This window comes from Streptomyces sp. LUP47B, assembly GCF_001746295.1.
GTDB lineage: Bacteria > Actinomycetota > Actinomycetes > Streptomycetales > Streptomycetaceae > Streptomyces.
This window is the reverse complement of record NZ_MJAH01000012.1, coordinates 1-114,316: the sequence shown is the minus strand read 5'-3', so window position 1 is coordinate 114,316 and position 114,316 is coordinate 1. Positions and strand designations below refer to the sequence as shown.

Genomic DNA, 114,316 nt, shown 5'->3' with positions numbered 1-114,316 from the left:
GTCAGGAAGCGGGACGATCTGCCGCCGGTGTCGATGAGGGACATCTACGGCCATCCGACGATCCGCGGTCTGGCCACCGCTCTCGCCGAGATCCCGGCCACCGAACCGGTCCCCGCACGGCCGGCCGAACCGCCTCCGCCGCCGGGCAGCACCGCCCGCTATGTCCTGTGCGGGATCCTGCAGTTCCTCGTCTTCGCCGTGTACTGCCTCGCCGCGGGGATCGCCACCGCCGAGGGGTACTCCTGGATATCCGGCGGCGACGGCGTGCTCTCCGTCTACCTGCGCTCGCTGGTCTTCGGCGGTGCGCTGTTCCTGGCCGTCTGCGCCCTGCCCGTGGTGGCGAAGTGGGTGCTGGTGGGCCGGTGGAAGGAGACGGAGTTCCCGGTGTGGAGCCTCGCCTACGTCCGCTTCTGGACCGTCAAGGCACTGCTGCACGCCAACCCGATGATCCTGTTCACCGGCAACCCGCTGTACGTCCTGTACCTGCGGGCCCTCGGCGCCCGTATCGGCCCGGGCGTCACGATCCTGTCCCACTCGGTGCCGGTCTGCACCGACCTGCTGACGGTCGGCGCCGGCACGGTGATCCGCAAGGACGCCCTGTTCCTCGGCTACCGGGCGCACGCGGGCCGGATCAGCACCGGCCCTGTCACCCTGGGCCGGGACGTCTTCGTCGGCGAGAAGACGATCCTCGACATCGGCACGTCCATCGGCGACGGCGGCCAGCTGGGCCACTCCTCCGCGCTGTACGACGGCGCCGCCGTCCCCGCCGGGCAGCGCTGGCACGGCTCCCCGGCCCGCCCCACCGACGTCGACCACATCCGCGTGCCGGCCACCCGCTGCGGCACCGCGCGCCGGGCCGGCTACGCCCTCGTGGCCCTGCTCCAGACACTGCTGGTGTACGTCCCGCTCGGCCTCGGCGGCGCCTTCCTGGTGATGGACCTCGTGCCGGCACTGGACCCGCTGCTCGAACCGAACGCGAAGGAACTGGCGTCGGCGGCCTTCTACGTCGAGGCGCTGGCCCTGTCCGTCGCCCTCTTCGCCGGTTTCGTGGTCCTCGGCCTCGTCACCGTGACGGTGCTGCCGCGGCTGCTGAACCTGACCCTGAGGGCGGACCGGGTCTATCCGCTGTACGGCTTCCACTACTCGGTGCAGCGCACCATCGCCCGCATGACCAACATCAAGTTCTTCAAGTGGCTGTGCGGCGACAGCTCGTACATCGTCCCCTACCTGCGGTCCATCGGCTACGACCTCTCGCACGTCGAGCAGACCGGCTCGAACTTCGGCACCGAGGTGTCGCACGAGACGCCGTACCTGGCCGCCGTCGGCAGCGGCACGATGGTCGCCGACGGGCTCTCGATCCTCAACGCCGAGTACTCCAGCACGTCGTTCCGCCTCTCGCGGGTGGCGATCGGGCCGCGCAACTTCCTCGGCAACCACATCGCCTACCCGGTCGGCGGCCGTACCGGCGACAACTGCCTGCTCGCCACCAAGGTGCTGGTCCCGCTCGACGGTGAACTGCGCGAGGGTGTGGGCCTGTTGGGCTCACCGCCGTTCGAGATCCCGCGCACGGTGGAGCGCGACACCCGCTTCGACCACTTCCGCGAGGGCGACGAACTGAGCCGCCGGCTGTCCGGCAAGAACCGCTTCAACGCCCGCTCGATGGCGCTGTTCCTGTTCCTGCGCTGGCTGCACTGGTTCCTGCTGACCCTGCTCGGCTTCGCGGTCGTCGATCTCCACGGCGGTCAGAGCGCCCGCGGCGGCCTGCTCATCGGCGGCTACCTGATGGCCGGTCTCGCGGTGACCGTCGGCTACTGGGCGCTGGTGGAGCGCGTGATCACCCGGTTCCGGCCGCTGAAGCCGCGGCTGTGCTCCATCTACGACCCGTACTTCTGGTGGCACGAGCGGTTGTGGAAGGTGCCGGACGAGCATCTCGCCGTGTTCAACGGCACCCCGTTCAAGAGCCTGATCTGGCGGCTGCTGGGCGTGCGGACCGGTCGGCGGGTCTTCGACGACGGCTGCTACATCACCGAGCGGACGCTGGTCGCGATCGGCAGCGACACCACGCTCGGCCACCACTCCAAGGTGCAGGCCCACTCCCAGGAGGACGGCACCTTCAAGTCCGACCACATCGTCATCGGCGACGGCTGCACCCTCGGGGCGGGCGCGCTGGTCCACTACGGCGTCGCGATGGGCGAGGGCGCCGTGCTCGGTGCCGACGCCTTCCTGATGAAGGGCGAGGAGATGCCGGCGGGGGCGCACTGGGGCGGGAATCCGGCGGTGGCGCTGCGACGCGGCCGCACTGGCTGACCTGCCCGAACGAAACAAACAGGGGGACGAAAGTCATGGAAACAGTTCCGCACCCGACGCCCGGTCCGACACCGGATGTCACGGAGTACGCGGTCCGGTTGCCCGCGGGCACACCGACCGATCCCGCCGCGCTGCTGACGGCCCACGCCAGGGTGCTGGCCGCCCTCTCGGGCGAGGCGGAGGGCACGGTCGATGACGACCTGCGCATCACCGTCACCGACGGCACGCTGCGGCTGAGCTGCCGCACCGGCGCCTTCGACGCCGAGGCCGCCGCCCGCATCGCCGGCTACCACCTCACCGCGCTGGCCCACCCGGACCGCGGGAGCCTGCTGTCCGAAGAGGAACTCCGCTTCCAGCTGGAGGAGTTGGCGGGCCCGGTCCGTGAACTCCCGGACCGGCGGGTGCACGAGCTCTTCGAGGAGCGGGTCGGCAAGCACCCGGACGCCGTGGCCGCCGTATCGGGCGAGCGGCGGTGGACGTACGCCGAGCTCAACTCCCGGGCCAACCAGGTCGGCCGGGCGCTGCTGGCCCGGGGCCTGGAGGCCGAGGGGGTCGTCGCCGTCGTCATGGAGCGCGACCTGGACTGGATGGCGGCCGTGCTCGGCGTGCTCAAGGCCGGCGGGGTGTATCTGCCCGTCGAGCCGCACTTCCCGGCCGAGCGGGTGTCCAGGACACTGTCCCGGGCGGGCTGCGAACTCGTCGTCACCGAGCGGGGCAGCACCGGTTCGCTCTCCGGGACGACGGCCACGACCCTGTTCGTGGACACCGCGTACGCCGAGAGCCACCCGGACGACGATCTCGGGATCCCGGTCGCGGCGGGCCAACTGGCCTACATCTACTTCACGTCCGGCTCCACCGGCGAGCCCAAGGGCGCGATGTGCGAGCACGCCGGCTTCGTCAACCACGTACTCGCCAAGGTGGAGGACCTGGGGATCGGCGAGGACGACGTGGTCGCGCAGACCGCGCCGCAGTGCTTCGACATCTCCCTGTGGCAGCTGCTCGCCGGGCCGGTCGTCGGCGGGCGGACGCTGGTCGTCGACCAGGAGACCGTCCTGGACGTGCCGCGGTTCGTGGACGCGGTGATCCGGGAGCGGGTCAACGTGCTCCAGGTTGTGCCGTCGTATCTGGAGGCGGTGCTCGCGGAGTTGGGGCAGCGGCCGCGCGAACTGGCCGACCTGCGCTGTGTCTCGGTGACCGGCGAGGCGGTGAAACGGGAGCTGGTGGAGCGCTGGTTCGCCACCGCGCCCGGCATCCGCCTCGCCAACGCCTACGGGCTGACCGAGACCTCCGACGACACCAACCACGAGGTCATGGACCGGGTGCCGGACGCCGACCGGGTCCCGCTCGGGCGGCCGGTGCGCAATGTGCGCGTGTACGTCGTCGACGAGGACCTGGTGCCCGTGCCGCTGGGCGCGCCGGGCGAGATCGTCTTCTCCGGGGTGTGCGTGGGGCGCGGGTACGTGAACGACCCCGAGCGCACCGCGGCCGCCTTCATGGAGGACCCCTACCGGCCCGGTGAGCGGCTCTACCGCAGCGGTGACGTGGGGCGCTGGCGGTCCGACGGCCGACTGGAGTTCCTCGGCCGCCGGGACACCCAGATCAAGATCCGCGGGTTCCGCGTGGAGATCGGCGAGATCGAGAACGCGCTGCTGCGGGTGGCCGGGGTGCGTGACGGCGCCGTCGTGGTCGTACGGGGGACGCAGCTCGCTGCGTTCTGCGCCGGGCCCGAGCCGGTGGGCGCGGACGCGGTGCGGGAACGGCTGGCCGCGTCGCTGCCGGAGTACATGGTGCCCGCCGTCGTGCACTGGCGCGAGCACCTGCCGCTGACGGCCAACGGCAAGACCGACCGCCGGACGCTCACCGCGCTCGCCGAGGACCTCGACGCCGCTGTGTCGGGCGAGCCGGTCACGGCCGGTGAGCGGCGGCTCGCGGACGCCTGGGCCGAGGTGCTCGGTGTCCCCGCCGACCGGATCGGCCGCCTCGACCATTTCTTCGACCGCGGCGGCACCTCGCTGTCCGCCGTGCGTCTCGCGATCGCCCTGGACCGGGCGATCACCCTCAAGGACGTCGTCCGTCACCCGGTCCTCGCGGACCTGGCGGGCCTGCTCGACCGGCAGCACTGAAAGGAACCACGAGATGTCATCCATGAATCTCCTCCCGAACCTGGACCTGAAGCCGGGCAGTCCGCCGATCCTGCACGCCGAGCCCGGTGACGATCCGGCGAGTTGGGCCGCCGAGCAGCACGACACGCTGCGTGCCCTCGTCCTGGAGCACGGTGGCGTCCTGGTCCGCGGTCTGGGCCTTTCGGACCCCGCGACCACCGAGGCCGTCTTCCGGCGGCTGACCAGCGGTCTGATGCCCGACCGCGAGCCCTTCGCGCCGCGGCGCAGCTACGGGGACGGCGTGTACTCGACGACCAAGTGGCCGCCGAACCAGCAGATGTGCATGCACCACGAGGTCAGCTACGGCCTTGAGTTCCCGGGTCTGCTCCTGTTCGCCTGTCTGGAGGCGCCCGCGACCGGGGGCGCGACCGCGCTCGCCGACGCGTCGGCGGTGCTGCGGGACCTGCCCCGCGAGCTGGTCTCCCGCTTCGAACGCGAGGGCTGGCTGCTGACCCGCGCGTACCACGAGGAGATCGGCGCGTCGGTCGAGGAGGCGTTCGGCACGGACGACCGCGCCGCCGTCGAGCACTACTGCCGCCGGCACGCCATCGAGTTCGCCTGGCGGAGCGACGGCTCCCTGCACACCCGGCAGCGGCGCGGCGCGGTGCTCCGGCACCCGGACTCCGGCCTGCCCTGCTGGTTCAACCAGATCGCGTTCCTCAACGAGTGGACCATGGAGCCGGAAGTGCACGAATACCTGATGGACATGTACGGCGCCGACGGGCTGCCTTTCAACACCCGCTTCGGCGACGGCGATCCGATCGACGCGGACGTCGTGCGGACGATCAACGAGGTGTACGACGCCCACACCGTGCGCGAGCCGTGGCAGGACGGGGATCTGCTGCTCGTCGACAACATCCGTACGGCACACAGCCGTGAGCCCTTCGAGGGACCGCGCGAGGTGCTGGCCGCGCTCGGCAACCCGGTGGCGCGCACCGACGGCGAGGTGAGCGGCGTATGAGCACCGTAGGCGCACCGACCTTCGCGCTCGTCACCGGCGCCCAGGTCCAACAGGCCCTGCACGGAAGGGAACCGGAGATCGCGGACCTCGTCGAGGCCGTGTACCGGCTGCACGGCGCGGGCGACTCGGTGAACCCTCCGTCGTACTTCCTGCGGTTCCCGGACCGTCCCTCGTCACGGATCATCGCGCTGCCCGCGTCACTGGGCGGACCGCTGAGGGTGGACGGCCTGAAGTGGGTCTCCAGTTTCCCGGAGAACATCAAGTCCGGGCTGCCGCGCGCGTCGGCGGTGCTGATCCTCAACGACCCCGAGACCGGCTACCCGTTCGCCTGTCTGGAGAGCTCGGTCATCAGCGCCACGCGCACCGCGTCGTCGGCGGCGCTGGCGGCCGGGAGGCTCAGCGCGGGCCGGAGCCGCCCCACCCGGGTGGGCTTCATCGGCACCGGGCTGATCGCCCGCTACATCCACACCCATCTCACCACCACCGGCTGGGAGTTCGAGGAGACGGGTGTGCACGACCTGTCCGCCGAGAGCGCCGCCGGGTTCCGCGGCTATCTGGAGCGGTCCGGCGCACCGGGGAAGGCCGTCGTGCACGACACGGCCGAATCCCTCATCCGCTCCAGCGACCTGGTGGTCTTCGCCACCGTCGCCGGCGCACCGCACGTCCACGACCCGTCGTGGTTCGGCCATCACCCCCTGGTCCTGCATGTCTCCCTGCGCGATCTCGCCCCGGAGATCCTGCTCGCGTCCGCCAACTTCGTCGACGACGTCGAGCACTGCCTCAAGGCCGAGACCTCCCCGCATCTGGCCGAACGGCTCACGGGGAGCAGGGACTTCATCGACGGCACGCTCGACGACGTGCTGACCGGACGGGTGACCGTCCCGACGGACCGGACGGTGGTGTTCTCCCCCTTCGGCCTGGGGGTTCTCGACCTCGCCGTCGGCCGGTACGTCCACGACGAACTGGCCCGGCGCGGCGAACTGCACGTCGTCGACGGGTTCTTCAACGAGCTGCGCCGGTACGGCTGAACCACCTGTGGCGCATGAGGAGGGGGGCGTCATGCCCGTCATATCCGATCCTTCGGAGTACAACGAGTCCGACCTCTACGTCGACCTGCGGGCGGCGTTGGAGCTTCCGCTGTTCCTGAAGTGCGAGGGCTTCAACTTCGCCGGGTCCATCAAGCTGAAGGCGGCCCGCGAGATGGTGAACGCCGCCGAGCGCGACGGCACCCTGCGGCCCGGGTCGATCCTGGTCGAGTCGTCGTCGGGGAACCTGGGGGTGGCCCTGAGCGTGATCGCGGCGAGCCGGGGCTACCGGTTCCTGTGCGTGACCGACTCACGGTGCAACCTGGTGACGATCCGCCTGATGGAGGCACTCGGCACCCGGGTGCACGTGGTCAGGGAGCCGGACCTGCACGACGGCTATCTGGGCGCCCGGCTCGCCTACGTGCGGGCGCTGTGCGCCTCGGACGAGCGGTACGTATGGCTCAACCAGTACAGCAACGAGGGGAACTGGCGGGCGCACTACCGCACCACCGCGCCGGACATCGCGCGCCGCTTCCCCGACCTGGACGTCCTGTTCGTCGGGGCCGGCACCACCGGGACCCTGATGGGCTGCGCCCGCTGGTTCTGGCAGTGGCGGCGCCCGGTGCGGATCGTCGCCGTCGACAGTGTCGGCTCGATCACCTTCGGCGGGCCGCCCGGTGTGCGCATGATCCCGGGGCTCGGCACCAGTGTGCCGCCGCAACTGCTGGACAAGTCGTACATCGACGACGTGGTGCTCGTCGAGGAACCGGACACCCTCCAGGTCTGCCGCCGGCTGGCCGCCCGGGGATTCCTGTTCGGCGGCTCCACGGGAACGGTCGTCAGCGGCGCCCATCAGTGGCTGTCGGCGCACGGCCGCCGCGGGCTCACCGCGGTCGCCATCGCCCCGGACCTCGGCGAACGCTACCTCGACACCGTGTACCGCCCCGGCTGGCCGCACGGCCTGCCCGAGGCGGACCCGATCCACCACACGGCGGAGGTGATGGCCCACCTCGCCTGACCGCCTCCCCCCACCCCACGGCACCCGGCCCGCACACCTGCGGCGACCGGGTGCCGAGCCGATCCCACGAGCGGCCGGCACGTGCCCTTTCGGCGGGTTGCCAGTACGCCCACCGCAGCGACCAGAGGCCCTCCCGCAAGGCGCCCTCAGCGCCCCGGCTGCGTGACCGTGAGGCGCCGGCACCCGGCGGCGACCGCTGCCGTACCGGCGAGGTCCCGCCACACACGCCCGCGGCAGCCGGAGGCGCTCCCCACAACACGCCCCAGCACCCCAGCGCCCGGCCCTTCAACCGCGAGACGCCCAACACCTGCACAGCGACCCGCTGCCGTACCGGCAAGGTCCCGCCACACACGCCCGCGGCAGCCGGAAGCGCTCCCCACGGACACGCCCCGGCACCCCAGCGCCCGGCCCTTCAACCGCGAGACGCCCAACACCTGCACAGCGACCCGCTGCCGTACCGGCGAGGTCCCGCCACACACGCCCGCGGCGACCGGACGCCCACCCCGCGCGGTCCCGCACCACGCCCGCACCGGCCCGGCGACCCGTCCGCGACGACCGCCCCGCGGAGCGCCCGGCACTCCCGTGGGGTCCCCGTGCCGTGTCCGTGAGGTGACCGGTGCCGTACCCCGGGGTACGTTCGCATAATGGCAGGCAGTACGCACACCGTGACCAACCAGCCCCCACCGCTGATCGGCTACGACGTCTACAGCGCCGACCGCGCCCTGCGCGCGGCCGTGGAGCGGCATCTCGACCCGGCCCTGCTCGACGAGGTCCACAGTGAGCTGGCGGCGCTCGGCCGGGCCTGCGGCTCGGCGCAGGTGCAGGAGTGGGGCCTGCAGGCCAACGAGAACCCGCCCCGGCTGCGCACCCACGACCGGTACGGCCACCGTATCGACGAGGTGGAGTTCCATCCGGCCTGGCACCGGGTGCTCGGCAAGGGCGTCTCGGCGGGCCTGACCGCCGCCTGGGCCCGCCCCGGGGGCCATGTACGGCGCGCGGCGGCCTTCCTCCTGTGGACGCAGGTCGACGCGGGCAACTGCTGTCCGCTGTCGATGACCCACGCGGCCGTCCCCGCCCTGCGCACCGACCCGGACCTGGCCGCCGAGTGGGAGCCCCGCCTCACGTCCATGGTCTACGACCGCGAGCTGCGGCCCGCCCGCCTCAAGGCGGGGGCGCTGTTCGGGATGGGCATGACGGAGAAGCAGGGCGGCAGCGACGTCCGGGCGAACACCACGTCGGCACGGCCCCTGCCCGACGGCGAGACCTACGAGCTGACCGGCCACAAGTGGTTCTGCTCCGCGCCCATGTCGGACGGCTTCCTGGTCCTCGCCCAGGCCCCGGGCGGGCTCAGCTGCTTCCTCGTGCCGCGCGTCCTGGACGACGGCACCCGCAACACGTTTCTCCTCCAGCGCCTCAAGGACAAGCTCGGCAACCGTTCCAACGCCTCCGGCGAGGTCGAGTTCGACCGCACCTGGGCCCGCCGGGTGGGCGACGAGGGGCGCGGGGTCCGCACCATCATCGAGATGGTCGCGGCGACCCGGCTCGACTGTGTGCTGGGCTCGGCGGGCCTGATGCGCCAGGCCGTCGCCCAGGCGATCCACCACTGCACCCACCGCGAGGCGTTCGGCGGCAGGCTCGTCGACAAGCCGCTGATGCGCAACGTCCTGGCCGACCTGGCCGTGGAGTCCGAGGCGGCGACCACCCTCGCCCTGCGTCTGGCGGCCGCCTACGACAACGGCGACGAGCAGGAACGGGCCTTTCTCAGGATCGCGGTACCGGCGGCCAAGTACTGGATCACCAAGCGCTGCGCGCCGCTGACGGTGGAGGCCGCCGAATGCCTGGGCGGCAACGGATATGTCGAGGAGTCCGGCCTGCCCCGCCTGGTCCGCGAATCACCGCTGAACTCCATCTGGGAGGGTGCCGGCAACGTCCAGGCCCTGGACGTGCTGAGGGTCCTCCAACGAGAGCCCCAGGCCCTGAACGCCTACCTCCTGGAGATCGGCGAGACCCGGGGCGCCGACCACCGCCTGGACGCGGCGACGAAGAACCTCTTCACCGAACTGGCCGATCTGGAGGGCGTCGAGGGCCGGGCCCGCCACCTGACGGAACGGCTCGCGCTCGTGCTGCAGGGCTCCCTGCTCGTCCGCCACGCCCCCGCGGAGGTGGCCGACGCGTTCTGCGCGTCCCGTCTGGGCGGCGACGCGGGATCGGCCTTCGGGACGTTGCCCCCCAGCCTGGATCTGGCGTCGGTGGTGGACCGGGCCCGTCCGGTGCACTGACCTGTCGACACGAGAACGGGGGTGGTGCTGCGCCGACACGGCACCACCCCCGTTGCGGCCCTCGGAGGCCGGACACGCCGCTGCGAGACGGCGTTCGCCCAAGTTTCAAACAAGCCGGGGCCCACCACCAGGGTTGCAGGGGGTTGCAACTTCCTGGCGTCTGTGGGCGGACTGTGTCCCTGACCCGGACACGACCGGCACTATGAGACAGACAGTCAATGGAACCGGGACCGGGAGGACCAGTGCCGCTCTCGCCGACGCATGTGACCCAACTCGCCACCGCGGACACGGCACGTGCGGCGCGGGTGCTGAACGACATCCGATCGGCCACCCTGTCCGGCCGGCCCGCGCCCATCGCTCCGCGGCCCGTGATCGAGGAGTCCTGGACCCGTATGCTGCGCGGCGGCGTCGATCCGGACCACGACTTCCGGTCGGGGCTGCTGGCGCCCGAGGAGGTGCAGCGGCGCCGGGAGAGCACGCCGCTGCGGCACGTCCTGCCGGTCCTGCGGGAGGGGCTGCTGTCGGTCGCGGACGTCGCCCACCACATCATGGTGGTCGCCGACGAGGACGGCCGGGTGCTGTGGCGGGAGGGCAGCTCCCCCGTGCTGCGCAAGGCCGACGGCACCGGATTCGAACTCGGCGCAGACTGGCGGGAGGACGTCGTCGGCACGAACGGCATCGGCACCCCGGTGGTGGTGCGCCGCCCCGTGCAGGTCTTCGCCTCCGAGCACTTCGTCCGCTCCCAGACCTCCTGGACCTGCACCGGCGCCCCCATCAAGGACCCACGGGACGGCCGGCTGATCGGCGTGGTCGACGTGAGCGGGCCGCTGGACACCATGCACCCGGCGACGCTTGCCTGGGTCGACTCGGTGGCCAAGCTCGCCGAGTCACGGCTGCGCGAGCTGCATCTGACCGCTCTGGAGCGACTGCGGGCGGTGGCGGCGCCGGTGCTCGCCCGGCTCAGCGGCCGGGCCCTGGTGGTGGACCGGGACGGCTGGACGGCGGCCGTGACCGGAATGCCGTATCCGAACCGGATCGCGCTGCCCAAGTCCCTCTCGCCGGGCCGACGGTGGCTGCCGGCGCTCGGTCTGTGCGCGCTGGAGCCGCTGGCGGGCGGCTGGTTGATCCGCGCCGCCGACGAACCGGAGCCGCAGGGCGTCACCCGGATCGTCCTTGACCTGGCGCAGCCGCGCCGCTGGACGGTGACGGTGTCGGGCGGCGCGGGGACCTGGAGCCACGAACTGAGCCCCCGGCACGCCGAGTTGCTCTACCTGCTGGCCCTGCACCGCTCGGGCCGCAGTGCGGCGGGCCTGGCCGAGGACATGTTCGGCGATCCGGGCCGTACGGTGACCGTGCGCGCGGAGATGTCCCGGGTACGGCGCTATCTCGGGGCGTTTCTGGAACACCGGCCGTATCGTTTCTGCGAGGAAGCCGACGTCGAGGTGCTGCTGCCGGGCCGTCCTGGCGACCTGTTGCCGCATTCGACCGCCCCCGCCGTGCTCGGCGCCCGGGGCGGCGGCGAGACCGAGTGAAAACCCTCGATCTGGGCGCATCTTCCGCATAATTGCACGGTCTTCGCCCCCTGCGGCGCTTTACTGCCGTAGCATCCCTCTACGGGCCACCCCACCTGCTCCTCGGTCAACGTACGGATCATCAGGCGCAGTTGGCCCGCCTCGGGAGGACGGTATGAAGCAACGTGGCAGACACCGCAGGCGCAAGCGGGGCCAAGCGCTGCGCGCCTTCCTGGCCGGGACCGCACTCGCACTGACCGCCGCCGCCACCATGATCAGCGCCTCCCAGGCCACGGTCGCCGCCAATCCCGGGCCGCTGAAGCCGCTCACCTCGGCCGCCGATACCGATCCGATGCGCCTGAAGGAGTCCCGGGTACCGCAGAGCGCCCTCGACCGGCTCTCCTCCACGATGGGACGTCCGGCCGGTGTCTCCGCCGTCCTCGACTCCGCCGACCGGAGCCTGCGCGACGCGATCGACTGCACGGCCGGCGAGCGCAGGGCCCTGCCCGTCGCCCCTGAGGCCACCGCCGCGTACTGCTGGGACACCGCCGACACCCGCTCCTGGCGGGCCGGAGCGGTCACCACCTCGGGAGACGCCGACGACGACGGCCTGTGGGGCGCCCACCGCGTGATCCTCTCCGCGTGGAGCCGCACCGGCACCGCGGCGCACGACGGGGGTCTGGCCCGGGTCGCGTTCGTCGACGCGGGTGATCTGAACCGGCCCACCTACTCCTGGGTCCTCCTCGCCGTCCCGGTCGACGGCGGACGCGACTACCGCGGCCTCGTCTCCCAGGTCTCCGGCATGGTCTGGTACCAGAACAAGCTGCTGGTCACCGCGAGCGGCGACGGCGGCGACGCGCTGTACGTCTACGACATGAACCGCGTCCAGCGGGCCACCGTCGACAGCGACGCGGTCGGCAAGGTGCGCGGCGGCTGGTCGGCGCACGGCGCCCAGTGGGTCCTGCCCGCGGTCGCCTCCTACCGCCCGACCGCCGGCACGGGCGCCGCCCGCCCCGACTACCTCTCCCTGGACCGCAGCACCGCCCCGGACAGCCTCGTCGCGAGCGAGTGGGTCTCCGGGGACGGCGACGCCGGGGCCCGGCTGTGGCGCTACGACTTCAGCACCTCCCCCGCCCGCTCCGGCCTCCTGGCCACGGACACCGGCGGCCACGCGCGCGTGGCCGAGGCGTACGTCACGAAGGCGTCCGGCTCCGGCCCCGCCCTGTCGTACGACTCCCAGTGGTACCTGGGCCGCGCGGCGCGCACCGAGGGCGACCACGGCACCCTGTGGCGCCAGAACGCGAAGGACCCCGCGAAGGCCGCCCGCTGCGGCACGGACGACACCCGCAGCTGCTGGAGCGGAGAGTCGGAGTCCCTGTCGTACTGGGAACAGACGGGCGACGTGTGGTCCCAGTCGGGCCGGGTGCTGTTCGCGCTGCCGCTGGCCTCGATCGACAGATCTCTGGGATAGATGATTCCCTGACCGGCATGCCGAACATCCCCGTGACCACCTGGTCCCTGGAACAGACCGCTCCGACCGATCTCCTCCCGGCCGAACCCCCGGAGGGCGACGTCAAGATCCGTCGTGCGGAAGTCCCCTCCCCCGAGTTCAGCCGCTACCTCTACGCCTCGGTGGGCGGCGACATCCACTGGATCGACCGGCTCTCGTGGACGTACGCACAGTGGCGGGAGCACCTGGAGCGCCCCGGCGTGGAGACCTGGGTGGCCTACGACCGCGGCACCCCCGCCGGCTACGTCGAACTCGCCCCGCAGGACGACGGCGTCGTGGAGATCGCGTACTTCGGCCTGATCCCGGCGTTCCGCGGCAAGCGGATCGGCGGCCACCTCCTGTCCTACGGCGCCGCCCGCGCCTGGGATCTCGCGGACCGCTGGCCGGGGCTGACGGACACCAAGCGGGTCTGGCTGCACACCTGCTCCAAGGACGGCGAGCACGCGATGGGCAACTACCAGCGCCGTGGCTTCAAGCTCTTCGACACCAAGGTCGAGGAGGAGGCCGAGGCGCCCACACCCGGCCCCTGGCCCGGGGCCTACCCGGCCTGACCTGCGGGAACAAGACTCCCCGCGATCTTTGTGACCAACGACACCCCGGTCTCGCCTGTCGAGACCAGGGTGTCCACATGGTGGATAAAGCTGGACTGTGTCCAGATCGCCGTGACACGCTTCCGTCATGTCTGGAACTGGAATTGCCTTGGTGAGTCGGCGGCACGTCGATCTCGGCCGCATGTCCAGCGCCATCTGTCCGGTCCGCTGACGAGCCGCAGCGTCACCCGGCACATCCTCTCGTTCTCCTCCCCGCGCAATGCCGCGCAGGTACACCCATGCGCCCGTACCCGCAGGTAAGAGCCTCCCGCCCGCCGCCCGACCACCACCCCTCATCGACGGCGCTACGCGCCGACACCTTCCCATCGCTGTCCCGAAGGACGTAACAACCATGGCCGCCACCCCGCAGAACCCTGCCGCCGCAGCGCCCCGCCGCAAGGTGAGCCGTCACCGCGGTGAGGGTCAGTGGGCCGCGGGGCACCACACCCCGCTGAACGGCAACGAGCAGTTCAAGAAGGACGACGACGGTCTCAATGTGCGGACACGCATTGAGACGATCTACTCCAAGCGGGGCTTCGACTCGATCGACCCCAACGACCTGCGCGGCCGGATGCGCTGGTGGGGCCTGTACACCCAGCGCAAGCCCGGGATCGACGGCGGCAAGACCGCGATCCTGGAGCCGGAGGAGCTGGACGACAAGTACTTCATGCTGCGGGTGCGGATCGACGGCGGACGCCTCACCACCCGGCAGCTGCTCGTGATCGGTGAGATCTCCGAGGAGTTCGCGCGCGGCAGCGCGGACGTCACCGACCGGCAGAACATCCAGCTGCACTGGATCCGCATCGAGGACGTCCCGGAGATCTGGAACCGCCTCGAGGCGGTCGGTCTTTCCACGACCGAGGCCTGCGGTGACACCCCGCGCGTGATCATCGGCTCACCGGTCGCCGGCATCGCCGAGGACGAGATCATCGACGGCTCCTGGGCGATCGACGAGATCCACGAGCGGTACATCGGCAGCAAGGAGTTCTCCAACCTGCCCCGCAAGTTCAAGACGGCGATCTCCGGCTCGCCGCTGCTCGACGTGGTCCACGAGATCAACGACATCGCCTTCGTCGGCGTCGAGCACCCCGAGCACGGCCCCGGCTTCGACCTGTGGGTCGGCGGCGGTCTGTCCACCAACCCGAAGCTCGGCGTCCGGCTCGGCGCCTGGGTGCCGCTGGACGAGGTGCCCGAGGTGTGGGCCGGTGTGGTCGGCATCTTCCGCGACTGGGGCTACCGCCGGCTGCGCACCCGGGCCCGTCTGAAGTTCCTCGTCGCCGACTGGGGCCCGGAGAAGTTCCGCCAGGTCCTGGAGGACGACTACCTGAAGCGCAAGCTGGTCGACGGCCCCGCGCCCGCCGAGCCCTCGGGCCGCTGGCGCGACCACGTCGGCGTGCACCGCCAGCAGGACGGCCTGTTCTACGTCGGTTTCGCCCCGCGCGTCGGCCGTGTCGACGGCGCCACGCTGACGAAGATCGCCGAGACCGCGGAGGCGCACGGCTCGGGCCGGGTCCGGACCACCGTCGAGCAGAAGATGATCATCCTCGATGTCGAGGAGGCGCAGGTCCAGCCGCTCGTCGAGGCCCTTGAGGCGCTCGATCTCACCGCCAAGCCCTCCCCGTTCCGGCGCGGCACCATGGCCTGCACCGGCATCGAGTACTGCAAGCTCGCCATCGTCGAGACCAAGCAGCGCGGCGCCTCGCTGATCGACGAACTGGAGCGCCGGATCCCGGACTTCGACGAGCCGCTCACCATCAACCTCAACGGCTGCCCGAACGCCTGCGCCCGTATCCAGGTGGCGGACATCGGTCTCAAGGGCCAGCTGGTCCTCAACGACCGGGGCGAGCAGGTCGAGGGCTACCAGGTGCACCTGGGCGGCGCGCTCGGCCTGGAGGCCGGGTTCGGCCGCAAGGTGCGTGGCCTGAAGGTCACCTCCGAGGAACTGCCCGACTACGTCGAGCGGGTCCTGAAGCGGTTCCAGGCCGAGCGCGAGGACGGCGAGCGCTTCGCCGCCTGGGCCTCGCGCGCCTCCGAGGAGGCACTGTCGTGAGCGAGCGGGCCGCCCCCTTCTACTGCCCCTACTGCGGCGACGAGGACCTCCGTCCCAGCGAGCAGAGCCACGGCTCCTGGGAATGCGCGGCATGCAACCGCGCATTCCAGTTGAAGTTCCTCGGGCTGCTCGCCCGGGGCCTTCGGCACACCGACGAAGGGGGAGATCAGATATGACGGCGATTCAGGAAGAGCGCACGACCGAGGATCTCAAGGCGCTCGCCGAGCAGGCGGGCCGTGACCTGGAGGACGCCTCGGCACTGGAGATCCTCCAGTGGGCGGTCGACACCTTCGGCAAGCGCTTCTGCGTGACCTCCTCGATGGAGGACGCGGTGGTGGCGCATCTGGCGTCCCGGGTCCTCAAGGGCGTGGACGTCGTCTTCCTCGACACCGGCTACCACTTCGAGGAGACCATCGGCACCCGGGACGCGGTCGAGGCCGTGATGGACGTCAACGTCATCACGCTGTCGCCGACGCGGACGGTCGCCGAGCAGGACGCCGAGTTCGGCCCGAAACTGCACGACCGCGACCCCGACCTGTGCTGCAAGATGCGCAAGGTCGAGCCGCTGGAGCGGGGCCTGACGAACTACCTGGCCTGGGCGACCGGTCTGCGCCGCGACGAGTCCCCGACCCGGGCGAACACCCCGGTGGTCGGCTGGGACGAGAAGCGGCAGAAGGTCAAGGTCTCCCCGATCGCCCGCTGGACCCAGGACGACGTGGACGCGTATGTCGCGGAGCACGGCGTCCTCACCAACCCGCTGCTCATGGACGGCTACGCCTCCGTCGGCTGCGCCCCCTGCACCCGCCGTGTCCTGGAGGGCGAGGACGCGCGCGCCGGCCGCTGGGCGGGCAGCGCCAAGACCGAGTGCGGGCTGCACGGATGACGACATCGACCAAGGAGTTGCACGTGACGACCGGAGCCACCGTCTGGCTCACGGGTCTGCCGAGTGCCGGCAAGACCACCATCGCGTACGAGCTGGCCGGCCGGCTGCGCGAGGAGGGCCACCTCGTCGAGGTGCTCGACGGCGACGAGATCCGCGAGTTCATCTCGGCGGGCCTCGGCTTCAGCCGCGAGGACCGGCACACCAACGTGCAGCGCATCGGTTTCCTCGCCGAACTGCTCGCCCGCAACGGTGTGAAGACGCTGGTCCCGGTGATCGCGCCCTACACCGACAGCCGTGACGCGGTGCGCAAGCGCCACCAGGAGAGCGGCGCGGCCTACCTCGAGATCCACGTGGCGACTCCGGTCGAGGTGTGCTCCGTACGCGATGTGAAGGGCCTGTACGCCAAGCAGGCGGCGGGTGAGCTGTCCGGGCTGACCGGGGTCGACGACCCCTACGAGGAGCCCGAGTCGCCCGATCTGCGCATCGAGTCGCAGAACCAGACCGTTCAGGAGTCCGCGGCGGCGGTCCACGCGCTGCTCACCGAGAGGGGACTGGCATGACGACGACCGTCGCGAAGGCGGACGAGGGCACGGAGGCTCCGTACGCCCTGTCCCACCTGGACGCGCTGGAGTCCGAGGCGGTGCACATCTTCCGTGAGGTGGCGGGTGAGTTCGAGCGGCCGGTGATCCTGTTCTCCGGCGGCAAGGACTCCATCGTCATGCTGCATCTGGCGCTGAAGGCGTTCGCCCCCGCGGCGGTCCCCTTCTCGCTGCTGCACGTGGACACCGGGCACAACTTCCCCGAGGTGCTGGAGTACCGCGACCGTACGGTCGACCGGCACGGTCTGCGGCTGCATGTCGCCTCCGTGCAGGACTACATCGACCGGGGTGTCCTCAAGGAGCGCCCGGACGGCACCCGCAACCCGCTGCAGACGCTGCCGCTGACCGAGAAGATCCAGGCGGAGAAGTTCGACGCCGTCTTCGGCGGCGGCCGCAGGGACGAGGAGAAGGCCCGGGCCAAGGAGCGCGTGTTCTCGCTGCGGGACGAGTTCTCCCAGTGGGACCCGCGCCGCCAGCGCCCCGAACTGTGGAACCTGTACAACGGCCGGCACGCCCCCGGCGAGCACGTCCGCGTCTTCCCGCTGTCCAACTGGACCGAGCTGGACGTCTGGCAGTACATCGCCCGCGAGGGCATCGAGCTCCCGGAGATCTACTTCGCCCACGAGCGTGAGGTGTTCTCGCGCAGCGGCATGTGGCTGACAGCCGGCGAGTGGGGCGGCCCCAAGGACGGCGAGAGTGTCGAGAAGCGCCTCGTGCGCTACCGGACCGTCGGTGACATGTCCTGCACGGGTGCCGTCGACTCCGAGGCCGTGACGCTGGAGCAGGTCATCACGGAGATCGCCGCCTCCCGGCTCACCGAGCGCGGCGCCACCCGCGCCGACGACAAGATGTCCGAGGCCGCGATGGAAGACCGTAAGCGCGAGGGGTACTTCTAAGCATGAGCACCACCACGGAACTCACCGAGACGACCCTGCTGCGGTTCGCGACCGCCGGTTCGGTCGACGACGGCAAGTCGACGCTCGTCGGCCGGCTGCTGCACGACTCCAAGTCGATCCTCACGGACCAGCTGGAGGCAGTGGAGCGCGCGTCGGCGAGCCGGGGCGCCGAGGGTCCGGACCTCGCGCTGCTGACGGACGGCCTGCGCGCCGAGCGCGAGCAGGGCATCACCATCGACGTCGCGTACCGCTACTTCGCGACGCCGAGGCGCCGGTTCATCCTCGCCGACACCCCCGGCCACGTGCAGTACACCCGCAACATGGTGACGGGTGCCTCCACGGCCGAGCTGACGGTGATCCTCATCGACGCCCGCAACGGCGTCGTCGAGCAGACCCGCCGGCACGCCGCCCTCGCGGCGCTGCTGCGGGTGCCGCACGTGGTGCTCGCGGTCAACAAGATGGACCTCGTCGACTACGCCGAGCCCGTCTTCGCCGCGATCGCCGAGGAGTTCACGGCGTACGCGCTCGAACTGGGCGTCCCGGAGGTCACCGCGATCCCGATCTCGGCGCTCGCCGGTGACAACGTGGTGGAGCCGTCCGCGAACATGGACTGGTACGGCGGCCCGACCGTCCTGGAGCACCTGGAGACGGTCCCGGTCACCCACGACCTGAGCCACTGCCACGCCCGCCTTCCGGTGCAGTACGTGATCCGGCCGCAGACCGCCGAGCACCCCGACTACCGGGGCTACGCCGGTCAGATCGCCGCCGGTTCCTTCCGTGTCGGTGAGCAGATCACCGTGCTGCCGTCGGGCCGTTCCACGAAGATCGCCGGCATCGACCTGCTCGGTGAGCCGGTCGACGTGGCCTGGACGACCCAGTCGGTGACGATCCTCCTGGAGGACGACATCGACATCTCGCGCGGTGACCTGCTGGTGCCCAGCAAGGACGCCCCGCCGACCACCCAGGACATCGAGGCGACCGTCTGCCACGTCGCCGACGCCCCGCTGACCGTCGGCCACCGGGTGCTGCTCAAGCACGGCACCCGCACGGTCAAGGCGATCGTCAAGGACATCCCGTCCCGGCTCACGCTCGACGACCTGTCCCTGCACCCGCACCCGGGACAGCTCGTCGCCAACGACATCGGCCGGGTGAAGATCCGTACCGCGGAGCCGCTGCCCGTCGACGCGTACTCCGACTCGCGGCGCACCGGCTCGTTCATCCTCATCGACCCGAACGACGGCACCACGCTCACCGCGGGCATGGTCGGCGAGTCGTTCGCGTCCCCGGAGCCCGTCAAGGACGAGTCCGAGGACGACGGGTGGGACTTCTGACATGAACTCCACCGACTACTACTCCACGTTCGCGAAGGAGGGCGGCCGCGTAGGCAGCGGCGCGCTCGGCAGCGGGCAGGGCGGAGTGGCGCGATGTGTGCGCTGACGTACGCGCACCGCTTGCGCGCCCCGTCCCCCCACCGCCGTAGACGCAGACCTGCCGACCTCCCGGCCACGACCTGAGAGACCGTGACCGCCGGGCCTCCGAGAGGAACACCTCCCGTGCCTGCTTCATCCGCTCTTCGCCGCACCTTCGCGGTCATCGCCGCACTCCCGCTGCTCACCCTCGCCGCTTGCGGCTACGGCTCCGACTCCGACTCCAAGGACGCCGGTACCGCCAAGGTCGCCGCCGGGGCCAAGAAGATCGACGGGCTCGACTCCGTCAAGATCGGCTACTTCGGCAACCTGACCCACGGCACCGCGCTCGTCGGGGTGAACAAGGGCTTCTTCCAGAAGGAGCTCGGGGCCACCAAGGCCTCGTACGCGACCTTCAACGCCGGTCCTTCCGAGATCGAGGCGCTCAACTCCAAGTCGATCGACATCGGCTGGATCGGCCCCTCCCCGTCGATCAACGGCTACGTCAAGTCGGGCGGCAAGAGCCTGAAGATCATCGGGGGTTCGGCCTCCGGTGGTGTGAAGCTGGTCGTCAACCCGGACAAGATCAAGTCCTTGAAGGACGTCAAGGGCAAGAAGATCGCCACCCCGCAGCTCGGCAACACGCAGGACGTGGCGTTCCTCAACTGGATCGCCGACCAGGGCTGGAAGGTCGACGCCCAGAGCGGCAAGGGTGACGTCACCGTCGTCCGCACCGACAACAAGATCACGCCGGACGCCTACAAGGCCGGTTCCATCGACGGCGCCTGGGTGCCCGAGCCGACCGCGTCGAAGCTGGTCGCCGAGGGCGGCAAGGTGCTGCTCGACGAGGCGTCGCTGTGGCCGGACAAGAAGTTCGTGATCACGAACATCATCGTGCGGCAGGACTTCCTCAAGGAGCACCCGAAGGCGGTCGAGGCCGTCCTGAAGGCGGCGGTGGAAGCCAACAAGTGGATCAACGCCAATCCTGACGCGGCGAAGGCGGCGGCGAACAAGCAGCTGGAGGCGGACTCCGGCAAGGCGCTCAAGCCCGAGGTCCTGGACCCGGCCTGGAAGTCGATCCAGTTCACCAACGACCCGCTGGCCGCCACGCTCAACACCGAGGCGGAGCACGCGGTCAAGGCCGGTCTGCTGAAGAAGCCCGACCTGAACGGGATCTACGACCTCACGATCCTCAACAAGGTCCTCAAGGCCGACGGCGAGTCCCCGGTCGACGCCGCCGGTCTCGGCACCAGCTGATCCCGGTCCCCGAAGAGTTCCCCAGGAGGTGACGACCATGGCCACGACCGCGACACTCGCCAAGGCCGACGAGTCCGTCGAGTACGCCGCACGCCTCGATCACGTCTCGAAGTCCTTCGCGGGACCGGGCGGACAGCAGCTCGTCCTGGACGACATCAGCATCGATGTCGCGCCGGGCGAGTTCGTCACCCTCCTGGGGGCCTCGGGCTGCGGCAAGTCCACGCTGCTGAACCTGGTGGCGGGGCTGGACCGGCCCAGCACGGGCGCCATCACGACCGACGGGCGTCCCGCTCTGATGTTCCAGGAGCACGCCCTCTTCCCGTGGCTGACCGCGGGCAAGAACATCGAACTCGCCCTGAAGCTCAGGGGGGTTCCCAAGCCCGAGCGGCGCGGCAAGGCCGAGGAGCTGCTCGAACTGGTCCGGCTGAAGGGCGCGTACGGCAAGCGCGTCCACGAACTGTCGGGCGGCATGCGCCAGCGCGTGGCACTGGCCCGCGCGCTGGGGCAGGAGAGCAACCTGCTGCTGATGGACGAGCCGTTCGCGGCCCTCGACGCCATCACGCGGGACGTGTTGCACGACGAGATCACCCGGATCTGGACCGAGACCGGGATCTCCGTCCTGTTCGTCACACACAACGTCCGCGAGGCCGTACGGCTCGCGCAGCGCGTGATCCTGCTGTCCTCCCGGCCCGGCCGGATCGCGCGCGAGTGGACGGTCGACATCCCGCAGCCGCGTCGCATCGAGGACGCGCCCGTGGCCGAACTGGCCCGTGAGATCACCGAAGAACTGCGTGGGGAGATCCGCCGTCATGGCCAGCACTGACACGACACCGGCCCAGGACGCCGGGAGCGTAGAGGCGGGCCTCGACGCGCTGGAGACCCAGGCGACGGGCCGCCCGACCCTCCGCCAGACCCTCGTCAACAAGATCCTGCCGCCGGTCATCGCGCTCGCGGTGGTCCTCGCGGTCTGGGCGCTCCTCTACCCGGTCGTCGACGACCCGTCCAAGCTGCCGTCACCGGCGGCCGTGGGCTCCACGTTCAAGGAGGCCTGGCTCCAGGGCGATCTGCTCGGCTACATCTGGACCAGCGTCTCGCGCGGTCTGCTGGGCTTCTTCTTCGCCCTGCTCATCGGCACCCCGCTGGGCCTGATCGTGGCCCGGGTGAAGTTCATCCGGGCGGCCATCGGTCCGATCCTGTCGGGCCTGCAGTCGCTGCCCTCGGTGGCGTGGGTGCCGCCTGCCGTGATCTGGCTGGGCCTGAACAACTCCATGATGTACGCCGTGATCCTGCTCGGCGCGGTTCCCTCCATCGCCAACGGCCTGGTGTCCGGCGTGGACCAGGTGCCGCCGCTGTTCCTGCGGGCCGGCCGCACGATGGGTGCGACGGGCATCAAGGGCATCTGGCACATCACGCTGCCTGCCGCACTGCCCGGCTATGTGGCGGGTCTCAAGCAGGGCTGGGCGTTCTCCTGGCGCTCGCTGATGGCCGCGGAGATCATCGCCCAGTTCCCCGACCTGGGCGTGGGACTCGGCCAGCTGCTGGAGAACGGTCGCACCAACAGCGACATGGCCATGGTGTTCGAGGCGATCCTGCTCATCCTGTTCGTCGGTATCGCGATCGACCTGCTGATCTTCAGCCCGCTGGAGCGGTGGGTGCTGCGCAGCCGCGGTCTGCTGGTGAAGAGCTGAGTTTCATGAAGCCCGTTCTCCTGGTCATCGCCCACGGCAGCCGCGACCCGCGGCACGCCGCGACGGTGCACGCTCTCGTCCGCCGGGTGCGCTCGCTTCGCCCGGACGTGCGGGTGGAGACGGGCTTCCTGGACTTCAACATCCCTTCCGTGCAGGGGGTGCTGGAGTCCCTGGCGGCCGAGGGCGTCCGTGACGTCGTGGCGCTGCCACTGCTGTTGACGCGGGCGTTCCACGCGAAGGCGGACATCCCCGCGGTGCTGCGGGACGCTCCGCCGCAGCTGCGGATCCGGCAGGCGGAGGTGCTCGGCCCGTCGCCGCTGCTGCTGTCGGCGCTCGAACGGCGGCTGTACGAGGCGGGGTTGACGCCCGCCGACAAGTCCTCGACCGGGGTCGTGCTGGCCTCGGCGGGGTCCACCGACCCGGAGGCGATCGCAGTGATCGCTGACATCGCGCGGGAGTGGCGGCACACCGGTTGGTGCGCCGTGCGGCCTGCGTTCGCCTCCGCGGCCCTGCCCCGCACCGAGGACGCGGTGCGGGAGCTGCGGGCTCTCGGCTGCGCGAAGGTGGCCGTGGCGCCGTACGTGCTCGCCCCGGGCTTCCTGCCCGACCGCATCGCGCGGGGCGCGGCCGACGCGGACGTCCTGGCCGGAGTGCTGGGGCCCGCGCCGGAGGTGGCGCGGGTGCTGCTGCGGCGGTACGACGCGGCGGCGGCGCGGGGGCTGCTGCGGCTGACGGTGAGCGCGTAGGCGTTACTCCTCGGCAGCCGCCACCGCCTCGTCGGCCAGCCGTGCCAACTCCCCCACCGGCACTGATCCGGCTGCCCTGCGCTCGCGGGCGAAGGTGTTGGCCAGGCCCTGGAGAAGTTCGTTCAGCGGCGTCGGGACGCCGTGCAGGCGGCCCAGGAGGACGATCTCACCGTTGAGGTAGTCGGCCTCGATGGTGCCGGTGGCGCGGGCGAGGGACTGCCAGGAGGAGCCGCCGACCGGGACGCCGTCGAGCGGGACGGCGGTGACCTTGTCGCCGCGGGTCGTCCGCTGTTCCTCGACGCTCGCGTACGGGATCCCGGCCGCGTCGAGCGCCGCCTCGCCCTCGGCACGGACCCGATGGCGCAGGGACCTGCTGTCCGCTCCGCCGTCGTCCGGGCCGCTCAGGGCCATCAGGGCGTTGCCGAGGTTGGTCAGCAGCTTGGCGTACTGCCAACGCGTCACGTCCGCCACGACCGGCGCCTCGAACCTGGACTTCTCCAGGTCGGCGGCGATCCGGTGCAGGATCTCGTCGGTGCCGTGCGGGTAACGGCCGAGGTGCAGCATCCCGGTGAGCGGGGCGCAGGCGGCGCTGACGACACCGGGTTCCACGAAGGTCGCCGGCAGCCAGACGCAGACGCCGTACACATGCCGGAAGCGGCGCAGGGCCAGACGCTGCCCCTCCACGCCGTTCTGCGCGCACAGCAGCGGCAGCCGCTCGGCCGCCGTGCCGCCGCCCTCGACCGGGGCCGGAGCCCACGCGTCCAGGGCGCCTTGCGTGTCCTGGGTCTTCACGGCGAGGACGAGCACGTCGTCGGCGCGCAGTACGCCGAGTCCGGCCGGTCCCTCCACGACCGGGAGCCGGTACGTGAACTCGCCCTCGGGCACTCTCAGCCGCAGTCCGCCGTCCCTGAGCGCCGCGTACTGTGCGCCCCGCGCGACCAGAACGACCTCGTGCCCGGCCCCCGCGAGCCGCCCGCCGACGGCCCCGCCGACCGCCCCTGCCCCGATGATGATGTACCGCATGGGACGAGCCTCGCACAGCGGTGCCGACCGCCGTGCGTCCGGTGGGTCATCCCGCGAAGGGCGTCGCCTGGTGGAAGTACAGCAGCCAGCCGCTCTGCGTGCGCCGCCACAGTGAACTGCGGTGCGCCCGGCGGCCGTTGTGCTCCGTGTCGAAAGTGAGATGAACGACGTCCGGCGCGAGGCGGACCCCCTCCATCCCGGACGCCGCTATCGGCCCGGCCTCCTGATCCGTGGGTCCTGCGAGGGCGGCGATGATCGACGCGCGGTCCCAGTGCCGCCCGGAGGCGCCGAACTCGTGGAACTCGGGGTGCAGCAGCGCGCCCACCAGCTCGGGCGAGGCGCGTACCTCGGGGTCCAGGAGCCGCAACTCGCCCTGGACGGCGGCCTCCACGGCGGGGTCTCGGTCAGGCACCTGTCATCTCCACCAGCTTGACGACGGTGTTCCAGTTGCGGCTGGTGGCGATGACGCCCTTGTTCAGCCTCGGTTTGGACAGGTGCTCGGCGAGCTTGGAGCGGCCGAGTCCGTTCGGGGCGTACAGGTACAGGGCGCGGTCGCCGAGGCGGAACTCCTCCGGGAGGTAGGCGGCCTGGTCGATCTCCGCGAAGCGGTCCGCGTCGACGGGGGCGGAGAAGTAGGTGACGTGGAGCTGTTTGGCCTCAAGGTCGGCGGCTGGGAAGGGGCAGTTGTCGGCGATCGCCTTCAGGTAGGCGTGGTCGCGGACGATCACGTCGACCGTGAAGCCGAACCGCTTCTCGATCGCGCCCGCCAGCTCGGCGGCCAGGGTCTCCTCGTCGCCGTGGTCGGCGGTGAACACGGCCTGGCCGCTCTGGAGGTAGCTGCTCACACCGCCATGTCCGAGGTCTGCCATCAGCGTGCGCAGGTCGGCCATGGGGACCTTCCTGCTGCCGCCGACATTGATTCCGCGCAGCAGCGCCGCGTACGTCGTCGTCATGCCCACACCCTAGGACGGCGCTCGTGCGGACCCCGATCACCGCCCCGCACACGGTTCGTTAGATGTAAGGGTCACGGTCCTCCCCAGTACGGAGGGCGGGCGGTCCCTTGGGAGGAGCCGGTGCCCGGCGCACCTCACCGGGCAGCACGACGAGATGGCCTTATCCGGCCCATACCTTCGAAATGAAAGGTGGCGGCAGGGGGCTGTCACCGCTCACAAGGGGGCAAGCCCGTCATGGGGAACGGAGACACAAGGGTGCGGGGCCTGGCCGCCCGGGCCGGCGGCTGGAGCGCACGGCACCGATGGGCTGCCGTCGGTATCTGGGTGCTGTTCGTCGTCCTGGCGATGGGGCTCGGCTCGGCGGCGGGCCGGGTCGACGTCAAGGAGAGCGACCAGCTCAAGGGGGAGACCCACACCGCCGCGAAGATCATCGAGGACGCCGGGATCGACGAACCGGCCAGTGAGACGGTGCTGATCCAGGCCAAGGGGTCCGGCGGCAAGGCGACCGACGCCGACTTCAGGGCCGCCGTCGCCGCGGTGATGAAGGCGGTCGAGGGCACCGGCAAGGTCACGGACGTGACGTCGCCGTACGACACCGACACGATCTCCAAGGACGGCCGCAGCGCGCTGGTGCAGTTCGACATGCGCGGCGAGGCGGACACCGCGGGTGACCGGGTCGAGCCGGTGCTGAAGGCCGTCGAGGGGGTGCAGAAGGAGCACGGGTCGCTGCGGATCGAGGAGATCGGCGGCGCCAGCATGAACAAGACGTTCTCCGACGCGTTCGGCGACGACTTCGAGAAGGCCGAGCTCTCCGCGGTGCCGGTGGCCCTCGGCATCCTGCTCATCGCCTTCGGCGCGTTGGTCGCGGCCCTGCTGCCGGTGCTTCTGGCCGTCAGCGCCATCATGGCGACCATGGGTCTGATGGGCATCGTCAGCCATGTGATGCCCATGAGCGACACCGCCAACTCCGTGATGCTGCTGGTCGGTCTGGCCGTCGGAGTCGACTACTGCCTGTTCTATCTGCGCCGTGAGCGCGAGGAGCGGCAGGCCGGCCGGGACGCGCAGACCGCTCTGCGGATCGCCGCCGCCACCAGCGGCCGAGCGATCATCGTCTCGGGTGTCACGGTGTGCGTGGCGATGGCGGGCATGCTGTTCACCGGGCTCGCCGAGTTCGAGGCGATGGGCCTGGCCTCGCTGATGGTCGTGGCGGTCGCCATGGTCGGTTCCGTGACCGTGCTGCCCGCGCTGCTCTCGCTGCTGGGCGGGCGGGTCGAGAAGGGCAAGATCCCCTTCCTCCACCCGGAGAGCCGGCTGCGCCGCAAGCGGGGCGGCAACCGGGAGAGCCGGTTCTGGACGGCCGTGCTGAAGGGTGTCCTCGCGAGGCCTGTCGTCTCGGTCGTGGTCGCGGCCGGCGCGCTGCTCGCCATCGCGGCACCCGCGCTCGGCATGAAGACCCAGAACCTCACCCTGGACCAGGAGTTCGGCGACTCGCTGCCGATCGTGCAGACGTACAACCGGGTCAACGACGCCTTCCCCGGCGGTTCCGAACCGGCCGAGGTGGTCGTCAAGGCTGCCGACATCAACGCACCCGAAGTCACCGGCGCGCTGGCCGACTTCAAGGAGCGGGCGATCTCCTCGGGCGCCTCGCGGGGTCCGGTCGAGATCAAGCTGCACGACGCGCAGAACCTCGCCTTCGTGTACGTCCCGCTGGTGGGCGGCTCCGACTTCGACAAGGCCGGTCAGAGCCTGGACAAGCTGCGCGACGAGGTACGTCCGGCCACGCTCGGCAAGGTCGACGGGGTCCAGGCACCGATCACCGGGCAGGTGGCGGGCTCAAAGGACTTCAACGACCAGCTGACCGGAGCGGTCGTCCCGGTCTTCGCGTTCGTGGTGGTCTTCGCCTTCGTGCTGATGCTGCTGTCGTTCCGCTCGCTGACGGTCGCGATCACCTCGATCGTGCTCAACCTGCTGTCGGTGGGCGCCGCTTACGGCATCCTCGTCGCCGTCTTCCAGCACGGCTGGGGTGCCTCGCTGGTGGGCGCGGAGGGCGTCGGCGCCATCATCACCTGGTTGCCGCTGTTCCTCTTCGTGATCCTGTTCGGCCTGTCGATGGACTACCACGTGTTCGTGGTCTCACGGATCCGCGAGGCGCGTCTGCGGGGCCGTACGACGAGGGACGCGATCCAGCACGGCGTGGTCACCACGGCCGGTGTCGTCACCAGTGCCGCCGTCATCATGGTCGCGGTGTTCGCGATCTTCGGGACGCTGTCCATGCAGTCCATGAAGCAGATGGGCGTGGGCCTCGCGGCCGCGGTGCTCATCGACGCGACGATCATCCGGGGCGTGCTGCTCCCGGCGGTGATGGCGCTGCTCGGCGAGCGCAACTGGTACCTGCCGAAGTGGCTGAACCGGCTGCCGGACCTCACTCACGACGAGGCCGCGGACGCCGTGGCGGCGCCCGCGGCGCGGGACGACGAGGGTGAGCCACTGAGGGTCTGAGCCTTCCTCGTCGAAGGCTGAACCCCCTTGTACCGAGGGCCCGTTGGTGACCGGGGTACCAACGGGCCCTCACTCATGCGGGCAGTGCCGCCTCGATGAGGTCGGCCGCCCTGCGGGTGCCGCCCTCCTGAGCCATCTCCGCCTGGATCTCCTTCAGTCTCCGGGCGACTTCGGGGTCGTCGACCAGCGCGAGGGCGGCCGCTTGCAGGGCCTCGGCGGTCGCCTCCTCGGTGTCGATCCGGCGGGCGACACCGAGGCCCTGGAGCATGTCCGCGTTGCCGAACTGGTCCACGGCCTGCGGTACGGCGATCATTGGCGTGGCGGTCGCCAGTCCCTCCTGGCTCCCGCCCGCGCCGGCGTGCGTGACGAACAGGTGGGCCTGCTTGAGCACAGCCAACTGCGGCACCCAGGACCGCACTTCGACGTTGTCCGGCACGGTGCCGAGTTCGGCGGGGTCCACGTGCCTGCCGATCTGGAGCACGAGGTGCCAGCCGGGGAGGTCACCGAAGGCCCTGACGCATTCCTTGTAGAAGTCGGGACGCCGGGTGAAGGAGGAGCCGAGCGAGACGAGCGCCACCTTCTCCACCGCGGCCGGCCGCTGCCACTCCCCCTCGGCGCCACGGTCGCCCTGGCAGGCGCCGACGAAGGTGTACACGCTCTCGTCGACCCGGTCGGCGTTCGGCTGCAGGGCCTTCGGGATCAGCACGAGAGAGCGGTCGGGACGGCCGACGAAGGTGTCCGGGTCCGTGGTCACGCCGTTCCCCTCAAGCCAGTTGTGGAACCGGGCGTAGTAGGCCTGCCCGCGCTCGGTCCTCTTCGGTTCGGCCCACATCGGCTCGGCGATCTCCTCCTCGTAGCCCCGCCAGGCGACGAGGTTCGGCGAGAGGGAGATCGCCGGCACGCCCCAGCGGTGGGCGAGGACGCGGGCCGGGTACGCGGTGATGTCGTGCAGGACGAGATCCGGTTCGTCACCGTCGTACGCCTCGGCCTGCTGCGGCAGGGCCTGGATCGCGTCGGCGAGGAAGAGCTCCACATGGTCGAGCAGCTCGGTGCCCCAGGCCGCCGGGTCGTCGTCGGGGCCGGGAAGCGTCGAGTTCCAGGGCTTCACCTCGGCGCCGGTCTCGGCGACCTTCTCCGCGAACAGGGGCGGGACGGCGTACGTGACCCGATGCCCGCGCGCCACGAGTTCACGGATCACCTCGAGGCTGGGGTTCACGTGGCCGTGGGCGGCGATGGAGAACATGGCGATGTGCGAGCGAGTGGTCATGACAGGAAGGCTAGACGAGACGAGACGTCTCGTGCAACTCGAATATCACTCATGCCACCAGCACCGCGTGCAGTCGCAGCCACTGCTCGGGCGACACCGCCCCTACGAGTACGGCCCGGTCAAGACGGGCGGAGCGAAACGCCGCGTCCACCCGCCGCCGGGGGTGGACCCGGCGCAGGGACGCATACAGCGACCCGCCGACTCCGGAGAAGCCGAGCTCGACCAGGTACCGCCAGCCGTGCAGCGCCGCGGGCCCGAGCAACGGTGTACGCCGGCGCTCGATCCGGAGGATCCCCGCGTCCACCCGTGGCGCGGGCCGGAAACTGTGCCGACCGACCCGACCCACCAGCCGCCATTCATGACGCGGCCAGCTCAGGACCGTCAGCAACGTCCACCTCCCGTAGTCCCCGGTGCGTTTACGGGCGTACTCGAGCTGGGTGAGAAGTGTCGCCTCGGTGAGTGCGGGGGCCCGCAGACACCAGTCGACGATGTCCGCGGTCCGTGAGAAGGGCACGTTGCCGGCGACGGCGAACGGGGTGCGGGGCGGTCGGGCGAGAAGGAAGTCCCCCTCGACCACCTGCACGTGGGGGGTGTCCGAGAAGCGCTCCCGGAGTGCGGGAACGAGCCGCGAGTCGATCTCGTACGCGAGCAGCCGACGGCAGCGCGGGGCGAGCGAGTCGGTCAATGCGCCCTTTCCCGCGCCGACTTCGAGCAGCAGCGGGGTCGGTCGGGGTACGGCGAGTCCGGCGAGGCGCGCGGCGGCACCACGGTCGGTGAGGAAGTTCTGCGAGAGCGCGCGGGAAGCGCGAGTGGGGCGGCCCATGGCCAGTGGTCCTTGTCTTCCGTGACGGGAAACGGGCAGACGAAGGCCCCGACCGGAAGACTGGGGAAAGTGAAGCGGGGACGCGCAGGCGTCAGTAAGTGACGCGCCCCGGACCGGTCAGGGCTCCGGGGCCACGGCGCATCCGGATGGAGTGCGTGCAGCCCCGGCCGAGACCGGAGATGTTGATCGCGTTGAAGGCTCCCACGCAGGGCACGCTAGGCGCGGGCCCTGGACGCCGACAACCGAATTACCTCAGCGCTGGTAGCGCGCCAGCACCAGGTTCCCGTCGTCCTCCAGGCGTTCGCGCAGCTCACCGAGGCCGATGGCACCGCTGTAGTACTCCTGGAAGGCCGGTGTGGCGACCTTGTCCTTCCACTCCGGGTAGCCCCGGACGGACTGCGCGGGAGCCGTGGTGAGGTGGGAGGCGAGGGCGGTGCCGGTGGCCCAGCCGTCCTTGGTGGTGCGCAGGGCGGGGTCCTTCAGGGCCTCGGTTCCGGTGGGCAGCATCCAGTCCCCCAGTGCCAGCCGGACCATGTTCTTCGGCCGGAGCAGGAAGTCGATGAACTCGACGGCCGCCTTCTTGTGGGGGCTGTCCTCGGCCACGGAAAGGGTCTGCGGGCTGACGCCCTGGGTGAGCCCCGCGGCGCCGGCCGGGGCCGGCAGCACCTGCCACCTGAAGCCCTTCGGCGCCTGCTGCGCGATCTGCTGACGGTAGGAGAACCCGAGCGGGACCATCGCGTACTTCCCGCCGAAGAAACCGGGCAGGGTGTCGGAGCCCCCGCTGCCGAGCGTGGTGGGCGAGGCGCTGCGGTCGGTGTTCGCCTGGTCGTGGATCGTGCGGGGCACGGTCTCGTCGGCGTTCTCGAAGTCGATGGTGACCTTTCCGTCGGCGCCCCGGTGGAAGAGCTGTCCGCCCGCCGACAGCGACAGGTTGAGGGTCGCGGAGACGGGTTCCTTGAGCGGCCAGGCCACGCCGTACTTGCCGCCGCCGCTGAGCCGCTCGGTGATCTGCCGGAACTCCGCCCAGCTCCAGGGGTGTTCGGGGGTCGGGATCCGGACGCCGGACTCCTTCAGCCACTCGGCGTTGGCGATGAGGACGCGGGGCTCCTGGAGGAAGGGCACGCCGTAGACCCCGTCGCCGAAGGTGGCGGTCTGCCAACTCCGTCGCGGGATGTCCGACTTCAGCCGCAGTGGCAGCAGGTCCGTGAGGTCCGCCAGGTAGCCGCCGTAGGCGAAGTCCGCGAGGTCGTCGGAGGCGTCATGGATGATGTCCGGCGCCTCGCCGCCCTCGAAGGAGGTGAGCAGCTGGTCGTGGACGCTGTCCCAACTCCCCTGCACATACTCGACCTTCACGCCGGGATGCGTCGCGTTCCACTCCTTCACGAGTGCCTCGTTGGCCTCGACGGACTCCTCCTGCCAGGCGAGGGACTGGAAACGAAGGGTGATACGACCGCCCTCGGACGTACTCGTGCCGGTACACCCGGCCAGGAGCAGAAGGAGGACTCCGACGAACCAGCGGACGCGCATCAGCTCTTCACCGCCCCGGCCAACATGCCTCCCGTGATACGGCGTTGGATGATCGCGAAGATGATCAGCGAGGGAAGGGTGGCGAGGAAGGCGGCCGCCGCCAGTGGGCCGAGGTCGGCGACACCCTCCGCGCCGATGAAGTGGGTGAGGACGACCGGCAGGGTCTGTTTGTCGGAGGTCTTCAGCAGCACCAGCGCGAAGAAGAACTCGTTCCACGCGGTGATGAACGCGAACAGCGCCGTCGCCACGATCCCCGGCGCGAGCAGCGGAGCCGTCACCGACACCAGGGTCCGCAGGCGCCCGGCTCCGTCGACGGCCGCGGCCTCCTCCAGTTCGGTCGGCACGGCACGGACGTATCCGACGAGCATCCACAGCGCGAACGGCAGCGCCCAGACGACGTACACCAGCACCAGGCCCACAAGGGAGTTGATCAGCCGCAGGTTCTTCAGCACCAGGAACAGCGGGATGATCACCAGCACCAGTGGGAAGGCCTGGCTGACCACCACCCAGCCCGTGGCGGCCTTCGCGAGCCGGGTGCGGCGGCGTGCCATGACGTACGCCAGCGGGGTCGCGATCAGTACGGCGATCACGGCGGCGGCGGACGCGGCGAGCAGGGAGTTTCCGGCGGCGCGGAGCAGGGGCTGTTCGTCGAAGGCCTGGCGGAAGTTGTCGAGGGTCGGGTCCCGCGGGATCCACGTGGGGTGCAGACTGCCCAGTTCCCGCGGGGACTTGAACGCGGTGGAGACCAGCCAGAGGAAAGGGAAGGCGAGGAAGACGAGATAGGCGAGAAGGGCGGCGTACTGGCCGACGCGGCCGGTGGTGCTGGTTCTCACGCGTCATCACCCCCCTTGAGACGGCCCATGAGGAAGAGGGCGAGGAGGACGGAGACGACGGCGACCATCACACAGCCCATCGCGGCCGCGTAGCCGAACTGGCCGTAGCGGAAGGCCTCTTCGTAGGCGAAGAGCATGGGGAGCCGGGTACGGCCGCCGGGTCCGCCGCTGGTGAGGACGTAGACGAGCGCGAACGAGTTGAAGTTCCAGATGAAGTTGAGGGCGGTGATCGCGAGCGCGACCGGCCGCAGGGCGGGCCAGGTGACCGTGCGGAAGCGGCGCCAGGCGCCCGCGCCGTCCATCGCGGCCGCCTCGTGGAGTTCGCGCGGGGTGTTCTGGAGGCCGGCGAGCAGGGTGACCGTCGTCTGGGGCATCCCGGCCCAGACGCCGACGACGATCACGGCGGGCAGGGCGGAGGACAGGCCGCTGAGCCAGTCGCGGCCGTCGCCGAGGCCGAGGGTGCGGAGGGTCTCGTTGAGGACACCGGCGTCCGGGTTGTAGACCAGCCGCCACATGACACCGACGACCACCTCCGGCATGGCCCAGGGGATGATCGCGAGGGCCCGGGCGAGCCAGCGCAGTTTGAGGTCCTGATCGAGCAGAAGGGCGAGGCCGAGCGCCAGCAGGAACTGCGGCACGGTCACGCCGACCGCCCACACCAGGCCGATCCGGAACGACTCCCAGAACAGGGTGTCGTGCAGCAGATCCTGGAAGTTGAGACCGCCGATCCACTGGGTGGCCCGGGTCCGGCCCGACTGGGCGTCGGTGAAGGCCAGCAGGATCCCGTACAGCAGGGGTCCCACGCTCAGCACCAGGATCGGGATCAGCGCGGGCAGCACCAGGAACCAGGCCCCGCGGTCGGGCGGCCGGCGGCCCCCCTCGGCGCGCGGTGCGCCCTGCGCCGACCGCTCCGTCGCGGTCACCAAGGTCACGTCATCGGCTCCTTCGCACGGCTCGTGACGATCCGGCCCTCCTGGCCTGGGCCTTGGTCATGGTCGTGAAGGGGCCAGGCGCCGTCAAGGCAGCGTGCACACGGGCCCACCTGTGGGAATGCGAGACTGGCCGGGCGATGGCGTGAACTCGACGCCGTTCGCGGTAGCGATACACAGGCATGCGTGACATGCCGGGACCGGGGAGGCCGGACGATGGACGAGACACGGGCGCGGGACGTACTGGCCGCGGCGGGGGTGCTGCCCGGGGCCCGACTGCTCGCCCTGGGCGAGAACGCCGTGTTCGCCGCCGGTGACCTCGTCGTCAAGGTGGGCCGCGACGCCGAACTCCTCGACCGGGCACGCCGTGAACTGGACATCGCCGTGTGGCTCGCGGAGGCGGGGGTGCCGGCGGTGCGGGCGGCCGAGCCGGAGGCGCGGTTGGTGGAGGGGCATCCGGTGACCCTGTGGCACCGGCTTCCCGACGCCGTACGGCCCGCCGAGCCACGGGATTTGGCCGAACTGCTACGGGTCGTGCACGCCCTGCCGAAGCCGTCCTTCGACTTGCCGCCGCGTGAGCTGCTGGGGGGTGTGGAGCGGTGGCTGAGGCTTGCGGGGGACGCGATCGACCCCGCTGACGCGGCGTACCTGCGGGAGCGGCGGGACGGTTTCACGGCGGCCGCGGCCGCGCTGACGCCTCGTCTGGAGCCGGGGCCGATTCATGGGGACGCGCTGCCTCGCAATGTGCACGTGGGGCCCGACGGGCCGGTTCTCGTCGACCTGGAGACCTTCTCCTCGGATCTGCGTGAGCATGATCTGGTGGTCATGGCGCTCTCCCGGGACCGGTACGGGGTCCCCGCGGAGGCCTATGACGCGTTCACGTCCGCGTACGGGTGGGACGTCCGGGAGTGGGAGGGATGTTCGGTGTTGCGCGGGGCCCGGGAGACGGCCAGCTGTGCGTGGGTGGCGCAGCATGCGCCGTCCAACCCCAAGGCGTTGGCCGAGTTCGAGCGCAGGGTGGCTTCGCTGCGGGACGGTGACGAGTCGGTGCGGTGGTATTCGTTCTGACCGGTGGGCGAGTTCGGGTCGTGTGTGGCCGGTCGCGCGGTTACCCGCGCCCCTGAGTCAGTCCCCTGGTCGTCGGATTGTCTGTGCCGCCCTCCTGAGCTCCGTCAAAACCGTGTGCACCGCCCTTCTTGCCGTCCTCTCCGGGCGATACAGGGCGTCGATGTGGCGTCGTGCCTGGACACCGCTCAGGGGTCTCAACGCCAGCGCCGGGTGACGGCGCGTCGTCCAGCGGGGCATCAGCGCCAGGCCGCCGCCCGCCGCCACCACCTCCGCGGCCACCGCGAACTCGTTGATGCGGTGGGCCAGGTGCAGGCGGCGACCCGCTGCCGCCGCGATCGCGTCGATGGTGGCCATGACCGGGAAGCCGTCGTGGACGGTGATCCACGGCTCGTCGGCCACGTCCATCGGGGTCACCCGGTCTCTGGCCGCCAGTGGGTGGTCGGCCGGCATGGCCACATCCAGCGGTTCCCGCAGAAGCGTCGTGACCGTGACCGTGGACGGCCAGACGGGGGCATGGACGAGACGGTGGGCCAGGACGATGTCGTACTCCCGGGTGAGGCGGGGGAAGTCCTCCTGCGGCACGTCCTTGTCGGCCAGCCTCGGCACGGGGGCGCCGGGGCCGGCGAGGGCGCGCAGCAGCAGGGGGAAGAAGGCCGCGGCGGCACTGTGGAAGGCGGCCACCGAGACCTCGCCCTCGGGCCGGTCCACGAACTCCTCGACCGTGTGCCGCGCGCGCGCCAGCGCCGTCTCCACCTCGATGGCCGCGCCCGCCAGGGCCTGCCCGGCGTCCGTGAGCACCAGCCGCCTGCCGTCGCGCTCGGTCAGCGGGACCCTGACCGAACGCTGCAGCAGCCGCAGTTGCTGTGAGATCGCCGACGGGGTCACCAGCATCGCCTCGGCGACCGCGGTGACGCTGCCCAGTTCGCCGAGTTCCCGCAGGATCCGCAGCTGTCGTTCGTCCATCACGACAGTGTAGGAGTACTAAAAGATCGTTTTAGAAAGTGGATCTGGGCTTCAGCGGGCTCCGGGTGGACCGTAGGGACATGTCCGACACCCGCCGTACCGACGCGGTACTCCTGCTGGTCGCGATCGTCTGGGGTTCGAGTTATCTCTCCGCCCAGACAGCGACGTCCGCTCTCCCCGTCCTGCTGGTGCTCTTCGCCCGCTACGCCCTGTCCGCGCTCGCCTGCCTGGGAGTCGTCGCCGCCCCCGGACGGGGGCCGCGCCGGTGGACCCGCGAGGAGCTCCGGGCGGGGGTCCCCCTGGGCCTCACCCAGGCTGCCGTCCTAGTCGTCGAGACCTACGGCGTCGCCCACACCAGCGCCGGCAACGCCGGGCTCATCATCAGCCTGACCATCGTCCTCACCCCCCTCCTCGACCGCACCGGCCACCAGGGCGGCCTGCCGCCCGCCTTCTACGCCGCCGCCGGTGTGTCCGTCCTGGCCGTCGGGCTCCTCATGGCGGGCAACGGCTTCCACGCGCCCCGCCTCGGGGACCTGCTGATGCTCGCCGCCGCGGTGGTACGGGCCGGCCATGTGGCGCTGGTCGGCCGGCTCACCGCGGGCCGGGCGATACGGCCGCTGCACCTCACGACCGTGCAGACCCTCGTCGGCACGGCTCTGTTCCTCCCCCCGGCCGCACGCGAGCTTCCGACCCTGGCCCACGCCGGCCCGGCCATCTGGGCGCAACTGCTCTATCTCGCCCTGTTCTGCAGTGTGTTCGCCTTCCTCGCCCAGACCTGGGCGGTGCAGCGCACCTCGGCCAGCCGGGCCAGCCTGCTGCTCGGCACCGAGCCGATCTGGGCCGCCGCGGTGGGGGTCGCCCTGGGTGGTGAGCACTTCACCCTGCTGACCGGGCTCGGCGCGGTCATGATGCTCACCGGCACCTACTGGGGGCAGTCCGTGGAACGCGCCCACCGCGCAAAGACTTCGCCCCGCACCGCAGTTCACCCCGTCGAAGAGGACCCCCGATGCCCGGCGACGACGCCTACGACACCTACGACCGTCTGATCTCCCTGCTCGACGCCTCCTCCGTCGACTACCGGCTGATCGACCACGCGCCCGAGGGCACCACCGACGCCGTCTGCGCGCTGCGCGGACACCCCGCCTCCGAGGCCGCGAAGTGCATCGTCCTGCGGGTCAAGGTGGACCGCAGGACCACCCGGAACGTCCTGGCGGTCGTCCCCGGGGACCGGCGCGTGGACCTGGACGCGATCCGGGCGCTGTACACCGCGCGCTATGTCGGGTTCAGCGATGCGGAGACCGCCGAGCGGCTGGCCCGCGCGATCCCCGGCACGGTGCTGCCGTTCAGCTTCGACCCCGGGCTGGAGGTCGTCGCCGATCCGGACGTCGTGGCCCGGCCCCGGCTGTACTTCAACGCCGCCCGGCTCGACCGGTCGCTGTGTCTGTCGGGGGCCGACTACGAGCGGTTGGCGAAGCCGCGGGTGGAGCCCATCGCGGGTCCCGCGCCGGAGTGACGCTCTCTCACACCGTCTCGTCGGCCGGCTCGCGCAGCGGCCAGGTGCTGTCGATCACCGCTGTCGCGTCGCCCTTGCGGCGCAGGAAGCTCTGGAAGTCCGCCGCCCATTCCGCGTACCACTCGATCTGGCGGCGGTGCAGCTCCGCCGGGCCGAAGGCGGCGACCTTGGGGTGGCGCACGGCTATCGCGCAGGCGAGCCGGGCCGCGGCGAGGGCGTCGGCGGAGGCGTCGTGGGCGGCGTCGAGTGCGACGCCGTACTCCGTGCAGACCGCTTCGAGGTTGCGCTTGCCGCGCCGGTAGCGGTCCACCGACCGGTCGATGGTGTACGGGTCGATGACCGGGGCGGGGTCGAGGCCGCCCAGGCGCTCGCGCAGCGACGGCAGGCCGTACCGGCGCAGTTCGGCGGAGAGCAGGCTGAGGTCGAAGGCGGCGTTGTACGCGACGACCGGGACGCCCGTCTTCCAGTAGGTCGCGAGGACGTCCGCGATGGCGTCGGCGACCTGGTCGGCGGGGCGGCCCTCGGCGGTCGCCCGCTCGTTGCTGATGCCGTGCACCGCCACGGCGTCCGCCGGGATCTGTACGCCCGGGTCCGCGAGCCACTCCCGGCGCCCTATGGGCTGCCCGTCCCTGACCTCGATCACGGCTCCGGTGACGATGCGCGCCTCGCGCGGATCGGTGCCCGTGGTTTCCAGGTCGAAGCCGATCAGCAGCTCTCGGTGCCAGCCCATGGGCCGTCCCCCTTCTTGGTGGTGCTTTCCCCCAGTGGTCTCCACCTTCCCATGCGCCACTGACAATCAGAGGACCGCATTCCGCTTCCCGGTCCGGACACTTCGGGAGTCGGACACTTCAGGCCTGGACATTTCAGAACGCCGGAACACTTCAGGACACCGGCCGCGAATCCGCCCAGTTCGTCTCGAACTCCTCGCGATAGGTGGGGAAGAGGCCACTGTCGTCCACATCGCCCGGCTTGACCACCCGATGGCCGTTGCGCAGCACGAGGACCGGTGCCTCCATGCCCCGCGCCCGGCGCAGATAGGACTGCACGACCGCGATGCCGTCCGAGCCGTCGCCGTCCACGAGGTAGGCCGTGAGGCGCGGGGTGTCGTCGTAGACCTGGATCTCGAAGGCGCCCGGGTCGCGCAACCTCGACCGCACCCGGCGCATGTGCAGGATGTTCATCTCGACCGCGCGGCTCAACTCACCGCGCTTCATGCCGAGTTCCCGCTCGCGCCGCTTGACCGCGCTGGAGGCGGGGTTCAGGAACAGCAGCCGCACCCGGCAGCCGCCCTCGGCCAGACGGACCAGTCGGCGACCGGAGAAGTTCTGCACGAGGAGGTTGAGACCGATACCGACGGCATCCAGGCGGCGGGCGCCGCCGAAGATGTCCTCGGCGGGGAACTGCCTCAGCAGCCGCACCCGGTCGGTGTGTACGGCGACCACGTCGGCGTACCGGTCCCCGACCAGGTCCTCGACCGCGTCGACGGGCAACCGGCGGGCGGACGGCACGTCGCCGCCGGCGCCGAGTATCTCCAGCAGCTTGGCGGAGGCGCGCTCGGCCTGGCCGAGGACCGCCTCGGACAGGGCCCGGTTGCGGGAGACGACGTTGCGCGTCACCTCAAGCTCGTCCAGGGCCAGTTCGACATCGCGTCGGTCGTCGAAGTAGGGCTCGAAGCACGGCCAGTGCTGCACCATGAGCTCGCGCAGCTGCGGCAGGGTGAGGAAGCTGAGGACGTTGTCGTCGGCCGGGTCGAGCAAGTAGCCCTTGCGGCGGCTGACTTCGCGCACGGCGACCGCGCGCTGCACCCACTCCTGTCCGGCGGGCCCGGCAGCGGCGACCACCCAGTCGTCGTGGCCGTGGACGGGTTCGTAGATGGGACGCAGAACAGCGGCCACCACGGCCCGCAGCCGCTGTTCGACGAGGTTCAGCCAGATGTAGGCCCGGCCGGCCCGCTGTGCGCGCGTGCGTACCTCGCGCCAGGCGTCGGCGTCCCAGTCCAGCTCCGGCCCGATGGTCGCTCCCGCGTCCATCGGCCGCGCCAGGGACACCGTGCCGGGCGGGGCGTCTGAGGAGTTCCCCTCGTGACCCTCGTCACCAGGGGGCAACTCCAGCCCTCCCGAGCCCACCCGCGCACCGCCTTCCGCTCCCCCGAGCACTCCCGGGGGCATGGCCCCACCCAACGATCAAGGAAGGGTACTCCGGGAGCGGTCGGCGGTGCAGCCGGATGGACAGGGTCAATCTCAACTACCGGGCTCCCAGTGGCCGTTCTGTCCGGCGAGCTCGGCGGGAGTGAGCGGATTCATAGCCGTGACGTCCCTGGGGGCGATGGAGAATCCCTGCCAGTGGACCGGCATGGGCTGCTGGTCCTCGTCCCGGGCGATGTGGTGGAAGCCCACGTTCATCCAGACCACCGGGTGGGTGAGGGTCTGGCCGTTGACCCACTTGTCGACGGACTCGCCCGCTCCGGCGCCGCAGTTGCCGGTGTTGTTGCTGGCGAACTGCTCACACTGGTTGTACTCGGTGAAGTACACGTCGTGCTTGGTGAAGCTGCGGCCCGGGTACTTCGTGCTCGGACCGGGGACGATCTCGTACGACCGCGGGTGCCAGTCCTTGTTCTTGCCGACCGCGCTGACCATGCGCCACCAGCGGTAGCTCTTGGCGTCGCCCGCGAGTTCCTTGGTGACCGGGGTGCGGGTGGTCTTGACGGTCGCGGCCTGCTGGCCCTGGGCGGCCGCGGTGACCGTCGAGTCGTACTGCTCGACCCGGTTCTTGGAGGAGCCGTCGAGGGCGAAGTCGAGGCGCCAGAAGGCGTTGTGGCTGTGGCTGGTGGCCTGGGCGCGGGGGCCCTTGCCGATGGGCCAGCCGCGGCCGTCCCCGGCGTCGTAGTCCTCGTAGGACAGGCTGCCGGTCGCGCCGAGGTTCATGGTGATGGTGCCGTCGTCCTGGAAGCGCCACTCGGTCATGTACTCGTACCAGCCGACCTGGTTGACCGAGTAGACGAGCAGGTCCTTGCCCTGGGCCTGGTAGACCTTGTTCGCGCTGTCGCCCTGCATGCGGTAGGCGTGGCCGCGGGAGCGGGTGGTGGTGCACAGGCCGTTGACGTTCGGGTGGTCCGGGTCCCAGGAGTCGGGGACCTTGACGCTCTTGATGGTGCCGCCGGGACACTCGCCCGGGTCCAGGTTCATCAGGCCCTGCGCGAAGCCGAAGCCCGTCAGGTCGTCGTACTCGACGCTGCCGTCGTCGTAGGGGACGTGGATCTGGCCGAGCCGGGCACTGTTGAGGACCTTGATCGGCGAGGTCTCGCCCTTGGGCTGGTAGGAGATGTTCTCCAGGACGAGCCCGGCCTTGCTGTCGTAGCGCCAGCACATCCGCCAGGTCGTGCCGCTGGAGAGCTTCTGCTCGATCTTGTAGGCGGTGCTGCACTCCGCGGCGGCCGCGGCGGCGGCCTTCGGCTGGGCGGCGGCCGGTCCCGCACCGGTGGTGACACCGGCGGCCAGCGCGGCCACGGACACACCGAGGGCCGCGTGCCTGCGCGCGCGGCTGATTCTGTTGACACGCATGAAGAAATAACTCCCTTGCGGAAGGACAAGGTGGGAAAAGCGGACGGAGGGGGCGGATCAGCTCTCGAGCTTGGCGACCTTGCGGGCGCTCAGGTCGATCACGAAGGACCTGGCGTCGATCCAGGGGCCGTTCTTCACCTTCGGGAACAGCCGCACGCAGCGGTGCTCGCCGCACTTGTCGAGCGCGGCGGGCTGACCGCCGGGAACCGCCCGGTACACGGCGCCGGTGAGCAGCAGCTGGTTGGGATCGGTGAGTTCCTTGTCGGTGGCGTCCTTGTAGTCGGCCTTCAGGTCCGCGCCCAGCGGGTCCGCGATCAGAAGGCTCGCGGCCTCGGCGTACTCGGCGCTGCTCAGCGGCGGCTGGACGCCGTGCTGGGTGCCGGTCGCGACGACCTTGCCGCTGTCGAGGTCGACGGTCCTGGTGACGAGGGTGTCGTCCCGGTAGTCGTAGAACGTCACGTCCGCGCGCCGGGGCGCGTTCGGGTCGTCCAGTTCGCCGGCCTTGGGGTCGGCGAGGTCGACGGTGAGCCGTTCCGGGCCGCGGTCGCCCTCGACGTCCTCACTGGCGTTGCGCAGCTGCGGGTTCACGGCTATCTGCTCGACCCGCTGGATCTCGTCGTCGGTGAGCGGGTCGCGGCCCTTGCCCTTCTCCCCCTCGGCGGCCGGCGCCTGTTCGACGACCCCGGGCGCCACGGCCCCGTCCGCGCCCTGTCCCGCCTGCGCCACGGACTGTCCCGCGGCCGTCTTGCCGCCCCCCGTGTCGTCCGCCCCCGCCGTGCCGGGCAGGGTGATCCCGATCATCACGGCGGTCCCGGCAATAGCGACGGCCGCACCTGCCACCACCTTCCCGAGGTGGCGGTGCACTATCTTGCGCACATCTTCCCCCTACTCCCCGGGCAACTCCGGGAGTACGTGTATGCCCCAAATGTTCGGCCCAGGCCGATTCTGTGATCGCCCTGTGGCACTGGTCGATCGGTAAGAGGGACGTAAGTCATAGGTGGTTCCATCACTTTCGTGGACACTCGTGGCCAAGGCGCCCCACGCGGCGCGGGACACCTGAAAGAGTCGTTCCATGCAGGTCTGGCCTGGAGAGGCGTATCCACTCGGTGCCACGTACGACGGCGCCGGTACCAACTTCGCGGTCTTCACGGAGGCCGCGAACCGAGTAGAGCTGTGTCTGTTGCACGACGACGGCTCGGAAACGGCGGTGGAACTGCGCGAGAGCGACGCGTTCGTCCGGCACGCGTATCTGCCCGGCGTGATGCCCGGACAGCGCTACGGCTTCCGCGCGCACGGCCCGTACGCACCGGAGCGCGGCCTGCGCTGCAACTCGTCGAAGCTGCTGCTCGACCCGTACGCGCGCGCGATCAGCGGTTCCATCCGCTGGGGCGAGGAGGTGTACGGCTATCACTTCGACTCGCCCGACAAGCGCAACGATCTCGACTCGGCGCCGCACACCATGACGTCGGTCGTGGTCAACCCCTACTTCGACTGGGGCGACGACCGTCGGCCGCGGATCGGCTACCACGAGACGGTGATCTACGAGGCGCACGTCAAGGGCCTCACCATGCGGCACCCGGGGCTTCCCGAGGAGCTGCGGGGCACTTACGCCGCCCTCGCGCACCCCGCGATCATCGAGCATCTGGTGGAGCTCGGCGTCACCACGCTGGAGCTGATGCCCGTCCACCAGTTCGTGAACGACCACCGCCTGGTCGACATGGGCCTGAACAATTACTGGGGCTACAACACCATCGGTTTCTTCGCCCCGCACAACGCGTACGCCTCCTGGGGCGACCGCGGCCAGCAGGTCCTGGAGTTCAAATCGGCGGTCAGGGCGCTGCACGAAGCCGGGATCGAGGTCATCCTGGACGTCGTCTACAACCACACCGCCGAGGGCAACCATCTGGGCCCGACGCTGTCCTTCAAGGGCCTCGACAACCCGCAGTACTACCGTCTGACCGACGACCAGCGGTACTACATGGACACCACGGGCACCGGGAACTCGCTGCTCATGCGGTCTCCGCACGTCCTCCAGCTGATCATGGACTCGCTGCGGTACTGGGTCACCGACATGCATGTCGACGGCTTCCGCTTCGACCTCGCGGCGACCCTGGCCCGGCAGTTCCACGAGGTGGACCGGCTGTCGTCGTTCTTCGACCTGGTGCAGCAGGACCCGGTGGTCTCCCAGGTGAAGCTGATCGCCGAACCGTGGGACGTCGGCGAGGGCGGCTACCAGGTGGGCAACTTCCCGCCGCTGTGGACCGAGTGGAACGGCAAGTACCGCGACACCGTGCGGGACCTGTGGCGGGGCGAGCCGCGCGCGCTCGCGGAGTTCGCGTCCCGGCTGACCGGTTCCTCCGACCTCTACCAGGACGACGGACGGCGTCCGCTGGCCTCCATCAACTTCGTGACCTGCCACGACGGGTTCACCCTGCGTGACCTCGTCTCGTACAACGACAAGCACAACGAAGCCAACGGAGAGGACAACCGCGACGGCGAGAGCCACAACCGGTCCTGGAACTGCGGGGCGGAGGGCGAGACGAACGACCCCGCGGTGCGGGAGCTGCGCGCCCGCCAGATGCGCAACTTCATCGCCACGCTGATGCTGTCCCAGGGCGTGCCGATGATCAGCCACGGCGACGAGGTCGCGCGCACGCAGCGCGGCAACAACAACGCCTACTGCCAGGACAGCGAGCTGGCCTGGGTGGAGTGGCCCGAGTCCGCCGGCGAGACGGGGCTCGGCGCCGAGTTGCTGGCCTTCACGCGCGCGATGGTGTGGCTGCGCAAGGACCATCCGGTCTTCCGCCGTCGCCGGTTCTTCCACGGCAGGCCCGTGGAGGGCACCCACGACGAGCTGTCGGACATCGCCTGGTTCACGCCCGAGGGCAAGGAGATGATCCAGCGGGACTGGGACCGGGCGCAGGCCTCGGCGCTGACGGTCTTCCTCAACGGCAACGCGATCTCCGAGCCCGGCCCTCGTGGGGAGCGGATCACCGACGACTCGTTCCTGCTGATGTTCAACGCCTCGCCCAAGACGCTGGACTTCGTGGTCCCGGTCAACCACGGCCGGCAGTGGCAGGTGGTGGTCGACACCGGCCGCCCGGACGGGGTGCCGCCCGGTACGGGGGCGAAGGTGCAGGCCGGGGATCGGCTGACCCTGGTGGACCGCAGCATGGCGGTGCTGCAACGGCCCGTCTAGCAGTGTGTTCGTGTACCGGCCATCGGGTACGCGTGCGTGAGGAGCGTTTTCGGTGCGTCCGGGGTACGAGGCCGGATGCGCCGTCGGCGTGGGGACGGGACCGTATCGTCGTGCCGCCGGACGTCGGCGTGGGACGGGACGGTACCGTCCCGTCCCGATGTCCGCGTCCCGAGCACGTGGTCCACGCGATGACAGGAAAGGCCGCAGGGCGGGTACGTAGGTCTGCATGACATCTGAGCGACCCGACCCGTCGGTGCCGACGGCCACGTACCGGCTGCAGCTGCAGCCCGAGTTCCCGTTCGCGGCCGCGGCGGCGGCCGTGCCGTACCTGGCCTCGCTCGGCGTCTCGCATCTGCACCTGTCCCCCGTCCTGGAGTCCGTCCCCGGTTCGACGCACGGCTATGACGTCGTCGACCACGCGCGCGTGCGCGGGGAACTGGGCGGCGAGGACGGGCTGCGGGCGCTGTCGCGCACCGCGCGGGAACACGGGCTCGGTCTGGTGATGGACATCGTGCCGAACCACATGGCGATGGCCCCGCGCCACAACCGCGCCCTGTGGGAGGTGCTGCGGGAGGGCCCGAAGTCGTCGTACGCGCGATGGTTCGACATCGACTGGGAGGCACAGGGCGGTCAGCTGCTGCTGCCGGTGCTGGGACATCCGGTCGGCGCGGAGCTCGGCAACCTCACGGTGGACGGCGGGGTGCTGCGCTACTACGACCACGTGTTCCCGCTCCGCGAGGGCACCGAGGAGCTCCCGCTGCCCCAGCTCCTGGACGCGCAGTGGTACCGGCCGGTCTGGTGGCGGCTGGCCCGTACGGAACTCAACTACCGGCGTTTCTTCAGCATCTCGGAGCTGATCGGGGTGCGCGTCGAGGATCCGGAGGTCTTCGAGGCCACCCACGCCAAGATCCTCCAGCTGCTGCACGAAGGCGTCGTCGACGGCCTGCGGGTGGACCACCCGGACGGCCTCGCCGACCCCGACGCATACCTCCAGCGGCTGCACGAGGCGACCGGCGGGCGCTGGACCGTCGTGGAGAAGATCCTGGCGGACGGTGAGCAGCTGCCGGCCGACTGGCCGACGGCGGGGACCACCGGCTACGACGCCCTGCGGCACATCGACGGGCTGTTCACGGACCCGGCGGGGTTCGGGGAACTGCTCGGCCAGTACCGGAGGTTTGCGGCTCCGCAGACCGACCGCGGCGGCGACTGGGCCGCGACGGTACGGCGGGCGGCGTACAAGGTGATCACACACGAGCTGGCCACCGAGACCGACCGGCTGACCCGGGTGGCGGCACGCGTGTGTGCCGCGTCCCCGGAACCCGCGCTGCGCGACCGTGCGCCCTGGGCCCTGCGCACCGCGCTCCAGGAACTCCTGGTGCGGATGGAGGTCTACCGGCCCTACGGCTCCTCGGACGCCGCCGCCGTCGTCACCGAGGAGGCCGCGGCCGAGGCCAGGCTGGCCTTCGTGATCCCCGAGGAGGCGGGCGCCGTCGACGTCGTACGGGATCTGGTGCTGGGGCGGGCCGGTGACGGGCCGGACCATGTGGAGTTCCGGACACGGTTCGCGCAGACGGCGTCGGCGCTGCGGGCCAAGTCCGTGGAGGACACGGCGTTCTACCGGTACGTGCCGCTGCTGTCGGCGACCGAGGTGGGCGGCAATCCCGGGAGCCCGGCCGTCTCGCCCGAGGAGTTCCACGCCTACTGCACGCGCCTGCAGCGCGACTGGCCCCTGACGGGGACCGTGGTGTCGACGCACGACACCAAGCGCAGTGCCGACGTGCGGGCGGCCCTGGCCGTGCTCACCGAGTGCCCCGAGTGGTGGGCGGACACGCTGGCCGAGGTGACCCGCACCGGCGACGGCGTACCGGACGCACAGCTGGCGTGGGCGGCCTGGCAGACGGTGTTCGGACTCGGCCCCGCGGCCCCGGAGCGGATCCGGGAGGCGCTGCTGAAGCATGTGCGCGAGGCGGGGCTGTACACGAGCTGGACGGAGCAGGAGCCGGCGTACGAGGAGGCCGTGGCGGCGTTCGTCGCGGCCGGGCCGTGCGGGCCGCAGGCCGACCAGGTGACCGGGCTGCGGGGCCGGCTGGAGCCGCACATCCGGGCGAACATGCTGGGCACGGCCCTGGTGCAGCTGACGATGCCCGGGGTGCCGGACGTGTACCAGGGCACGGAGGGCCCGTACCTGGCGCTGGTGGACCCGGACAACCGGCGGCCCGTGCGGTTCCCGCCGGAGGACTCCGGTGACAAGGGCGCGCTCACGGCCGCGGCGCTGCGGCTGCGCCGACGCCGGCCGGATGTCTTCGGTGACGCGGCGACGTACACGCCGCTGGTCGCGGAGGGGCCCTCGGCGGCGCACTGCGTCGCGTTCGTGCGCTCCGGGGAGGTGGTCACCGCGGTGACCCGGCTGTCGCTGCGGCTGGCGGAGGCGGGCGGCTGGCGGGACACGGTGCTGCCGCTGCCGCCGGGCGTGTGGAGCGACGTACTGGTGCCGGAGCGGGAGTTCTCGGGGCACGCGCGCGTGGCGGACCTCTTGGGCGAGTCGCCGGTGGCGCTGCTGCAGCGGGTCGCCACGGATTGACCAGGTCCGGATGCGTACGGCCGGTGCGGCCAGGTCTTCCGTCACTGCCCACCGGGGGCGCGGACAACCCCGCTGACACATACGGCTCCACCGGCTGCCGGTCAATGCATCCGGGCGCCCCCTGAAGGCTCCCCCATGGCGTCCTTGACAGCTCAATCAGACCGTGGGGTACTGCGAATTGCGAGACCGGTCGGACGTGTCGGGGGTGAGTCTCCTGCCGGAGCTGCGCTACCCCACGGTGACCGAACTGGTTCTGTCCGCGAGGGCGCTGGCCGCACGGCGCCCCGACGTCTGCCGACTGAGGCAGGTGGGTGTGTCGCGAGCGGGCAGGCCCCTGCATGTGCTGTCGGTCGGCCACGCCCGGCGGGCCGTCCTGGTGGTCGCGGGCGCCCACTCCAACGAACCGACCGGCGGCCCCGCGGCCCTGGCGGTGGCCGCACGGGTACTGGGCGAGCGGGAGTTGAGATCGGGTACGTCCTGGCACTTCCTGCTGTGCGCCGATCCGGACGGGGCGAGTCTCCATGTCACCCCGGCTCCGCGCAGCCTCTTCGACTACCACCTCGGCTTCTTCCGGCCGGCCGGAGAGGAGCAGCCGGAGTGGGCGCCCGCGATGCTGCCGCCCGACCGGCTGCCGCCCGAGACCCGGACCCTGATCGGACTGATCGACGAACTGCGCCCCTACCTCCAGGTGACCCTGCACGGCACCGACCTGGGCGGCAGCTGGGTGCAGTTGACGAAGGACGTGCCGGGCCTCGCCGAGCCCTTCTCGAAGTCCGCGGCGGAGTTGCACATCCCGGTGGAGACCGGTGCCTCGGACGCGGCGGGCTGGCCGGCGTCCGGGCCCGGCGTGCATGTGATGCCGGCGCCGGGCGCGGGGGCGGCGTACCCGAGCATGCCGGACGACGCCCGGCGCAGCACCTGGTATCACGCGCACCGCTACGGCGGTCTGACCGCGGTGGTGGAGGTGCCGATGTGGGCGAGCGACCTGGTGGACGACCCGGCGCCGCATCCGGCGCCGGCGGCGGCGATGGGGCGGCTGGCGGGCCGGCTGCTGCGCCAGTCACGGGCGGTGGACCGAGTGCTGGCGGAGGCGCTGCCGCGTCTGGAGGGCGCCGACGGGCCGCTGCTGCGGGCCGCCACCTGGAGCCTGGAGCTGGTTCCGGGACTGGCCGCGGACTGGATCCACACCCGGCCCGCCGACGACACGAAGGCGTACATCGGCAGTGTGGACGCGTTCTCCCGTCGGCTGCCGCTGCGGGCGGCGGCCATGCTGCTGCGGGTCCTGCGGGAGGCCGACGACCGTGCGGCACCGCCGCTCGAACGGCTCGTCAAGGCCTGGAGCGACGCCTTCGCGGACCGTTTCCAGGCCCGCTGGGTGCCGTTGGAGCACCAGGTGGAGCACCAGGCCCGCACGGTCGTGGCGGTGGCGCTGCACGCGCGCGTACGGGCGGACTGAGCCGAGGGCGCTCCACGCGCGCGTGCGTCACCGCGCCGCGCTTCACGCCTCAGCTCTCCAGAGCGAAGACCGCCCCGGTCCGCGCCCCCAGCACACATCCGTTCGGGAAGGTCTCCCGGTACTCGACCGGTCGGCCGTTCCACTCTCCGTCGGCCTGGGCGGTGACCGGTGCGTAGAGCATCGGGCAGAAGACGTCCGCCGGCGGAAGTGAGCGGATGTCGCCGGCGACGGCTGCGAGTTGGGCGCAGGCCTCGGCTGCCCGGCCGTGGCCCTGGGGCGGGTCGCACAGCAGGAGGGTGCCGCGGGTGTCACCGGAGCGGCCGTCACCCCTGGTCACCGTGAGGAAGAGGTGGTCTCCGGTGGAGGGCGCGGGCGCCGCGGCGGCGAGGAGCAGGACGGCCATCACCGTCAGACCCGCGCGTGCCGCTCGCCGTACCGCCGTCGCTGTGATCGTGTACGTCATTCCCGATGCATCGGCACGGCGGCCTCGGAACCCCACCCCGGCTCACCCGAACGGGAGCATGCGGGCGCGTGCCGCGAGGCGAGCTCGAAGGCGGCGAGCACCACCCGCGACTGGTACTCGATCTGGCGCGGGACCGGGATCCAGCGTGCCCCACAGCCGTCGCGGTAGTCGGCGCACCAGATGTCGATGAGCCGGTCCAGCTCCGGCAGAGCACCCGCCGGGTCGGCGCCCGCGCGGGTCACGAGCTGGTGCAGGAGCCCGGCCGTACGCAGGGCCAGGCGTCGTCCGGCGATGCGCAGCGCGGCCAGGTGGCCGGTGCTGAGCGGCGGGAGGGGACGGCCGCCGTCGGTGACGTCGGGGTCCCAGGCGTCGGCGAGTCCGGGGCCGACCAGTAAATAGTCCTCGACCGGGGCGAGCAGGCGGGCCGCGTCCGGGGCGTGGGACACCTGCGGGCGGATCCGCGCCAGGACGTCCTCCAGGAGCCGCGCGTCGCGGCGCAGCGTGTGGCTGACGGTGCGCAGCACGGCGCCCGCGTCGGCGGGTGTGCTGCCGTCCTCGACGGCGGCCACGCCCCACATGGGCGCCTCGACGACGGCGGTCACGGTGCCGTGCCGGTGCGGGTGGTACCAGGTCGACTCGACGGCGGCCTCGGTGATGGCGGCGGCCAGGTCGCCGCGGCGGGGCGGCGGGATCCGGTAGACGGCGGGGCCGAGACACGGCCAGTACAGGGTGTCGTAGGGGCCGAGCTCGCGGGGGACGCGCAGCCGGGCCGCCGTGTGGGCGACGCGCCGGGCGAGGCCGGGCAGGTCGCGGGTGAGTTCGACGAAACCGCCGCCGACGTCGACGCCGTGCAGGGAGCACTGGAGGAAGGGCCGCAGTTCGTCCTGGAGGGCGAGGAGCGTGCGGGTCTCCGGAAGCGCGGCGGCCTCCGCACCGTCGGGCAGCCATTCCGGCTGTTCGCCGAAGCCGGGCCGGAAGAAGTTCCGGAAGTAGCGGTCGAGGGAGTACGGACCGCGCAGCCAGCCCTCGTTGCGGCGCAGGCCGTCGGGGTCGAGGCAGAGCAGGAGGTTCCAGGTGACGTCGGCCTCGACGGTGAGCCGGGGGTCGGCCAGGGCCTGCTCGGCGAGCCTGAGGGCGGTCCCGCCGCCCACGGGCTCGTTGGCGTGCGGACCGGCGACGACGAGGACGTGGCGGCTGCCGTGGCCGACGGAGAGCAGCCACAGGGGGTTGCCCGCGCGGGAGGTGCCGGCGCGGCGCAGTCGGGCGTCTGCGGGGTGGCGGGCGACGAGCGCTGCGGCCCGCACACCGAGCTCGTCGACGGTCGGGTAACGGAGGAGGGGCGTCAGGGCACACCTCCACAATGTGGTGCCGTCGGTTCACCTGGTGTACATGGTGTACGCACAGTCAGTCACGACTTCAGGAGTACGTCAACACCGTGCGACGGAAAGGACGTTGGGCCGCGACGGCACGTAAATCCCAGGCCAGAGGTGAGGTTGGGCTCAGTTGACCGCGAGCCGGAAGGCCATCCGGCCGAACCCCACCTGGTCGCCCTCACGGACGACGGCGGCGCCGATGACCCGGCGGCCGTTGACCGTGGTGCCGTTGGTGGAACCGAGATCGCGCAGGACCCACATGCCGCCCTGACGGCTGAGTTCGGCATGGACCCGGGAGACCGTCTCGTGGGTCAGCCGCAGGCCGTTCGCCGGATCGCGGCCGATGCGCAGCGCGTGGCCGCTGCCAGGGTGCGGCAGCAGCAGCTTGGGCAGACGCTCGGCCTGCCACGCCCTGCGCAGCCGTACGGTGAATCCGGAGACGGCCTCGACGGTGCCGAACACCAGTCGGGAGACGCGGCTCTCCTGGGGCAGGTCCGCGGTGAGCGCGGCGAGTTCGTCGGACCGGCGCGCGATGAGGGCCAGCTCCATGCGGCGCACGAACGTGTCGTGCGACAGACGGCCCATGGCGACGCCGTCACGGAGCACCTTCAGCACCTTGTCGCGCTCCGCGTCGGACAGCCGCGCGGGGTACGTGTTGAACTCGAAGGACGACGTCACGTTGGTGATTGTCGGGCAGTGAAGTCCGGGTGTCCAGAAAACGAGACAACGCCCGCCACCCGCGCCCACCTGACGACACCAGTCGCAAAGAGGAAGATTCAAAGGCGGATTGATCTCGTTTGACGCACCATGGACGGGCTACATCACGGTGAGCAGACGAAGGGGACCGTCCGTGCAGTTCGAGGTGTGGGCACCGCAGGCCGGCCGTGTGACGCTCCATTGCGAGGGCGCCACGCGCGCGTTGGAGCGCGATCCGGAGCGCTCGGGATGGTGGTGGGGCGAGGCGGAGGCCGGCGACGGCACCCGCTACGGCTTCGCGCTGGACGACGGCCCCGTCCTTCCCGATCCGCGCTCGCGCCGCCAGCCGGACGGCCCGGACGGGCTCAGCGCGGTCGTCGAGCACGAGCGGTACACGTGGCGTACGCGGTGGACGGGCCGCCCGCTGCCGGGCGCGGTCCTCTACGAGCTGCACGTGGGCACCTACACACCCGAGGGCACCCTGGACGCGGCCGCGGCCCGTCTCGAGCACCTCGTCGAACTCGGCGTCACGCACGTCGAGCTGATGCCGCTGTGCCCCTTCCCGGGGCGACACGGCTGGGGCTACGAGGGCGTCTCCCTGTGGGCCGTGCACGAGCCCTACGGCGGCCCCGAAGCCCTGAAGCGTTTCGCCGACCGGGCGCACGAGCTGGGCCTGGGCGTCGTCCTGGACGTGGTGCACAACCATCTGGGCCCCTCGGGCAACTACCTGCCCGTCTTCGGACCGTACTTCACGGACACGCACCACACGCCATGGGGCTCCGCGGTCAACCTGGACGCGCCCGGATCCGACGAGGTGCGCGCGTATCTGCTGGGCAGCGCGCTCTCCTGGCTGCGGGACTACCGGATCGACGGACTGCGCCTGGACGCGGTGCACGCGCTCGCCGACACACGCGCGTGCCACTTCCTGGAGGAGCTGTCGACAACGGTCGACGCCCTCGCCGCCGAGCTGGGGCGGCCGCTGTTCCTGATCGCCGAGTCGGACCTGAACGACCCGCGGCTCATCACGGCCCGCGCGGAGGGCGGTCTCGGGCTGCACGCGCAGTGGAACGACGACTTCCACCACGCCCTGCACACCGCGCTGACCGGGGAGTCGCAGGGCTACTACGCCGACTTCGCCCGCGCGCCCCTGGCCGCGCTCGCCAAGACCCTCACCAGCGGCTACTTCCACGACGGCACCTACTCCAGCTTCCGCGGCCGCAGCCACGGGCGCCCACTGGACCGTACGCGTGCGGCGGCGCACCGGCTGCTCGGCTACTCCCAGACCCACGACCAGGTCGGCAACCGCGCCGTGGGCGACCGGCTGGCGGCGTCGCTTTCCCCCGGCCTGGTGGCCTGCGCGGCGGCGCTCACCCTGACCGCGCCCTTCACGCCCATGCTGTTCATGGGTGAGGAGTGGGCGGCGGGCACGCCCTGGCAGTTCTTCACCGACCACACCGATCCCGAGCTCGCCGAGGCCGTACGGCGGGGCAGGCGGCGGGAGTTCGCGGAGCACGGCTGGGCCGAGGAGGACGTGCCCGACCCGCAGGACCCGGCGACCCGGGACCGCTCCTGCCTCGACTGGTCCGAGCTCGAACGTGAGCCTCACGCGCGCGTGCTCGCCTGGTACCGCCGGCTCCTCGCGCTGCGGCACGAACAGCCGGACCTCACCGACCCCGACCTCGCCGACACCAAGGTCGCCTACGACGCGGACCAGCGCTGGCTCGCCTTTCGGCGCGGGGACGTCCGGGTGGCCGTGAACCTCGCGAAGTCGCCGGCGGCGATCCCCATCGGCCCCCGGGAGGCCGCCGTCCTCGCGGCCTGGGAACCCGTGGAGGCACCGGGCGCGGACGGGGTGCTGCATGTGCCCGGGGAGTCGTGCGTGGTGCTGCTTCAGGCCTGAGTTCATGAAACCCCCTCCGCTGCCCCGACTCGCGCGAGGGCGGACACGGGAGCCGGTTCCTGGTGACGGGCGCGTGTGCGCAGGCCGCGGACGACGATCACGCCGAGGCGGACGACGACCTCCCCGAAGGCCATGAGAACCAGGGCAGCCACCCACGCCTGCCCACCGGTGATGTCGTGATCGGCGGAGAAGCGGGCGACGGACGCTCCACCGGAGGGGTGGGAGGACCACACGGCGAAGCCGAGACGAAAGCCCATGCTGACCACCCACAGGGCCGCCGCGCCCAAGGTCGCCTTGACCCGTATGTGCCCGTCCGCGTACCGGACGCGGGTGATCACGCCGCCGGCCAGCCCGAAGGCGACACCGATCCCGGCGAAGGATCCGATCAGCACGAGGTCGTTGCCCGCGGTGGGGATGTCGTGCAGGTAGGCGGTTCCCGCCCAGGCGATCAGCGCGAGCGGCAGCAGCACTGTACGCAGCGTCAGCCTCTCCTCGCGCAGCTGCCGGAAGACCACGAGGAGAAGCGCCACGTCGATGAGCCAGTCGGAGATCGTCATGCCTCGACTATCCGGCTCCGGCACGGTCGCGCGCCTCGACCCCTGGGTGGAAGCAGGGTGGAAAAGACCAGGTGGAGACGCCTACAACCCCGCGTCGTCCGTCTCCTCGTCCCGCAGTTCCGTGACGCGCTCCAGCAGGATCGCCTCCCAGGCGCGCAGCAGCCGGGTGCGCAGGAGCGGCAGAGCGGCGGCATCGCGGCCCTGCACGCCCGCGGCGAGGCTGATCACGGTGTCGCAGCGGGCGAGCCAGAGGCCGCGCAGGCAGGGCCGGGCGCCGTAGCCGGCGAGGGTGGCGGCGCGCACGGCGGCGGGCGAGCCGACGGCGAGGGCGAGGCCCGCGATGTCCTCGGCGGGGTCGCCGACCACCGTGGCGGTCCAGTCGAGGACACCGCGCACCCGGCCGTCGGCGCTGATCACGAGGTGTTCGCCGGTCAGCGCGTGGTGCACGAGGACCGCGCTGCCGGGCTGCGCGGCGAGCTGGACCGCGGCCGGCGAGGTGAGCTGCTGGAGCCGGGCCGGATCGAACTCGTCGGCCGCGCGCAGGAGTTCGGCGGCCCGGCCGGCCTCCCGGCGCAGTGCCTCCAGGGAGCGCGGGGCGACGCGTGGCACGCCGAGCGCCTCGGCCTGCCGTACCGGCACCTCGCGCAGCCCGGTGAGCAGCGCGGCGAGGTCGGCCTCACCGACGGCGGAGACGTCGTGCTCCTCGGCCGAACCGCCGGGCACCTTGATGTCGAGCGTGTAGGCAAGACCGGGCGCCCACTCGCCCTGCGCCACGCTGGTCGGCACCGCGACCGGGACGTACGGGCGGACCAGGTCACGCACCCGCAGTTCGCGGCGTCCGCGAGTGGAGGCCGCGCGGTCGCCCGCGAGGCGCAGGACATGGCGGGTGCCGACCCACCAGCTGGAGTGCCCGCCGCCCTCGGCGACGGGCAGGACCTCGGGCCCGCCGGCCTCGCCCGCGCCGGGCGTGCTGTCCTTGAGCAGGGAACGGACCAGTCGGCGGACCGTGTCCGCGGTGGGTGTCGGTGCCTGGGTCATGGTCGCGCCGTAGTCGCTCGGGGGTGGAGGGGCTCCTGGGGCTCGTCAGTCCACTATGACCATCTCGCGGGTGGTGTCGTTGAGCCTGCGGCCGCCGTCCTCGGTGACGGTGACGATGTCCTCGATGCGTACCCCGAAGCGGCCCGGCAGATAGACGCCGGGCTCCACGGAGAAGCACATGCCCGGGACGAGGGGCTGTTCCTCACCCTCGATCATGTACGGCGGTTCGTGTGTGGTGACACCGATGCCGTGCCCGGTGCGGTGGATGAAGTACTCGCCGTACCCGGCGTCGGCGATGACCGCGCGGGCGGCCCGGTCGACCTCCTGGCAGGGCACGCCGGGCCGTACCGCACGGAAGCCCGCCTCCTGCGCCGCGCGCACGAGATCGTGCACCCGGCGCTCCTCGTCGGTGGGCTCGCCGACGTGGACCGTACGGGAGGTGTCGGAGCCGTAGCCGTCCTTGAGGCCGCCGAAGTCGAGGACGACCATGTCGCCGCGTTCGATGACCCGGTCGCCCACCTCGTGGTGCGGGTTGGCGCCGTTCGGGCCTGAGGCGACGATGGTGAAGTCGACCTGGGAGTGGCCGAACCGGCGCAGCAGTCCGGCGAGGTCGGCGGCCACCTCGGACTCCCTGCGGCCGCCGAAGGGAACCTTCCGGATCTCCTCGAACGTCGCGTCGGCGGCCGCTCCAGCGGCCGCCAGCAGCTCCAGCTCCGCCGTGTCCTTGACGGCCCGCAGCATCGGCAGGGCGTCGGTGAGGGAGGCGTACGACGTGGCGGGCAGCGCCTTCTGCAGGCCGAGCAGGTGCATGGCCCAGGCGTTGTCGCTGATGCCGAACCGGCCGCCGGCGTCCAGGAGGGCGGCGGTGGCGGCGTAGGGGTCCTTGCCGTCGGTCCAGTCCCGCAGGGTCAGGGCGCTCGCGCCGGCCGCCTTGGCCGCGTCCGGGGCCTCCAGGGTGGGCACGACGAGGACGGGGTCCTGTCCTGGGGCGAGGACCAGCAGAGTGAGCCGTTCGGTGGCGGCCGTCGGTGCGTAGCCGGTGAGCCACACCAGGTCCGGGCCGGGGGCCACGAGGAGACCGGCGAGCCCGGCCTCGGCGGCCGACCGTGCCGCGCGCTCCATGCGCGCCCTGTAGTCGTCGGCGACGAAGGGCGCTGCAGTGCCGGTCATTCGGGTCTCCCTGGGCGCGTGAGGGTCTTAGGGCAGCATCCTGCCCGGACGGCGAGGGGCGCGCGAGCCGGTCGACACGCCTTTCGGACGGACCCGACGGGCTGCCGGCCCCCGCGTCAGCTCTCCAGGGCCATGCGGACACCGAGGAGCAGCAGTACGCCTCCGGAGACCTGTTCCAGTCGCCGGCGCACGCCCGCGCGGGACAGCACGGCCCGCAACCGGCCGATGAACCACACATAGAGGCCGTAGTAGCCGACCTCGTAGACCGCCCAGAGCGCGGCGAGCCCGACCTCCCCCACTGCCTTAAGGGCGTGGGAGGTACCCCCAGAGCAGGTGAGGGGCGCCCTCGGGGACGAACTGCGGCAGGAAGGACAGGGCGAAGACGGCGGCCTTGGGGTTGGCGAGGTTGAGAAGCAGTCCCGCGCGGTAGGCGGCCCAGCCGGTCCTGCCGGTGCTCTCCCAGCCGCCGGGGGCCGCGGCCCCCTTGGTGCGGCGCGCCTGCCGCAGCGCCTGGATGCCGAAGGCGACGAGCACGACGGCGCCGCCGATGCGCATCACGTCGTAGGCGATCTCGGAGGCGGTCAGCAGCGCGGTCAGGCCCAGCGCGGCGACGACGCCCCAGATGAACACCCCGGTCTCGTTGCCGAGCACGGTCAGAAAGCCGGAGCGTCTGCTGTGCAGCGACTGCTTGATGATCAGCACGGTGCTCGGCCCGGGTGACGCGGCGATGAGGGTGCAGGCCCCGAGGAAGGCGATGAGCGTGGTCGGCATGGGCTCATCGTGACGCCGACGGCTGGATCCGGACCAGTGGTTTTCCGCCCCTAAGGACGGGAGGCTTGATCATCCATTACCGCTAATGCTTGGATTATCCCAAGCCATTAGAAGAGGGGGTACGGTCGTGCTGGTACTCGCACACATCAGCGATCTGCATCTCGACGGGAGCGCGCGGGCGACCGAGCGCGCCGAGCGGGTGCGTGACCGGCTGTGGCAGTTGCCGGGGCAGGTGGACGCTCTGCTGGTGACCGGTGACATCGCGGATCACGGCGTCGAGGCGGAGTACGAGGAGGCCGCGCGGATCCTGGGACTGCACGAGGGCCACCCGCCGTTCCCGGTGCTCACCTGCCCGGGCAACCACGACAGCCGGGCCCCGCACCGCAAGGCCATGCTGCGGCGGCCCGCGGACGACGGACCGGTGAACAGCGTGCAGGTCTTCGACGGCGGCGCGGTGCTGATGTGCGACTCCAGCATCGCGGGCAGCGACGAAGGGGCGCTGGACGAGGAGACGTACGCCTGGATCGAGGCGACCCTCGACGAACTGGACGGGAGCCTTCCGGCGCTGTTGGCCTTCCACCATCCGCCCGTGGCGCTGCACCACCCGCTTCCCGACTCCTACCAACTGGGCGGGCCGGGGAAGCTGGCCGCGCTGCTGGAGCGGCGGCCCGAGATCGCCGGACTGCTCACCGGTCACGCGCACACGCCCGCCGCGACCGTGTTCGCCGGGCGGCCCCTGGTCGTCGGGCCGGGGGTGACCTGGACGCTGCGGCTGCCCTGGGAGGGCGAGCAGGTCGCGGACCGGGACGCGCCGGTTGGCCTGGCCTTTCATGTGCTGGACGACGACGGACGGCTCACAACGCACTTCCGGGTGGTCACGTGAGCACGGGCGTGTGATGAGCGTTCACCTGACGAGGGTTCACGTGACGACGCCCGGCACGGCCGTCAACTGCTGGTAACCGCCGCCGCGATGGCGGACCGTCAGCATGACCTCGCGGCCGGGGCGGGCGCGGGCGACGGCTCGCGCGAGGTCGGCGGCCGTGTCGATCCGGGTACGGCCGAAGACGAGGAGTACGTCGCCGCGGACCAGGCCCGCCGTGAAGCCCGGGCCCGGGACGTGGACGCCGACCACCAGCGCGCCCGACTTCTCGGCGTCCACGGCCTCCAGCCCCAGGGTCGCGGTGACGGGGACCCGTCGGCGGGGCGGAGCCGATGCGGAGGGGTCCGCTGACTCGGAGACGGGCGGGCCCGTCCAGGTGCGCTGGCCGCCCTGGCCCGGTGCGCCCCGGCCGGAGGCGGCCTCTCCCGGCACCCCGGGCCCGCCCCCTGCCTGCCGTTGCAGTTCGGCCAGCCTGCTCATACCGATCACCGTGACGCCCACCGTGCCGAGACCCACCCCCGTCAGGACCAGGACGGTCGCGACGAAAAGACCGAACAGCAGGGTCGTGAGCCGGCGTCCGCGCCGGCGCGCGGCGTGCGGTCGCCGGGCGGACCCGGACTTCCTGCCTCCGCCCGATTGACCGGGCATCGGCTTGGGGCGCAACGCAGTCTGTTCCATGGATCGCCTCCGGCTGGATCACCACCGGTTGGTGCCTACCCGGCGCACGGGCACGCGACGAGCCACGAACGAGTGAGACTGACGGGGGGTCAGGAACGGGAAGCGGTCTGAACCAGCAGGTCGACCAAGTTCGCCGCGGCTCCGCTCGATGGGCCCGCGGTGGCCGCCGGCCGGGGCAGCAGGGCCCGGCCTCGGCCGACTGTGCGGTGAGGCCGGCCAGGATGCTCACATCGGTGCCCGACGTCGGTCCGACCGGGTCAGCCGGAACCGTCCGGCGACGGCTCGCGCCGCGCCCGTCGTCCGGGCGCCGGCGCGAGCCGCGGAGGAGCACGCCCGGGCGCACGGAGCGCGTCAGCCCGTGTGACCCTCGCCGTGGCCGCCGTGGGCCCCGCCATGGTCGAACTTCAGCGCCTCCGGGGGCATGACGACGAAGGGCCGCATCATGCCCATGTCCTCGTGCTCCAGGAAGTGGCAGTGGTACATGAAGCGGCCGTACGCCCGTCGAACTTGCCCATGATGCGCAGCACCTGGTTCCCCGGAACCCGGTAGACGTCCTTGTAGCCCAGCTCGTCGGGCGCCAGTGGGATCGTCCTGGACGGGTCGTGGGTGATCGGGGTGCGGGTACCGCCGACCGTCGCGTCGAAGCCCGGTTGCTGCGGTACGAGACGCGGTCGTCGATGACCGATGAACTGCGCCTGGCCGCCGTGCTGGTGGGTCTGTACGGCCGGGCGGAGGACCTGCCGCTGCTGCAGGAGGTGCGGGAGACGGACTTCGACAAGGCGTGCGGGCTTAGCGAGATCCCCGAACCCGACGCGGACGCGGCGCCCCCCCTGTGGTCGTCGAACCGGGCAGCGAGCAGCCGCCGACCGACGGGCACGCGGGCGGCCGAAGAACCCGAGCGGTCGTGACGGCCGAGTCGGTCGGCAGCCCCCGCTGTCAACCCGCCAAAGGCAACGCCGGCGGCCGGTCCGGGAGGAAGCCGTGGGTGCGGTGGGCCAGGTGGTCCGCCTTGTAGCGGTCGACCGTGCGGTGCCAGTTCAGGATGCCCGCCATCCAGTGCTGGAGGTCGGCGACATAGCCCCGCATGACCTCCCGTGCTTCCTCCGAGAGACCGAAGTCGTCGTACACGACGGGCAGTTCGTGTGCGGCGACATGCTCGAACTGCTGCATGCGCTGGGTCATCAGGTCATGGACGACGCGCAGCGCGGTCGGGTAGTCGATGCCGAAGAAGTTCTGCACGACGAGGATCGCGTTGTGGACCTCGCCCTCGTACTCGATCTCCTTCTGGTAGGAGAAGACGTCGTTGACCAGACACGCGTAGTCGACGGCGGCGTTCTCCAGGGAGCGCACCGGTCCGCTTCGGTAGACCTCCGGCGGGACGGCGGGCCCGTGGCCCATCCGGCACAGGCTCATGGTGAGGTCGGCGCCGAAGGTGGCGCGCCGCATCTCCAGGTAGTCGACCGGGTCGGGGACGCGGTGCTGGATCTGGTTGGCCAGCTCCCAGACCCAGCTCTCGGTCATGACGTTCACGGCGTCCTTGAGGGTGCGCCGCTGGTCCGGGGTCATCTCGGCCGTGGTGCGGGCCCACAGGTCGATCAGGCCGCGTTCCATGGCGTTGACGGGGACCAGGACCTGCTCGCCGTCGAGGGGCATGCAGTCCGACAGACGCTGTGTGGTCAGGCGGGCGGCGGCGAGATCGCGGCGGCCGCCGTAGACGAGCGGGTAGTAGTCGTCGCCGTAGGTTCCCCAGGCGAGCCAGTCCGAGCTGAGGTCGAGGGCCTCGGGGCTCGTGTCCGGGTCGATGCCCGCCGCGCACAGGGGGAGGTCGGCCGCGGCGAGCTTGTCCTCGTCCCAGACGCCCTCCTGGAGCATGCCCATGCGATGCGTCCACTCGATGAGACGGGGGCGGGCGCCGGGCAGATGCGGGCTGAGTTCGTTCTCGAAAGGCATGTAGAAGTCGGGCAACAGGGACGGCCCGACCTTCTGGAAGGGCACATGCGTGTGGGCGCGCAGCCGCTCGGCGCCGGCCGCGGCGAGCAGGGCACCGACGTCGGCCGCCGAGGTGCCGGGGCCGGTCAGGGTCTGCCAGGGGGAGGTGGTCTCGGCGCGGGCGTTCATGTAGCGGCTGGAGCGCATGTGCCATTCGTGGCCGCCGGACTGCCAGTCCTGGAGGCCTTGCGTGTAGGCGGCGACGGCGGTCAGCTCGCCCGGCGAGAGACCCTTTTCCAGGGCGATCGCGGGGACCTCGGTGAGGGCGGTGTGCTCGAACTGGTGGAGGCGGGAGGTGAGGACGTCGTTGACGGTGTCGGCGGCCTCCTGGGTGGTGCAGCCGAAGAAGGTCTCCAGGACGAGGACGCCGTTGCTGAGCTCTCCCTCGTCCTCGACCTCGCGCTGGTAGGAGAACAGGTCGTTGCGCAGGTGGACGCCGTCGGAGAAGGTCTCCATCAGCACGCGCAGGGGTCGTGTGCCGGCGACGGACGCCGGTACCTCGGCTGTCGCGTACTCCACGAGACCGGCCGACCAGGGGGCGCCGCCGACCTTGCGGCGCATCTCGATGTACTCGACGGGGTTGGCGATCCGTCCCTCGTTGATGTTGGACAGCTCCCACAGGGACTCGTTGAGCAGGTGCTCGGTGGCGACGGCGAAGCGGCGGCGCCAGTCGGCGGACATCGACGGCACGGTCCGCTTCCACAGGTCGGCGAGGCCGGCCTCGACCGGGTTCTCCGGCTCGGGCATCGGAGTCGACAGGTCCATCGGCATGAACAGCGGCAGCCGGTCCAGGTATGCCTTGCCGCCGGCGCGGTCCTGGGTGCGCTTGAAGATCTCCAGGAAGTGGTCGTCGAAGAAGAACACCCACACGTACCAGTCGGTGATGAGGGAGAGGGCGGGGCCGTCGCAGTCGGGGTGCGTGTAGGCGCAGAGCAGGCCGTAGTCATGCGCGTCGAGATCGGACTGCTCCCAGATCCCGGATCCCTCCAGCATGCCCATCTCGCGCGCCCACACGGTCGAGTGGGCACGGGCCTCGTCGAGGTGCGGGTTCAGCCGCGCGGGATACGGCATGTAGAAGTGCGGGAGTTCGAAGGGCTGCTGCGTCATGAGCCGGGCCCTACCCAGGGCTTTCCGGAGGCATCCGTCGCGGCCCACATGATCACACCATCGCGTGAATCCGGACCGAACTCGGGAGTTCACGGCGGTACTTGTGGCGTTGATCTCCACGCACGAAGACTTCACTCCCCGCCGCGCACCGCCCGCCCCACCTCCGCCCGCAGTGCGACGAACTCGGGCAGTCCCCGGGTGGCGATCTGGTCCCGTCGCCCGGGGAGCCGGACCGGCAGGTCCCGGACGATCCGCGAGCCGGGGCCCGGGGAGAGGACGACGACGCGGTCGCCGACGTAGACGCTCTCGTCGATGTCGTGGGTGACGAACACGATGGTCGTGCCGTCGGTGCGGTGGACCTCCAGGAGGAGGTCCTCCAGGTCCTCCCGGGTCTGGGCGTCCAGGGAGCCGAAGGGTTCGTCCATGAGGAGGAGGGTGGGCCGGCAGACGAGGGCACGGGCGATGGCGACGCGCTGCTGCATACCGCCGGAGAGCTGCCAGGGGTGGCGGCGGGCGGCGCCGGACAGACCGACGCGGTCGAGGATGCGGTCCGCCTCGGCACGGCGTTCGGCCCGGGCGAGGCCGCGGCGGCGCAGCGGCAGGGCGACGTTGTCGCGGACCGTGAGCCAGGGGAAGAGGGAGCGGCCGTAGTCCTGGAAGACGACGGCCAGGCTGTCGGGGACGCCGGTGACCGGTGCGCCGTCGACGGTGACCGTGCCCTCGCGGGCGGGGAGCAGACCGGCGATCGTGCGCAGCAGGGTGGACTTGCCGCAGCCGGACGGGCCGACGACGCACAGGAGTTGGCCCGTAGGGACGGTGAGGGTGATGTCGTGCAGCACGCGGTGGTCTCCGTAGTGCTGGCCGACCGCGGTGAGCTGGAGCATGCGGTCGGTCCCCTGTTCCCGGGTGCGGGTCGCGTGGCTCATGGGGCCCTCCCCCTGCCGATCAGTCGTTTCTCGATGGCCAGCAGGCCGGTGTTGAGCAGATAACCAAGGGCGCCGAGCAGGACCAGCGCGGCCCAGACGGTGAGCAGGTCGGAGCGGGTCTGCGCTTCGGTGAGCGTGAAACCGATGCCGTTCGCGGTGCCGGGCAACAGCTCCGAGAACACCATGAGGATCAGGGAGAGGGAAAGGCTCAGGCGCAGTCCGGCGAAGACGCGGGGCAGGGCGGAGGGCAGGACGAGGAACCACAGGCGTTCGGCGGTGTTCAGGCGCAGGACCGCGGCGACGTCGAGGCGCAGCGGGTCGGTGTTGCGGACGCCGGCCGCGGTGTTGATCAGCACCGGCCAGACGGCGCTGAACGCGATCGAGGCGATCTGCATCGGCGTGCCGAACGCGAAGACCACGACGAAGACGGGGACCAGGGCGGGCGGCGGGACGGCCCGGGCGAACTGGAGGACGGGGTTGGTCAGCGCGTACGCCCGCCGCGAGCGGCCGACCGCGACCCCCAGCACGATCCCGGCGACGGCCGCCAGCGCGAACCCGGCGGTCATCCTGCCGAGGCTGGGCAGGATGTCGTCCACCGCGGCCGAGCTGAGGAAGAGATGCCGGGCGGGCCCGTCGAACCACAGCTCGTGGACGTGGCGGGCGATGCGGTCCGGGGGCGGGAAGTAGACGCTGCCATGGGCGCGGGCGGCCAACTCCCATATGCCGACGGCCAGGACGAGGACCAGCCAGCGGAGGAGGACGGTGGGGGCGGCGGCGCGGGCGCGGGTGGGAAGCGAGGCCGGTGCCGGGCTCCCCTGTGGTGCGGTCTCTGCTTCCCGGCTCACACCCGAGCCCCTCCCCCGGCGGCCTCCCGATGTTCCGGCGTCCAGGGAAACAGCCGTCGCTCGCCCCACACCAGTACGCCGTTGATGACGAGCCCCAGCGTCCCCGCCCACACCACGCCCGCGAGGACGTCCCTGGTGCCGTCCGTGGCCAGGCCCGCCTGGGCGATGAAGATGCCGAGTCCTTCGCCGAAGCCGGAGAGGATCTCCGTGGCGACGGCGAGGATGAGGGCGACGGCGGCGGAGATGCGGATGCCGGCGGCGATGAAGGGGGCCGTGGCGGGGAGTTCGGCGCGCAGCAGGACCGCGAGGCGGCCGAAGCCGAAAGCGCGCAGGGTGTCCTTGGCGAGAGGGTCGGTCTCGCCCAGGCCGTAGACGGTGTTGAAGAGGATCGGCCACACCGAGGCGTAGCTGATCAGCGCGACCTCGGTCTCGGTTCCGGAGCCGAGGAGCAGGGAGACCAGGGGGATCAGGGCGACCGACGGCAGGGGCCGCAGCAGCTCCACGATCGCCCGGGTGGCGGTGTCGACGAGCGGCACGCTGCCCAGCAGCAGGCCGAGTGGTACGGCGATCGCGCAGGCGAGGCCGAGGCCCAGCGCCCAGGCCCGCAGGGTCACCCCGATCCCGTCGAGGAAGACCGGGTCCCCCGTCAACTCCACAGCCCGGACGAGGACTTCGGAGGCGGGCGGCAGATAGCTGCGGCGGACGAGACCGGCCCGGCTCACCGCCTCGCACACGCCGAACGCGAGCAGCACACCGAGGAGCCCTAGCCACAGCTCCTGACGTGACCTCAGCCCACGCACGAGCACCGCCCCTTGACGCCCCGCCTCGACGGCGCCCCGTTCACGCCCCGCACCGACGAACGCCCCTCACTTCACCAGCAACGTGGTCGGATCGATCGGCGTCTTCAGCATTTTCTGTTTCTCCATGAGCTCGGTGAGCCGGGCGAGTTGCGCTCCGTCCATGGTGGCCGGGTACACCGGCAGGTCGATCTTCTCCGCCTGCTCCTTGGTGACCTTGGTGTACGTCGGCAGCACCTCACGCACCAGGGACGGATCCGCGTCGGCGAGCTTGACGGCAGCCTTGAGGGCCCGTTGGAACCGGGCGAGCGCATCGGCGTTCTTCCCGGCGAACCTCTGCGTCGTGATGTAACCGCTGAGCGGGATCGACTCGACGGGGGCGGACGAGCCGTCCACCAGCACCCGGGCCCCCGACTCGTCCTGGATGGAACTGTCGAAGGGCTCGACCGCGTGCACGGCGTCGACCTGTCCCTTGTCCAGGGCGGCACCCATCTGTGGGAAGGGGATCTGCCGGTAGACGGGGCGGCCGACGCCCTGTTTCGCCAGGATCTCGTTGAAGGTCAGCGACTGGACGTTGTTGAGGACGTTGACGGCGACCTTCTTGCCCGCGAGATCGGCGAGGGTCTTGATGTCCGAGTCCTTCGGCACCAGGACGTCCATCATGCGCGGCGCGGCCCTGATCGCCTCGGCGACGATACGGATGTCGAGGGTGCCCTGGTCCTGGGCCTGGAAGTAGGTGACGTAGTTCGCGCTCGCGACCATGTCGATCTGGCCCTTGGACAGGGCGGGCAGCGCCTGGAGGCTCTGCTGGATCTGCTGGACGCGGACGTCCAGGCCCTCCTTCTCGAACAGCCCGCGGTTCTTGGCGATGTAGAGCATGGCGGAGTCGCTCAAGGGCAGCGCGGCCACCCTGAGCGTCGTACGCCCGCCGTCCGAGGACGTGGAGTCCCCGTCACCGCCGCAGGCCGTGAGCACCAGTGCGAGGGCGGCCGCGGTGGCCGCCGCCTTCCCGCTTCCCGAACGCCGAGGTCGTAACGTCAGTCCCCACGTCATCCCGGCATGATGACCGATCTATTGACATGATCACTACATCAAGGTCAGCCGAATCGTCACGCTTCGGAGAACTCCGAGAGGATCTCCTCCGCGACCCAGCCGAGCGCGTCGGGCAGCGCCTCGGTGGCCACCGGCAGCCACAGCGAACAGGCGGTGAGCCCCGCTTCGGCCAGCTGCCCGAGCTCCTCGCGCACCCGCTCGGCGGTGGGCCGCGCTCCGCCCAACGGACGCCGTCCGGGCGGTTGTACGGCGGCCTCGAAGCCCGGCGGTACGAGCATCAGGCCCTCCGTCAGCGCCGGGACCTTGGCCGGATCCCGCCCCGCCTTCTCCCCGAGCTCCGCCAACCGGCCCCGCACCTCGGCGACTCCGGCCGCGTCCAGCCCGGAGCCGTGCCACGCGTCGCCGTACCGCAGCGCCCGCCTGAGGGCCGCGTCACTGTGGCCGCCGACCCAGACGGACGGCCCCCCGGGTGTGCGCGGCCGCACCCCGAGCCGCACCTCGGCCTCGTCGCGCCACAACTTCCGTACGGTCTCCAGCTGTTCGTCGGCGCGCCTGCCCCGCCCGCTGAAGGGCACCCCGGCGGCGGCGAACTCCGCGGTGTCCCAGCCGGTGCCGACGCCGAGCGTGAACCGGCCGCCGGACAGCCGGTCGAGCGTCGCCGTCTGGTGGGCGACGACGACAGGCTGGTACAGGGGCAGGATCAGGACGCTGGTCACCAGCCGGATCCGGGTGGTCGCCCCGGCCACGGCGGACAGCAGGACCAGCGGATCCGGGGTCACGCCCACCGCTCCCGCCAGCAGATGGCTGCTCGCGATGAGGTGGTCGAAGCCCATTTCCTCGGCGTGACGGGCGGTTTGGAGGACGCCGTCGAGCTCGTCCTCGTGCGCGGGCCACAGGCGGTGCGGTGCGACTCCCAGACGCATGGGGTGCGACTCCCTTGGGGTGAGGGGGCAGAGGGTGGTGCACCCGGGCCAACAAGGCGACGGCCTCTCCTCATCCCTCTGTCGACAGGCCCGAACGCTCGTGTCGAACTTCATCAACCGGATCAAGTCCCTACGCGCCCACGAGACATGAGAACCTGAAGACGGGAGAGGGGTTCGGACGTAGCCGCAGAGGTGTGTGCCGACAGGGGGTCCTCGGTGTTCGGGGCAGAGTTGTTCACCCAGACCGCTGCCGCCGCAGCGGGCACGATGGTCGGGCTGATGACCACGGACGCGTGGCAGGCGGCCAGGCAGCGGCTCACGCGGATCCTGCGGCGGGAGGACGTGGAGCGGCTGGAGCGGGCGCGGGCCGAACTGGACGCGGCGCCGCCGGGGCGGCAGCAGATCATCCTGCGCGAGCAGCGGGACGATCTCGACACGACCCTGCGTGCTCTGCTGACCAGCAATCCCGCGCTGTCCGGCCTGCTGACCGAGTTCGTCCAGGAGTTCTCCGGCTTCGCGCGCCCGGTCCTCATCCAGATCCAGCAGCCCCCGGCCGCGGTGGAGCCCGTCCGGGCCCCCGGTGCGCTGACCGTCGCGCCGCCGCTGGGCCGGCTCGACCGCCGGGTGCGTGGCCGTGAGCCGCTCCTGGACACGCTCAAGCAGCTTGTGGGCAAGCCGACTTCGGGTGTGCGGGTGCTGCACGGCATGGGCGGTAGCGGGAAGACGACGGTCGCCCTGGAGATCGCCGCCCACGCCGCCGCGCTGAACGTCGACGTGTGGTGGGTGACGGCGAAGAACCCTGCCGCGCTGAGCGCGGGGATGCGCGAGGTGGTGGCCGCGCTGGGCACGCCCGCCGATCTCATCGACCGTGCCTGGTCGGGCCGTTCGAGCGCGACCGACCTGCTGTGGCGGCGGCTGTGCGACACCGCGAGCCCCTGGCTGCTGGTGGTGGACAACGCCGACGAGCCCGAACACCTGGCCCCCTACGGCCGGTTGGCGGAGGGCACCGGCTGGATCCGGCCCGCCGCGGAGCTGCCAGGACTGGTGCTGATCACCAGCCGGGACAGCAGCCCGACGACCTGGGGGCCGTGGGCGACGCTGCACTCGGTGGACGCCCTGGAGGAGGACGACGCCACCGAGGTGCTGTGGGATCTCGCCGGGGAGCGGGCCGGTTCACGTGAGGACGCCCGGCTGCTGACCCGGCGGCTCGGCGGGCTGCCGCTTGCGCTGCGCATCGCGGGCTCGCATCTCGCGGCGGCCTCGGCGTTCCCCGCGTGGCCGGGCACCACGACCGTGCGGACGTACGCCGACTACCGCGTGGCCCTCGACGAGCGCTTCACCGAACTCCTCGACGAGCGCCCGCCCGGGCGGCAGGGCAGCAACTACTCCGTCCCCGTGACCGGCACCTGGGAGCTGTCACTGGATCTCCTCGAGCGGCGGGGCATCGTCCAGGCCCGGCCCTTGATGCGGCTGCTGTGCTGTCTGGGCGAGGCGCCCGTGCCCCTGCTCGCCCTGTTACGCCCCGACCGGCTCGCGGACTCGTCGCTGCTGCCCGGTGTCACCCCCCAGGAGCTGTACACCGCGCTCACCTCACTCGCCGACTTCGGTCTGGTCGAGCTGCACACTCCGCCCGGCGGGGACGACCACACCCGCACCCTGCTGATGCACCCGCTCGTCCGGGACGCCGGCCGACTCCAGCGTGACCTCGCCGAGCACCTGAGGGAGTACGCGGCCGTCGTCGCCGACCTGGTCGTCTGTGCCACCGCCGAGCTGAGCGAGGACGACCCGCGCGACTGGCCGCGCTGGCGGCTGCTGCAGCCGCACTGCGACGCCCCGCTGGCCCTGATCGGCGACCCGTACGAGGCGGAGGACGACCTCGTCTCGAAGGCGCTGCGGGCGGCGGCGGCCGGGGCCCGGCATCTGATCAAGAGGGGCTGGCTGGACCGGGCGGAGGAGGTGCTGGGGGCGTGCGAGCCGGTGGTGCTCGCGTGCGGTCCGCGAGACCCCGACGCCCTCGAAGTACGGTCCGCCGCGGCCCACTTGCTCCATCTGCGCGGTCGGCTTCCGGCGGCCGAGTCGCTGCTTCGCACGGTGCTTGAGGACACCCGGGCCCTGTTCGGTGACGCGGCCGGCGAGACCGCCGACGCCCGGTACGCACTCGCGAACCTGCTCAACGGCCGGGGCCGCCCGGTCGAGGCGGCGACCGAGTACCGCGCGGTCCACGCCACACGCCGGGCCCTGCTGGGTGAGCGCGACCCCGGGACCCTCGCGGCCCGCAAGGGCGTGGCCTGGATGGCGCGCTACCGGGGGTTGCTCGCGGAGGCCGAGGAGGACTACCGCCTGCTCCTGGACGCCTATCGGGAGACGCTCGGCGCCAACCACCCCGACACCCTGGTCACCCGGCACGAGATGGCCCAGGTACTGCACGAGCGCGGGATGTTCCGGCAGGCGGAGCAGGAGCTGCGGGAGACGCTCCAGGTGTGCGCGGACGTACTGGGCGAGCGCCACCCGAGCACCCTCGCCGTGCGCCACGACCTCGCGGACGTCCTGCGCGACCGAGGCCTGCTCGTGGAGGCCGAGCACGAGTTCCGTACGGTGCTCGGGCTGCGCGCCGACGCCTACGGCGAGGACCATCCGGAGACCGTGGCCGCCCGGCACGGCCTGGCCACCGTGCTGCGCGACCGGGGCTGGCCCACCGACGCGGAGACCGAGTTCAGGGAGGTCTTCGAGGTCCAGCGCCGGCTGCTCGGCGACATGCATCCGCACACCCTGGAGGTCCGCCACAACCTGGCCGACCTGCTCATGGAGCGCGGCCAACTGGAGGCGGCGGAAGCGGAGTTCAGAGAGGTGTACGCGGCGCGCCGCGAAGTGCTCGGCGAACAGCACCTGCTCACCCTCTCGGTGCGGCACGGCGCCGCGCACGTCCTGCACCTGCGGGGCCGTACCGACCGGGCCGAGACCGAGTACCGCACGGTCCTGGCGGACTGCGTGGACACCCTCGGCCCCCGCCACCCCGGCACCCTCGCGGTCCGGCACAACCTGGCCGACCTGCTCAAGGACCAGGGCCGGTTCGCCGCGGCGGAGCAGGAGTTCCGGGAGGTGTACGAGGCCCGGCGGACCGTACTCGGCGAACAGCACCTGCTGACCCTGTCCGTACGGCACGGCGCCGCGCACGTCCTGCATCTGCGCGGGCACGTCGAGCAGGCGGAGGCGGAGTACCGGACGGTGCTCGCGGACTGCGTGCGGACGCTGGGGCCACGGCACCCGGGGACCCTGGCGGTCCGGCACAACCTGGCCGATCTGCTCTGCCTCAAGGGTGAACTCCCGGCGGCCGAGGCGGAGTTCACGGAGGTGCGGGAGACCTGTGAGGAGGTGCTGGGACCACGGCACCCGCGGACCCTGGCCGCCCGGGACGCCCTCGCCCGTCTGCGTCCCAGGGACGGCGATCAGGCGCCGAGCGACCCCGACTCGGCGACCGCCGGCTCGTAGCCCGGGAAACGCGCGGGGATCTGCCGCAGGTCCCACAGCGCGAGCGCCTTGTCGTCGTAGAAGTCGTCGGACTCGTCGTCACCGATGACGCGCAGCGGTTCGGGCAGGCCGAAGGGTTCCTTGCGCAGGTCGATGGGGCGCCACCAGCCGGTCACGATGTCGGTGTTGGCGGGCGTCCGGGAGAAGGTCGTGGTGAGCAGATAGCGCGAACCGCTCTCCCGGAAGCGGGTCAGGGCCTCCACCACATGCTGGTAGGAGAAGTGCACGAGGGCGTCCCGGCACACGATGAGATCGACGCGCGGCACGGGCTGGGCCGTGAAGTCGAGCAGCTGGAACTCGCGCCGTGGGCCGGGGTGGTCGGCGCGGTTGGCCGTGATGAGCTCCGTGACGACGTCCCCGCCGAGATAGGAGGCGCCGTGCAGGTCGACGTACTGCATCCAGTTGAAGTCCCCGCACGGCGCGTCCAGCACCGAGCGAACACCCAAGTCCTTGATGAGGGCGCCGAGTTGGCCGATCACCCGCTTCATGCGCTGCAGCTCGGAGCCCGGTCCGGAGCGGGTCTCGTCGGAACCCCAGCGGTTGGTGCGGTAGATGTCCGTGAACACGTCGTGCAGGTCGGCCTCGGCACGGGCGTCCGTGACGTCGACATAGCGCCGTGCGTCCACGTCGTAGACGGGCTCCCCTGGATTGCTCAGGTACCGCGGGGTCAATGACGTCCTCTTTCGCTGCCCGTCGGCGGGACGTATGGCAGCCCACCTGTACTGGTCGGCATCCTATGCTCCTCAGGGCCGGACCTGGATGAGCGCATGGGTCCCGCCGGTCCGCCAGCGCTGCCCCTCCGCCTCGACCAGCGCGGCCTCCGTGAGGCCGTCGAGCCCGGTGATCACATCGGACTTCAGGGTGCGCAGGGCGGCGACCGGGCCCGGGAAGTACGCGGTCACCTCGGCGAAGGACGTGGTCGGCGCCCACCAGCGATCCCCCACCAGCCGCCGGTAGTTGAGGTCTCCCTTCAGGACCGTCAGCGCGGCCCCGCCGATCTCCGCACGAAGGTCGTCCGGCATGTCCGCGTAGGACAGCGGAGCGCAGAAGAACGCGTGCGCACGCACACTCAGCCGTCCGTCGGCCATGGCCTCCCACAGCCGGCGCCCGTACTCCGCGGCCCGCCCCGGCGCCCGCACGAGCCGGCGCAGCGCGTCGACCACGTCGGCGGTGGTCGCGTCGGAGACGTAGTAGGGGTACGGCTTCACGTGCAGAACGGCCCGCTCGACACGACCGTGTTCCAGCAGGTGGGCCAGCAGCAGCAAGTCGGGAATCAGCTCACGTCCGGCGTTGTCGGCGATCAGGCAGAGGGTGCCGGCACCGTCGAGCAGCGACCACAGCCGGTCGCTGTCGTCGGTGACCAGATCCGGTACGGCGTCCCGACTCTCGGCCTCGCCGTCGGAGAGCCGGAATCCGAGGTCGGCCCGGTTTCCCCACAGCGATCCGTGCAGCAGAGCCGCCTCCTGCTCCTCGGCCGTCCGGGAGGCGAGTTCGTCCAGAGCGGCCAGCTCCTGGCCGGTCTCCGGGGAGTCGAGTTCGGCGAGCTTGGAGGGCCGGAACGGGTCGATGCCACGCCAGGGCCCGTCGCCGAAGTAGCCGACGGCGTCAAGGAGCCGCCGGTAGAAGTAGCTCTCGGACCACAGCCACGGCACGTCGAACCAGGACTGCCCGACGTGGTCGTCGATTCCCCACTCGCCCCACGCCCCTTCGGGGAGCGGTTCGATCACCCCTTTGGTGCAGTTGTCGAGCAGCGCGTCGAGGGCCCGGTGCTGCTCGGGCCCGTAGGGAAAGGCCTCCCGCACCTGCCCGATGATGGCGGGGTGCCGCTCGGCGAGCACGCTGTACGGAAAGGACTCGGGTGCACTGCCGAGGATGACAGCCGCGCTGGGAGACATGCCCCGACTGTAGCCATCTGGAAGCGCGGGGCTGCGGCCACCCACCGGCACGGGCCGGAACGGGGCTCAACCGCTCCGGGACTCCTGCTCCAGTTGGCTGACAAGGGCCAGATACCGCGTCCGTCGCGGCACCGGCACCAGCCCCCGGATCATGACGTGCCACATCTCCGCGAGCCGCCGCGGCTGCCGCCCCACCGGCTCCAGATGCCGCCCCACGACCCGCGTCCCGACGAAGAAGCTGACGAGCGAGTGCGCCACCGCGTCCACATCGGTGTCGGGATGGAGGTCGGACTCCTTGACCGCACCCAGCAGCTTCCCGGTGGCCAGGTCGAGCCACTCCGTGAACGGATGCCGAAGCGGCGGCCGCACCTCGACTCCGCCCGTGGCGAGCCGGAGTCCGGCACGGAGCACCGGCCCCTCGACCGACAGCCGCGCTATCCCGAAGGTGATGCGGACCAGCGCCTCCATCGAGGTGTACCCCCGGGCGTCCACGTCCCCCGCCACCTGCCGAGACGCCCGCGACTGGATCTCCATGATCGCGTGCGCGAGATCGTCCTTCGCCGCGAAGTGGAAGTACAACGCGCCTTTGGTGACTTGGGCGTGCTGGACGATGTCGCTGAGACTGGTCGATTCATAGCCACGACGGTCGAACAGATCGGCGGCGGCGGTGAGGATCGTCGCTCGGGTCTGTTCAGCGCGTAACTGCCTCGGCATCGACTGCACACTCCTGGTACGGAAAAGAACGGGTCATGCCGTTTGTTTCTGACTCCCTGTACAAGATAACTCACCGTGTGGCGGCACCCACGCGGCACTCGAAGACCACCGACTCATCTTGCAGCGCGACGACTTGTACGTCGTCGCCGCCCCCCGCGCTCACTTCCGTCCAGACCGGCCGGTCGAGCTCCGCGTACTGGTGAAACGTGGCGTGGAAGGACGCCGGCACCCGGTCCTCGTCACCTCCGTGCGCCCGTACGGTCTGGCGGGCGGCCTCCAGGAGGAGCATGCCGGGGATGTGGTCCAGCGGGTGATCGAAGAAAACAGGATGTGCGGTATCGACACGGAGCCGCCAGCGGCCCGGGCGGGCCGCGGGTGACAGGAGCACGTCGGCGCGCAGGGCCCTGCCCACCGTGTCGGCCGGCAACTGCGCGGGGGGCGGCTGGGGCAGCCGCAGGGCGCCGACGTCGGCGGTCCGTCCGCCGCGCAGTCGGCGGTAGACGGACTCGTTCGTCCAGGTCACGGCGATACCGCCGGTCGCGACCCGCTCACCGCCCAGGCGTACGACGGCCTCGTAGCGCAGGGCGGCCGGGCGCCCCGCTCGGCGGCGGACCTCTCCGACCGTGATGTCGATGACGGGCTCGGCGGGGGCGGCGCCGACGGCCAGGTGCTCGGGGCGCGTGTCGACACGCAGCTCCCGCAGGACGAACTGATGACCCAGCGGGACCTCGTACGCCGTGTGGGCGAGCAGCGCCCCGCACTGGCGGACCGTTTCTGCAACCAGCAGCGGTTCGTATGCCGAGCGGTCCGGGGACACGTGTAACTGATGGGTGCGCGGCCATTGGGCGGTGATGGTGAACCGGTCGGCGTCCGTCCTGGTCCAGCCGGTGAGGAGGACCTCCGCGACGGCCACGCGGTGCACGAGTTCACGGGCGACGGTCGCCGTCAGCACCCCTGGGCCGGCCGGGGCCCGCGTGAACTGCCGCAACTCTGGCATGTCTCCCCCTCGTTCCTCCGAAGCGATGACGGACGGCGAGGTGCCCGTGCCGGTGAGCGATAGAGTACGAGGGATTCCGGTCTGTTTTCAATGTGACCTGATCGAGACCGGACAGGATCCGAACTCGGCGCATGGGAGGGGTTCTTATGGCGAGACAGGAGCGCGCCATCAGGACACGCAGGACGATCGTGGAGGCCGCGGGCGCCGTCTTCGACGAGCACGGGTACGCCGCGAGCACCATCGCGATGGTGCTGGAGCGGGCCGAAGTCACCAAAGGTGCCCTGTATTTCCACTTCCCCTCCAAGGAGTCCCTGGCCCAGGCGGTGCTCGACGAGCAGTTGTCGCTGGGTGCCGTACCGCCGCACCCGTGCAAGGTGCAGGAGATCGTCGACATGACGTTCGTCTTCGGGCAGCGGCTGCGGACCAACTCCCTGCTGAAGGGGAGCGTCCGGCTGACGGTGGACCAGTGCGCCCCGCCGGGTGTCGATCACACGGGACCGTTCCGGCAGTGGAGCGAGCATCTGGTGGGGATGCTGCAACAGGCCCGCGACCAGGGCGAGTTGCTGCCGACGGTTCAGCTGCGGGACACCGCGGACCTGCTGGTGGGGGCGTTCGCCGGGGTCCAGCTGATGTCACGGGCACTGCACGGGCGGGAGGACCTGGGGCACCGGATCTCCGTCATGTGGGGTCATCTGCTGCCGAGCATCGCGGTGCCGGGACTGCTGATCGGTCTCGACAGTCGGCCCGACCGCGGTGCCCGCGTGCTGGCGTCGGTGGAAAGCGGTGAACTGGTGGGCGCCGAGGCGTGATTCCGAGGGACCTGAGATGCCGGCCCCGGCCCCACGCAGACGCAGGACGGGCCGGCCGGTGCCCCATTCGCACCGGCCGGCCCACCCGTTCAGGGGAGTTCACTCAGAAGGTCAGCTTCCAGCCGTTGAGCGTGCCCGTGTCCTGCGCCGCCGTGTCCTGGACGCGGAGCTTCCAGGTGCCGTCGGCGGTCTCGGACGAGGCGTTCACGCTGTAGGTGGTGTTGACGTTGTCCGCGGAGTCCGAGGAACTCGCCGGCTTCAGGCTGTACACCGTGCCGTCCGGGGCGACGAGGCTGATCACCAGGTCACCGCGGTAGGTGTGGGTGATGTCGACGCCGACCTGGAGGGCCGAGGGGGCACTGCCGCCGCGACCGCCGACGGCGATGGAGGACTCGATCGCGGAGCCGTTGTCCGGGATGGCGACGGCGGTCGTGCTGGAGAAGGTCGTCCCCGTCGTCGTACCGCCGCCGCTCACGGCCGCGACCGTCTTCGCCGCGTCCGCGAGGCCCGCGCCGCAGCCGCCCGAGCAGGCGCCCGGCAGCGGACGGGCGTTGTTCTTGATGGCGGTCTCGATCTGCGCCGGGGTCAGCGAGGAGTTCGCCGACTTCACCAGCGCGACCAGGCCCGCGATGTGCGGGGTGGCCATGCTGGTGCCCTGGTAGTAGGCGTACGACTCCGAAGCGGGCGTCGAGGGGCCGGAGTTGAGCGTGGACAGGATGCCGTTGGCGGTGCCGGTGCTGGTCTGGCCGCCGGGCGCCGAGATGTCCACGAGGGAACCGTAGTTGGAGTAGGAGGCCTTGGCGCCGGCGCGGTTGGTGGCGGCGACCGAGATGATGTTGTTGCAGTTGCCCGGCGAGTGTCCGGAGACGTTCTCGTTGTCGTTGCCTGCGGCCACGACGACGGTCGTGCCGCGGCCTACGGCGTTGTTGATGGCGGTCTGGGTCGCCGAGGTGCAGGCGCCGTCGCCACCGAGGCTCATGTTGATGACCTTGGCGACATTGGTGTTGGCGGGCACGCCGGAGACGGTGCCGCCGGACGCCCAGGTGATCGCGTCGATGATGTCGGAGTCGTAGCCGCCGCACTTGCCGAGGACGCGCACCGGGGAGATCTTCGCGCCGTACGCGATGCCCGCGACACCCTTGCCGTTGCCGGTGACCGCGGCGATCGTGCCGGCGACATGCGTGCCGTGCCAGGAGGAGCTGGAGGCGGGTATGCCCGAGCCGCACTCGTTGGCCGCGTAGTAGTCGCCGGGGTCGGCCGGGTTGCTGTCGCGGCCGTTGCCGTCGACCGAGACCGCGGTGTCGGAGATGAAGTCGTAGCCGCCGACGATGTTCGCGGCGAGGTCGGAGTGGGTGACGTAGCCCGTGTCGATGACGGCGACGGTGACGCCGCTGCCCGTCGAAGTCGCCCAGGCACCCGGCACGTTCATACCGGCGGTGGACTCGAACAGGTCCCACTGCTTGGCGTACTCGGTGTCGTTCGGATCGGCCTGCGGCTTGTTCAGACGGTCCGGTACGACGTAGGCGACCTGCGGGTCCGCCTTGAACTCGGCGACCGCGTCGGCGACTTCGGCCTTGCTGGGGTCGGCGCCCAGGTCGACGAGAGCGGCCCCGGTGCCGAGTCTGCGCCGGAAGTCGGCGTCCTTGGCGGCGGCGTCGGCCTCGGCGGCCTTGTTCGACGTGGCCTCGGCGGCGCCGGTCCGGTATCCGACGATGAGGCGCTCTGCCTGGATGCCGGGGGCGGCCTCGGTGAGCGCGGCCGGGACGGCGGCTTCCCGGGCGGGGGCGTCCTGGGCGACGGCGACGGAGGCCGTGCCGACCGAGAGCAGGGCCGCGGAGACCGCGGCGGCGGATATCAGCTTCCGCCGGAGGGAGGGGGAGGTACGCAAGGGCTTGCCTTTCGTGGCCGCGCTCCGGGCAGCAGCGCGGAGCGGCAGTCGAATCGCTTCGTCGGTGAAGCGGCGGGGGGTGAAGCCAGGAGCGCGGCGGCCGGCCGGACGAAGGCGCATGACCCGTTCGGGGTTACCTGTGGGTCAGCTGTGGTCGAACGATAGGCAAAGAGAAGGTCATGCGGATACAGGGGAAACCCTTGATCCGGCCGAGAACGCACCCTCTGCGGTGGCCGGTTGACCGATGGCGGCCGCTTGGCCCGCGCCGAGTGGCGGCGGTCGACCCGGTGCGCCGGTGAACACCTGAGGCCCGTTTCCCGTACTGCACGGAAGCCCGTAGTTCCCGCGCCGCCCGAGGAGGCGTTCCGGATGGCCCGGATGCCCTGGACCACCGCCCGTCGCACGAGTGCGGCGGTCGCCGCCCTGTCCCCGTTCCTGCTGACCGTGTTCGCGGCGGCGCCCGCGCAGGCCCACGGCGCTCCCACTGATCCGGTCAGCCGGGTCTTCGCCTGCTCCCCCGACGGAGGCTCCTCGGGCACGGCGGCATGCCGCGCCGCCGTGGCGGCCAACGGCTCGTCCTTCACGGCGTGGGACAACCTGCGGGTCGCGAACGTGAACGGCCGGGACCGGCAGACGATCCCCGACGGCAAGCTGTGCAGCGGCGGCCTGCCCGCCTATCGGGGCCTCGACCTGGCCCGCTCCGACTGGCCGTCGACCCGCCTGACCCCCGGCGCGACGATGACCATGAAGTACGCCTCGACGATCCCGCACACCGGCACGTTCCGTATGTACCTCACGGAGCCCGGCTACGACCCGTCGAAGCCGCTGAAGTGGTCCGACCTGCCGGAGCAGCCGTTCGCTCAGGTGAAGGACCCGGCGCTGACGGACGGCGCGTACCGGATCAGGATGACGCTGCCGAAGGACCGGACGGGCCGGCAGGTGCTGTACACGATCTGGCAGAACAGCAGTACGGCGGACACGTACTACTCGTGCTCGGACGTGGTGTTCCCGGCGGCGGCCGACAAGGGCGGGGACGGGGGTGGGGCGAGCGCCGCCGCGTCGCCGACCCGGTCGAAGGCGGCGGAGAAGCAGCCCTCGAAGAGTCCGGCGCCTGCCACCGCCTCACCCACGCCGACACCTTCCGTGGCCCGTTCGGCGGGCGGTGTCGTCCCCGACGCCACTCCGGTGGCCGCCGACGCCGACCCCGCCTCCGGGCCTTCCGCGCCCATGCTGGCGGGCGGCGCCGCCGCGGTGCTGGTCCTCACCGGGGGCGCCGCCCTGGCGCTTCGTCTGCGCCGGCGCTGAACTACGCTCTCACGCGGTTCAGTTGACGTAGACCGCTGCTCCGTCCGCGGTCACCGGGCTGTACTTCGCGGTCCAGAAACCGTTGGCGGGGCACAGCGAGGAACCGGACGTCCGGGTGAACTGCTGGTTGGCGAACTTGATGCTGTTGTCGGTGTTGTCGGCCGTGCCGGCCAGGCCGGACGCCGCCTGGTAGACACAGCTGACGCTGCCCAGCAGGGTGCGGAGCACGACGGTGGTCTGGATGGCGGAACCGCTCGCCGGGGTCACGGCGACGGAACCGTCGGAGGACACGGCGGTGGTGTACGGCAGGTTGTTCACCGTGATGCTGGTGACGCCGAGGACGCCGACCACGTTCGAGGTGCAGTTGCTGAAGGTCTGCCCGGTCAGGGACTCGGTGGCGGTGCCCGGCGCGGTCGGGTTGCCGTCGACCGTGGCGGTGAACGTGGAGGCCGAGCAGGTGATCCCGCTGGTGCCCGTCGAGGTGGAGTAGAGGGTCGCGGTGGTCCCGGCGGCCAGGGCCGCGCTGATGGCCGTGCCCTCGGCGACGTTGGTGCCGCCGGCCCCGCCGGTGGTGAGAACCGCGACGTCGGCCGCGGCGGCGGGGGCGGATGCGGCGACGGCCACGGGAAGTGCGAAGGCGGCGGCAGCGGCGGTGAGGGAGAGCAGAGAACGCATACGCATGCGGGGTTGCCTCTTTCCTGAGGTGAGGGTGGGTGTGGGGGGGGCGCGGACGCATGTCGGCGTCCGCCGTTGCCGACCCGTCACGCCTTCTCCGTACGTGACGGACCGGCAACGGCAGCCGGCCGGTGACCGGCCGGACACCCCATGGGGGAGGGCTCCGGTCGGGCCGGGCGGGAGGTGGCGAGCCCGGTATGGCCCAGGGGGGAAGCGGCCGTTTCGGGTGCCGTGGAGGGTCGGACTCGGGGGGTGAAGAGCCCGTGAAGGACAGATGGTCCGGGAACGCGGGCAGGTGCCGCCCGACGGCTTGGATCCGGCGCCACGGATCCGGGGAAGCCAGGGAGAGTTGTAGACCTGATCATCCGTCAACGTCAAGGTGCAACAAGCGAGTTGATCATCGTTCGGTGATATTTCCTTGCCGGTGGGAACGTCGTTGATCACAGCTGTCACATAATCAACACCCTTTACTCACAAGTTGCTTGACCCATGACCGTAACCGCCGGTAACTTCCCTGTCGTCGTTACTGCGGAGTACGAGAAAGCCCTTGCAGCCGCCGGGGGTTGGGAGGAGACGTGCGCCGCAGCCGCCGTCCGCGCCAGGACACCAAGCCACTGAAGCCGCACATCCGCACGTGAGCCCCACTTGCGTTGACTATGCCCCTGGGAGCAGCACATGGCCTCGTCCGTCGGCACCACCTCTGAGACCCTCGAAAGCGGTTCCACCCCCGAAGCCTCCGACAGCCCCGCCAGACGCGGGCGGGTCCGGGGACGGCGGGCCGCGATCATGGCCGTGCCGGCCGTCGTGATCACCGCGGGTCTCGCGATCATGACCGCCGAGGGCGCCCTGGGCGTCCAGTTCGCCATCTCCGGCATGCCCTTCACCGTCACCGCCGACAGTCTCGACGGCACCGGTTTCGAGCAGTTCGGCGGCCTCGACAACATGGCGGACAACAGCCCGAACGCCGGCGACACCGGCGGACAGGTGCTGGTCGTCACCTCCGCCATCAAGAACGCCACCCTCACCAAGCTGTGCCAGAGCGTCGACCTGGGCGGCACCAACCTGAAGATCGAGGCGGGCAACGGGAAGGACAAGGTCCAGGCGACCGACCTGACCACGGACTCGACCGAGCTGACGGGTAACGCCTCCTTCGACAACATCGAGATCGGCAACGACGCCAGCACCCTCACCAAGGCGGGCGTGAAGGGCCCCATCGGCGTCTTCAGCCAGCAGGCCGACACCGTGCACATCGGCACCCTGCGGCAGACCAACTACGCCACCACGGCCGGTGTGTTCAAGCTGCCCGGCCTCAAGCTCAGCTTCAGCAGCAAGGCTTGCTGATGGAGGGCCCGGAGCCGCAGGGCGTTCAGGAGCCTGTGGTCAGCCAGGACGCGTTCACCCGCTGGGTGTACGGAAGGCCTTTCTTCGGCGGACTGTGGCTGACCCTGGGCGGGGCATGGATCCTGCTCACCATGAAGGCCTCGGTGAAGGTCGTCCTGCACGTGGGGATGCAGGGGGTGGCGGGCTACCTCCTGCCGACCCTCATGGTGCTGCTGGGACTGCTGATCCTCTTCAGTCCCGACCAGCGCCTGTTCTACTCGATCACCGGCGTCCTGATCTCCATGGGCACCTGGGCCACCTCGAACCTGGGCGGCTTCGTGGTCGGCCTGCTGCTGGGGGTCGTGGGGAGCGTCCTGACCTTCGGCTGGCTGCCCGACCAGGACCCGCGGGTGAGCCGCCGCGAGCGGCACGAGCAGGCCCGGGAGGCGGAGCGGCCCGGTACGGAGACCGAGCCGGGGCAGCCCGGTCCCGCGGCCGGCACGGCGCAGGCCGGGGCGGTCTCCGGTACGGCGCAGGCCGCCCAATAGCCGGGCCCCGCACCGACCACACCCGTCCGTGGGATCAAGCACCTCCGCGGAAACACGCGCCCGCCCTCCCACGCCCGGACCGCGCAGGCACCACCCGTCACCGGGGCAGCCCGGTCCCGCGGCCGGCACGGCGCAGGCCGGGGCGGTCTCCGGTACGGCGCAGGCCGCCCARTAGCCGGGCCCCGCACCGACCACACCCGTCCGTGGGATCAAGCACCTCCRCGGRAACACGCGCCCGCCCTCCCACGCCCGGACCGCGCAGGCACCACCCGTCACCGGGGCAGCCCGGTCCCGCGGCCGGCACGGCGCAGGCCGGGGCGGTCTCCGGTACGGCGCAGGCCGCCCAGTAGCCGGGCCCCGCACCGACCGCACCCGTCCGTGGGATCAAGCACCTCCGCGGAAACGCGCGCCCACCCTCCCGCGCCCGGACCGCGCAGGCACCACCCGTCACACGCCGGGCAGCCTGCGCGGTTCGACGCGTTCCTCCACCGCCGTCCCGCCGTCGCGAGTGACGACGTAGGCACCCTTTCCGGGCACCTCGGTGACGGCCTCGACGAGTTCGGTGCCGCGGTAGACCAGTCCCACGCCGTCGTCCGTGCAGTGGGTGGTGGGCAGAGTGCCGTCCGCGACGAGCCGGTGGACCAGGGGGCGACGACCCGGGTCACTGTCGTAGTGCACGCCGTTGCCGTACGGCAGGAAGCCCAACGCGTCGGTGAGCGGGCGGAGTTCGGGGCCGTACGAGTCGGTGGTACCGCCCTCGAACCAGCACAGGGAGCCCGCGCTGACCCCGCTGAGCACCACCCCGGCCTCCCAGGCCCTGCGCAGGACGCGGTCGAGACCCTGCACCCGCCACACGGCGAGCAGGTTCGCCACCGAGCCGCCCATGACCCACACCACGTCCTGCTCCAGGACCGTGCCCTCCACGTCGTCCAGGTTGGGCATGGGGAAGAGCTGGAGCGGGGTGAGGTCGAAGCCGGCCACCCGGGCCGCCTCGTGCATACGTGCCGTGAAGTGTTCCGCGTCCCCGATGGCCGTGCCGACGTACATCACGCGCGGCCTGCGGCCGTGGGCACCCGACAGATCCACGGCGTGGTGCACCAGCGCGTGGAAGGACACCATGGTGCGACCACCGGCGCGGTGTCCTCCGGAGGTGGCGACGATGGTCGGTTCCGAGCCCATTCACGCGATCATAGCCAGCGACCGCGCGAGGACGGCCTGTGCCGGGACGCCTGGACGGCTCGGGCACCGAGGTGGTCCGGGACGCGGACGCCGCGATGTACGGGATGGTGGGGCGCAAGGCGTGGTGCGGATGGTGAGGTGGGGAGGGCGAGGGGGCGTGAGCGCCGGCCCGCTACCGCCGCCTCCTGCTGCCCGCAGGCGTGAAGATCATTACGATGCGGAACCGAGAAGTCATTACAAGGGGCTGATCACTTGACTACCGGCGGTCACACGCGGTTGGCTCCTGGCCAGTGAAGGTTAAAGCGGTCGGCGCACCCGCGTTCCGGCCACCCTTTCGCGTTCCGCCTGCTCGGCCGCACAGCGAGGTGCCGCTCCCATGAACACTCCTCCCCCACCTCGGACTCCCGCGAGATCCCTGCGCATGGCCGTCCTCACCTCCGTAGCCCTCCTGCTGCTCGCCGGCTGTTCCGGCGGCGACTCCTCCCTCGGGTCGGGCAGAGGCGCGGCGGACGGGGCGGACACCGCAGGGCTGAAGGTCGCCCTGATCACCCACGGCGGCGAGGGTGACGCCTACTGGGAGCTCGTGCGGAAGGGGGCCGAGGCCGCCGCCGCGAAGGACGGTGTCGATCTGACGTACGCGAACGACTCCGACCCCGCCGGCCAGGCCCAGCTGGTGCGCGACGCGATCAGCGACCGGGTCGACGGCATCGCGGTCACCCTGGCCAAGCCGGCCGCGATGAAGGCACCGGTGGCCGCGGCGCGTGCGGCGGGCGTCCCGGTGGTGGGCCTCAACTCCGGAATCGACGCCTGGAAGTCGCAGGGGCTGCTGGAGTACTTCGGCCAGGACGAGAGCGTGGCCGGCGCCGCCGTCGGGGACAAGCTGAACGGCCTGAAGGTCAAGCACGCCCTGTGCGTCATCCACGAGCGGGGCAACGTCGCCCTGGAGGCGCGCTGCGCCGGTGTGAAGAAGACGTTCGGCGGCGAGACCGAGAACCTGTACGTGGAGGGCACCGACCCCGAGGCCGTGGACGCCGTGCTCACCGCCCGGCTGCGGCAGGACCCCGGCATCGACGAAGTCGTCACCCTCGGCGCGCAGTTCGCCCTGGACGCCGTGGGATCGGTGAAGGCGGCCGGCAGCAAGGCCCAGGTCGCCACCTTCGACCTCAACAACGACCTGGTCAAGGCGATCCGCGCCGGATCCGTACAGTTCGCGGTGGACCAGCAGCCGTATCTGCAGGGCTACCTCGCGGTGGACTCCCTGTGGCTGTACAAGACCAACGGCAACGTCAGCGGGGGCGGTGTGGCTCCCGTCCTCACCGGGCCCGCGTTCGTCACCCGGACGAACGTCGCCGCGGTGGCGAAGTTCGCCGCGGCCGGCACGAGGTGACCTCCCTTCGGAGCGAGAACTCGCCTCGGAACACCCCACTCCGCTCTCCCTGACCGCCCAAGGACGACCATGCCCGACCGGAAAGGTACCCGGCGCCGCCTCGGCTCCATACGTCTCTCCCTCATCATGCTGGCGCTGGTGCCCAGCGTCACCCTCGCCGCCGTGTGGGGCGTGACGACCACGCAGTTGTTCTCGGAGGGCCTACGGCTGCGCTCGCAGACCGAGCTCAGCCGGTCGACCGGCGCGATGGGCACCGAGGCCACGCTCGCACTGCAGGGGGAACGCGCACTGTCCGCCGCCTGGCTGGCCAAGGTGCCCGGTTCCCGGGCCGCCCTGGACGAGAAACGCGCGGCCACGGACGCGGCGGTCGCCAAGCTCGTCCGGCGGTCCGACGAGATCCAGCAGGCGCCCGCGCGCATCGCCGACCAGCTGTACTCGGTGCTCGGCTCGGTGGGCAGCCTGGAGTACTACCGCGACCAGGTGGACCACCCCACCGACATCACCGCCCAGCAGGCCCTGGACCAGTACACGTCGATCATCGACGACCAGATACACGCCTTCCAGCAGCTCTCGCAGGTCGACGACGGCGACCTCACCTCGCAGGCCGGGCCGCTCGTCGCCATCGAACACGCGGCGGAGCTGACCTCGCAGGAGGATGTGGCGCTCACTCTGGCCTGGCCGTCCGGGCATCTCGACGAGAAGGCCTGGGAGCAGTTCGTCCAGCTCGTCAACACGCGCCGCTGGCTCGTCGAGGACCAGATCGTGCCCGCGCTGAGCGGCACCGCGAAGACGCAGACCGAGCAGATCCTGGCGAGCGCGGACTGGCGGGCCCTGACGGCCGTCGAGGACCAGGTGCTCGCCGCGCGTCCGGCCGCCGGGACGGGGCAGGTGGCCCTGCCTGATCTGAGGAAGCGGTGGACGCCTGCGATGGACAAGGTGTCCGTCCGCTACACCGCGCTGATCCGGCAGCAGACGTCCGGGCTGCTGACCCGCAGCGCGGACAAGGCGCACGAGCAGTTGCTGACGGCGGCCTCGCTCAGTGCCGGCGGGCTCATCGCGCTGCTGCTGTGCCTCGTCATGTCCTGGCGGATCACCCGTTCACTGTCCCGGCGGCTGCGCGGTCTGCGGGAGGCCACGTTGAGCCTGGCCCAGGAGCGGCTGCCGGACGTGGTCGCACGACTGGACCGGGGCGAGAAGGTCGATGTGGACCGGGCGGCACCGGAGTTGGACTACGGCTCGGACGAACTGGGCCAGGTGGCCAAGGCGTTCAACGCGGCGCAGCGCACCGCCGTGGTGACCGCCGTCGAACTCGCCGACACCCGGCGGGGATTCCAGAAGGTGATCCTCGGGATCGCGCGGCAGAGCCAGAACCTGGTCAACCTCCAGCTCAGCCGGCTGGACTCGCTGGAGCGCGAGCACCAGGACCCGGACGTGCTGTCGGGGCTGTACGAACTGGACTCCACGGCCAGCCAGTTGCGGCGGTACGAGGAGAACCTGGTCATCATCAGCGGCGGGCAGCCGCGGCGCAGCTGGACCGAGCCGGTCGCGCTGATCGACATCCTGCGCAGTGCGGTGGGTGAGGTCGCCGAATACCAGCGGGTGGAGGTGCACACGGAGGAGGAGGTCTGCCTGGCCCCGCCCGCGGTCGCGGACGTGATCCACCTCCTGGCCGAGCTCATCGAGAACGCCACGCTGTACTCCCCCGCGCCGAGTCCCGTCTCGGTACGGGCGGGGCTGGTCGCCAAGGGCCTTGCCGTCGAGGTCGAGGACCGGGGTCTTGGCATGTCGGAGGACGAATACGCCTCCCTCAACGCCCATTTGGCCCAGGCCCCCAAGTTCGACGTCGTCGCCCTCGCCGACGACCTCCGCCTGGGCATGTTCGTCATCGCCCGCCTCGCCAACCGCCACGGTGTCCAGGTGACGCTGCGGTCCTCGCCGTACGGCGGAACGACGGCGATCGTGCTCATCCCGCACGAGATCGTCGTACCGGAGGAGGGCGAGTCGCAGGACCTTGTCGGAGCCGTCGCCCCGGCGGCGTCGGGGAGCTCGGCCGGTGTCGGTGCCATGACGGGACCGGTCCGTACGACGGCTTCGGCGGGTCCGGTACGTGTGAAGCGTCCGTCCGACGGAGCCCCGTCGACGGACTCCGCGAGCGCAAGCCCCTTGGCACGTACGGGGCTTGTGTCGGATGCAAGGGGGCCGGAGAGCACGGCACCCGTGACGGGATCTGCGAAGCCGGGAGACCTGGCTGGTGCGCCGGGGGCGACTGAGGCGGGAGACCCGGCTCGCGTAACAGAAGCCGCGGGCGCGGGAGACCCGACCGGTGCACGGGGCTCGGCTAAGGCCGGTGACCCGGCTCGCGTAACAGAAGCCGCGGGCGCGGGAAGCCTGACCGGTGCACGGGGGTCGGCTGACGCGGGAGACCCGACCGGTGCACGGGGGTCGGCTGAGGCCGGTGACCCGGCTCGCGTAACAGGAGCCGCGGGCACGGGAAGCCCGACCGGTGCACGGGGGCCAGCTGACGCGGGAGACCCGACCGGTGCCTCGGGGCCGACTGAGGCCGGTGACCCGGCTCGCGTAACAGGAGCCGCGGGCGCGGGAGACCCGACCGGTGCACGGGGGTCGGCTGAGGCCGGTGACCCGACCGGTGCCTCGGGGCCGACTGACGCGCAAGACCCGGCTCGCCTACCCGGAGCCGCGGGCGCGGGAGCCGGTGCGTCAGCCACCGCGGACCCGGGAAACCCGACCGGCGTGCCGAGTGCAGCGGCCGCGGCCGGCACAGGAGGCACGACTGCCCCCGCGAACACACCCGGACCCACCCCCGCGGGCACGTCGGCGGTCGCGCCCGGCACACGGGGCACGACCACCGCGGCGAACTCGTCAGGATCCGCCTCCGCGGACGACTCGGCAGGCGCGCCCGGCACACATGGCGCCGCAGCCCCGGCGAGCTCGTCGGGATCCGTCAGCGCCTCGCGCCCGGACGGGCTCGCGCCTCTCCCCCGGCGGGTGCCGCAGACCAGTCTGGCTGTCGAGCTGAGGGAGGACGCCCCGGCCGTCGGTGAGCAGGAGGACGACGACGAGTTCACCGCGGACCGCGCAGCCTCCTCGCTCGCCGGATTCCAGTTGGGGACGCTCCGCGCCCGGGACGAGGACGCCGGCTTCGACACCCCGGAGAACGCGACCACGGCGGCCGGCACCGGGACCGACGAGGACGGGTTGCCCGGCGCTACGGCGAACTCCGCCCCCGCCGGGGAAACCCCGCGCCCCGCCCCGCAGGAGCCGGCCCCCGCCGACCACAACCACCTGCCCGGCACCCGGAAGACCCAGAACGCCGCCCCGCACACCCCCGTCGACGAACCCCCGTGCCCTGCCCGCGAAGAGTCGGACCCCGCCGAGCCCACGCCCCCAGCCGCCCCGCAGGACACCGCCGTCGCCGCTCGTAGTCCCCGTATCGATCGCTCATGAAGGACACGCCATGACACGCCCCACCCCCGCCACGCACACCCAGCTGGACCAGCTGCTCACCGGACTCGTGGAGCGGGTCGCCGACGTGACCCAGGCCGTCGTGCTCTCGGAGGACGGGCTGGTCGTCAGCAAGTCCACCGGGTTCCTGCGCGACGACGCCGAGCGGCTGGCGGCGACCGCGTCCGGTCTGATGAGCCTGAGCAAGGGGGTCAGCATGGATTTCCGGGGCGGCCCGGTGCGGCAGGCACTCATCGAGATGGCGAACAGTTTCCTGATCCTCACCTCCGCGGGGCCCGGCGCCCATCTCGTCGTGCTCACCGGGCCGAACGCCGACGTCGGCGTCGTGGCGTACCAGATGAACATGCTGGTGAAGAAGATCGGCGAGCACCTCAGCGCGGCACCGCGGGCCGGCATCGGCCCGACCGGCGGGTGAGGTGACCGACAGCGACGCGGCGGGCAGGCTGGTGCGACCGTTCGCCCTGACCGGCGGAAGGACGCGGCCCAGCCGTGCCGATTTCACCCTCATCACGACGGTCACCGCGGTGGATCCGCCACCGGAACTCGCCCCCCGCCCGCAGGCCGAGCAGACCCGCATCCTGCGCCGGTGCGCCCGCCCGGTCGCCGTGGCGGAGCTGGCCGCGCTGCTCGACCTCCCGGTCAGCGTGGTCGTGATCATGCTCTGCGATCTGCTGGAGGCGGGCCTCATCACCGCGCATCCGCCACGTCCCGTCTCGCCCCGCACCCCGGACCTGGACCTGTTGCAGAAAGTGAGGGAAGGCCTTGGCCGGCTCTGACCCGCTCGCCACCGAGACAGCCGGTGCTCCCACCGCACCCGACACCGTCAAGATCCTCATCGCCGGCGGCTTCGGGGTCGGCAAGACCACCATGGTCGGGTCGGTCAGCGAGATCGCCCCGCTGCGCACCGAAGAACCCCTCACCGTCGCGGGCCTCGGCGTCGACGACCTCGCCGGGATCGAGCAGAAGCGGGCCACCACCGTGGCCATGGACTTCGGCCGGATCACCATCAGCGACGAACTCGTGCTCTATCTCTTCGGCACCCCGGGCCAGCAGCGGTTCTGGTTCATGTGGAACGACCTCGCCATCGGCGCCCTGGGCGCGGTCGTGCTCATCGACGTCCGGCGCCCGGAGTCGAGCTTCGCCGCGGTGGACTTCTTCGAACGCCGCCGCATCCCCTTCGTCGTCGCCGTGAACGGCTTCGAGGGCCGGCACCCGTACCCCGCCGAGGACATCAGGGAGTCCCTGGCCCTCCCGGAGGGCGTCCCGGTGGTGTTGTGCGACGCACGGCGACGCGAGTCGTCCCGGGACGTGCTGATCGCCCTCCTGGACCTGCTGATCGCGGCGGCGGTCGACTAGCGGCACCTCACTCGTCGGGCCCGGTCAGCTCCTCGTCCGAGGACGGGACCAGCCGAGCCCTGAGGTCCGGGTCGGGCATCTCCCGGTCGAAGGGGAACATCGGTCGGCGGATCCGTCGGTGGCCCAGGCGCGGCAGGTCCTGGTCGACGCCGCCCGGGGTGAGGGCCATCTTCCAGTCGGCGGCCATCGCGAACAGCTCGGGCTCCAGATACCCGATCTTGACCAGGACGAGGTCCGCCTCGCGCGGCGCCAACTCCAGGTCGGTGAAGTCGTGTTCACAGTGGTACGGCTTCCTCAGGCGCGTGAGGATCACGTACACGCTTCCCACCCGCAGCACCGCCTCGGTCACCGCGTGCTGGTCACCGTGCCGGATCGCGTGGACCACACCGGTCAGCGTGAGCGGGCCCGCGTGACGGTCGTCGACCTCGGCACCCGCGGTCACGGTGACCGTGGCACCGACGCCGGCCCGTACGGCCGTGTCGACGGCGGCCGGGCCCGGGAGCGAGGCGTAGATGACCACCGGGCCCGAGGGATCCTTGAACTCCGGGCGGGCCAGCACCTCTTGGAGTCCCCAGGTGACATCACCGGCGCCGCCCGCGGTCGGGTTGTCGCCGGTGTCGCTGATGAAGTACGGCCGCCTCCGTGAGGCCAGCGCCGCGTCCAGGCACTCCTCGAGCGTGCCGGTCGGGGCGACGAAGTCGAAGTCGTGACGGGCCTTCCAGAAGCCGCGGGCGAGCCGTTCGGCACCGGTCGTCACCGCGTCCGCGGAGGAACCCGTGACGACGACCGCGGCCCGGTTGCGGGGCTCGTCCGCCCACGCGTAGCCGACCCAGATCGCCGCGTCCGTCACTCCGTCGGTCGCCTCCACCTCCGCCACTGCGGCGTAGACGCTCTTCGCCGGCTCGATCCGGGTGGAGGTCTGCTCACCGGCCAGCAGCACGGGGACCGGGATCCAGGCCTTGACCGGGCGGGGAGCGCCGCTCGTGAGGTGGTTCACGAGGTTGCGGGCGGCCCGCTCCTTCGTCTCCATCGCGTCCTCGTGCGGGGCCATGCGGTAACAGGTGATCAGGTCGGTGCGGTGCAGCAGTTCGCGGGAGACGTTGCCGTGCAGGTCCATGGAGGCGGAGATGATCGTGTCGGGTCCTGTGATCTTCCTTATGCGGCGCAGGAGTTCGGCCTCGGCGTCGTCCAGGCCCTCGACGGTCATCGCGCCGTGGATGTCGTACCAGAGGCCGTCGACGGGACCCAATCGGCTCAGTCTGTCCAGGAGTTCGTCGGTCAGGTCGGCGTAGGCGGCGGCTGTGACCGTCCCTCCCGGGAGCGCCTTGCCCACGAGGGTGCCCCGCCAGTCGGCGGCCTCGCGCAACGGTCGTCCCGGGGCGAGAAAGGGGTAGCGGGTGAGGACGTCGTCACCGCGCAGCGGGTGGAACGCGGGGGCGTCCGTGCGTGCCGGGGAGAAGGTCGAGGACTCGATGCCGAGGCCTGCGACGGCGATCACGGGAGAGGAGGGCATGAAGTGCTCCAGGTCGTCTGTTGTCCGCGGCTTCGCTGTGGCTGGTCGCGCCCACGCGGCGGAGCCGCCCATGGACACGGTCCCGCGCCCATGGGCCGGTCACCTGAATCCCCGCTCACCCGGTCACCGCCTGCATCGCCCGGGCCAATGCTCTTTGCAGCGCGAACTGGCCCGCCCCCGCCAACCCCGCGTCCGCCCCCAGTGACGTCCGCTCGATCACCAGGTGCTGGGTCACCAGCGGATGGCAGCCCTCGTACAGCTGGCTCCGCACCGCCGCGACGAACGGCTCCAGCGTGGAGAGGATGCCGCCCAGGTACACGGCGTCGGGGTTGAAGAAGTTGACGTTGGCGGCGAGGACCTGGCCGAGGTAGCGGCCGGCCTGGCGGACCGCGCGGGTCGCTTCGGGGTCGGCGTCGAGGGCGAGGCGTACGACGTCCTCGGTGCCCGCCACCGGCAGGCCCCGCTCCCGCAGGATCCTGACCAGTGCCGCGCCCGAGGCGACCGTCTCCAGGCAGCCCGTGTTGCCGCAGGAGCACGGGGTGTCCTGGGCGGCCTCGACGCGGACGTGGGTGATCTCCCCCGCCCCTCCGGTCGCGCCCCGATACAGCCGCCCGTCCGCGATGACGCCCGCCCCGATCCCGGAGCCCACCTTCACCATGATCGACTGCCGGTGCTCGACGGGCCGGACACTGTGCTCGCCCACGGCCATGCAGTTGGCGTCGTTCTCGACGGCCACCGGGACGGCGAAGCGCTCCTCGAACCAGTCCCGTACGGGGAAGCGGTTCCAGCCGGGCATGCGCGCCGGAAGGGTGACGAGGCCCGGCTCGACGTCGACCGGACCCGGCAGGCACAGACCGACGCCCCGCAACTGCTCCCGGCCGTGCCGGTCGATCAGCGCCTGGAGCGTGTCCGCCAGGCCGGGCAGCGCGGCCTCGGGCCCGTCCGCCGTGGCGAACGGCACGGTCGACACGTCGGTGAGACCGCCGCCGGGGTGCACGACCCCGACATGCGCGTGCTTTCCGCCGAGGTCGGCCGCGACCGCGTACCCGTCGCTGCCGCCGAGCCGCAGCACCTTGCGCGGCCGCCCGCCGGTGGAGGACCGGGTGCCCTCCTCGGCGACCAGGCCGTGTGCGAGCAGCTGACCGACCGCGAAGGACACGGTCGAGGGTGCGGCGCCGAGCAGTGCGGCGAGCTCCGTACGGGTCGACGCCTGCCCGGAGGCGAGGAGTTCGAGCACTCCTTCGGCGAGCGAGGAGAAGCCGGAGCCGTGCCGTCGATGCGGTGGCGGACTTTTTTCAAGCATGGTCGAAGTTACTCCCGAATTCGACGGCCCAGGCGTCGAGCGTAGGCCCGAAAAACCCCTCTGCGCTTTTTCCAGAACAGTAGAAACAGGCTTTTTACAGCGGCACGCCTATTTCTTCCAACAGAGGGGGCGTTCACTTGCCCCACCCCCCGCTACCACTTCCCTGGTCCCAGGAGCAAGCCATGCCCCCTGCCCGCACGAGACTCCTCGCCGGTGCCGCCGCCCTCAGCGCGGGCACCTTGCTGCTCACCGCGTGTTCCGGGTCGAGCGGCTCGTCGTCGTCCTCCTCGCACGACACGATCAACTACGCGCTGCCCGCGAACTTCACCCCGAACTGGATCCTGCCGATCGGCACCGCGGCGCACCTCAACACCAACAACATCTCCATCGCGAACACGCTGTGGGAACCGCTCATCGCCTACGACGGCTCGACCGGCAAGATCGGCTGGAACAAGGCCGGTTCGGTCGCCACGGACGCCAGGTTCGCCGCCGACAACAAGAGCGTGACGATCACCCTGGGCGACCGGCACTGGAGCGACGGGAAGCCGATCACCTCGGCGGACGTGAAGTTCTGGTTCGACCTCATCAAGGCGAACAAGAGCGAATGGGCGGGCTACAACCCCGGCAAGGCGCCGGACAACTGGACGTCCTTCAAGACGGTCGACGCCCGCCATTTCACGATCACCTTCGACAGGGCCTACAACCCGCAGTGGATGCTCGCCAACGAGCTGAACTCCATCAACCCGCTCCCGCAGCACGCCTGGGCCGGCGGCCGGGATGCCAAGCAGGCCTGGAAGTACCTCAACGACGCGGCGAAGAACATCTCCGGCTACGCCTCGAACCCGCTGTGGAAGACCACCAGCGGCCCCTACACCGTCAAGTCCTTCACCACAGCCGGCAAGGTGGTCCTCACCGCCAACAAGAAGTACGACGGCGGCGAGAAGGCGAACATCCCCACGGTGAACCTGCTCCCCTTCACCACCGCCGACGCCGAGAAGAACGCCCTGCGTTCGGGCAGCGTCGACTACGGCTACATCGAGGCGACCGACCTCGACCAGAAGGACAGCTTCACCGCGCAGGGCTTCAAGGTGGAGCCGTGGTCGGGCTGGGCGATCACCTACATGCCGTACAACTTCAACAACCCGGCGATGGGCGCGGTGTTCAAGCAGCTCTACGCCCGTCAGGCCATCCAGCACTCCATCGACCAGGCGAGTCTCTCGAAGGTCGTCCTCAACGGGACGGCGGTGCCCGGCTACGGTCCCATCCCACAGGGACAGGCCTCGGACTTCCTGTCGTCGGTGCAGAAGGACAACCCGTACCCCTTCTCGAACGCCACCGCCAAGTCCCTGCTGACCAGCCATGGTTGGAGCGAGCAGGGCGGGGTCATGACCTGCTCCGAGCCGGCGAAGTGCGGTGAAGGCGTCGCCAAGGGCACGAAATTCGAGATGCAGGTGCTCTCGCAGTCCGGCTCCGCGGTCACCGACAACATGATGAGCGCGATCCAGTCCTCGCTCGCGAAGACCGGCGTCAAGTTCTCCATCAAGACCGCACCGGTCAACTCGGTGCTCTCGCAGACCCCGCAGTGCACGTCGGGGCAGTCGATCTGCAAGTGGCAGCTGAGTTTCTTCGGCACGGCGGGCAGCTGGTACTTCAACGCCTTCCCGACCGGTGACTCGCTGTTCCAGACGGGCGGCGGCTCCAACTTCGGCAACTACTCGAACCCGGACGTCGACAAGCTCGTCTCCGCCACCACGACGTCGAGTTCGAACCAGGCCATCCAGGACTACAGCGCGGCCCTCGCGAAGGACCTGCCCGTGATCTGGCTGCCCGAGCCGGACTACCAGATCTCCGTCCTCAAGAACGGGCTCGGCGGCTTCTCCCAGGACTCGCTGGCCAACTTCCACCCGGCGCAGTGGAAGTGGATCGGCTAGTGGACACGGCCCTCTATCTCGTCCGCCGACTCCTTCAGGCCCTCGCCGTGATCCTGATCGTCACGATCGTGGTCTTCTGCCTGCTGCACGCGCTTCCCGGGGGTCCCGCGCGCGGGATCCTCGGGCCGCAGGCGACGGCCGGGCAGATCGCCGCGTTCAATCACGAGCAGGGGCTCGACCGGTCCCTGCCCGTGCAGTACGTCCTGTATCTGCGCGAGTTGGTGCAGGGGGATCTCGGGACCTCGTACACGCTGAACGAAGCGGTCTCCCGGCTGATCGAGCAACGGCTGCCGAAGACCCTGGTGTTGACCGTGCTGTCCGCGATGGTCGGGCTGGTGCTGGCCGTGCCGCTCGGCATGTGGCAGGCCGTGCGACGGAACAAGCCGACCGACTATGTCATCACCACGCTGAGCTTCGTCGCGTACTCGACGCCGGTGTACTTCCTGGGGCTGCTGCTGATTCTGCTGTTCACGCAGACGCTTCGGTGGTTCCCGTCGCAGGCCCCCCAAGGGGACACGCTGGGGCAGGTGTTGGCCGATCCCGCGGGGCTGGTGCTGCCCGTGGTCACCGGGGCCGCGTCCATGGTGGCCGTGTTCAGCCGCTATATGCGGGGCGCGACGCTGGAGAACCTTTCCGAGGACTATGTGCGGACCGCTCGGGCGGGGGGTGCGTCGCAGTACGCGGTGCTCTTCCGGCATGTGTTCCGCAACTCGCTGACCCCGGTGGTGGCGATGCTCGGGTACTACGTGCCGGTGCTGTTCGGAGGGGCGCTGGTTGTCGAGCAGCTGTTCAACTACCCGGGGATGGGGCTGCTGTTCTGGTCCGCGGCCCAGTCGTCGGACTATCCGGTGCTGCTCGGGTGTGTGCTGGTGATCTCGGTGGCGACTGTTGTGGGGACCTTGCTCGCGGATGTGGTGCAGCGGGTTGTCGATCCTCGGGTGAAGGAGGCGCGGGCGTGAGTGGTCGTGTCGAAACCGTCCGCCGGTGGGGCCTTGTCGCGCCCCGCGGCGGAGCCGCAAACGGACGCAGCCCCGCGCCCCTGAGAGCGCGCTTCGCGCGCAATCGGCTCGCTGTGGCCGGGGCCGCTGTTGTCGTTCTCTTCCTGCTGTTCTGTTTCGTCGGGCCGCTGGTGTACTCCACCGACCAGACCCACACCGACCTCACCCAGGTCAATCTGGCGCCGAATTCGGCCCATTGGCTCGGTACCGACGCCGTCGGGCACGACCAGCTCGGGCGGCTCATGTACGGCGGGCAGGTGTCGCTGCTCGTCGGGCTGGCGGCCGGGGTGCTCGCCACCGTCATCGGGACGCTGTGGGGGGCCGTCGCGGGGTATGCGGGCGGGTGGGTCGATGCCGTGATGATGCGGGTCGTCGACGCGGGCATCGCCATCCCCGCGCTGTTCATCCTGCTGGTCGTGTCCGCCATCACCAGTCCCGGCACGCTCGGGCTGATCGTCGTGCTCGGACTGGTGTCCTGGCTCGTGCCGTCCCGGCTGGTGCGGGCCGAGACGCTCACGCTGAAGAACCGGGACTACGTACTGACCCTGCGCGCCACCGGTGGCACGCACGGGCGGGCCGTCCGCCGGCACATCCTGCCGAACTCGGTGTCCACGATCGTCGTCGCGGCCACCTTCCAGATCGCCGACGCGATCCTGCTCATCGCCTATGTGTCGTATCTCGGGCTCGGTGTGCAGCCGCCGAAGACCGACTGGGGCGGCATGCTGTCGGCCGGGCTGACGGCCGCGTACTCGGGGCGCTGGTGGCTGATCGTTCCGCCGGGCCTCGCGATCATCCTCGTCGTGTGCGCGTTCAACGCGATCGGCGACGGGCTGCGGGACGCCTTCGACGTGAGGGGACGCGCGTGAACATCCTGACCATCGAGGGTCTCGGGGTGACCTTCTCCACGGAGACGGGTGACGTACCCGCCGTCCGTGGCGTGTCGCTGCACGTCCGGCCGGGCGAGACACTCGCCCTCGTCGGCGAGTCCGGGTCCGGGAAATCGACGGTGGCGCTCGCCGCGATGGGGCTGCTGCCGGGCACCGCCCGCGCCTCGGGGCGTATCGCGGTCGACGGTACGGAGATCGTCGGAGCCCCGGAGACTGCGCTCGCCCGGCTGCGGGGGCGCACCGCCTCCATGGTGTTCCAGGAACCGGCCACCGCCCTCGACCCGCTCACCCGGGTCGGCGCCCAGATCGCGGAGGTCGTACGCAACCACCGGGACGTCTCCCGGTCGGAGGCCGCCCGGGAGGCGGTCGAGCTGCTGCGCCGCGTCGGGATACCCGAGCCGGAGCGGCGGGCCTCGGCGTTCCCCTTCCAGCTGTCGGGCGGGCAGCGGCAGCGGGTCGTCATCGCCATGGCGATCGCCAACTCGCCCAGTCTGCTGATCGCGGACGAGCCGACCACCGCGCTCGACGTGACCGTGCAGGCCGAGATCCTGGATCTGCTGCGGCGGCTGGCGGCCGACTCGGGCACCGGCGTCCTGCTCGTCACGCACAACATGGGCGTGGTCGCCGACTTCGCGGACCGGGTCGCCGTGATGCTGCGGGGCGAGGTCGTGGAGACGGGGCCCGTCGAGGACGTGCTGTTGCGGCCCGAGCACGAGTACACGCGGGGGCTCCTTGCGGCGGTGCCGCGACTGAGGTTCAGCGGCGAGGACGCACCTCCGGCCGAAGAGCCCCCCGTGGTGCGGCTCCGGGACGTGTCCGTGCGGTTCGGGCGGGTCCAGGCCCTGGACGGCGTCTTCCTCGACGTCCGTCCCGGGGAGACCGTCGGGCTCGTGGGCGAGTCCGGGTCGGGCAAGTCGACCGCCGCCAGGGTCGCACTCGGGCTGGTCGCGCCCGCCTCGGGATCGGTGTCCCTGTTCGGGGCCGACCTGGGCCGGGTCCGGGGCCGGAAGCGGCGGGCGCTCCTGTCCGGTGTGGGGGTGGTGCTCCAGGACCCGGTGGCCTCGCTGGACGCGCGGATGAGTGTGGCCGAGTGCGTGGCGGAGCCCCTCAGGGTGCACCGCGGGGGGATGTCGGTGGCCGAGCGCCGGGACCGCGTCGCGGAGGTGCTCGAACTCGTGCGGCTGCCCAGGGAGTTGGCGGGGCGGGGGCCGCGTGAGCTGTCCGGTGGTCAGCGGCAGCGGGTGAGTCTCGCCCGGGCGCTGGTCCTCGAACCCCGGCTGCTGGTCGCGGACGAGCCGACGAGCGCGCTGGATGTGAGCGTGCAGCGGACCGTGCTGGAGGTGATCGCCGAGTTGCAGCGGGAGTTGGGGTTCGCCTGTCTCTTCGTCTCCCACGACCTGGCCGTCGTGCAGGAGTTCGCGCAGCGGGTCGTCGTCATGCGGGACGGGCGGGTCGAGGAGCAGGGGCCGACCATGTCGACGCTGCTGCGCCCGGAGACCGAGTACACCCGGCGGCTCATCGCGGCCGTACCCGTGCCGGATCCGGTGGTGCAGCGGCGGCGGCGCGCCGAACAGCGGGCCGAGGTCACCGCGTGAAGGCGGTCGCCGGTGTCGACATCGGCGGTACCAGTACACAAGTGGCCCTGTTCACCGCTGACTTGACGGTGGTCGAACGACTGGAGGTGCCCACGCCCGCGGCCGCCGGCGGAGGCGCGATGGTCGGCGCCGCGCTGGACGCCGTACGCCTGCTGCTTCACCGTACGGACGCACGGCTGCTCGGGGTCGGGGTCGGGGCGGCGGGTGTGGTGGACGCGCCGGCGGGGCGGATTCTGGTCGCCAGCGATTCCTTCCGGGACTGGGCCGGGTTCGCGGTGACGGCGGCGTTCGAGGAGGCGCTCGGTGTGCCGGCGTTCCTCGACAACGACGTCAACGCGTTCCTGCGGGGCGAGGCGACGGCCGGGGCGGTGGCCGGCGAGCCCGATGTGCTCGGGATGACCCTGGGCACCGGGGTCGGCGGGGCGCTGTTGCTGGACGGCGCGCTCTACGGCGGGCCGCACGGCGCTGCGGGCGAGATCGGGCACATCCCGGGCTTCGGCGACCTGCCGTGCACCTGCGGCGCGCGCGGCCATCTGGAGACGCTCGCGTCGGGTCGGGCGATCGCGGCGCGGTACGGGGAGCGCACCGGGCGGGAGCTGGACGCGCGCGAAGTGGCGGAGGCCGCCGACCCGGACGCGCTCGCCGTGTACGAGGACGCGGGCGCCGCCGTGGCTCGCGCGCTGCTCGTCACGGCAGGCCTGCTGGATGTCACCACCGTCGTGATCGGCGGGGGCGTCAGCCGCGCCTGGACGCTCCTCGAACCGTCGATCCTGCGGACCCTGGCCACCGAACCGCCGGTCAGCGGACATCCGGTACGGGTGGTGCCCGCACTGCTCGGCGGGGACGCGGTGGCGGTGGGCGCCGCGGCCCGGGTCCGGGCGGAACTCGGAGTCTGACCTGCGAGCCGACCGGAGGGGCATACGGTCACGACCTCGGGACCGCGGGAGACAGCAAGAGCATCCGATACGGGTGGTCCTCTCACGGCTCGGCCGGGACGCGGTGGCCGTGGGCGCCGCGGCCCGGGTCCGGGCGGAACTCGGAGTCTGACCTGCGAGCCGACCGGAGGGGCATACGGTCACGACCTCGGGACCGCGGGAGACAGCAAGAGCATCCGATACGGGTGGTCCTCTCACGGCTCGGCCGGGACGCGGTGGCCGTGGGCGCCGCGGCCCGGGTCCGGGTCCGGGCGGAACTCGGAGTCTGACCTGCGAGCCGACCGGAGGGTCATACGGTCACGGCGTCGGGGCCGCCGGACAGCGGCCGGTTGCGCTCGGACCCGGCGGGACGGGAGCCGAGCCCCGGCGTCGCCCGCGCCGGCCGGCCACGCGGTGTCGAGCACGGCCACCGTCGGGACCGGCGCGGGTCCCCCTGGGGAGGAGTCCGTCCACTGCAGGGAAGACCACCCGCGCCGGTTCTCGACCTGGGTCAGCCCAGTCCGTTCGTCTTCAGCCACGCCTTCGCCACGTCCAGCGGGTCCTTGCTCTCCAGCTGGACCTGGGAGTCCATCTCGAGGAGCGCCTTGGTGTCCAGCTTGGCCGAGACCGCGTTGAGGGCGGCGACGCCCTCCGAGGAGAGGCCGGACTTGTAGACCAGCGGAGTCACGTTCGCGAAGCCGAAGAGGTTCTTCGGGTCCTGGAGGACGACGAACTTCTCCTTGATGATGGTCGGATCGGTCGTGAAGATGTCCGCGGCCTGCACGGTGTTCTTCTTCAGCGCCGCCTGGGTCAGCGGACCGCCCGCGTCGAGCGCCTTGAAGGACTTGAACTTCAGGCCGTACACGGACTCCAGGCCCAGCAGACCCTGCTGCCGGGTCTGGAACTCCGGCGAACCGCCGACGACCAGGTCCGGGGCGATGTCCTTGAGGTCGGCGAGTGTGGACTCGCTGGTCAGGTTGTACTTCTTCGCGGTGGCCGCGTTGACCGAGACCGAGTCCTTGTCCTCCGCCGGCGCCGACTCCAGCAGCGTCAGCTTGGAGTCGAGCTTGGCCGTGGCCGCGGCGTTCACGGCCTGCGCCGACTCCTGCTTGGCGTCCTTGTCCAGGTAGGCCAGCAGCGAGCCGTTGTACTCGGGCAGGACGGTGATGGAGCCGTTCTTCAGCAGGCCGTAAGTGGTCTCGCGGCTGCCGATGTTGGGCTTGTAGGTGACCTTGACGCCCTTGGCCTTCAGGGCTTCACCGTAGATGTCGGCGAGCAGGATGCTCTCGGCGAAGTTGTTGGAGCCGACGACGACGGTGTCACCGTTGGCGGCCCCCGCCGTGTCCTCGCTCAGCGGGTCGGAGGTGTCGTCGGAGGACCCGCATCCCGCCAGCAGGACCGTGGCGGCGGCGAGCGCGACAGCGGCCACGCCGGGGTTCTTCCTGAGGGACCTGCGGTGTGCGGCGGTAAAAGTCACGATTCCCGTTCCGGAACTCAGGGGATGCAAGGGGGTTCAAGGACGTTCAAGGGGGGAAGCCCTTGCACTGATCCAATCCAGCCTGTTCTGGCCCAGTCAAGACCGGCCTGGTCACAATTGGCATCAACCCGTGATCGGTTGTGAAGGAAAAGCGAAACCGGCACGCGGGGTGCGGCGCGGGTTGTAACGGATTCTTGACTCAGGGCGGCGGCAAGCGCTGTCCGAAGAGGCTGTAGTCTCGCCGAAGTTGGCGCCGGTCACACAGGCGTGCAGGAGCCACTCAGGTGTCCTATGCACCGTCCCGTAGCGATCAGTATCGGTCATGTGCGTTCTCGCGCCGCCGAGACATCCACGAAGGAGGGCTGGTGTCCACGAACGAGGTGGGCGCGTCCACCCGGTCGGCACCGCCGCCGTCCCGGGGCGGCACCCGTGGCAGTGGTATACGGGACTTCGCCGAACGCTGGCCGTTCCGGCGCAAGCTGAACATCCTGGTCGGTGTGCCTCTCGCGGTGGTCGCGGTGCTGCTGACCTATCTCTTCGCCGACCAGGTCGGCCAGTCCCAGGACGCGTCGGACGCGTCCCGGCTGGTCCGGGACAGCGCCGAGGTGGCCAAGCTCGTCGGGCAGTTGGAGGCCGAGCACCAGCAGGCGGTCCTGCTCTCCGTGCGCCACCAGGCCACCTGGGACGGCGCCACCCCCTCGCAGTCCGCCTACCGCGAGGCCCAGATCCGGGTGGACAACCAGGTCGAGAAGGTCCAGGCGACCTTCGGCGGCCGGCTGCCGGGCGAGGAGGCCCAGGCCCTGCGCGAGGTCAACGGCCTGGAGGACCTGCGCAACACCATCGAGAAGTCCTATCTGCCGGCCGACAACATCGACCCGGCCTACAGTGACGCCGCCAAGGGCCTGATCGACGGTCTCGGGCTCGACCGCAACCCGGCCCTCGCCGCCACCTTCACCGGCAACCTGCTCGACTCTCTGCTGCGCGCCGACGCCGCCCACGGCGCCTTCGAGACCGGTGTGTTCTCCGCGACGACCGGCGACTCCAACGCCCTCATCGAGCTGATCGGCGCCATCGGCTCCTACGACGAGTACACCCACCAGGTCGAGCGCTTCGGCCGCTTCGCCAGTGCGCAGCAGGCCGAGGAACTCGGCGACATCGAGCACAACACCGCCCAGGCGACGATCGCCCGGCAGTACGCCGAGCTGCAGATCGACCCGGGCACGCTCCAGGCGGACACCCCGTCCGAGATCAAGAACGCCTTCCAGACGGCGCTGGACTCCTACCCGGACTACCGCGCCCAGGCCCGGACCCGGCTGAAGACCACCACCTCGCTCATCGACCAGATCGCCGACCGCGCCGACACCGCCTCCCGGGACGCGCGCTCGAACGCCGCCTGGCTGCTCGGATCGGCTCTCCTCGGCTTCGTGCTCTGGCTCGCCTTCTCGGTGGCCGTACGACGCTCGGTGGTGCGCCCGGTGCAGGCGCTCACCGGTGCCGCCAGGCAGGTCGCCGAGGTGGCGGGCCGTGAGCTCGCCCGCGTGGCCGACGACGACACCGAGGACACCGGGACACCGCGGCTCCAGGAGATGCCGGTCACCGCGAAGGACGAGATCGGTGATCTCGCCGACGTGTTCAACCAGGTGCAGACCACCGCGGTCGCGCTCCTGGAACGCCAGGTGCTCAGCCGCCGCAACGTCGCCGAGATGTTCGGCAACGTGGGCCGCCGGGTCAGCAACCTGACCACCCGGCAGCTGGCCCTGATCGACGCGGTCGAGCGCGGCGAGACCGACCCGGCACTCCTGGAACGCCTCTACAGCATCGACCACATCGCGGTCCGCCTGCGCCGCAACGCCGACAGCCTGATGCTGCTGGCCGGCATCCGCGAGACCGTCCTCGACTCCGGGCCGCTCGCCCTCACCAACGTCGTCCGCGCCGCGCTCGGCCAGATCGAGGGCTTCCAGCGGGTCTCCCTGCAGGCCGGCACGGAGGCCATGGTCGAGCCCGACATCATCGGCGACCTCACCCTGATGGTGGCCGAACTCGTCGAGAACGCCGTGTCCTTCTCGCCCGCCGGCAGCCCCGTCGAGGTGATCGTCAAGGACAGTCACGAGGGTGCGCTGGTCGTGATCTCCGACCACGGTCTCGGTATGAGCGCCGAGCGCCTGGAGGAGGAGAACGCCCGCCTCATCCGCCGCGAACGCCTCGACCTGGTCCCGACGAAGGTGCTCGGACTGTTCGTGGTCGGCACGCTGGCGCGCCGCTGGGAGGTGGGCGTGGTCCTCACCCGCACACCGGGCGGCGGTGTGACGGCCGAGGTCACGATCCCCTCCTCCCTCCTGCTGACGATGAGCCCGGTGACGGTTGCCTCCGGCGGTTCGTCGGCGGGTACGGCGGCGGAGTCCCGCACGGCTCCGGCGGCTGTTGTCGGTGCTGCCGCGAGCGCCGCGACAACGCGCTCGGCGTCGGACTCCCGCTCGTACTCGGCGTCGGCTTCGGCCGGCGTTCAGGGCGCCGGTGCCACAGCCGCTCGGGCTGAGGCCGCCGCAGGGGTGACGGGCGGTGCCGGGTCGGGGCAGGATGCTCCGGCGTCCGCCGGGACCGGTGTCGCGGGAGCGGGCTCCGCCGCGTCGGAGGGGCCCGTCACGCCCGCCACCGACCGGCCCACCGCGCTTCCCCGCCGTATCCCCCACCGCACCTCGTCCGCCACCGGCCCGGGCACCGCCCCCGCGGCCTCCTCCGACACCCCGTCGTCCCCCGAACTCCCTTCCGGCACAGCCACGTTCATTCCCAAGGCCCGCGCCGGTGAGACGGCACCCGCCGAGGTGACCGGGAACGGCGACGGCGCCCGTCCCCTGCGTCGCCGTGTCCGTGGCGCCACGCTGCGCACCACCCTCGGTGCCGACCCCGTCTCCCAGGCGGCCCCGCCCCGGCCCGCGGACGCCGAGGCCGTGCGGGACGCGCTCGACGAGTTCGAGGCGGCCGTGGAGCGTGCCCACCGGGACATCGAGACCGGGAGCCACACCCGACCGGTGTTCGCGGACGACGTGGAAACCCACAGGACCGCATCCGACCCCCCGCACGACCAGAACCACTCCCCGGAAGGAGCGGAGCAGTGAGCACGTCCACAGGTGACACGCCTACGGAAGGCACCACGCCCGCCGACCTGCAGGCCGCCGCAGCCGACTTCACCTGGCTGCTGAACCGTTTCGCGACGGAGACGGCGGGTGTCGTCGACGCCATCGCCGTGTCCTCGGACGGGCTGCTCATCGCGGTGTCGGAGCTACGCGAGCACGCGGACTCCGAACGCCTCGCCGCGATCGTCTCCGGCATCACGAGCCTGGCCGCGGGTGCCTCCGGCAACTACGGCCTCGGCGGCCTCAACAAGGTCATCATCGACCTGGAGGGCGGGCATGTCCTGGTCTCCGCGATCGGCAGCGGCGCCGTGCTCGGCGTCGTCACCGACAAGGAGGCCAAGCTCGGCAACATCGCGTACGAGATGACGCTGTTCGCCAACCGTGCCGGCAGCGCGCTCAGCCCTCAGCTCGTGCTCGAACTGAAGAACAGCGTCGGCGCGGCGTCGAAGCGCTGACCGAGGAGGAAGCGCAGTCATGGCGGACGGCAGCACGCCTCCGAGACCGGAGCCGGGCGGCCCCGTGCCCGCCGTACGGCCGTTCCTCGTCACCGCCGGCCGGGTGGCACCCGATCCGTCCGGCCGGACGATGCCCGTCGAGACCCAGGTGGTGGCCACCGCCGAAGGGCTCGCCGTGCTCGACCGGCTCTCCTTCGAACAGCACGACATCGTCGCCGCGTGCCGGATACCGCAGTCCATCGCGGAGATCGCGGCCCGGCTGCGGCTGCACCTGAACGTGGTGCGGATCCTCGCCGAGGACCTGCGCACGGCGGGGCAGCTGACGGTGCACGTGCCCGACACCGACATCACTCACGACGCCTCCGTTCTGCGCAGGCTCATCGACGGCCTGCGCGCCATCCCCGACTCCCGAGGGGTACTCCGTGACACCGACTGAACCGGCCGCCCGGCCCTCGGCCGCGCCCTCCGCCGCCGTACGACCGCCGCTGCCGGTCAAGATGGTGATCGCGGGTGGCTTCGGGGTGGGCAAGACCACCGCGGTCGGCTCCATCTCCGAGATCGAGCCGCTGACCACCGAGGCCGCCATCACCGAGGTCGCCGCGGGCGTGGACGACCTCAGCCACACCCCGCGCAAGACCACGACCACGGTCGCGATGGACTTCGGCTGCATCACCGTCGACCCGACCCTGAAGCTGTACCTGTTCGGCACGCCGGGGCAGGAGCGCTTCGGCTTCATGTGGGACGACATCGTCGAGGGCGCGCTCGGCGGTCTGGTCATCGTCGACACCCGCCGCCTCGACGACTGCTACGCCGCGGTCGACTACTTCGAGCACCGGCAGATCCCGTTCGCGGTCGCCGTCAACGCCTTCGACGGCAGGGTCGAACACACCCTGGACGAGGTCCGCTGGGCCCTGGACGTCAACGACCGCGTCCCGGTGATCGTCTTCGACGCGAGGGAGCGCGGTTCGGTCCGCGACGCGCTGCTGGTCGTACTGGAACAGGCGTTGGCGCGCACAAAGGCCTGACGGGGCCGGGGGGATCGGAACTCCCCCGGCCGTTCGCCTAGTTGCTCCTGAGCACCCCGCGCGAGACCGTGAGCCGGGTGATCCCCCAGAACAGCGCCAGCGTCGCCAGCGCCATCAGGGCGACCAGCGCGGCGCCGCCCACGACCTTCTCGTAGTTGCGCTGGTAGAGCCCGTCCACGATGTACCGCCCGAGCCCCCCGAGAGACACGTACGCGGCGATGGTGGCCGTCGACACGATCTGGATGGCCGCCGACCGCAGTCCGCCGAGAATCAGCGGAAGGGCGACCGGAAGCTCGACGCGGAAGAGCACCTCGATGTCGTGCATGCCCATCCCCCGGGCCGCGTCCACCGGGGCGGGGTCCACCGACCGCATCGCCTCGTAGGTGGTGACCAGGATCGGCGGCACGGCCAGCACGACCAGCGGGATCATCACGTTGATCAGCCCGAACCCGAGCGAGAGGGTCATCAGCACCAGCAGACCGAAGGTGGGCAGGGCCCGCCCGGCCACGGCGAGGAAGGCCAGCGCGTTACCGCCCCGCCCGTAGTGCCCGGTGACGAGCCCCACCGGCAACCCGATTCCCGCGGCGATGGCGAGGGCCTCCAGGGTGTACTGGACGTGCTCCCCCAGCCTCGTGGGAATCCCGTCGTAGCCCTGCCAGTGCGCGCTGTCGCTGAAGAACGCGCTGATGAAGTTGAGGATGTTCACCGGGCGGCGACCTCCGGTTCGGGCCGCTGCGCGCGCCGCGCACGCGCGCCGCTCGGCATCCACGGCGTCATGAGCAGTCGTACGACGACCAGCAGCCCGTCGGCGAGGATCGCGAGGACCGCCATGGTCACCACGGCGTTCACTGCGAGCTCGGGCCGGTTGTAGATGTTCGCGTCGTTGATGAGGTTGCCGAGCGCGCCCTGGTTGCCGATGAGCGCGCCGACAGAGACGAGGGAGATGCTCGACACGGTCGCCACCCGCAGCCCGGCGACGATGGCGGGCACGGCGATCGGCAACTGGACCTGGACGTAACGGCGTACGGGTCCGAAGCCCATCGCCGTCGCGGCGGCGATGGTCTCCTGCGGCACCGAACGGACGCCGTCGACGATCGCCGGGACCAGGATGACGAGCGTGTAGACGGTGAGCGGGATCATCACCGTGAGTTCGGTCTGACCGGTGTAGTCGATGAGGACCACGAAGAAGGCCAGCGACGGGATGGCGTACAGCACGGTCGTCACCCACAGCACCGGCGGGTACAGCCACCGGAAGCGCACGCACAGCTGGGCGAGCGGCAGGGCGATCAACAGCCCGGCGAGGACCGGCAGCCCGGCCTCCCGGACGTGCAGGCCGATGAGACCGAGCCAGCTGTGCTGGAGGTCGCTGGGGATGTCGAAGAAGCCGTCCATCAGCCGACCTTGGAGTCCGGGACGGGGGCGTCCGTACGGCCCTCAGCGTGCGCCCCGCGGATCGCCTCGCCGATGGACTGCTGGGAGACCACCCCGGCCACCCGTCCCTCGGCGTCGACACCGACGGCCCACCCGGTGGGCGAGAGCACGGCACAGTCCAGCGCGGCCCGCAGCGAGTCCGTACCGGCGACGAACGGCCGTCCGTACGGCAGCAGTCGACCGACGTCGACGCTCCCAGCGGTCAGCTGTCCCGGCTCGCTCCAGCCAAGGGGCTTGCCGTCCACGTCGGTGACGAGGAGATAGGGGGCCTCGGCCGTGTCCCGCGCGGCGATCTGCTCGGCGGTGGCGTCGACCGCGACGACCGGTCCGGTGAGCAGTCGCAGGCCCGCGGAGGGGAAGAAGGAGAGCCGCCGGATACCGCGGTCGGTGCCGAGGAAGTCCTCGACGAACGCGTCGGCGGGGCTGGAGAGCAGTTCGGCGGGCGGCGCGTACTGGGCGAGCTTGCCGCCGGTGCGCATCACGGCGACCATGGTGCCGATCTTGACGGCCTCGTCGATGTCATGGGTGACGAAGACGATGGTCTTGCCCAACTCGTCCTGGATGCGCAGGAGTTCGTCCTGGAGACCCTTGCGGACGACGGGGTCGACGGCCGAGAACGGCTCGTCCATCAGCAGGACCGGCGGATCGGCGGCGAGCGCCCGTGCCACACCGACGCGCTGCTGCTGTCCGCCGGAGAGCTGGTAGGGGTACCGCTTGGCGAGCGAGCCGTCGAGCCCGACCCGCTCCATCAGCTCCCGCGCCCGGGCCCGCGCCTTCTCCTTGCCCCAGCCCAGCATCCGGGGCACGGTGGCGATGTTGTCGACGATCGTGCGGTGCTGGAAGAGACCGGCGTTCTGGATGACGTACCCCATGGACCGGCGCAGTGTGTTGACCGGCTGCTGCCGGCTGTCCTTGCCGTCGATCAGGATGGTGCCCTCGCTGGGCTCGACCATCCGGTTGATCATGCGCAGGGTCGTCGTCTTGCCGCAGCCCGAGGGACCGACGAGGACGGTGATCGAACGGTCGGGGATCTCCAACGAGAGCCGGTCGACCGCCACCGTGCCGTCCGGGTACCGCTTGGTGACTGAATCTATCCGTATCAAAGCGCCGAATACCCTTCGGGTCTGGCAGAAGTTGTCCGCATTCGGCCAGTCCGGCAGGCCGTCCGGCAGAGTCTAGACGGCTTGTGTTGCGGACAGCCGTACAGGGCGATGCGGCTGTGGGCACTCTGTGAGTTCTCTGATTCTCATCCTGCGTTCAGCGAAGCCACAGGGATCACCCAGCCCCGGGCCCGACGGTCATGACAACCACCGCTCGGAGACCTGGAGTAGCTGCCATGACGACCCTCGCCCCACCGCCCGCGCCGACCGACCAGGACGGCCGGCACCGGGCCGTGCCGCCCGCCGCGAGCAGCCGGCTGCGCGGACTGTTCACCGGTCCCCCGCAGGATCCACGCTGGGCCCGCCCCGCTCTCTGGGCGATCCTCGTGCTGGCCACGGCGCTGTACGCCTGGAACATGTCGTCCGTCAGCGGCAACACCTTCTACAACGCGGCCGTCTACTCCGGCACCAAGAGCTGGAAGGCGTTCTTCTTCGGCGCCCTGGACGCGGGCAGCTTCATCACGGTCGACAAACCGCCGTTCGCGCTGTGGGTGATGGGGCTCTCGGCGCGTGTCCTCGGGTACGGCACCTGGCAGCTGATGCTGCCGATGGTCGCGCTCGGCACCGGCTCGGTGGCCCTGCTGTACCGCATGGTCAGGCGGGACTTCGGGGCCGTCGCGGCCACGATCGCGGCGCTCGCGCTCACCCTCACGCCGATCACCGTCGCCATCACGCGGGACACCAACCCGGACCCGGTCCTGGTCTTCCTGATGCTGCTCGGCGCGGCCGCGCTGATGAAGGCCGTGCGCACCGGGCGGCTGCTGCCGCTGGTGTGGTCCGGGGTGGCGATCGGCTTCGCGTTCAACACCAAGATGATGCAGGCGTACGTCGTCCTGCCGGTCTTCTTCCTCGTCTACCTGTGGGCGGCCAAGGGCTCGCTCGGCCGCCGTATCCGCAATCTCGCCGTCGGCACCGTCGCGCTGGTCGTCTCCAGCGCCTGGTGGATGGTGGTCGTCGACCTCATTCCGGCGTCCTCCCGGCCGTACATCGGCGGCTCCACCGACAACACGGTGTGGGACCTGGTCATCGGCTACAACGGCTTCGGCCGGATCTTCGGGGCGAGTTCCTCGGTGGGCTCGCAGGGCAACGGCGCCAGTTTCGGCGGCGAGGCGGGGCTGTACCGGCTGTTCAACAGCATCGTGGGCGGTCAGATCTCCTGGCTGATCCCCTTCGCGCTCGTCGCCCTGATCGGCGGTCTGGTGCTGCGCGGCCGGGCCCCTCGTACGGACGCCAAGCGGGCGGCGCTGCTGCTGTGGGGCGGCTGGTTCGTCCTGCACTACCTGACCTTCGCGCTCGCCGAGGGCACCTTCCACCCCTACTACGTCACCGCCATGGCGCCCGGCATCGCTGCTCTGGCCGGTATCGGCGGCGTGATGCTGTACCGGGCCTTCCGTGAGGGTGCGGCGGCGAAGTGGGGGTGGGTGCTGCCTGGGGCCGTCGCGGGCAGCACGGTGTGGGCGGTCGTCCTGCTCCAGCGGGTCTCCGGCTCCGGGACGCTGTACACGGTCGCCGAGGTCGTGGCCGGGGTCGCCGGTACGGTCGCCGTGATCGGGCTGCTGCTCGGCCGGTTCACCGGGCGGCAGCGGCTGACGGGCATCGCGGCCCTCGCGGCGGTCGTCGCCCTGCTCGCCGGTCCCGCCGCGTACTCGGCGTCGGCGGCCACCTCCAGCACCAACGGCACCAACCCGACGGCCGGTCCGAGCACAGGCGGCATGGGCGGGGGCGGCGGCATGGGCGGGGGCCAGCGGCCCAGTGGGAGCGGCGGCCCGGGCGGCGGCACCGGCACGGGCACCAGCGGCAGCGCACCGAGCGGCTCCAGCACCTCCAGCTCCAGCGGCCAGTCCACGGGCCAGTCCGCGTCCGGCCGTACTACTGGCGGCATGGGCGACACCCAAGTCTCCTCCGCGATGATCACGTACCTGAAGAAGCACCAGGACGGCGCCACCTGGCTGGTCGCGGTCGCCACCGACCAGACCGCCTCCTCGATCATCCTGGAGTCCGGTGAGCCGGTGATCTCGATGGGCGGCTGGTCCGGCTCCGACAACGCCATGACCCTCGCCAGGCTGAAGAGCCTCGTGAAGTCCGGCAAGCTGCACTACATCGTCGTCAGCGACAGCGGCCAGGGCTCCTCGAACTCCGAGATCTCCACCTGGGTCAAGAAGAACGGCACCGCGGTCTCCGCCTACAGCGGCCTGTACCGTCTCGGCTGACCAGCACGTGGACACGCGGAGGGCGGGCCGCCGGTGAACAGAGCCGGCGGCCCGCCCTCGTGGCATGTCCTGTCAGGGGACGGCCGGGAAGCCCGGCGTCCGCAGCACCTGACGCTCCGCGTCCACCGCGAAGACCTCGCAGCCCGCCAGGGAGGCGGCCCAGTCGACGCCCTCGGGGCCCATGGCGAAGGCCGCCGTGGCGACCGAGTCGGCCTCCGTGAGCGTGGGGGCCACGACGGTGAGGCTGAGGAGGCCGGTTGCCGGGCGGCCGGTGCGGCCGTCGAGGATGTGGTCGCCCCGCTCGTAGCGCGCGGACGTCGCGACCGCACCGCCGTCGAGCGACAACACCGTGCACAGTTTGTCGGCCTCTTCGGGGTGCCGTACGCCCACCCGCCAGGGGCCGCCGGCGGCGACCACGTCACCGCCGGCGTTCAGGACGAACCTCGTCGCGCCGGCCGCTGTCAGCAACTCCGCCGCCCGCTGCACCGACCAGCCCTTGACCACCGCGCAGGGGTCGAGCCGGCGACCGGGCAGCCGTACGTCGAACGCGCCACCGGTGGCCTTCCGGTAGTGCTCGCACAGGTCGAGGATCTCGCGCAACTCCGCGCTCAGCCCGTCCGCGGACAGCTCGCCCCGGTCGTACCGCGACACCTCGCTGTCGTCCTTGAACGGGCTGAAGCGGGCGTCGACCTCGCGCAGCCACGCGAAGACCGCGTCCGCCGCCGACTCGGGGACGTCCTCGTCGTCGACCCGCAGCGAGACCGGGAACCCCATGACGTGTTCGACGCGGTGCAGCATGGTCGGTACCTCAGCCCCTCGCGTCGATCGCGGCCTGGAGAGACGTCTTGTAGGCCTCACTGGTAATGGTCGCACCGGACACCGTGTCGATGTCCGCGCTCTGCGCCTCGAGCGTCTCCGCCACCAGCACCGGCACGGCCGCCGTGGTCTGCGGGTGGTTCGGCTGCTGGAGCATCTTCACCGCGGTGATCTTCGTACCGACGAAGGTCACCTGGGCCTGTACGGGGCCCTTCTCCGTGCTGAGGGCCGAACCGTCGACGGTCCGGGAAGCCGCCTCGGAAGCGGACGCCGAGGGCGAGGCCGACGCCGTCTTCACATTGTCGTCGATCGTGGCCTGGAGGGACTTCTTGTAGGCCTCGCTGGTGATGGTCGCGCCGGACACCGTGTCAATGTCCGCGCTTTGCGCCTCAAGCGTCTCCGCGATCAGCTTCGGCACGGCCGCCGTGGTCTGCGGGTGGTTCGGCTGCTGGAGCATCTTCACCGCGGTGATCTTCGTACCGTCGAAGGTCACCTGGAGCTGTACGGGGCCCTTCTCGGTGGTGATCGTCGAGCTGGTGACGACGTTCGCACCCGACGACGAAGAGGATGAAGAGGACGAGGTGGAGGGTGCCGGGGTCATGGTCTGGACGGTGGAGGACTGGGCCGACGGCTGGTAGAGCCACACGGGGACCAGGCCCGCGATGCTCAGGACGACGACAGGTATGGCTCGTTTCACGGTCTGTTCCTCATCCCGCCAGGCTGAAGCGCTCGAAGTGGATCTGCGGCTTGGGCACGTCCAGCTCGCGCAGGCTGCCCAGGACCGCGGTCATCATCGGCGGTGGTCCGCACAGGAAGACGTCCCGGTCGGCGATGTCGGGCACGAGCCGTGCCAGCTCGCCCGCCGCAAGCTTGTCGGGCACCGGCGGGCCGGTGACCAGGTGGAGTTCGGCGCCCTTGGCGAGCGCGAGGTCGCGCAGCTCGTCGTAGAGGACGGCGTCCCGGTCGGAGCCGACCCGGTAGATGACGACGGCGTGGCCTTCCACCTCCTCCAGGAGGGCCCGGATGGGGGTGACGCCGACACCGCCGGCGATCAGCACGGACTCGGGGCGGGTGCGGTGCAGGGCGGTGAAGGCGCCGTAGGGGCCCTCGGCGAAGACGCGGGTGCCGACCTTGACGTGCCTGAGGGCGGCGCTGCCCTCGCCGGCCGCCTTGGCGGTCAGGCGCAGCGTCCTGCCGTCGGGGGCGGCGGAGAGGGAGAAGGGGTTGGCCTGCCACCAGCGGTCGGCGGTCAGAAAGCGCCACAGGAAGAACTGCCCGGCGCGGGCGGGCAGTTGGTCGAGGTCCTTGCCGCTGACGTAGATCGAGACGACGCTGTCGTTCTCGGGCACGACGGCCGTGACCCGGAACTGGTGACGCCAGTTCCGCCACAGCGGAAGCACCGCGCGACCCAGGACGACCGAGCCGAGGGCCACGCCCCAGACGCCGTACCAGTACCCGGTGGCGACGGAGGAGGACGTGAAGGTCGTGCCGACGGCGACCTGGTGGGTGAAGGCCAGCACCACGGCGACGTATGTGTACAGGTGGATGAAGTGCCAGGTCTCGTAGGCGAGACGGCGCCGGGCGTACCGGGCGGAGACCGCGCCGACCAGGATGATCAGGCAGAACGCGACGACCGCGCGCAGAACGCCCTCGGTGGTCTCGGCGAGGTCGACGATCTCACCGATCGGGCCCACGTCGGTGCCGTCGGCGTAGCCGAAACTGATGAAGACGACGTGCGCGAGGAGCGTCCACAGGATGCCGAAGCCGGTCCAGCGGTGCCAGGAGGTCAGCCGGTCCATGCCGATGCGGCGGTCGAGCCAGGGCAGCCGGGCCACCAGGACCAGCTGGAAGGCCATGATGAGCGCGGCGTACAGGCCGGCGAGGCGGCCGATCACGATGAGCGCGTTGGACGCGAAGCCGGCCTGGGCGAAGAACCAGGCGACCACGGCCGCGTTGGCGGCCAGCACGGCGTAGAGCCCGGTGCGGGCCACCACCCTGGGGCGTTGTATCGCCGTGGGGGGCGCAGGGGGCGATTGGACGGTCGTCACGGGTCGTAGCTCCTTGATCGGGGCCTCTGGATTACCGAGCTTGTCCGGCGGGAGCTGTCGATTCGCTGTCGTACAACTTTCAAGAGGTTATCGATGTGGCCGGTGCGTCCACCCGGCGGTGGCTTTCCGGCCGCTGTGCAGCACTATGAGCGGGTGGAAAAAGTACGACTCCTCGTCGTGGACGACGACCCGCCGATCGCCGATCTCGTGGCGACGGTCGCCCGCTACGAGGGCTGGGAGGCGGTCACCGCGAACTCCGGTGAGGAGGCGCTGAGCCGTGCCTCGGAGTTCCGTCCCGACATCGTGGTGCTCGACCTCATGCTGCCCGACATCGACGGCTTCGGTGTCCTGGAGCGGCTGCGGCGCTCGGGCACGATGGTGCCCGTGGTGTTCCTCACGGCGCGGGACGCGGTCGCCGACCGGGTGGCCGGGCTGACCCGGGGCGGGGACGACTACCTGGTCAAGCCGTTCGCGGTGGAGGAGCTGATGGCCCGGCTGCGGACCGTGCTGCGGCGCAGTTCCGGGCCCGGCTTCCAGCGCTCGGTGCTCGGGGTCGCGGATCTCACGATGGACGAGGACACCCGCGAGGTGCGCCGCGGCGACAAACTGCTCACCCTCACCCCGACCGAGTACGAGGTCCTCAGGTATTTGATGCGGAAGTCGCCGACCGTGCTGACCAAGGCGCAGATCCTCGACCACGTGTGGGAGTACGGCTTCGGCGGCCGCTCCAACGTCGTGGAACTGGTCGTCAGCCGGCTGCGCCGCAAGCTGGACGACACGGGCGAGCCCCTGATCCACACCGTGCGGGGCTTCGGGTACGTCATACGGCAGGCGGCCGAATGAGATCCTTTTTCGCCCGGCTGCGTTCGGCGTACCGGAGGCTGCGGCTCGGTACCCGTCTGGCACTGGGGCTCGGGGCGCTGGCCCTGGTGGTGTTCGCGGTGGTGGGCACCGCGCTGACCACGTACATGCGGGACTATCTGTCGGCCCAGCTCAACGAGCAGCTGTCGCTCGCCCAGGTCGCCCAGTCGAAGAGCATCGCCGAGTCCGGCACGCTCACCGGCAAGAAGTACTGGAGCTGGTACTACGCGGTGTACGACGTCAAGGACGGCACCCCGCGGCTGCGCACGCCCGAGGACCCCTCCGACCTGCCGGAGGACGTCGACGACTTCACCGCTGTCGCGAAGACGCAGATCGTCGCGCACACCGAGGTCCTGGCCACCGAGCACCTCAGCGGCCAGGGCGAGTACCGGCTGCGCGCCTGCGAGGTCGAGCCCGGTGTGGTCCTGGTGAGCGCGGCTCCCATGGCCGACATCGACGCCACGGTACGGCGGCTGATCACGGTCCAGGTCGTCGCCTTCGGGCTCGCGCTGCTGGCCCTCGTGGTCGTCGGCCGCAAGATGCTGCGCCGGGGCCTGAAGCCGCTGAGCGACATGGCGCACACCGCGCACGGCATCGCCCTGCACGACCTGACCGAGTCGGCGGCCCGGTTGCCGCTGCGCGCCGACAAGCGGGGCGGCGGTCCGGAGATCGAGGAACTGCGGACGGCGTTCAACACCATGCTGGAGCACATCGACGACTCGCTCGCGGTCCGCGCGGAGGCCGAGCAGCGGCTGCGCCGGTTCGTCGCGGACGCCTCGCACGAGCTGCGCACCCCCTTGATGTCCGTACGGGGCTACGCGGACCTCTTCCAGTACGCCGCCGCGAACGCCCCCGAGGAGCGCGACAAGCACCTGGCCCGGTTGCGCGCCGAGGCCGCCCGCATGGGGTTCCTCCTGGACGACCTGCTGCTGCTCGCCCGCCTGGACGCGGCGGAGGTGGAGACCCCGCTCAGGCCCGTCGAGACGGACCTGGTGGAGCTGGTGGAGCACGCGGCCGACGCCTTCCGCGCGAGTCACCCGGACCATCCGCTGACGGTGCCGCCGGGTCCCCTGGCCCTGAAGCTGCGGCTCGATCCGCAGCGCGTCCGCCAGGTCCTCGACAACCTCCTCACCAACGCGGCCATGCACACTCCGCCGGGCACGGCGGTCTCCGTCGGGGTCCGCGTCCGGGACGGCCACGCTCAGGTGCGGATCGCGGACGCGGGTCCCGGCATTCCGGCCGCCGACCAGGAGCGGGTCTTCGACCGCTTCTACCGCGTCGACAAGGCCCGCAGCCGGGACCGGGGCGGCAGCGGTCTGGGTCTCGCGGTGGCGAGGTCCCTGGTCCGGGCGCACGGCGGCACGATCGAGCTGGCCGCCGAGCCCGGCTCGACGGTGTTCACGGTGTCGCTCCCGCTGAGCCTCACCCAGCCGTGAGTCTTACGAAGCCGTGACGTGACGGGCGCGGTCCGGCCGTCCGGGCAGTTCACGGCCCTACGTTGAGGGCATGCGCGTACTGGTCACCGGCAGCGCCGGTTTCATCGGGTCCCAGATCGTCGAGGCGCTCGTGGCACACGGTCACGAGCCCGTCCCGTACGACGTCCGGGCCGACCCGGCGTCCGACGTACGGGATGCCGACGCCGTCCGCCACGCCCTGACCGGCGTGGACGCGGTGTGTCATCAGGCGGCGATGGTCGGCCTGGGCGTGGACTTCGCCGACGCCCCCGAGTACGTCTCCCACAACGACCTCGGCACGGCGGTCCTGCTCGCCGCGATGGCCGCGGCGGGGGTACGGCGGCTCGTGCTGGCCGGGTCGATGGTGGTGTACGGCGAGGGCCGCTACACCTGCGCCCGGCACGGGACCGTACGGCCGGGTCCACGAGCCGTCGCCGACCTGGACGCGGGGCGCTTCGAGCCGCCGTGCCCGGTGTGCGGCGCCGATCTCTCCCCCGGTCTGGTCGGCGAGGACGCCCCGGTCGATCCCCGGAACGTGTACGCGACGACCAAACTCACCCAGGAGCACCTGGCGGCGTCCTGGGCGCGGGCCACGGGCGGATCGGCGGTGGCCCTGCGCTACCACAACGTCTACGGGCCGGGCATGCCCCGCGACACCCCGTACGCCGGCGTCGCCTCCTTCTTCCGCTCCGCGCTCGCCCGCGGCGAGGCCCCGCGCGTCTTCGAGGACGGCGGTCAGCGCCGGGACTTCGTGCACGTGCGGGACGTGGCCGCGGCCAACGTGGCGGCCCTGGAGGCGGATTCGAGGGGCGGCGCGCTCACCTCGTACAACACCGGAAGCGGCGAGCCGCACACGGTGGGCGAGATGGCCCACGCGCTGGCCGGGGCCCACGGCGGGCCCGAGCCCGTGGTCACCGGGGAGTACCGCCTCGGGGACGTACGGCACATCACGGCGGACTCGGCGCGGCTGCGGGCGGAGCTGGGGTGGAAGGCGGCGGTCGGATTCGCCGAGGGCATGCGGGAGTTCGCGGGCGCCGGGATGCGGGGCGCGTAGCCCGCGGTTGGACCGGTGGTGCCACCCGCGAAAGAAAGCGGCCGCGGGCGGCACCACCTTTGATTAGGGAAGCGGGCCGAGGGCGTCCTCGGTCAGGAGGCGGCTCCGGGCAACAGCACCTCGAAGCGGCAGCCGCCCGGGACGTTGCGGACCGTGGTGCTGCCCTGGTGGGCCTCGACGATGCCGCGGACGATGGCGAGCCCTCGGCGGCTGCCGCAGGGGGCGAGTGCGCCTCGGTCAGGAGACGGCTTCGGGGAGCAGTACCTCGAAGCGGCAGCCGCCCGGGACATTGCGGACCGTGGTGCCGCCCTGGTCGGCCTCCACGATGCCCCGCAGGGGGGCGAGGGCGCCTCGGTCAGGAGACGGCTCCGGGCAACAGCACCTCGAAGCGGCAACCGCCGGGGACGTTGCGGACCGTGGTGCTGCCCTGGTGGGCCTCGACGATGCCCCGGACGATGGCGAGCCCGAGTCCCGCCCCGGCGGGTGGTGTCCGGGCGTGTGTGCCGCGCCAGCCGGTGTCGAAGACGCGGGGCAGGTCCTCCTCGGGGATGCCGCCGCAGCTGTCCGTGACGGACAGGACGACCCCTTCGGCGCGGTGCTCGGCGGCCACCGCGACCGTGCCGTCGGCGGGCGTCCGGCGGATGGCGTTGACCAGGAGGTTGCCCAGCACGCGGCTCATCTCCTTGCTGTCCACCTCGACCGGCACGGCCGCCACCCGGTCGCCGACCAGCCGTACGCCGTACTCGCGGGCCAGGGGGTCGGCGCCCGCGAGGGCGTCCGAGACGAGGTCGTACAGGGAGATCCGGCTCGGGCTCAGCGCCAGCGTCCCCGCGTGGATGCGGGAGAGTTCGAAGAGGTCGCCGACCATGCCGTTGAGGCGTTCGACCTCGGTGCGGATCTGCCTCAGGTAGCGGGCGGGGTCGGCGGCGACACCGTCCTCCAGTGCCTCGGACATCGCGCGCAGACCGGCCAGCGGGGTGCGCAGGTCGTGGGAGATCCAGGCGACGAGTTCACGCCGGGAGGACTCCAGGGCACGTTCCCGCTCCCGGGACTCGGCGAGCTTGGCGCTGGTGGCCTCCAATTCCCGGCTGAGTTCGGTGAGTTCGGCGGTGGTGGGCCCCCCGGGCGAGGTGAAGTCACCGCCGTCGCCGAAGGAGCGGGCGGCGAGCGCGAGGGCCCGGCTGCGGGCGGCGACCCAGCGGCCGAGCAGCAGGGCGGTGGCCAGGGAGACCACGGCGGCCATCAGGACGACGGTCGTGACGACACTCAGGTCGTGCCCGGACAGGAACATGGCCTGGGCGACCGCGAGGGTGCCGGCCAGCATCGCGGTGATGCCGACAGCGGCGACCACGGTGAGGTGCAGGGAGAGCGAGCGACGCCGGATCAGCAGCAGCACGCACGCGCCGAGGAGTCCGGCCGTGGCGGCGCCGAGGAAGGCGTAGAGGGCGATGAGGAGTGTGTCGCTCACGGGTCACACCTCCGCCGGCGAGCCGTCGAAGCGGTAGCCGACGCCCCACACGGTCTGGATCAGACGGGGCCTGGCCGGGTCGTCCTCGACCTTGCCCCTGAGCCGGCGCACGTGGACGGTGACGGTCGACAGGTCGCCGAAGTCCCAGCCCCACACCTCGCGCATCAGGTCCTCGCGGCTGAAGACCCGGCCGGGGTGGCGCAGGAAGAAGGCGAGGAGGTCGAACTCCCGGATGGTGAGGGCGAGTTCGGTGCCGCCCTTGAGGGCGCGGCGGGCCGCCGGGTCCATCGAGAGGCCGGCGGCGCCCAGGTGCCCGGACGGCTGGGAGGGCCCGGAGCGGCGCAGCACGGACTCGACGCGCAGCACCAGTTCGCGGGGGCTGAACGGCTTGGTGACGTAGTCGTCGGCGCCGACCTCCAGGCCCAGGATCCGGTCGTCCTCGTCGCCGCGCGCGGTGAGCATGATGACCGGGACGGGTCCGCGCCCCCGCATCCGGCGGCACACCTCCAGGCCGTCCATGCCGGGCAGCATCAGGTCGAGGACCACGAGGTCCGGGCGGTTGGCGGCGGCGCGGGCGAGTGCCTCGGGGCCGTCGGCGGCCTGGTCCACGAGGTATCCGGCCCGGTCCAGATAGCCGGCGACCACCTCGGCGACGGTGGGGTCGTCGTCGACGACGAGGACCCGGGGCCGGGTCTGTGCGTACTGCTGCTGCTCCATGCCGCAAGCCTCGCACCAGGCGTGCGCATGTGCGGCCCACAGCTTCCGACGTCTTTTTTTCGTAAGGAGCCGGAGTCGGGTTCGTCCGTTTTGCGCTCGTAGGGTGAACGTCGTGACGACCCCTTCCGTAAACGAACCGGCGGCGTCCGTGGACGTCGTGCTGCCCTGTCTCGACGAGGCCCGGGCCCTGCCCTGGGTGCTGGAACGCATCCCGCCCGGCTGGCGCGCGCTCGTCGTCGACAACGGCTCCACGGACGGCTCCGCCCGCATCGCCCAGACCCTCGGCGCGACCGTCGTCCGCGAGGAGCGGCGCGGTTTCGGCGCCGCCTGCCACGCGGGGCTGACCGCCGCCACGGCCGACATCGTGTGCTTCTGCGACTGCGACGCCTCGCTCGACCCTTCGGACCTGGTGCCGTTCGTGCACGAGGTGCTGGCCGGCGAGGCCGACCTCGTGCTCGGCCGGCGCCGCCCGCAGGCCCGTGGCGCCTGGCCGCCGCACGCCCGGGCGGGCAACCTCGCGCTCGCCCGGCTGC

General features: G+C 71.3%; 97 protein-coding genes and 4 pseudogenes (1 of these 101 cut by a window edge). 54 read left to right on the top strand and 47 right to left on the bottom strand.

Going from position 1 to position 114,316, the window contains the following annotated elements; translation table 11 throughout:
* From BFN33_RS32120 to BFN33_RS32030, 20 genes are all read left to right on the top strand, one after another.
* On the top strand, nucleotides 1–2,307 hold the 3' portion of the coding sequence (locus BFN33_RS32120) for a Pls/PosA family non-ribosomal peptide synthetase (protein ID WP_256122914.1). Its footprint begins 171 nt before the window's first position; 2,307 of the gene's 2,478 nt are visible here — the last part of the coding sequence; the start codon falls outside the window, past its left edge; it ends in the stop codon at nucleotides 2,305–2,307.
* 35 nt (nucleotides 2,308–2,342) lie between these two features.
* The gene (locus tag BFN33_RS32115) at nucleotides 2,343–4,430 is read left to right on the top strand and encodes an amino acid adenylation domain-containing protein (RefSeq protein WP_069763680.1); all 2,088 of its coding nucleotides are present in this window, start codon (nucleotides 2,343–2,345) and stop codon (nucleotides 4,428–4,430) included.
* Between the two features lie 13 nt (nucleotides 4,431–4,443).
* Nucleotides 4,444–5,430 (top strand): TauD/TfdA family dioxygenase, encoded by a 987-nt coding sequence (locus tag BFN33_RS32110; RefSeq protein ID WP_069763679.1) that lies wholly within the window; start codon nucleotides 4,444–4,446, stop codon nucleotides 5,428–5,430.
* On the top strand, nucleotides 5,427–6,458 hold the full coding sequence (gene sbnB / locus BFN33_RS32105; RefSeq protein ID WP_069763678.1) for a 2,3-diaminopropionate biosynthesis protein SbnB: 1,032 nt from the start codon (nucleotides 5,427–5,429) through the stop codon (nucleotides 6,456–6,458). The genes BFN33_RS32110 and sbnB overlap by 4 nt, the downstream gene beginning before the upstream one ends.
* A gap of 31 nt (nucleotides 6,459–6,489) precedes the next feature.
* Nucleotides 6,490–7,473 (top strand): 2,3-diaminopropionate biosynthesis protein SbnA, encoded by a 984-nt coding sequence (gene sbnA, locus BFN33_RS32100; RefSeq protein WP_069763677.1) that lies wholly within the window; start codon nucleotides 6,490–6,492, stop codon nucleotides 7,471–7,473.
* A gap of 644 nt (nucleotides 7,474–8,117) precedes the next feature.
* A complete protein-coding gene (locus tag BFN33_RS32095; RefSeq protein WP_069763676.1) occupies nucleotides 8,118–9,752 on the top strand; it encodes an acyl-CoA dehydrogenase family protein in 1,635 nt (544 codons plus the stop codon).
* A 242-nt stretch (nucleotides 9,753–9,994) separates the two neighbouring features.
* Nucleotides 9,995–11,284, top strand: a complete 1,290-nt coding sequence (locus tag BFN33_RS32090; RefSeq protein ID WP_069763675.1) for a GAF domain-containing protein — start codon at nucleotides 9,995–9,997, stop codon at nucleotides 11,282–11,284.
* 154 nt (nucleotides 11,285–11,438) lie between these two features.
* Complete coding sequence (locus BFN33_RS32085; protein ID WP_069763674.1) at nucleotides 11,439–12,734, top strand: hypothetical protein; 1,296 nt, start codon at nucleotides 11,439–11,441, stop codon at nucleotides 12,732–12,734.
* Nucleotides 12,735–12,751: 17 nt separating this feature from the next.
* A complete protein-coding gene (locus BFN33_RS32080) occupies nucleotides 12,752–13,324 on the top strand; it encodes a GNAT family N-acetyltransferase (protein ID WP_069763673.1) in 573 nt (190 codons plus the stop codon).
* A 127-nt stretch (nucleotides 13,325–13,451) separates the two neighbouring features.
* Nucleotides 13,452–13,535 carry a putative leader peptide gene (locus BFN33_RS55620; RefSeq protein ID WP_349817346.1) on the top strand — a complete coding sequence of 28 codons (84 nt, stop codon included), beginning with the start codon at nucleotides 13,452–13,454 and terminating at the stop codon, nucleotides 13,533–13,535.
* 180 nt (nucleotides 13,536–13,715) lie between these two features.
* Entirely contained in the window at nucleotides 13,716–15,413 is a 1,698-nt protein-coding gene (locus BFN33_RS32075; protein ID WP_069763672.1) for a nitrite/sulfite reductase, read from the top strand.
* Nucleotides 15,410–15,589 carry a hypothetical protein gene (locus BFN33_RS32070; RefSeq protein WP_069763671.1) on the top strand — a complete coding sequence of 60 codons (180 nt, stop codon included), beginning with the start codon at nucleotides 15,410–15,412 and terminating at the stop codon, nucleotides 15,587–15,589. The genes BFN33_RS32075 and BFN33_RS32070 overlap by 4 nt, the downstream gene beginning before the upstream one ends.
* Complete coding sequence (locus BFN33_RS32065; protein WP_069763670.1) at nucleotides 15,586–16,296, top strand: phosphoadenylyl-sulfate reductase; 711 nt, start codon at nucleotides 15,586–15,588, stop codon at nucleotides 16,294–16,296. Before BFN33_RS32070 ends, BFN33_RS32065 begins: the two co-directional genes overlap by 4 nt.
* Nucleotides 16,293–16,856: an adenylyl-sulfate kinase gene (gene cysC / locus BFN33_RS32060; RefSeq protein WP_079141113.1), complete on the top strand. Its 564-nt coding sequence runs from the start codon at nucleotides 16,293–16,295 to the stop codon at nucleotides 16,854–16,856. Before BFN33_RS32065 ends, cysC begins: the two co-directional genes overlap by 4 nt.
* Nucleotides 16,853–17,791: a sulfate adenylyltransferase subunit CysD gene (gene cysD, locus BFN33_RS32055; RefSeq protein WP_069763668.1), complete on the top strand. Its 939-nt coding sequence runs from the start codon at nucleotides 16,853–16,855 to the stop codon at nucleotides 17,789–17,791. Before cysC ends, cysD begins: the two co-directional genes overlap by 4 nt.
* A 2-nt stretch (nucleotides 17,792–17,793) precedes the next feature.
* A complete protein-coding gene (locus BFN33_RS32050; RefSeq protein ID WP_069763667.1) occupies nucleotides 17,794–19,122 on the top strand; it encodes a sulfate adenylyltransferase subunit 1 in 1,329 nt (442 codons plus the stop codon).
* A 222-nt stretch (nucleotides 19,123–19,344) separates the two neighbouring features.
* Nucleotides 19,345–20,454 carry an aliphatic sulfonate ABC transporter substrate-binding protein gene (locus tag BFN33_RS32045; RefSeq protein ID WP_069763666.1) on the top strand — a complete coding sequence of 370 codons (1,110 nt, stop codon included), beginning with the start codon at nucleotides 19,345–19,347 and terminating at the stop codon, nucleotides 20,452–20,454.
* A gap of 37 nt (nucleotides 20,455–20,491) precedes the next feature.
* The gene (locus BFN33_RS32040) at nucleotides 20,492–21,277 is read left to right on the top strand and encodes an ABC transporter ATP-binding protein (protein ID WP_069763665.1); all 786 of its coding nucleotides are present in this window, start codon (nucleotides 20,492–20,494) and stop codon (nucleotides 21,275–21,277) included.
* Nucleotides 21,264–22,142 (top strand): ABC transporter permease, encoded by an 879-nt coding sequence (locus BFN33_RS32035; protein WP_057611049.1) that lies wholly within the window; start codon nucleotides 21,264–21,266, stop codon nucleotides 22,140–22,142. Before BFN33_RS32040 ends, BFN33_RS32035 begins: the two co-directional genes overlap by 14 nt.
* A gap of 5 nt (nucleotides 22,143–22,147) precedes the next feature.
* Nucleotides 22,148–22,888: a sirohydrochlorin chelatase gene (locus tag BFN33_RS32030; RefSeq protein ID WP_069763664.1), complete on the top strand. Its 741-nt coding sequence runs from the start codon at nucleotides 22,148–22,150 to the stop codon at nucleotides 22,886–22,888.
* A gap of 3 nt (nucleotides 22,889–22,891) precedes the next feature.
* On the opposite strand, the gene BFN33_RS32025 is transcribed toward BFN33_RS32030, so the two are convergent.
* Genes BFN33_RS32025 through BFN33_RS32015 form a run of 3 tightly spaced genes read right to left on the bottom strand, consistent with a single transcriptional unit; the run spans nucleotide 22,892 to nucleotide 24,864 of the window.
* On the bottom strand, nucleotides 22,892–23,911 hold the full coding sequence (locus BFN33_RS32025; RefSeq protein WP_069763663.1) for a ketopantoate reductase family protein: 1,020 nt from the start codon (nucleotides 23,909–23,911) through the stop codon (nucleotides 22,892–22,894).
* 46 nt (nucleotides 23,912–23,957) lie between these two features.
* Complete coding sequence (locus BFN33_RS32020; RefSeq protein ID WP_069763662.1) at nucleotides 23,958–24,323, bottom strand: DUF4440 domain-containing protein; 366 nt, start codon at nucleotides 24,321–24,323, stop codon at nucleotides 23,958–23,960.
* Nucleotides 24,316–24,864 carry a DUF1697 domain-containing protein gene (locus tag BFN33_RS32015; RefSeq protein ID WP_069763661.1) on the bottom strand — a complete coding sequence of 183 codons (549 nt, stop codon included), beginning with the start codon at nucleotides 24,862–24,864 and terminating at the stop codon, nucleotides 24,316–24,318. The genes BFN33_RS32020 and BFN33_RS32015 overlap by 8 nt, the downstream gene beginning before the upstream one ends.
* Before the next feature lie 234 nt (nucleotides 24,865–25,098).
* Here BFN33_RS32015 and BFN33_RS32010 point away from each other — a divergent pair, with 234 nt between their 5' ends.
* The gene (locus tag BFN33_RS32010; RefSeq protein WP_069763660.1) at nucleotides 25,099–27,363 is read left to right on the top strand and encodes an MMPL family transporter; all 2,265 of its coding nucleotides are present in this window, start codon (nucleotides 25,099–25,101) and stop codon (nucleotides 27,361–27,363) included.
* 73 nt (nucleotides 27,364–27,436) lie between these two features.
* Here the strand turns inward: BFN33_RS32010 and mgt are convergent.
* The 5 genes and pseudogenes from mgt to BFN33_RS31985 all read right to left on the bottom strand — a co-directional run bounded on the left by mgt (nucleotide 27,437) and on the right by BFN33_RS31985 (nucleotide 32,745).
* A pseudogene (mgt, locus tag BFN33_RS32005) lies at nucleotides 27,437–28,679 on the bottom strand (macrolide-inactivating glycosyltransferase).
* Nucleotides 28,680–29,453, bottom strand: a complete 774-nt coding sequence (gene erm, locus BFN33_RS32000) for an ErmE/ErmH/ErmO/ErmR family 23S rRNA (adenine(2058)-N(6))-methyltransferase (RefSeq protein WP_069763658.1) — start codon at nucleotides 29,451–29,453, stop codon at nucleotides 28,680–28,682.
* Nucleotides 29,454–29,705: 252 nt separating this feature from the next.
* Entirely contained in the window at nucleotides 29,706–30,980 is a 1,275-nt protein-coding gene (locus BFN33_RS31995; RefSeq protein ID WP_069763657.1) for an ABC transporter substrate-binding protein, read from the bottom strand.
* Nucleotides 30,980–31,813 carry a carbohydrate ABC transporter permease gene (locus BFN33_RS31990; RefSeq protein WP_069763656.1) on the bottom strand — a complete coding sequence of 278 codons (834 nt, stop codon included), beginning with the start codon at nucleotides 31,811–31,813 and terminating at the stop codon, nucleotides 30,980–30,982. The genes BFN33_RS31995 and BFN33_RS31990 overlap by 1 nt, the downstream gene beginning before the upstream one ends.
* Nucleotides 31,810–32,745, bottom strand: a complete 936-nt coding sequence (locus BFN33_RS31985; protein WP_069763655.1) for a carbohydrate ABC transporter permease — start codon at nucleotides 32,743–32,745, stop codon at nucleotides 31,810–31,812. Before BFN33_RS31985 ends, BFN33_RS31990 begins: the two co-directional genes overlap by 4 nt.
* A 213-nt stretch (nucleotides 32,746–32,958) precedes the next feature.
* On the opposite strand from BFN33_RS31985, the gene BFN33_RS31980 reads away from it, so the two are divergent.
* Nucleotides 32,959–33,810 (top strand): phosphotransferase enzyme family protein, encoded by an 852-nt coding sequence (locus tag BFN33_RS31980; protein WP_069763654.1) that lies wholly within the window; start codon nucleotides 32,959–32,961, stop codon nucleotides 33,808–33,810.
* A 57-nt stretch (nucleotides 33,811–33,867) separates the two neighbouring features.
* Here BFN33_RS31980 and BFN33_RS31975 read toward each other — a convergent pair whose 3' ends face one another.
* Complete coding sequence (locus tag BFN33_RS31975; RefSeq protein WP_069763653.1) at nucleotides 33,868–34,773, bottom strand: LysR family transcriptional regulator; 906 nt, start codon at nucleotides 34,771–34,773, stop codon at nucleotides 33,868–33,870.
* Between the two features lie 80 nt (nucleotides 34,774–34,853).
* Between BFN33_RS31975 and BFN33_RS31970 the strand changes: the two genes are divergently transcribed.
* The gene (locus BFN33_RS31970; RefSeq protein WP_069763837.1) at nucleotides 34,854–35,819 is read left to right on the top strand and encodes a DMT family transporter; all 966 of its coding nucleotides are present in this window, start codon (nucleotides 34,854–34,856) and stop codon (nucleotides 35,817–35,819) included.
* On the top strand, nucleotides 35,780–36,286 hold the full coding sequence (locus tag BFN33_RS31965; RefSeq protein WP_069763652.1) for a YbaK/EbsC family protein: 507 nt from the start codon (nucleotides 35,780–35,782) through the stop codon (nucleotides 36,284–36,286). The genes BFN33_RS31970 and BFN33_RS31965 overlap by 40 nt, the downstream gene beginning before the upstream one ends.
* 7 nt (nucleotides 36,287–36,293) lie before the next feature.
* Here the strand turns inward: BFN33_RS31965 and BFN33_RS31960 are convergent, their stop codons facing one another.
* The 4 genes from BFN33_RS31960 to BFN33_RS31945 form a co-directional block, all read right to left on the bottom strand.
* Nucleotides 36,294–37,016 (bottom strand): 3'-5' exonuclease, encoded by a 723-nt coding sequence (locus BFN33_RS31960; RefSeq protein ID WP_069763651.1) that lies wholly within the window; start codon nucleotides 37,014–37,016, stop codon nucleotides 36,294–36,296.
* 151 nt (nucleotides 37,017–37,167) lie between these two features.
* Nucleotides 37,168–38,454, bottom strand: a complete 1,287-nt coding sequence (locus BFN33_RS31955; protein ID WP_176742510.1) for an SAV2148 family HEPN domain-containing protein — start codon at nucleotides 38,452–38,454, stop codon at nucleotides 37,168–37,170.
* A gap of 72 nt (nucleotides 38,455–38,526) precedes the next feature.
* Nucleotides 38,527–39,846 (bottom strand): copper amine oxidase, encoded by a 1,320-nt coding sequence (locus tag BFN33_RS31950; protein WP_069763649.1) that lies wholly within the window; start codon nucleotides 39,844–39,846, stop codon nucleotides 38,527–38,529.
* Between the two features lie 57 nt (nucleotides 39,847–39,903).
* Entirely contained in the window at nucleotides 39,904–40,722 is an 819-nt protein-coding gene (locus BFN33_RS31945) for a Tat pathway signal sequence domain protein (RefSeq protein ID WP_069763648.1), read from the bottom strand.
* A gap of 196 nt (nucleotides 40,723–40,918) precedes the next feature.
* Here BFN33_RS31945 and glgX point away from each other — a divergent pair, with 196 nt between their 5' ends.
* The 3 genes from glgX (at nucleotide 40,919) to BFN33_RS31930 (ending at nucleotide 47,082) form a co-directional block, all read left to right on the top strand.
* Nucleotides 40,919–43,045 carry a glycogen debranching protein GlgX gene (gene glgX / locus BFN33_RS31940; RefSeq protein WP_069763647.1) on the top strand — a complete coding sequence of 709 codons (2,127 nt, stop codon included), beginning with the start codon at nucleotides 40,919–40,921 and terminating at the stop codon, nucleotides 43,043–43,045.
* Nucleotides 43,046–43,271: 226 nt separating this feature from the next.
* Nucleotides 43,272–45,626, top strand: coding sequence for a malto-oligosyltrehalose synthase (gene treY / locus BFN33_RS31935; RefSeq protein WP_069763646.1), 2,355 nt, complete (start codon nucleotides 43,272–43,274; stop codon nucleotides 45,624–45,626).
* 205 nt (nucleotides 45,627–45,831) lie between these two features.
* The gene (locus tag BFN33_RS31930; RefSeq protein ID WP_069763645.1) at nucleotides 45,832–47,082 is read left to right on the top strand and encodes a M14 family zinc carboxypeptidase; all 1,251 of its coding nucleotides are present in this window, start codon (nucleotides 45,832–45,834) and stop codon (nucleotides 47,080–47,082) included.
* A gap of 49 nt (nucleotides 47,083–47,131) precedes the next feature.
* Here BFN33_RS31930 and BFN33_RS31925 read toward each other — a convergent pair whose 3' ends face one another.
* From BFN33_RS31925 to BFN33_RS31915, 3 genes are all read right to left on the bottom strand, one after another.
* A complete protein-coding gene (locus BFN33_RS31925; protein WP_069763644.1) occupies nucleotides 47,132–47,545 on the bottom strand; it encodes an SSI family serine proteinase inhibitor in 414 nt (137 codons plus the stop codon).
* Nucleotides 47,542–48,906: a M14 family zinc carboxypeptidase gene (locus BFN33_RS31920; protein ID WP_069763643.1), complete on the bottom strand. Its 1,365-nt coding sequence runs from the start codon at nucleotides 48,904–48,906 to the stop codon at nucleotides 47,542–47,544. Before BFN33_RS31920 ends, BFN33_RS31925 begins: the two co-directional genes overlap by 4 nt.
* A gap of 138 nt (nucleotides 48,907–49,044) precedes the next feature.
* On the bottom strand, nucleotides 49,045–49,596 hold the full coding sequence (locus tag BFN33_RS31915; RefSeq protein ID WP_069763642.1) for a DUF1707 and FHA domain-containing protein: 552 nt from the start codon (nucleotides 49,594–49,596) through the stop codon (nucleotides 49,045–49,047).
* Nucleotides 49,597–49,768: 172 nt separating this feature from the next.
* On the opposite strand from BFN33_RS31915, the gene treZ reads away from it, so the two are divergent.
* Nucleotides 49,769–51,514, top strand: coding sequence for a malto-oligosyltrehalose trehalohydrolase (gene treZ / locus BFN33_RS31910; RefSeq protein ID WP_069763641.1), 1,746 nt, complete (start codon nucleotides 49,769–49,771; stop codon nucleotides 51,512–51,514).
* A gap of 2 nt (nucleotides 51,515–51,516) precedes the next feature.
* Here treZ and BFN33_RS31905 read toward each other — a convergent pair whose 3' ends face one another.
* From BFN33_RS31905 to BFN33_RS31890, 4 genes and pseudogenes are all read right to left on the bottom strand, one after another.
* A complete protein-coding gene (locus BFN33_RS31905) occupies nucleotides 51,517–52,071 on the bottom strand; it encodes a hypothetical protein (RefSeq protein WP_069763640.1) in 555 nt (184 codons plus the stop codon).
* An 81-nt stretch (nucleotides 52,072–52,152) separates the two neighbouring features.
* Nucleotides 52,153–53,109: a phosphotransferase gene (locus BFN33_RS31900; RefSeq protein WP_069763639.1), complete on the bottom strand. Its 957-nt coding sequence runs from the start codon at nucleotides 53,107–53,109 to the stop codon at nucleotides 52,153–52,155.
* Nucleotides 53,110–53,154: 45 nt separating this feature from the next.
* The gene (locus BFN33_RS31895) at nucleotides 53,155–54,279 is read right to left on the bottom strand and encodes an aminopeptidase P family protein (protein ID WP_069763638.1); all 1,125 of its coding nucleotides are present in this window, start codon (nucleotides 54,277–54,279) and stop codon (nucleotides 53,155–53,157) included.
* A 116-nt stretch (nucleotides 54,280–54,395) separates the two neighbouring features.
* Nucleotides 54,396–55,050, bottom strand: a pseudogene (locus tag BFN33_RS31890) (LysE family translocator).
* 127 nt (nucleotides 55,051–55,177) lie between these two features.
* On the opposite strand from BFN33_RS31890, the gene BFN33_RS31885 reads away from it, so the two are divergent.
* The gene (locus BFN33_RS31885; RefSeq protein WP_088245434.1) at nucleotides 55,178–55,933 is read left to right on the top strand and encodes a phosphodiesterase; all 756 of its coding nucleotides are present in this window, start codon (nucleotides 55,178–55,180) and stop codon (nucleotides 55,931–55,933) included.
* Nucleotides 55,934–55,969: 36 nt separating this feature from the next.
* On the opposite strand, the gene BFN33_RS31880 is transcribed toward BFN33_RS31885, so the two are convergent.
* Nucleotides 55,970–56,608 (bottom strand): PDZ domain-containing protein, encoded by a 639-nt coding sequence (locus BFN33_RS31880; RefSeq protein WP_069763636.1) that lies wholly within the window; start codon nucleotides 56,606–56,608, stop codon nucleotides 55,970–55,972.
* A 351-nt stretch (nucleotides 56,609–56,959) separates the two neighbouring features.
* A pseudogene (locus BFN33_RS50355) lies at nucleotides 56,960–57,255 on the bottom strand (multicopper oxidase domain-containing protein); the annotation flags it as partial.
* Here BFN33_RS50355 and BFN33_RS31875 point away from each other — a divergent pair.
* Nucleotides 57,211–57,516: a hypothetical protein gene (locus BFN33_RS31875; protein WP_069763635.1), complete on the top strand. Its 306-nt coding sequence runs from the start codon at nucleotides 57,211–57,213 to the stop codon at nucleotides 57,514–57,516. The pseudogene BFN33_RS50355 and the gene BFN33_RS31875 sit on opposite strands and share 45 nt — an antisense overlap.
* 28 nt (nucleotides 57,517–57,544) lie before the next feature.
* On the opposite strand, the gene cyc2 is transcribed toward BFN33_RS31875, so the two are convergent.
* The 6 genes from cyc2 to BFN33_RS31845 form a co-directional block, all read right to left on the bottom strand.
* Nucleotides 57,545–59,704, bottom strand: a complete 2,160-nt coding sequence (cyc2, locus tag BFN33_RS31870) for a germacradienol/geosmin synthase Cyc2 (RefSeq protein WP_069763634.1) — start codon at nucleotides 59,702–59,704, stop codon at nucleotides 57,545–57,547.
* Nucleotides 59,705–59,835: 131 nt separating this feature from the next.
* A complete protein-coding gene (locus tag BFN33_RS31865) occupies nucleotides 59,836–60,588 on the bottom strand; it encodes an ABC transporter ATP-binding protein (protein ID WP_069763836.1) in 753 nt (250 codons plus the stop codon).
* 38 nt (nucleotides 60,589–60,626) lie between these two features.
* A complete protein-coding gene (locus BFN33_RS31860; RefSeq protein WP_256122920.1) occupies nucleotides 60,627–61,376 on the bottom strand; it encodes an ABC transporter permease in 750 nt (249 codons plus the stop codon).
* A 95-nt stretch (nucleotides 61,377–61,471) separates the two neighbouring features.
* Nucleotides 61,472–62,275: an ABC transporter permease gene (locus BFN33_RS31855; protein WP_079141120.1), complete on the bottom strand. Its 804-nt coding sequence runs from the start codon at nucleotides 62,273–62,275 to the stop codon at nucleotides 61,472–61,474.
* Nucleotides 62,276–62,341: 66 nt separating this feature from the next.
* On the bottom strand, nucleotides 62,342–63,325 hold the full coding sequence (locus BFN33_RS31850; RefSeq protein ID WP_069763632.1) for an ABC transporter substrate-binding protein: 984 nt from the start codon (nucleotides 63,323–63,325) through the stop codon (nucleotides 62,342–62,344).
* Nucleotides 63,326–63,381: 56 nt separating this feature from the next.
* Nucleotides 63,382–64,248, bottom strand: a complete 867-nt coding sequence (locus BFN33_RS31845; protein ID WP_069763631.1) for a TIGR03619 family F420-dependent LLM class oxidoreductase — start codon at nucleotides 64,246–64,248, stop codon at nucleotides 63,382–63,384.
* A 279-nt stretch (nucleotides 64,249–64,527) separates the two neighbouring features.
* Between BFN33_RS31845 and BFN33_RS31840 the strand changes: the two genes are divergently transcribed.
* On the top strand, nucleotides 64,528–67,737 hold the full coding sequence (locus BFN33_RS31840) for a tetratricopeptide repeat protein (protein ID WP_141758010.1): 3,210 nt from the start codon (nucleotides 64,528–64,530) through the stop codon (nucleotides 67,735–67,737).
* Here BFN33_RS31840 and BFN33_RS31835 read toward each other — a convergent pair.
* From BFN33_RS31835 to BFN33_RS31820, 4 genes are all read right to left on the bottom strand, one after another.
* A complete protein-coding gene (locus tag BFN33_RS31835) occupies nucleotides 67,695–68,447 on the bottom strand; it encodes a class I SAM-dependent methyltransferase (protein WP_069763629.1) in 753 nt (250 codons plus the stop codon). The two genes, BFN33_RS31840 and BFN33_RS31835, sit on opposite strands and share 43 nt — an antisense overlap.
* Before the next feature lie 72 nt (nucleotides 68,448–68,519).
* Nucleotides 68,520–69,671 (bottom strand): damage-control phosphatase ARMT1 family protein, encoded by a 1,152-nt coding sequence (locus BFN33_RS31830; RefSeq protein ID WP_069763628.1) that lies wholly within the window; start codon nucleotides 69,669–69,671, stop codon nucleotides 68,520–68,522.
* A gap of 66 nt (nucleotides 69,672–69,737) precedes the next feature.
* Nucleotides 69,738–70,385 carry a ScbR family autoregulator-binding transcription factor gene (locus BFN33_RS31825; RefSeq protein ID WP_069763627.1) on the bottom strand — a complete coding sequence of 216 codons (648 nt, stop codon included), beginning with the start codon at nucleotides 70,383–70,385 and terminating at the stop codon, nucleotides 69,738–69,740.
* 70 nt (nucleotides 70,386–70,455) lie between these two features.
* Nucleotides 70,456–71,382 carry a ScbA/BarX family gamma-butyrolactone biosynthesis protein gene (locus BFN33_RS31820; RefSeq protein WP_069763626.1) on the bottom strand — a complete coding sequence of 309 codons (927 nt, stop codon included), beginning with the start codon at nucleotides 71,380–71,382 and terminating at the stop codon, nucleotides 70,456–70,458.
* Between the two features lie 146 nt (nucleotides 71,383–71,528).
* On the opposite strand from BFN33_RS31820, the gene BFN33_RS31815 reads away from it, so the two are divergent.
* On the top strand, nucleotides 71,529–72,191 hold the full coding sequence (locus BFN33_RS31815) for a ScbR family autoregulator-binding transcription factor (protein ID WP_069763625.1): 663 nt from the start codon (nucleotides 71,529–71,531) through the stop codon (nucleotides 72,189–72,191).
* 103 nt (nucleotides 72,192–72,294) lie between these two features.
* On the opposite strand, the gene BFN33_RS31810 is transcribed toward BFN33_RS31815, so the two are convergent.
* Nucleotides 72,295–74,079 carry a S8 family serine peptidase gene (locus BFN33_RS31810; protein WP_069763624.1) on the bottom strand — a complete coding sequence of 595 codons (1,785 nt, stop codon included), beginning with the start codon at nucleotides 74,077–74,079 and terminating at the stop codon, nucleotides 72,295–72,297.
* A gap of 369 nt (nucleotides 74,080–74,448) precedes the next feature.
* Here BFN33_RS31810 and BFN33_RS31805 point away from each other — a divergent pair, with 369 nt between their 5' ends.
* A complete protein-coding gene (locus tag BFN33_RS31805) occupies nucleotides 74,449–75,384 on the top strand; it encodes a lytic polysaccharide monooxygenase (protein ID WP_079141111.1) in 936 nt (311 codons plus the stop codon).
* An 18-nt stretch (nucleotides 75,385–75,402) separates the two neighbouring features.
* Here the strand turns inward: BFN33_RS31805 and BFN33_RS31800 are convergent, their stop codons facing one another.
* Nucleotides 75,403–76,065 (bottom strand): Tat pathway signal sequence domain protein, encoded by a 663-nt coding sequence (locus BFN33_RS31800; protein WP_069763623.1) that lies wholly within the window; start codon nucleotides 76,063–76,065, stop codon nucleotides 75,403–75,405.
* Nucleotides 76,066–76,734: 669 nt separating this feature from the next.
* Between BFN33_RS31800 and BFN33_RS31795 the strand changes: the two genes are divergently transcribed.
* Together BFN33_RS31795 and BFN33_RS31790 are read left to right on the top strand one after the other, a co-directional pair.
* Nucleotides 76,735–77,400 carry a DUF6230 family protein gene (locus BFN33_RS31795; protein WP_069763622.1) on the top strand — a complete coding sequence of 222 codons (666 nt, stop codon included), beginning with the start codon at nucleotides 76,735–76,737 and terminating at the stop codon, nucleotides 77,398–77,400.
* Nucleotides 77,400–77,927 (top strand): DUF6114 domain-containing protein, encoded by a 528-nt coding sequence (locus tag BFN33_RS31790; RefSeq protein ID WP_069763621.1) that lies wholly within the window; start codon nucleotides 77,400–77,402, stop codon nucleotides 77,925–77,927. Before BFN33_RS31795 ends, BFN33_RS31790 begins: the two co-directional genes overlap by 1 nt.
* A 447-nt stretch (nucleotides 77,928–78,374) precedes the next feature.
* Here BFN33_RS31790 and BFN33_RS31785 read toward each other — a convergent pair whose 3' ends face one another.
* Nucleotides 78,375–79,106 carry a peptidase E gene (locus tag BFN33_RS31785; protein WP_069763620.1) on the bottom strand — a complete coding sequence of 244 codons (732 nt, stop codon included), beginning with the start codon at nucleotides 79,104–79,106 and terminating at the stop codon, nucleotides 78,375–78,377.
* A gap of 376 nt (nucleotides 79,107–79,482) precedes the next feature.
* Between BFN33_RS31785 and BFN33_RS31780 the strand changes: the two genes are divergently transcribed.
* From BFN33_RS31780 to BFN33_RS31760, 5 genes and pseudogenes are all read left to right on the top strand, one after another.
* Nucleotides 79,483–80,493, top strand: a complete 1,011-nt coding sequence (locus BFN33_RS31780) for a substrate-binding domain-containing protein (RefSeq protein WP_069763619.1) — start codon at nucleotides 79,483–79,485, stop codon at nucleotides 80,491–80,493.
* Between the two features lie 69 nt (nucleotides 80,494–80,562).
* Nucleotides 80,563–82,935, top strand: a pseudogene (locus BFN33_RS31775) (nitrate- and nitrite sensing domain-containing protein); the annotation flags it as partial.
* Nucleotides 82,936–83,968: 1,033 nt separating this feature from the next.
* Nucleotides 83,969–84,391 (top strand): roadblock/LC7 domain-containing protein, encoded by a 423-nt coding sequence (locus BFN33_RS31770; RefSeq protein ID WP_030313681.1) that lies wholly within the window; start codon nucleotides 83,969–83,971, stop codon nucleotides 84,389–84,391.
* A 1-nt stretch (nucleotide 84,392) separates the two neighbouring features.
* Entirely contained in the window at nucleotides 84,393–84,752 is a 360-nt protein-coding gene (locus tag BFN33_RS31765) for a DUF742 domain-containing protein (protein ID WP_069763618.1), read from the top strand.
* Complete coding sequence (locus tag BFN33_RS31760) at nucleotides 84,739–85,332, top strand: ATP/GTP-binding protein (RefSeq protein WP_069763617.1); 594 nt, start codon at nucleotides 84,739–84,741, stop codon at nucleotides 85,330–85,332. Before BFN33_RS31765 ends, BFN33_RS31760 begins: the two co-directional genes overlap by 14 nt.
* Before the next feature lie 7 nt (nucleotides 85,333–85,339).
* On the opposite strand, the gene BFN33_RS31755 is transcribed toward BFN33_RS31760, so the two are convergent.
* A complete protein-coding gene (locus BFN33_RS31755) occupies nucleotides 85,340–86,845 on the bottom strand; it encodes a M81 family metallopeptidase (RefSeq protein WP_069763616.1) in 1,506 nt (501 codons plus the stop codon).
* Nucleotides 86,846–86,960: 115 nt separating this feature from the next.
* Nucleotides 86,961–88,148 (bottom strand): ROK family transcriptional regulator, encoded by a 1,188-nt coding sequence (locus BFN33_RS31750; RefSeq protein ID WP_069763615.1) that lies wholly within the window; start codon nucleotides 88,146–88,148, stop codon nucleotides 86,961–86,963.
* 182 nt (nucleotides 88,149–88,330) lie between these two features.
* Between BFN33_RS31750 and BFN33_RS31745 the strand changes: the two genes are divergently transcribed.
* From BFN33_RS31745 to BFN33_RS31725, 5 genes are all read left to right on the top strand, one after another.
* Nucleotides 88,331–90,079, top strand: a complete 1,749-nt coding sequence (locus BFN33_RS31745; RefSeq protein ID WP_069763614.1) for a peptide ABC transporter substrate-binding protein — start codon at nucleotides 88,331–88,333, stop codon at nucleotides 90,077–90,079.
* Nucleotides 90,079–91,038 (top strand): ABC transporter permease, encoded by a 960-nt coding sequence (locus BFN33_RS31740; RefSeq protein ID WP_069763613.1) that lies wholly within the window; start codon nucleotides 90,079–90,081, stop codon nucleotides 91,036–91,038. Before BFN33_RS31745 ends, BFN33_RS31740 begins: the two co-directional genes overlap by 1 nt.
* An 80-nt stretch (nucleotides 91,039–91,118) precedes the next feature.
* On the top strand, nucleotides 91,119–91,943 hold the full coding sequence (locus BFN33_RS31735; RefSeq protein ID WP_088245436.1) for an ABC transporter permease: 825 nt from the start codon (nucleotides 91,119–91,121) through the stop codon (nucleotides 91,941–91,943).
* Nucleotides 91,940–93,559: an ABC transporter ATP-binding protein gene (locus tag BFN33_RS31730; protein ID WP_069763611.1), complete on the top strand. Its 1,620-nt coding sequence runs from the start codon at nucleotides 91,940–91,942 to the stop codon at nucleotides 93,557–93,559. The genes BFN33_RS31735 and BFN33_RS31730 overlap by 4 nt, the downstream gene beginning before the upstream one ends.
* On the top strand, nucleotides 93,556–94,455 hold the full coding sequence (locus BFN33_RS31725; protein WP_069763610.1) for an ROK family protein: 900 nt from the start codon (nucleotides 93,556–93,558) through the stop codon (nucleotides 94,453–94,455). The genes BFN33_RS31730 and BFN33_RS31725 overlap by 4 nt, the downstream gene beginning before the upstream one ends.
* 529 nt (nucleotides 94,456–94,984) lie before the next feature.
* On the opposite strand, the gene BFN33_RS31720 is transcribed toward BFN33_RS31725, so the two are convergent.
* Nucleotides 94,985–95,950 (bottom strand): ABC transporter substrate-binding protein, encoded by a 966-nt coding sequence (locus BFN33_RS31720; protein ID WP_069763609.1) that lies wholly within the window; start codon nucleotides 95,948–95,950, stop codon nucleotides 94,985–94,987.
* A 365-nt stretch (nucleotides 95,951–96,315) separates the two neighbouring features.
* Between BFN33_RS31720 and BFN33_RS31715 the strand changes: the two genes are divergently transcribed.
* The 4 genes from BFN33_RS31715 to BFN33_RS31700 are packed head-to-tail and all read left to right on the top strand — an operon-like array spanning nucleotide 96,316 to nucleotide 100,564.
* On the top strand, nucleotides 96,316–99,066 hold the full coding sequence (locus tag BFN33_RS31715; protein ID WP_069763608.1) for a sensor histidine kinase: 2,751 nt from the start codon (nucleotides 96,316–96,318) through the stop codon (nucleotides 99,064–99,066).
* Entirely contained in the window at nucleotides 99,063–99,539 is a 477-nt protein-coding gene (locus tag BFN33_RS31710; protein ID WP_057611113.1) for a roadblock/LC7 domain-containing protein, read from the top strand. Before BFN33_RS31715 ends, BFN33_RS31710 begins: the two co-directional genes overlap by 4 nt.
* A gap of 19 nt (nucleotides 99,540–99,558) precedes the next feature.
* A complete protein-coding gene (locus tag BFN33_RS31705; RefSeq protein ID WP_069763607.1) occupies nucleotides 99,559–99,975 on the top strand; it encodes a DUF742 domain-containing protein in 417 nt (138 codons plus the stop codon).
* Complete coding sequence (locus BFN33_RS31700) at nucleotides 99,962–100,564, top strand: ATP/GTP-binding protein (protein ID WP_069763606.1); 603 nt, start codon at nucleotides 99,962–99,964, stop codon at nucleotides 100,562–100,564. The genes BFN33_RS31705 and BFN33_RS31700 overlap by 14 nt, the downstream gene beginning before the upstream one ends.
* A gap of 37 nt (nucleotides 100,565–100,601) precedes the next feature.
* Here BFN33_RS31700 and BFN33_RS31695 read toward each other — a convergent pair whose 3' ends face one another.
* Genes BFN33_RS31695 through BFN33_RS31685 form a run of 3 tightly spaced genes read right to left on the bottom strand, consistent with a single transcriptional unit; the run spans nucleotide 100,602 to nucleotide 103,098 of the window.
* On the bottom strand, nucleotides 100,602–101,270 hold the full coding sequence (locus BFN33_RS31695; RefSeq protein WP_069763605.1) for an ABC transporter permease: 669 nt from the start codon (nucleotides 101,268–101,270) through the stop codon (nucleotides 100,602–100,604).
* The gene (locus BFN33_RS31690; protein ID WP_069763604.1) at nucleotides 101,267–101,956 is read right to left on the bottom strand and encodes an ABC transporter permease; all 690 of its coding nucleotides are present in this window, start codon (nucleotides 101,954–101,956) and stop codon (nucleotides 101,267–101,269) included. Before BFN33_RS31690 ends, BFN33_RS31695 begins: the two co-directional genes overlap by 4 nt.
* Nucleotides 101,956–103,098 carry an ABC transporter ATP-binding protein gene (locus tag BFN33_RS31685; protein WP_079141109.1) on the bottom strand — a complete coding sequence of 381 codons (1,143 nt, stop codon included), beginning with the start codon at nucleotides 103,096–103,098 and terminating at the stop codon, nucleotides 101,956–101,958. Before BFN33_RS31685 ends, BFN33_RS31690 begins: the two co-directional genes overlap by 1 nt.
* 233 nt (nucleotides 103,099–103,331) lie before the next feature.
* Here BFN33_RS31685 and BFN33_RS31680 point away from each other — a divergent pair, with 233 nt between their 5' ends.
* Complete coding sequence (locus tag BFN33_RS31680) at nucleotides 103,332–105,365, top strand: glycosyltransferase family 39 protein (RefSeq protein ID WP_069763602.1); 2,034 nt, start codon at nucleotides 103,332–103,334, stop codon at nucleotides 105,363–105,365.
* A gap of 72 nt (nucleotides 105,366–105,437) precedes the next feature.
* On the opposite strand, the gene BFN33_RS31675 is transcribed toward BFN33_RS31680, so the two are convergent.
* From BFN33_RS31675 to BFN33_RS31665, 3 genes are read right to left on the bottom strand one after another with little or no spacing between them, the layout of a single operon-like run.
* Nucleotides 105,438–106,163, bottom strand: coding sequence for an FAD:protein FMN transferase (locus tag BFN33_RS31675; RefSeq protein WP_069763601.1), 726 nt, complete (start codon nucleotides 106,161–106,163; stop codon nucleotides 105,438–105,440).
* 10 nt (nucleotides 106,164–106,173) lie between these two features.
* Nucleotides 106,174–106,878 (bottom strand): FMN-binding protein, encoded by a 705-nt coding sequence (locus tag BFN33_RS31670; protein ID WP_069763600.1) that lies wholly within the window; start codon nucleotides 106,876–106,878, stop codon nucleotides 106,174–106,176.
* Nucleotides 106,879–106,888: 10 nt separating this feature from the next.
* Entirely contained in the window at nucleotides 106,889–108,229 is a 1,341-nt protein-coding gene (locus BFN33_RS31665; protein WP_079141108.1) for a ferric reductase-like transmembrane domain-containing protein, read from the bottom strand.
* Nucleotides 108,230–108,406: 177 nt separating this feature from the next.
* Between BFN33_RS31665 and BFN33_RS31660 the strand changes: the two genes are divergently transcribed.
* The 3 genes from BFN33_RS31660 (at nucleotide 108,407) to BFN33_RS31650 (ending at nucleotide 111,598) form a co-directional block, all read left to right on the top strand.
* Nucleotides 108,407–109,072: a response regulator transcription factor gene (locus tag BFN33_RS31660; RefSeq protein ID WP_069763598.1), complete on the top strand. Its 666-nt coding sequence runs from the start codon at nucleotides 108,407–108,409 to the stop codon at nucleotides 109,070–109,072.
* Complete coding sequence (locus BFN33_RS31655; RefSeq protein WP_069763597.1) at nucleotides 109,069–110,526, top strand: cell wall metabolism sensor histidine kinase WalK; 1,458 nt, start codon at nucleotides 109,069–109,071, stop codon at nucleotides 110,524–110,526. Before BFN33_RS31660 ends, BFN33_RS31655 begins: the two co-directional genes overlap by 4 nt.
* A 70-nt stretch (nucleotides 110,527–110,596) precedes the next feature.
* Nucleotides 110,597–111,598: an NAD(P)-dependent oxidoreductase gene (locus tag BFN33_RS31650; RefSeq protein WP_069763596.1), complete on the top strand. Its 1,002-nt coding sequence runs from the start codon at nucleotides 110,597–110,599 to the stop codon at nucleotides 111,596–111,598.
* Between the two features lie 92 nt (nucleotides 111,599–111,690).
* Here BFN33_RS31650 and BFN33_RS52140 read toward each other — a convergent pair whose 3' ends face one another.
* From BFN33_RS52140 to BFN33_RS31640, 3 genes are all read right to left on the bottom strand, one after another.
* Nucleotides 111,691–111,888 (bottom strand): hypothetical protein, encoded by a 198-nt coding sequence (locus BFN33_RS52140; protein WP_370743332.1) that lies wholly within the window; start codon nucleotides 111,886–111,888, stop codon nucleotides 111,691–111,693.
* A gap of 65 nt (nucleotides 111,889–111,953) precedes the next feature.
* The gene (locus BFN33_RS31645) at nucleotides 111,954–113,066 is read right to left on the bottom strand and encodes a sensor histidine kinase KdpD (protein ID WP_069763595.1); all 1,113 of its coding nucleotides are present in this window, start codon (nucleotides 113,064–113,066) and stop codon (nucleotides 111,954–111,956) included.
* 3 nt (nucleotides 113,067–113,069) lie between these two features.
* Nucleotides 113,070–113,783 (bottom strand): response regulator transcription factor, encoded by a 714-nt coding sequence (locus tag BFN33_RS31640; RefSeq protein ID WP_069763833.1) that lies wholly within the window; start codon nucleotides 113,781–113,783, stop codon nucleotides 113,070–113,072.
* 103 nt (nucleotides 113,784–113,886) lie between these two features.
* On the opposite strand from BFN33_RS31640, the gene BFN33_RS31635 reads away from it, so the two are divergent.
* Nucleotides 113,887–114,316 (top strand): glycosyltransferase family 2 protein (locus BFN33_RS31635; RefSeq protein WP_141758009.1); only part of this gene is annotated, 430 nt, incomplete at its 3' end.

What these genes read in the sequence shown, in the direction of transcription:
- BFN33_RS31795 (WP_069763622.1), top strand. Translation starts at nt 76,735, where the DNA reads ATGGCCTCGTCCGTCGGCACCACCTCTGAGACCCTCGAAAGCGGTTCC.
- BFN33_RS31950 (WP_069763649.1), bottom strand. Translation starts at nt 39,846, where the DNA reads ATGCGTGTCAACAGAATCAGCCGCGCGCGCAGGCACGCGGCCCTCGGT.
- BFN33_RS31960 (WP_069763651.1), bottom strand. Translation starts at nt 37,016, where the DNA reads ATGGGCTGGCACCGAGAGCTGCTGATCGGCTTCGACCTGGAAACCACG.
- BFN33_RS31845 (WP_069763631.1), bottom strand. Translation starts at nt 64,248, where the DNA reads ATGCGTCTGGGAGTCGCACCGCACCGCCTGTGGCCCGCGCACGAGGAC.
- BFN33_RS31680 (WP_069763602.1), top strand. Translation starts at nt 103,332, where the DNA reads ATGACGACCCTCGCCCCACCGCCCGCGCCGACCGACCAGGACGGCCGG.
- BFN33_RS31850 (WP_069763632.1), bottom strand. Translation starts at nt 63,325, where the DNA reads ATGACGTGGGGACTGACGTTACGACCTCGGCGTTCGGGAAGCGGGAAG.
- BFN33_RS31690 (WP_069763604.1), bottom strand. Translation starts at nt 101,956, where the DNA reads ATGGACGGCTTCTTCGACATCCCCAGCGACCTCCAGCACAGCTGGCTC.
- BFN33_RS31755 (WP_069763616.1), bottom strand. Translation starts at nt 86,845, where the DNA reads ATGCCCTCCTCTCCCGTGATCGCCGTCGCAGGCCTCGGCATCGAGTCC.
- BFN33_RS31840 (WP_141758010.1), top strand. Translation starts at nt 64,528, where the DNA reads ATGACCACGGACGCGTGGCAGGCGGCCAGGCAGCGGCTCACGCGGATC.
- sbnB (WP_069763678.1), top strand. Translation starts at nt 5,427, where the DNA reads ATGAGCACCGTAGGCGCACCGACCTTCGCGCTCGTCACCGGCGCCCAG.
- BFN33_RS31900 (WP_069763639.1), bottom strand. Translation starts at nt 53,109, where the DNA reads ATGACCCAGGCACCGACACCCACCGCGGACACGGTCCGCCGACTGGTC.
- treY (WP_069763646.1), top strand. Translation starts at nt 43,272, where the DNA reads ATGACATCTGAGCGACCCGACCCGTCGGTGCCGACGGCCACGTACCGG.
- BFN33_RS32115 (WP_069763680.1), top strand. Translation starts at nt 2,343, where the DNA reads ATGGAAACAGTTCCGCACCCGACGCCCGGTCCGACACCGGATGTCACG.
- BFN33_RS31745 (WP_069763614.1), top strand. Translation starts at nt 88,331, where the DNA reads ATGCCCCCTGCCCGCACGAGACTCCTCGCCGGTGCCGCCGCCCTCAGC.
- BFN33_RS31880 (WP_069763636.1), bottom strand. Translation starts at nt 56,608, where the DNA reads ATGGAACAGACTGCGTTGCGCCCCAAGCCGATGCCCGGTCAATCGGGC.
- cysD (WP_069763668.1), top strand. Translation starts at nt 16,853, where the DNA reads ATGACGACGACCGTCGCGAAGGCGGACGAGGGCACGGAGGCTCCGTAC.
- BFN33_RS31965 (WP_069763652.1), top strand. Translation starts at nt 35,780, where the DNA reads ATGCCCGGCGACGACGCCTACGACACCTACGACCGTCTGATCTCCCTG.
- BFN33_RS31675 (WP_069763601.1), bottom strand. Translation starts at nt 106,163, where the DNA reads ATGCTGCACCGCGTCGAACACGTCATGGGGTTCCCGGTCTCGCTGCGG.
- BFN33_RS31895 (WP_069763638.1), bottom strand. Translation starts at nt 54,279, where the DNA reads ATGACCGGCACTGCAGCGCCCTTCGTCGCCGACGACTACAGGGCGCGC.
- BFN33_RS31925 (WP_069763644.1), bottom strand. Translation starts at nt 47,545, where the DNA reads ATGACGTACACGATCACAGCGACGGCGGTACGGCGAGCGGCACGCGCG.
- BFN33_RS32015 (WP_069763661.1), bottom strand. Translation starts at nt 24,864, where the DNA reads ATGACGACGACGTACGCGGCGCTGCTGCGCGGAATCAATGTCGGCGGC.
- cysC (WP_079141113.1), top strand. Translation starts at nt 16,293, where the DNA reads ATGACGACATCGACCAAGGAGTTGCACGTGACGACCGGAGCCACCGTC.
- BFN33_RS31640 (WP_069763833.1), bottom strand. Translation starts at nt 113,783, where the DNA reads ATGGAGCAGCAGCAGTACGCACAGACCCGGCCCCGGGTCCTCGTCGTC.
- BFN33_RS31750 (WP_069763615.1), bottom strand. Translation starts at nt 88,148, where the DNA reads ATGCTTGAAAAAAGTCCGCCACCGCATCGACGGCACGGCTCCGGCTTC.
- BFN33_RS31970 (WP_069763837.1), top strand. Translation starts at nt 34,854, where the DNA reads ATGTCCGACACCCGCCGTACCGACGCGGTACTCCTGCTGGTCGCGATC.
- BFN33_RS31770 (WP_030313681.1), top strand. Translation starts at nt 83,969, where the DNA reads ATGACACGCCCCACCCCCGCCACGCACACCCAGCTGGACCAGCTGCTC.
- BFN33_RS31815 (WP_069763625.1), top strand. Translation starts at nt 71,529, where the DNA reads ATGGCGAGACAGGAGCGCGCCATCAGGACACGCAGGACGATCGTGGAG.
- BFN33_RS31980 (WP_069763654.1), top strand. Translation starts at nt 32,959, where the DNA reads ATGGACGAGACACGGGCGCGGGACGTACTGGCCGCGGCGGGGGTGCTG.
- BFN33_RS32035 (WP_057611049.1), top strand. Translation starts at nt 21,264, where the DNA reads ATGGCCAGCACTGACACGACACCGGCCCAGGACGCCGGGAGCGTAGAG.
- erm (WP_069763658.1), bottom strand. Translation starts at nt 29,453, where the DNA reads ATGGGCCGCCCCACTCGCGCTTCCCGCGCGCTCTCGCAGAACTTCCTC.
- BFN33_RS31865 (WP_069763836.1), bottom strand. Translation starts at nt 60,588, where the DNA reads ATGCTCCAGCTCACCGCGGTCGGCCAGCACTACGGAGACCACCGCGTG.
- BFN33_RS32025 (WP_069763663.1), bottom strand. Translation starts at nt 23,911, where the DNA reads ATGCGGTACATCATCATCGGGGCAGGGGCGGTCGGCGGGGCCGTCGGC.
- BFN33_RS32040 (WP_069763665.1), top strand. Translation starts at nt 20,492, where the DNA reads ATGGCCACGACCGCGACACTCGCCAAGGCCGACGAGTCCGTCGAGTAC.
- BFN33_RS31705 (WP_069763607.1), top strand. Translation starts at nt 99,559, where the DNA reads ATGGCGGACGGCAGCACGCCTCCGAGACCGGAGCCGGGCGGCCCCGTG.
- BFN33_RS31800 (WP_069763623.1), bottom strand. Translation starts at nt 76,065, where the DNA reads ATGCGTATGCGTTCTCTGCTCTCCCTCACCGCCGCTGCCGCCGCCTTC.
- BFN33_RS31955 (WP_176742510.1), bottom strand. Translation starts at nt 38,454, where the DNA reads ATGCCCCCGGGAGTGCTCGGGGGAGCGGAAGGCGGTGCGCGGGTGGGC.
- BFN33_RS31785 (WP_069763620.1), bottom strand. Translation starts at nt 79,106, where the DNA reads ATGGGCTCGGAACCGACCATCGTCGCCACCTCCGGAGGACACCGCGCC.
- BFN33_RS32110 (WP_069763679.1), top strand. Translation starts at nt 4,444, where the DNA reads ATGTCATCCATGAATCTCCTCCCGAACCTGGACCTGAAGCCGGGCAGT.
- BFN33_RS31820 (WP_069763626.1), bottom strand. Translation starts at nt 71,382, where the DNA reads ATGCCAGAGTTGCGGCAGTTCACGCGGGCCCCGGCCGGCCCAGGGGTG.
- BFN33_RS55620 (WP_349817346.1), top strand. Translation starts at nt 13,452, where the DNA reads ATGTCTGGAACTGGAATTGCCTTGGTGAGTCGGCGGCACGTCGATCTC.
- BFN33_RS31995 (WP_069763657.1), bottom strand. Translation starts at nt 30,980, where the DNA reads ATGCGCGTCCGCTGGTTCGTCGGAGTCCTCCTTCTGCTCCTGGCCGGG.
- BFN33_RS52140 (WP_370743332.1), bottom strand. Translation starts at nt 111,888, where the DNA reads ATGTCCCGGGCGGCTGCCGCTTCGAGGTACTGCTCCCCGAAGCCGTCT.
- BFN33_RS31825 (WP_069763627.1), bottom strand. Translation starts at nt 70,385, where the DNA reads ATGCCGAGGCAGTTACGCGCTGAACAGACCCGAGCGACGATCCTCACC.
- BFN33_RS32030 (WP_069763664.1), top strand. Translation starts at nt 22,148, where the DNA reads ATGAAGCCCGTTCTCCTGGTCATCGCCCACGGCAGCCGCGACCCGCGG.
- BFN33_RS32095 (WP_069763676.1), top strand. Translation starts at nt 8,118, where the DNA reads ATGGCAGGCAGTACGCACACCGTGACCAACCAGCCCCCACCGCTGATC.
- BFN33_RS31975 (WP_069763653.1), bottom strand. Translation starts at nt 34,773, where the DNA reads ATGGACGAACGACAGCTGCGGATCCTGCGGGAACTCGGCGAACTGGGC.
- BFN33_RS31790 (WP_069763621.1), top strand. Translation starts at nt 77,400, where the DNA reads ATGGAGGGCCCGGAGCCGCAGGGCGTTCAGGAGCCTGTGGTCAGCCAG.
- BFN33_RS32075 (WP_069763672.1), top strand. Translation starts at nt 13,716, where the DNA reads ATGGCCGCCACCCCGCAGAACCCTGCCGCCGCAGCGCCCCGCCGCAAG.
- BFN33_RS31805 (WP_079141111.1), top strand. Translation starts at nt 74,449, where the DNA reads ATGGCCCGGATGCCCTGGACCACCGCCCGTCGCACGAGTGCGGCGGTC.
- glgX (WP_069763647.1), top strand. Translation starts at nt 40,919, where the DNA reads ATGCAGGTCTGGCCTGGAGAGGCGTATCCACTCGGTGCCACGTACGAC.
- BFN33_RS31905 (WP_069763640.1), bottom strand. Translation starts at nt 52,071, where the DNA reads ATGACGATCTCCGACTGGCTCATCGACGTGGCGCTTCTCCTCGTGGTC.
- BFN33_RS32085 (WP_069763674.1), top strand. Translation starts at nt 11,439, where the DNA reads ATGAAGCAACGTGGCAGACACCGCAGGCGCAAGCGGGGCCAAGCGCTG.
- BFN33_RS32080 (WP_069763673.1), top strand. Translation starts at nt 12,752, where the DNA reads ATGCCGAACATCCCCGTGACCACCTGGTCCCTGGAACAGACCGCTCCG.
- BFN33_RS31780 (WP_069763619.1), top strand. Translation starts at nt 79,483, where the DNA reads ATGAACACTCCTCCCCCACCTCGGACTCCCGCGAGATCCCTGCGCATG.
- cyc2 (WP_069763634.1), bottom strand. Translation starts at nt 59,704, where the DNA reads ATGACGCAGCAGCCCTTCGAACTCCCGCACTTCTACATGCCGTATCCC.
- BFN33_RS31830 (WP_069763628.1), bottom strand. Translation starts at nt 69,671, where the DNA reads ATGTCTCCCAGCGCGGCTGTCATCCTCGGCAGTGCACCCGAGTCCTTT.
- sbnA (WP_069763677.1), top strand. Translation starts at nt 6,490, where the DNA reads ATGCCCGTCATATCCGATCCTTCGGAGTACAACGAGTCCGACCTCTAC.
- BFN33_RS32050 (WP_069763667.1), top strand. Translation starts at nt 17,794, where the DNA reads ATGAGCACCACCACGGAACTCACCGAGACGACCCTGCTGCGGTTCGCG.
- BFN33_RS31650 (WP_069763596.1), top strand. Translation starts at nt 110,597, where the DNA reads ATGCGCGTACTGGTCACCGGCAGCGCCGGTTTCATCGGGTCCCAGATC.
- BFN33_RS32065 (WP_069763670.1), top strand. Translation starts at nt 15,586, where the DNA reads ATGACGGCGATTCAGGAAGAGCGCACGACCGAGGATCTCAAGGCGCTC.
- BFN33_RS31655 (WP_069763597.1), top strand. Translation starts at nt 109,069, where the DNA reads ATGAGATCCTTTTTCGCCCGGCTGCGTTCGGCGTACCGGAGGCTGCGG.
- BFN33_RS32010 (WP_069763660.1), top strand. Translation starts at nt 25,099, where the DNA reads ATGGGGAACGGAGACACAAGGGTGCGGGGCCTGGCCGCCCGGGCCGGC.